This is a genomic window from Mucilaginibacter sp. A5337 (genome assembly GCF_059690695.1).
Map to the genome: position 1 here is coordinate 1 of NZ_JCAWEC010000014.1, position 88555 is coordinate 88555.

Consider the following 88555-nt stretch of genomic DNA (forward strand, 5'->3'; position numbering starts at 1 on the left):
AAATTATTTTTACCCATTTTTAACCCATTCCCTATAACTCACTATTCCTCAATAAGAAAAAGTTTAAAGCAAGCCGCTTAAAGCTTTCCCCGAACCTTATTTAACCCGCATCACTACTTCTATATTATCATTCAATATTTATATGAATAACATTTATAATGTACCGCTACCCGCGTTTCGTTAGTTTGGCATTATATCAATTGCATATTTCTTACAGGTGACTAACGCACTTATATTATATAGCATCAGGATAATTGACCACAACTTGTTGACAACAGAAGGCTACTCCCTTGTAGTACCCGTGTTAGGGATAGCAGTGAAAAGCCCACAGTGCGGGTTGGGTTTGTGCGCAAGAAAGACGAGGACTTGCAACGGATAGCCCGGGCCGCAGGCAACACCATAATTTCTGAGCAGGGATTTGTAAGCATTTTCGAAAAGAGATTTTTTTGTCTTAACTCCAGATGACCATTCTTTAATTCTATGAATTCAAGTTCATACAACGAATCTCCAATCACTATCTCAACTTTAACAAAATACTGTTTATTACACCTTTAATAATCCTTAACTTTGCCCACCATAAAATACACACTACTATGCAATATGATGTTATAGTTATAGGTTCGGGCCCCGGTGGTTATGTAGCCGCTATCCGCTGTGCCCAGCTGGGTTTAAAAACCGCAATTGTTGAAAAATATAATACCCTTGGCGGTACCTGCCTTAATGTAGGCTGTATCCCCTCAAAGGCGTTGTTGGATTCGTCTGAACACTACCACAATGCTGCCCATGCTTTTAAAACACATGGCATCAACCTTAAAGATCTTTCGATAGATTTTGGGCAGATGATCAAACGCAAACAGGAAGTTGTTGATGCCAACACCAGCGGTATCAGCTACCTGATGAAGAAAAACAAGATCGACACTCACTTTGGTGTAGGATCATTTAAAGATAAAAATACCATCACCGTTAAAAAGAGCGATGGTACTGTTACTGAGATCACCGGTAAAAATGTGATCATTGCTACAGGTTCAAAACCATCGGCACTGCCATTTTTGCCTATTGATAAAAAACGCATTATCACTTCAACCGAAGCTTTAACCCTGAGCGAAGTGCCTAAACACCTGGTATTGATCGGTGGTGGCGTTATCGGTTTGGAGCTGGGGTCGGTTTATGCCCGTTTGGGTGCTAAAGTATCTGTAATTGAATTTATGGACGGCATTATCCCAACAATGGATAAAGGCCTTGGTCGCGAATTACAGAAAGTGTTGACCAAACTGGGTATGGAATTTTACCTGGGCCACAAAGTTACCGGCGCTGCTGTAAAAGGCAAAGAAGTAACAGTTAGCTTCGATACCCCTAAAGGCGAAAAGAAAGAACTTAAAGGCGATTACTGCCTGGTAGCTGTTGGCCGTATTGCTTATACCGATGGTTTGGGTTTGGAAAATATCGGTATCACCGTTGAAGAACGTGGCCGTAAAATCACAGTTGATGAGCACCTGGAAACCAAAGTTAAAGGTGTATACGCTATTGGTGATGTAATTAAAGGCGCTATGCTTGCTCACAAAGCTGAAGACGAGGGTACGCTGGTTGCCGAAATTATTGCCGGCCAAAAACCACATATCGATTACAACCTGATCCCGGGAGTAGTTTATACCTGGCCGGAAGTTGCCGCTGTTGGTCAAACAGAAGAGCAATTGAAAGCAGCGGGTGTTAAATACAAAACAGGTTCGTTCCCATTCAAAGCAAGCGGTCGTGCCCGTGCCAGCGGTGACCTTGATGGTTTCGTAAAAGTATTGGCTGATGCTACTACCGACGAAATTTTAGGTGTACACATGATTGGTCCACGTGCTGCAGATATGATAGCCGAGGCTGTTGTGGCTATGGAGTATCGTGCAAGTGCCGAAGATATTTCGCGCATGAGCCATGCCCACCCAACGTATACCGAAGCCATGCGCGAAGCATGTTTAGCAGCTACCGAAAACAGGGCGATACATATTTAATTTCGGAATTGGGATTTTCGATTTTGGATTTTTAATTTGAAATATTTAAAAGCGGTTATCATTTGATAGCCGCTTTTTTAATTTTAAGTTAGCGGTAAATACTTCTGTTATGAAAGTAATAACCTGCTCCTTATTCGCATTTTTAATTTTGCTCGGCTTTACGGTTAATGCGCAAACCAAACAAATTAAATCGGTACCTGATATTGAGGTTTATGATATCAACGGAAAGCATACTACACTAAAAAAATTGGGGCAAAATAAAGTACTGTTCATTGATTGCTGGTTTGTCCCTTGTCCGCCTTGTTTTCGCGAGATGGGTATGTTGCACAAGCTTTACGCAAAGTACAAGGAGAATAAGAACTTTTGCTTCATAACACTATGCCAAACCGATAGCGGCATAGTTAAGCGGTTTATTTCACAAGATAAATCGATAGATAATTTTGTTAGAATGTATAAGGATTTTAGTAAGCGTCAGGATTTTAAATTACCTGTTTACTTTATACCCGGTTGCAATGAAAAAATTTATACGGGTAAAACTTTAGCTAAATATACGCCAGATGATAAAACCAAATGCCCTGACAGGCAGTTTGGTTTTAGGGGATATCCAACGGTTATTATCTTCAATAAGCGAGGGAAGCTGATTTTCAAGAAGACCGGCTATGGTGATCACGAAGATGAAAACAATCTAAAAATGGAAAACCTGATAGTGCAGAACATTGCCGCTAAATGATATGAAAATATTAGCATATATAGTTATTGTGCTATCGACGATTGCGTTCATGGAACTCATCTCCTGGGCTATGCATAAATACCTTTTCCACGGGCCGTTGTGGTTTATCCACAAAACCCATCACCAACAAAGGCATGGCTGGTTTGAGCTGAACGACTTGTTCAGTATAGGCTTCGCGACTTTTGCTTTATGGCTGATGTGGATAGGGCATTTAAGTTTAGATTATCGTTTTTGGATCGGGACTGGCATCAGTATTTACGGGATCATCTATTTCATTTTTCACGATTGGTTTATCCATAACCGCTTTAAAGCTTTTAAAAGCGATAACCGCTACCTGGCTGGGATTCGCCGGGCACATAAGATACATCATAAATCGACGGAGAAATATCCATCAGAAGAGTTTGGCTTATTGGTGGCGAGCAGGAAGTGGTTTAAGAAATAATTACGGCTTATTGAGCTCGGTTATTTTTTTATCTGCCTGCGCTTTCGCTTCATCGTCGCCGTATTGTTTTACCAGCCGATAGTATTTGAGGGCATCAGGCTTGTTCCCTTGTAACTGGTAACAATAGGCAATGTTATTTAAAACTATATAGTCGTGAGAAGCCAGTTTTTCGGCTTTCAACAATGCTTCCAATGCATGAGCATAGTCCTTTTTTGCAAGATAGCTAATGGATAAATCGGAGAGGCTGACAACATTATCAGGCTTGTATTTTAATATGGCAAGGGAGATATCACGGATGTGGTCCATGTTTTGATCCCCTGCGTTATATAATTGTATAACATAAGTCTGGATATTGCTGAGCATATAATTTTCGGGATCTTCTACCGGTTTACCTTCGCTCCAGATCCATTTGAAACCAATAGTTTGTCCGTAGTTAACGGCCTTGATAATTTCTTCGGCAAACGCTTTGTAGTTTTCTATTCTGCCCAGCAGGTAAACTTTGCCGAAACGCATGTCCAGTCGTGCCGGAAATTTGGCTATGCCGGCATCAATATATTCAAATCCCTTATTCAAATAAGTTAAATTATAGGAAGTTTGACCACCGCCAAGATAACCGGCAACCTTGCCTGTGCTGTCGGTAAGCTGTAAACTTTGACCTGCGGGTTGATCTTTTTGAATACTCAGAACTTCAGTTAGCCCCTTTTTTGCGTAATAGTTATAGCTGGCTATGTAGAAGTCGGGATCGTTTGTGCCGGTTTTTTGCCAGCCTTGCAATAGTTTAAATGCAGCGGCCGTATCATCTTTGGCTACAAGGGCCTTAAAATCGGCCATGTGGTTCTGGGCGGAAACTGGCCGGGCAAAGCAGACAACAGCCATCAGTAAAAAGGTTAACTTAAGTTTCATTGTGACAGGAATGGATTTTAGAGTGAATGTACTTTATACGATTGGGCAATAAGATTATTTTTTTGACTCAGACCACTGTTTTTCAAAAAGCTCACCTGTAGCTTTATTGAACTCGTTACTGAAAATCGGTTCGGCGGGTTTGCCCGTTTTTATATCGTATACATAAGGCACTATATGATCTTTATTATCAAATATTTTATCGCCATTACTATCGAGTTGAATCTCAATAAGTAATTTATTTGTTTTTAGAATACGTTGCCAGCTAACAACGTTTAGGTTGCCCGGCGATATCTGTTTGAAGTTATTCCCGGCTTTGTCAGACATGAACAGATATTTAGGATCGTCATAGTCAAGTTTTCCATCCTTGTTGAAATCATCAACTATTATTGAATAGCAAATGAATTTTCCATCACTCAGGAAACTCTGCGACGCATTAATAACATCAGTATCTGAATAATATTCATCGTTATGTGAGCTTGTAAATTGGTTCTGCTCATCATATTGGAGGATTACCATTTTTCGATTATCAAGCAAATGATATTTTTTTGATAAAGAATTATAGAAAACTATATTCCAATAAGACACTTGTCCGGTTGATTTAATACCTCTGTCTTCTGCCATATTGGGGTTTATTAATGGAAACATGACATTTTCCGAACTATCTAACAATACAGCATTTCTAAAATCTGTAACGATAGACAGAGGTTTGGCAGCAGTGTCGTTATAAATGGCAGTCGGATTATTGTTTGAATTATTTGAATGATTACCACATCCGAATAAAAATACCGGGCAGAAAATTAACAATTTGCTTAGGTTTCGCATAAACAGGTTTAAATTGTAATAAGTATAAATTTAGACCTAAATATAACTAATTGTGTTGAAGGATAAACAGGTATGTATTTAGCGCCGCAATTATCGCCCTCAAATCTTACTTTTGCCGGATAAGGAGTAACTATGAACATCCTCATTGTAAACAACACCCCAATCCCGGCAACCAAATATGGTGGCATCGAACGTATTGTCTGGTGGCTTGGCCGCGAATTGAACAGACTCGGCCATAAGGTTACCTACCTGGTTGGAGAAGGTTCAACCTGTCCTTTTGCAAAAGTGCTAATTTATGATCCGACTAAGGAGATTAATCAACAAGTACCTGATGAAATTGACATAGTGCACTTTTTTTTCCAAATGAACGGATTTATTAAAAAGCCTTATATCATTACGTTGCAAACAAATCCGGGTGAATCGGAACTTGATATCAACACAGTGTTCGTGTCAGCTAATCATGCAAAAAGATATGGCTCGTCGATTTTTGTGCACAACTCCGTTGATATAGCAGATTACCAAACTCCCCAACTGGATAAAAAGCGTACGCATACTCACTTTCTCGCAAAGGCCGCCTGGCGGGTAAAAAATGTAAAGGGGGCTATTGATGTAGCTACCATGAGCGAGAATAAACTTATAGTTCTTGGCGGTACACGCCTAAACTTTAAGATGGGCCTGCGTTTTACGCCCAATTTAAATGTGCGTTTTAAGGGTATGGTTGGGGATGAAGCAAAATCGATAGTGATGAACAGCTCGAAGGCCTTGCTTTTCCCCGTACTGTGGCATGAACCATTCGGGATAGCCATTATTGAAAGCCTTTATTTTGGATGTCCGGTTTTCGGTACTCCTTACGGCTCGCTACCCGAGCTGGTACCCGCGGAGGTTGGATTGCTCTCGTCAAGTAAATCTGAATTAGCCGCCGGGTTGAAAAACGTTGAAAGTTTTAACAAACATTACTGTCACCAGTACGCGGCCGATAACTTTAATATCGCTAAAATGGCTGCCGAATACATTGTATTGTATGAGCGCGTTTTGAATGGGGAAACTCTAAACTCGGCCAAGCCTGAGTTGATCAATAACGATCAACCCAAATACCTGCCGTGGAATAATTAAAATTCAGCTATTTTTGGGCATAAATATTTTTAGTGGATAGTACAGCAGCTTCAATTTTTTCATCGCAAAAACGGCCTTATTTTATTGTGCTGTTATTAGCTATCGTGCTTAATGTAGCCGGTATCGGCATCAAATTTTTTACCGATGATGGGGCTTTGTATTCGGCCCTCGCGCGCAGCATGGCGCAAAGCAATAACTTTACCGACCTGTTATATCATGGTGCCGACTGGCTCGATAAGCCGCATTTCCCTTTCTGGATTATCGCTATCAGTTTTAAGATTTTCGGCATCAATACTTTTGCCTATAAATTGCCGGCCTTGCTGTTCTTTTTCATGTCGGTGGTGTACACTTACAAGCTTGCCAAAAAGTTTTATGGTGATGAAACAGCCATTATCGCTATCCTGATATTGCTTACAGCCCAACACAGCCTAATGTCAAATACCGATGTACGTGCCGAGCCTTATATTATGGGGCTGCTCATGGGCGCCGTTTACCATTTTTATAAAGTAAAAAAGCGTATCAGCATTGCCGATATACTATTGGCTTCCATATTTACAGCATGTGCTGTAATGACCAAAGGTATTTACCTGCTTATCCCGATAGGGGGATCCATCATTGGCGATTACCTGTTTAAAGGAAATATCAAGGGTGTTTTCCACTGGAAATGGCTGTTGTCGTTTATCCTGGTAGTGATATTTACTTTGCCCGAAATATATTCGGTATACATGCAGTTCGACCTTCACCCCGAAAAAGTTGTTTTTGGTCGTACCGGGATTTCCGGAATCCACTGGTTTTTATGGGATAGCCAGTTCGGGCGTTTTAACAATAACGGATACATTACCAATACCCACGGCGATAAGCTGTTTTTTGTGCACACCCTGCTTTGGGCTTTCGCGCCCTGGGCTATTATCCTGTTCTACTCACTTTATGCTACCATCAGGAAAATGGTTAAGCGTATTGCCCAGCCCGAATATCTGTGTATCTCTGGTGGAGTTTTAATGTTGCTAATCTTTTCGGCATCGAAGTTTCAGTTGCCATTTTATACCAATATCCTGTTCCCGTTTTTTGCTATTATAACAGCGGCTTTTATTAGTTCATTAAAAGTTGATGCAGAATTTAAGTTTTTCAAGATCGCCCAATACATCATTACGTCTCTTTTATTGGTTGCTGTTATAGCGCTTAACTTCGTTTTTGCGCCGGAGTGCTGGCCCGTATTTGCTGTATTGATTATAGGATTCATTGGCCTGGTTATCTACATTTATAAAAAACCGGCGCAGATTTACCAGCCAGTATTTTTATTTACCTGTGCCGTATCAGTTCTGGTGAATGTTTACCTCGTAACCGTTGCTTATCCTATTATTGTTGACTACCGCGGAGATCTTTCAGCAGCCGAATACCTTAATCAAAACTATCCCCAGCAGAAAGTAAGTGCGGCGGTTTTATCAAACACCTTCGATTTTTACTACAAAGGTGAAGCGACTTATACTAATGTTGATGATATCTTAAAAACAGACAGTCTGAAAAGCCGGATCATTGTAGCCGACGAAAAAGCGGTAGCTGAATTAAAAGCAAAGGGAATTACCTATAATACGGTCAAAGCATTTCAGGATTTTCCTCATGAAAATCTGAGCCTGCCATTTATTATTAAAAAGAAGAGAGCTGCTACTTTAGATCAGTTTTATTTGATCAGGTTGGGTAAATAATGGCGTTAAACAAATCGTAAGACATCGCCGATCGCTGTAATTAAAACAAAGCCTCCGAATATATAGAGTGCCGTTCTCACCAATATCCTCATCGGGTTTAAATAGCTATTTCTTAATTCGGCCTGTTTACTTGTATCTGCTATTTTCTTTATCTGCCAGGATACATAATTATTGTTTGTAAAAATGAAGTTGATGAATGTGTAGATCAGGAATAACATGATCACCAAATTTACTCCATGTATTTCTGCTGCTGTTACCGGTCCTGATTTTGGTTGTACATGGTATTGTGAAGTTGCGTGGCCGTGTGCCTTGAATGAAAGAAAAATAAGATAAAACACATGGACAATTAAAAAAAACACAGGTATCAATGCATTGATTTTAAAGTATGGATCGTTTTTGCCCGTCGCATTAATAAAACCAATAAGCATGTAAGCCTGGCAGGCCGTTGGGATAAGCATACCTATTATCAATAAATAGTTACTTATTTCTGAAATAACTCGCCGATTGTCTTGGTTGAGCGTCATAGTCATAAGTACCAATGCTACGACAAACGGAATCAGTAAAAGAATAGCTTTCCTGTAATTAAGGTTTAGTTGCATCGCGATAAAGTTTGAGGTTAAGATAGAAAGGTTAGCTTTTAAATAAAAGCACCTTTACTTATTTCTGCAATGTTTGATACTTATTCCCATTAGCAGGGTCTAGCTGTAAAAACAGGTTCATGGCGGTTAGGCGTTCCTGGTTATCGGCCTTGCTGTAAATGGAAACCAGCTCATCACTTTTTGCAGTATAAAATATGAGCGGTAGCATAGCTCCTACGCGCTGCCTGTCTATCTGCTGTAGCAGAGGTAGCAGGGCATCAATGGCTTTGCGGCCTTTGCTTACATTATCGGCCATTAAATCAAGCCCGTTGCGATGATAATCATACAAAAAGCTGCGCAGCGGGTTATATAATTTATTATTCAGATTTTCGGATAGCCAATAACGGTTCACATTGCCATCAAAAGCTTTCCAGCCGCTATACGATGATGTCTGAGCATTAGTTACTATAGTTTGGGCAGCCAAAAAATAAGGTGTTCCTCCAAATTTAGAAAAGCTGTCATAATCAAGCCCGATAATAATGTTGGCATAAAAAGCCATGATAGAGCTTAAATTGCCCTGAAAGTTTTGATCAGTGTAATCGATGGTCTGACCCTCGGTATAGCTAAAGCTGATGTCTTTATCATTGAGGTTTAACAAGGTAGATGTGTAAGATGAACCATACACCGGCCTTGACGATTGTACTTGCAGTTCGCCGGTAAAATTGCTGCTGCCATCCCAGTTGGTAACGTTCAGCACAAAATTGCAATCTATCCTTTCCTGTGGCAAAATTGGGTCGGCACTCCACTTGCGGCCGTTCAGAAAGTCCTTCATCGCCGTTTCCAGGGTTTGGAAAACTCGTTTATTGGCAACCTGTATTTTGGGCGATAAAACCTGCACACGGGCATTCAGGTCCTGGGCCATAGCCTGGCCACAAACAATCATCAGTACCGTGTAAAGCAGCAGTTTTTTCATCCGTTTATCATTTGGGCAACTTTATCGCAAATATCGCGGGCTACAGCTTCTTTAGTTTTTAAATCGAAAGAGGTTTGTTTAAGCTCCCGATCAATAATGGTTATTTTATTGGTATCGCCCGCAAAACCGGCACCCGCGTCATTGAGCGAATTTAGTACAATAAAATCAAGATTTTTCTTTTGCAGCTTGGTTATTGCGTTCATTTCCTCATCGTTGGTTTCCAGCGCAAAACCAACCAATATCTGCCCTGCACCTTTAGCTTCGCCCAGTTTTTTTAATATATCGGTGGTTTTCTTCAGCTCGATGGTTAAACCGCCATCCTGTTTCTTGATCTTTTGAGTGGCCACATCTGCCGGGGTATAATCGGCTACGGCAGCACTCATAATGCAGGCTTTTACATCACTGTAAACAGACAGACAAGCTTCAAGCATTTGCGCCGCCGAAGTAACATTTACCCGTTTAATGTTTTGTTGTTTACTTGTTTGAGCGGTAGGCCCTGTCACCAAAGTAACATCGGCCCCCATCGATGCCAATACATCCGCGATAGCGAACCCCATTTTACCTGATGAATGATTGCCGATGAACCTAACCGGGTCTATGGCTTCATAGGTTGGTCCGGCGGTTACCAATATTTTATGACCTGTTAAAAGGAGCTTTTTTTTTGATTCGGCTTCCAGGAAGGCAACAATCTCTTCAGGTTCGGCCATCCGTCCTTCGCCGTGCAGACCACTTGCCAGCTCGCCGTTTCCGGGTGCGATCATGATATTACCGAACGACTGCAACCTGCTTACGTTTTGACGTGTAGCAGAGTGTAACCACATATCAAGGTCCATGGCCGGGGCGAAATAAACCGGGCATTTGGCCGATAGATATACAGCGCTAAGCAAATTATCGCAAAGGCCATTGGCCATTTTAGCAAGAGTATTGGCAGTTGCTGGGGCAATAACCATCATATCGGCCCAAAGCCCAAGTTCAACATGGTTGTTCCATTCGCCGGTATCTTCCTTAAAATAATCAACCAGCGTTGGATTTTTTGACAGGGTAGAAAGTGTGAGCGGTGTAATAAAATGTGTTGCATCTGTTGTCATCACCACTTTAACGTTAGCTCCTGCTTTAACAAGCAGCCTTACCAGTAGTGCCGACTTGTAGGCTGCAATACTACCGCAAACTCCTAAAACAATATTTTTCATATGCCCCCTAACCCCCTAAAGGGGGAATGCTATGTTATAAAATTAAAAGTAACAAAAAACTCCCATACGGGAGTCTTTTGTTGTATCATGAATAATTTCCTATGCTCCCCCTTCAGGGGGCCGGGGGGCTAAACTTCTTTAGTTGGGTTACGGTAATAAACCTTACCGTCTAAAAATTCCTGAACCGCAACTAATGATGGTTTAGGTAATTTTTCGTAGTATTTTGAAATTTCAATTTGCTCACGGTTTTCAAACACTTCTTCAAGGTTGTCATTTGATGATGCAAACTCAGAAAGTTTCTGGTGAAGTTCTTCTTTAATGTTGTTCGAAATCTGGTTAGCCCTTTTTGACATAATCACAAGCGACTCATAGATGTTCTCTGTTTTGGTATCCAGCTCGCGTAAATCGCGGGTTACAGTGCTGCTGGCTGCTGCTGGTTTATTACTGTTGTTAGCTGTCATATCTTAATTTAACTCTTTAATATATCTTAATTAATATGGTATTTTTTGCGGCTGATTTTTTTCAGACGGCGCTGTAGTTGTTACAGTATCTTTAGATGCAAGCTTTTTGGCAACTTTTGAATTGCTCATTGCTTCGGCAATAAGGCGTTGAGCTTGTTTAATACCTTGCTGGCTGTCTTTTACATAAGTTTGCGTTTCGTGCAGGTATTTGCTGTTTGGATATTTTTCAGCAAACTGGTCGGCATAGGCTATAGCCTGGTTAAAGCGTTCCTCCTGTTTGGTTTCAAAGCTATGGTAAGCATACTGATATTGCGCTTTAACAATAAGGTATTCCATTTCTTCGCCGTATTTGGTATCAGGATAATCGCGCAAAGCGTTGTTAAACGCAATCACTGCCGATTGAAAATCGCTGATAGTTAAATAAAGTTTAGCGTTGGCATAAGCTTTGGTTTCCAGTTTATCGCGCAGGTTCTGGATCAGCTTGCTGGCTTCTGCCACACGGTCGCTTTTGGGATAAAGGTTAATAAACAACTGTAAAGCATCGATAGCTTTTAACGTGTTATCCTGGTCAAGCGAATATATAGGCGAATCAAGGTAGTAGCAATAAGCCGAAAAGAAACGGCATTCCTCAGCCCTTGGGCTTGAAGGATAAGTGTCTGCGAATGTTTTAAAGTGATACCTGGCCGACGTATAATCTTTTTGTTTGTAATATGTGAACGCGTAATAGTAAAAAAGATCCTCAGCACCTTCACGACCGCGATAACGTTCAACCAGCACCTCAAATAAACCTAAAGCTTTGTTATAATCTTTTTTGTTATAGTACTTAATAGCTTCCTGGTATTTTTTGGCGTAATCGTTACTGGCTTTTAACTTTTCGTATTTGCTTTTACAACTGCCAAGCGTAATAATTACGATAGCTAAAACACTGGCTAATAACGTTAGTTGCTTTTTAAACATTCTGCAAAGATAGTTAATAATATAAATCAATCAATTTTTATTTAGCCGCTAATATATAACGAGGCATTGGCTCGCTACCTATGTATATAGTGTATTTAACATCTTTTAACTATTGCCGGTTGAGGCATAATGTGCTGGTTAAATTAATACGGTTGAAATGGCTGTTTCTTATATTATTCCGGATTTTTTAAAACTTACTAAATGAAAAGTTATACAGGTTAAACCGCAGCAGGTTTATGTAATTTGCAGGATTGATTGCGAATGCTTGCTGTTTAAATGATAGCTGCACCAGTCGTTATAAACCCGACTATTATATCGGGGGCGGTCTATCTTAATCTGCCCTTTAAAAATTACCCTAAACACCCTGCATTTTACCCCATTTGTAACAGAACCGTTGATAAGTCGGTTTATCCTGAACTGTTTATTAAATTAGCCGATTAACACGACTGATCTCATGAAGAAAATTAACTTATTTTTTGTGCTGGTGTTACTATACACCGGCGTTAATGCTCAAAGTAGCTACGTAAAGGAGCATTTTACCAAAAAAGATGTGTACATCACCATGCGCGATGGTGTAAAACTGTTCACATCCATCTATACTCCAAAGGATGCTTCGCCACAAAACAAGTATCCGATGATGATGCAGCGCACTTGCTACAGCGTTGCCCCTTATGGTGAGGACAAATACCCTCAAAGACTTGGACCATCTGAAATTATGATGAAAGAGGGCTACATTTTTGTTTACCAGGACGTACGCGGCCGCTGGAAAAGTGAAGGCACCTGGACCAACATGACCCCGGTTATCGACAACAAAAAAAGTAAAAAAGATGTTGATGAAGGTTCTGATACCTATGACACCATCGACTGGCTGGTTAAAAACGTAGCCAACAACAACGGCAAGGTTGGCCAGTATGGCATCTCCTACCCCGGCTTTTATACCGCTGCCGGTATCCTGTCCAACCACCCCGCGCTCAAGGCCTCATCTCCTCAGGCCCCTATTTCCGATTTCTTTTTTGACGATTTCCACCACAACGGTGCTTTTATTGAAGGTTACTTTTTCACCTTCCCGGTATTTGGTGTTCAAAAAACAGATACAACAAGCAAAGCCTGGTATACCATGCTTAAACCCGACAGCAAAGATGGTTATCAATACCTGTTAGATCTGGGCCCGCTTAAAAATGCAGATAAGTTTTATCATGATAACTTTTTCTGGCAGGAAACCATCAACCACCCTAACTATGATGAGTTTTGGCAAAAACGCGGCCTGCTAAAACACTACGGCAAAGTAAAGCCTGCAGTAATGCTGGTTGGCGGCTGGTTTGATGCCGAAGACTTAACCGGTCCGCTGGCTATTTATAAAACCATTAACAAAACCGATCCGAACGCTTACAATACTATTGTGATGGGGCCATTCGGTCATGGCCGATGGTCGCGCGAAACGGGGCATACCATGCACAGCAATGTTTACTTTGGCGATAGCGTGGCTACCTTCTATCAAAAAAATATCGAGGCTAAATTCTTTAACCATTTCCTGAAGGGCAATGGCGATAAAAACTCCGGCTTACCAAATGCTTACATGTTTAATACCGGCAAAAAAGAATGGGCCACTTTTGACAAATGGCCTGCTGCAAATGCTGTACACGAAAAAATGTTTTTAGGGGCCGACGGCAAGCTTTCAACTACTCAAGCCGCATCTGCCGGTTCAGTTTCGTATGTAAGCGATCCGCTCAAACCGGTTCCTTATACTGAAGATAACACTACAACCATGGGCTTCACCCCTCACAATTATATGAGCGAGGATCAGCGTTTTGCAGGTCGCCGCCCGGATGTATTGGTTTACCAGAGTGAAGTATTAAATGATGATGTTACCCTTGGCGGCGAGATCATGGCGCACCTTAAAATTGCCACAACGGGTACCGATGCTGATTTTGTTGTAAAACTGATTGACGTTTACCCACCTGATGAACCTAACAATCCATACATGCCAAACAAAAACATCATCCTGAGCAACTACTGGCAAATGGTACGTTCGGAAGTAATGCCGGCACGTTTCCGCAACAGCTTTGAAAAACCAGAAGCATTGGTAGCCAATCAAAAAACAGATGTGAATTTCCGCCTGCAGGATGTGTTGCATACCTTTAAAAAAGGTCACCGCATCATGATCCAGGTACAAAGCACCTGGTTCCCTATTGTGGCTCGTAACCCACAAAAATTTGTGGAGAACCCGTATAAAGCAGATGAAAGTGATTACATCAAGGCAACCGAAACAGTTTATAATGATAGCTATATTGATGTACAGGTTTTGAAGTAAGAGATTGGTGATTAGAGGTTGGAGATAAGAGATTAGGGTTTTGCCCCCGCTTTCCTTAAACCATTGACCGGACTTTCTAATTCCGGCCAATGGTTTTATAAATAAGCTTTAACTTAGGTTTATGAAACTATCTTTCACCATCACATTGCTAATCATTATTACCCAGGTCTCTGTTGCTCAACTCAAAGTACTTAAGCTTAGCAAAGCAGATATCCCCAAATCCATTACTTACAAAGGACATATCATAAACGCGGTAAAATATACCGACAAAACGGGCGATCACATAGTGTTCACTACCGAAACCGGTGAAACGCCGGCAAAGAAAAGCGCAACCGATGATGGCCGGGATGCCGCCTTATATGCCTATCATTACGATATCACGGGCTCCGATCAGCTTGAGCTAAGCTGGCAAACGTATGATTTCATTTCAGACTGCAATGTAGATATTAAGGCAAATTACGTTCCGGGTACATTCGCTGTTACCGATGTGGATAATAATGGCATCGCCGAAGTTTGGTTGGTTTACCGCACCGCGTGCCGTGGAGATGTAAGTCCAAGTGAAATGAAGATCATTATGCACGAGGCTGATAAAAAATATGCCGTTCGCGGCACCAGCAAAGTCAAACTATCCGAAAAAGAATACATTGGCGGTACCTATACTTTTGACGCAGCCTTTAAGGCCGCGCCGGCTACATTCCGAAAATATGCTGCCGATACATGGAAGAAAAATATCATGGATACCTTTTAACCTGACACAATTAAGTACATGAAAATAAAACAACTATATCTTGCAGCGCTTACCTTACTAAGCACAGCAACAATTGCCCTGCCGGCGAAGGCACAGCTCCTGAAAGAAAAAGAGCAGTTTACCCGTGCTGATTCGCTTCGTGGTATGCTTACACCTTTACGCACTTGCTATGATATCAACTATTACCACCTTGATGTTAAGATTGATATCGATAAAAAGTTCATCAGCGGCAGCAACCAATTTAAATTCACCGCCACGCAGGATTTCAATAAACTGCAATTCGATCTGTTTGCTAATCTTAGTATCGCCAAAGTTGTTTACAAAGGCAAAGAGCTTACTTTCACCCGCGATGGAAACGCGGTATTCCTCAACTTTCCGCAAACCATAAGCAAAGGCAGTAAGGATGAATTTACCGTTTATTATTCAGGCAATCCAACCATAGCTAAAAATGCCCCCTGGGATGGTGGCTTGGTATTTAAAAAAGATTCCTTAGGCAAGCCCTTTGTGGCAACGGCCTGCGAGGGTGTCGGTGCAAGCATCTGGTGGCCGACTAAAGATCACCTGGCTGATGAGGTGGACAGCATGATGATCAGTATCAGCGCGCCTAAAGGGCTAAAAGACGTTTCGAACGGTCGCCTGCGTAAAGTAACCCAGCTAAAGGATGGCTACACCCGGTTCGACTGGTTTGTGGCCAACCCAATCAACAACTATGATGTGGCTGCCAACATTGCCGATTATACCCATTTTGAAGATACCTATATGGGCGAAAAGGGAAAACTTACCCTCGATTATTGGGTGTTGCCAACCAGTCTTGAGAAGGCTAAAAAACAATTTGCAGCCAATGTCAAGCCAATGTTGAAAGCCTTTGAACACTGGTTTGGCCCCTACCCTTTTTATGAGGATGGCTACAAACTGGTTGAAACACCTCATTTAGGTATGGAGCACCAAGGCGCAGTAGCCTATGGCAATCACTTCCTGAATGGTTATATGGGCTATGATTTATCAGGCACAGGCTGGGGCAGCAAATGGGACTACATCATTGTTCATGAAAGCGGGCACGAATGGTTTGGCAACAACATAACCGATAAAGACCTTGCCGATATGTGGATCCATGAAAGCTTTACCTGTTATTCCGAATCGCTTTTTGTTGAGGATAACTGGGGTAAAAAAGCAGGGCAGGAATATAATTACGGCTTAAGGCTCACCATTAATAATGACAGCCCTATAGTTGGCATTTACAATGTAAATAAAGAAGGCTCCGGCGATATGTACTCTAAAGGGGCTGTGTTTCTGAACATGGTCCGCACTATGATTAATGACGATGAAAAATGGCGCGGCATCCTGCGCGGGCTTAACAAAACTTTTTATCATAAAACGGTTACTTATGACGATGTGGTAGGGTTTATCAACCAACAATCGGGCATGAACCTTTCGGCCATTTTTGAACAATACCTGCATTACCGAAGCCTTCCGGTACTTGAGTTTACCAGTCATGAAAACAAACTTTATTGCCGCTGGATAGCCGAAGCTAAGGATTTTAATATGCCCATCAGGGTGCGCGTAAAGGGAGGAGAGTACAAATTCATCGCCCCAACAAAACAAATGAGCCCGGTTGAAATTGCAGGGGCTACCAAAGACAATATCGAAATTGATTACTTAAACTACTACGTGGGTGCGCTCATGGATTAATCCCCAATATAAATGAAAAATAAGTTCTTAAATATTTGCGCAATTGCTTTAGGGTTAACAATAACCGGCTTAGGAACCGCACAGGCGCAATTAGGCACCAACAGACAAACGTTTACCCGTGCCGATTCGCTTAGAGGCAGCTTAACACCACTACGCACTTGTTATGATATCAATTACTATCACCTTGATGTGAAGTTTGATATCGATAAAAAATTTATTAGCGGCAGCAACCTGTTCAAGTTTACGGCTACCCAAAATTTCACCAAACTTCAGTTTGATCTGTTTGACAATTTAAAAGTAGAGAAAGTAGTTTACGAGGGCGCCGAAATACCTTTTACCCGCGAGTTTAACGCGGTGTTTGTAACCTTTCCTAAAACCATAAAAAAAGGCAGTAAAGATGAGTTTATCGTTTATTACTCGGGTAACCCAACCATTGCCAAACGTGCCCCCTGGGATGGCGGCGTAGTTTACACTACCGATTCATTAGGCAAACCATGGGTGGCAACTGCCTGCCAGGGTATTGGTGCAAGCATCTGGTGGCCTACTAAAGATCATCAGTACGACGAAGTGGACAGCGCCCTGATCAGCATCAGCGCACCTAATGGTTTAAAAGACGTTTCAAACGGAAGGCTGCGCAAGGTGACCGACCTGAATAACGGTTACACCCGGTTCGACTGGTTTGTAGCCAACCCTATTAATAATTATGATATAGAAGCCAACATTGGCGATTACGCTCACTTTGAAGGCACCTACCAGGGCGAAAAAGGTCCGCTTACGCTTGATTACTGGCCTTTAAGCTACAACGTTGATAAAGCCAAAAAGCAATGGGAGCTTGATGCACCGCGGATGCTTAAATCATTTGAATACTGGTTTGGCCCCTACCCTTTTTATGAAGATGGATACAAACTGGTTGAAACCCCACATTTAGGTATGGAACACCAAAGCGGCACCGCCTATGGCAACCACTATAAAAACGGCTACCTGGGCCGCGACCTTTCAGGCACAGGCTGGGGTTTAAAATGGGATTTTATTGTAGTGCATGAAAGCGGGCACGAATGGTTCGGCAATAACATCACGTCAAAAGATGTGGCCGATATGTGGATCCACGAAAGTTTCACTAATTATTCCGAATCGCTGTTCATTGAAACCTATTACGGTAAACAAGCCGGGCAGGAATATGTGAACGGCACCCGCAAAAACATCCGTAACGACAAACCTATTGTAGGCCCATATGGCGTAAACATGGAAGGCTCAGGCGATATGTATTATAAAGGCGGCAACCTGTTAAACATGGTGCGTACCATCATCAACAACGATGAAAAATGGCGCAGTATCCTCCGCGGACTAAACAAAACCTTCTACCATAAAACGGTTACTTACGATGATATCGTAGGATACATCTGCAAACAGGCAGGTATGAACCTTGCCCCGGTATTTGATCAGTACCTGCACTATAAAGATATCCCCACCCTGCAGTTTGTAGTTAAAGACGGCAAGCTTTATTCCAAATGGATCGCCAATGCCGAAGGCTTTAACATGCCGGTAAAGGTACGCGTTAAAGGCGGCGGGTATATCTTTATTAAACCAACTACCCAGTTTACTCCGGTTAAGATTGACGGTATAACCAAGGACAATGTGGAGGTGGATACTTTCAATTATTATATTAAAGTTGAGTAAATGGTTGATTGGGTGAGTGGTTGGTTTACCCGAATGAGAAATTTTAGAATTCAGACTTCCGAAGTTTTAAAAACTTCGGAAGTCTTTTGTTTTTATTAAGGTTGATCTGTAAAGCCGGTGTCCGCTTTAACTACTCACTTAATCAAACCAATCACTCACCCAATCAACCGAATCAACTACTCACCGAAACCAACTCCACAAAAAAATCCAAATCCCGTGCAACTTTCCGTACCCCACCGGCGTCTAATTTGAAAACGAAACTAAAACAACCGTCATGAAATCGATTTCAAAAATATTATTAGCCACAGTGTTGGCAGCAGCAACCACAAGTTACACCATCGCGAAACCATCACACCCAATTGTTAAACATGCTGATCAAAGCACGCAAGACCGTCATTTATCTGGCTTCAGCGCTATTGACCTGGCCGGCTCATTTGATGTTTACTTTACGCAGGGATCAAATGAATCGGTAAAAGTTGAGGCGCCTTCAGATGTTATCGACAAGATCATTACCGAAGTGCAGGGCGGCGTATTGAAGATATACAGTAAAAAAGGTACCAGTTGGGATAACTGGAGTTTTGGCCGCAACCGCAAAATGATTGTTCACGTTGTAGCTAAAGATATGACCAGCATTAACGTTGCCGGTTCGGGCGATGTTTATTTTAAAGAAGGGATCACCACCAATTCATTAAAACTAAAAGTAGTTGGCTCGGGTGATATGCTGGGCAAATTAAGCGTAAAAAACCTGGATAGCAGCATTTCGGGCTCTGGTGACATGAAACTTTCGGGCCGTGCGGATAATTCAAGAGTAAATGTTGTAGGTTCGGGTGATTTCACCGCCCGCGACCTGATCACCATTAATACCGAGGTACATATAGCCGGTTCAGGCGATGCTACCATCAACGCCAGCAATAAAATTGATGCTTCGGTAAGCGGCTCGGGCGATGTTCATTATACCGGCGGGGCTAAAAACATTTCGAGTTCAAAAGCAGGCAGCGGGGATATTGAGAGGATATAGATTCCGGCTAAATTCTATCCGGCAGAAAGTAAAAACAATTAAGAAGTAATAGGGAGCGTCATTGCAATAACAGAGCAATGACGCTTTTTATTTTACAGTATTTGTGAAACTAATTTTATCCCGCTTCTTAGTATCTTTATACAAAAGAAACACTCCACCATTCCTATCGCTAACCATGAAAAAGCTATTCTTCATCATGATTGCTGCTTGCTTTTGCGCCTGCAATAATCCATCAAAACCAACAGCGGCAGACACCTCCGCCGAACCATCAAACACTCCCTACGAAGTAAAAACCGGGGGCAGTAAAATGATCAAAGTTGCCGGAAAATATAATGTATGGACGAAAAAAGTTGGCGATGGTAAAATAAAAGTATTGCTATTGCATGGCGGCCCGGGTTTTTCGCACGATTATATGGAATGCTATGAAGACTTTTTGCCCAAGGAAGGTATCGAGTTTTATTACTATGATCAGTTGGGCTGCGGTAATTCTGATGCACCTGCCGATACCTCTTTATGGAACATTCCCCGCTATGTTGAGGAGGTGGAGGAAGTGCGTAAGGGTTTGGGACTGGATAATTTTTACCTCATTGGCCATTCATGGGGTGGTATGCTGGCTATGGAATACCTGCATAAATACCAGTCGCACGTTAAGGGAGCGGTGCTATCAAACATGACAGCCGGAATTAAAGGCTATGTTACCTATGCTGCAGCGTTGAAAAAGAAATTCTTCACCCAGCGCGATATCGCAGTATTTGATTCGTTGGATAAACTTAAACAATACGACTCGCCGCAATACAATGACCTGCTCATGAACAAGCTATATTCGCAGGTGATCTGCCGGATTCCTTTAGATAAATGGCCGGAACCACTATGGCGTGCCTTTAAAAAAGCTAACCATACCATATACATACAAATGCAGGGCGTTGACGAGTTTCACGTAACCGGCAATTTTAAAGGATGGGAATTTTGGGACAAACTGCAGGATATAAAAACCCCAACCCTTGTTTTAGGCGGGGTACATGATGAAATGAACCCGGAAGATATGAAAAAAGAGGGACATTTATTACCTAACAGTCGTACTTACCTGTGCCCCAACGGTAGCCATATGAGCATGTATGATGATCAGCAAAATTATTTCAAGAACCTCATCGCATTTTTAAAAGATGTTGACGGAGGCACATTTACCGCAGATAAAAAATAGCATACCAATTATAATACAGCGTTTTATATTCCACCACCACTAAAACCGAAAATCATGAAAAAGTTACTGATCTGTGCCATCGCCATGATGGCCCTTACTGCGACGAATACCTATGCGCAGTTAACCCCTCAACCCAGCTCAACACAAAGTATTGTACAGGACTTTGGCCTCGGAAAAATCAGCCTGACTTATTCCCGCCCCGATGTAAGAGGCCGCAAAATATTTGGAGGCATGGAGCCTTACGGAACAGTTTGGCGCACGGGTGCTAATTCAGCCACGGTAATTAAATTTACCGACGAGGTAAGCATGGAGGGCAACAAGATCCCAGCAGGTGAATATGGCCTGTTCAGTGTTCCCGGCGAAAACGAGTGGACAATCATCCTCAGCAAACAGCCTAAGCAATGGGGCGCGTACATGTATAAAGAAGCTGATGACTTTGTGCGTTTCAAAGTTAAAACCGAACACCTTAAGGCTTTAACAGAAACCATGACCCTCGCCTTTACAAACGTAACAACAACAACCTGCGATTTACAAATGATGTGGGAGCATAGCGGCTTCACGGTTCACATGACCACCGATATCGATGCCAAAGTAATGGCCCGAATTGATTCGGCCATGAATACAGATAAAAAGCCATACTATGAAGCTTTGATTTATTATTACAACAACAATAAAGACATGGACAAAGCTTTAACCTGGGCAACTGAACTGGAGAAAGACAAGAATTTCCCTCCGTTTGTCCCTAAATTATGGAAAGCGCGGATCCTATTAAGAAAAGGTGATAAAGCTGCTGCCATAACCACAGCCCAGGAAGGTGTAAAAATGGCCACCGATATGAAAACAAATGAGTATGTTCGTTTAAATAACGAGGTAATTGCGCAGGCGAAGAAATGATGTGTTAATCGCCTCGCCCATCATTGTTCACAAAAAAACCTTGCCAGTGATATTGGCAAGGTTTTTTTATGCATACATCTTAAAAAATGTCATTTCGATAGAGTAGTGTGGGCTGAGCGATGGAGCGAAAGAGAATCTTCTACATCCGGCTCTATAACTATACTTGTAAAAGCAGGGCGTAGAAGATTTCTCCTCACCTCCGGCGCACAAACCCTCCCACTGGTTCATCGAAATGACATTTCTTTTTAAGGCGTTTACACAATAATTTCTCACGAGGGGTTTTCTTGTTTGTCAAGCAATCCTTTGACCGACTTTTTAAAGTACTCTCCATTGGAGAGGATTTAGCTGAGGTTAAAACCTTGTATAAAAAGCCAACTGTGCTACATGGTTTACCACATAGGCATCGGCTTGTTTTATATATTGATTCAAATATCCCGCCTCTGCATCAAATGCTTTGCTAAAGCGGTACCCAACGGCCACATAAGCACGGTTTTGATCAAAGAAGTGTTTATTCACTTTGTTTTTGTTTTGCACATTTACAAAGGCCTCGTTTTGCAGGGCGAGGAAAGTACCTTCAGTAAACACGTCCGAATCTGGTTTCATAGGGATCACCGCTCGGGCAAAATACCTGAAACGCTGGGCGAAATAACGATCGTTCTTATTATCGGCTGTGTTTCCTAAAAAGCGCTGCTCCAGCCTTAAACGGTGTGCCAGTTGTATATGTTTGGTCAATTTATGGGTGTAGGTATATTGCTGCCAGATGCGGTGCTCCGGACGAAAAGTTGTTTCATTGTCAGGAGTACGACCATAGGTAGCTATGTAGGCATAGCCTAATGCCCCTACCTTATTCTTAGCAAAGTAATAATTAGCCGAAGGGCGAAGCAGGATGTGTTTCAGATAACTTACCTCATCGTGTGAGCGCAATTGCCCGTCGAACGAATAGCCCCAATGTTCGGATAATTTCTGGCTGTGGAAAATAGCCGCCCAGCCCGAAAACTGGTTGTCCTGTGCAAGCAGCTTTGCAGGTGCCGCAAGCAATAGTACTGCAAAAATTAATAGTTGTTTTTTTAATTGCATGGATGATATATGTGTGTTATAAAGGTTAACATTATTGTAGAGACGCATCACATGCGTCTCCTTCAGGACAGAAGTTGCAGGATCTGTCCTTTAAAAATACTTACGAGTAGCAGATGACAGGCAACCATTCACCTAATCAACCTACTCTCCACTCACTAATCTTTAAACCTTACCAAAGTCTGCCGGCCCAGGTCAACCGTTACCCTGAAGGCTTCCTGGTTGCTACTGTAGCCCGGCGTTTGGTGCAGGCTCAATATGAACTGTCCTTTTACACGCTTGTATAAAAACGGCGTGTAAATAATATCCAAACGGTTATAAGTTTTCTTTTCAAAAAACGCGTCGCCATAAATAATATGGCTGCCCTGGCCCTTATAAAACTCATCAAACAACGCAAAACGTTTCCAGCTTAAATAGGCATTGGCCACAAAGCCGGTTGGTGTCCTGAAACCATCAACACCACGAACCCGCTCAAATGATGTCATGGCACCCGCCTCAATAGATAACGAATCTAAAATGGTTTTATGACTGAAGTCTAAACCTAATCTTATTTGTCCGCCGCCGTTATCCTGAATATGGTCATTAGGCAGCAATACTTCCGCCCCGGCATCATGCATCAATAAAAAGTAATGCGATACATAAAACGGCCCGGTCAGGCTCGGCCGGTACTTACCCGAAAAACCAAACAGGAACTGTTCACGGTCGGTAACTGTTTGGCGGCTCACCCAGTCAATCCAGGCAGTTTCTGTAAAATGATCATTATGAAAGCGTGTTAACAAGCCCTCAACATTGGGGCGATAGTAGCGTAAAGTATCGTTCAATAAGGCCCGTGGATAATCATCCAGCAAACCTTCACGCGGAAAGGCACCGGCATTGAATAGCCAGTTTTTGCCGGTAAAACTGTAATAGGCTACCGGGTTCACTTTTAAAAAATATGGTTTAGCGCCAAATTCGTGAATACCGTTAACACCTACAATGAAGTGGTTCAGGCTATCCACGTTTAGGCCAAGGTCAAGCGCTGTACGTACGCCCGAATAAGTACGCGAGCGGGCAACAAAATCCTTGTACTCACGGTTATCCATGAAACCTAAGCCATTAAAATGAATATCAAGACTGCCCTGTGCAAGAGCAGCAGCAGTGGTTATGATCGAGAAAAAGACTAAAAGATATATCCGTTTAAACATAGTTGATTTATTATTTTACTGTAATGTTGATGCTCTTACTGTTACGTCCGCCAAAAAAAGGTTCGGTACGCAATGAAAAAATGAGTTGATATCTGCCAGGTTGCTCTGGTGCTGTTACGTTAAATTTAAAATGAGTGCTTTCGCCCGGCTTCAGCGAAATATTGTGAAAAGATTCGTCTGCTTTTTGAATAGTGATCTGATCGGTCTTTTTAAAAAAGCAGGCTTCAAAAAACACAGGGTGCTTTTGATCTTTATTGCTGAAATTAATGGCGAATGGATAAGGGTTTTTAACCGTAAGATCGAAATCTATTTTTTGCCCCGGACTAACGGCTTCTTTAGGAGCAAGCGTCTCAAATTCAACCCGCTGATAGGTGCGCGTATCATCAACCCAGCCTCCGTACCATTTGCCGGCAAATACATTGATCGAGTCGGTTGTAACGCCTGGCAGCCAGACGTCCAGCACATAATAAGTTTTTTTATGCTGAAGGCTGTCTTCTATAGGCCATATATCATACTGGGTACGGCGATAATGGCGTGAATCATAGGCCAGCCCGCGAGTAGTATTATTGTAAAAATTGTATTTGGAAGGATCCTGAAAACCTTCATAAAATATCACATAATTATCCCCCGCCTTTTTTTGAATTTGGTGTGCCCAGTCTTTAAAGCCAAAGAAGCTTTTCATGGCATCAATCTTCAGCAAAAAGGGCGGCCCCCAGATAATACAGATACGTACAAGCAAAATCAGGCTTACATTTATAACAGCCAAACGATTAAACCATAAAGGTTTGCCCGCTGACCTGGCAAAACTGATAAGTACCAGCATACTTAGTGGTACATAGGCAATCAGTGTCCAATGAAGCTGTACTTCGCCTTTAAAGGAAGTAAGGAAAAAGAATGCTAAAATGCCGATGCTGTTCACGAGCAGGGTGCGGGTGAAAACATCCTGTATTTTGGCCGTAAACCCCTTATAAAAAAGAAACCAGCCAATCAGCGGTCCGGCCATTATCAACTGCCCCAATGGATATAGATAAGTGTTGTCCAATTGGTAATCGTCAGCCGAGCGCTCGCTAAGGTGATAGCTTATTGAAGGATAGTCGTGGTTTACCTGCCACAGGATATGCGGCGCATACAAAGCCAGCGCCAGCAGCACTATCCCATAAAAAGACCCGCGCCTGAGTAATTTAATATTAGATGCAAGCGTGAAAGCAACCAGTAAAATACCATGATACTTGCTATACAGCAGGCAGGCAATCACTACACCCAGTATAATGGCAAGTTTTAAGCTGTCCTCTTCAATATATTGCTGATAAAAATACAGGAACAGCACTGTAAAAAACAACAAGGGAGCATCAGGAGTGGTGGTAAAACCGTAAATATGGAATACAAAGATGCCCGAAACCACCAGTATAAAATTAACAGCATCAACCCTGTAACGCTTTAACATCATCCACATCAGGTACAAGGATGCCGTGGTGCTGATTACCGTAAAAAGCCTTACACCAAACTCATTATGCATAAGGCTGTAGCCTGCTTTAATGAAAACGGCCACCATAGGCGGGTGATCATAATATCCCCAATCTAAAAAACGCGAGTAAACCCAGTAGTAAGCTTCATCAGCATGAATCTCGAGCGTAAAAGCCTGTACGGCATTTAGCAAAGCCCACAACAGTAAAAAATAAATGATGGGTTTGTTATATTTTACCGGCGCGGTATTTAAAGAGGTATCCTGCATTAAAATGGATGAGTAAATGAATGGGCAAAGGTATAATAAAAGATATAAGCCATAAAACGTTGACGGTTGCGATGTGATAATTTGACGAAAAACATACCACAATCTTCATAATTTAGCGCAGCTGTAAAGCCTTAACCCTTCCAATATAAAATGAAACAAGAATTTGAGGTTATTAAAAAACCACGTCTGACACTGCTTAACGTTATAAAAGACCTTAGCCCCGAACAACTTAACTATATCCCTACCGGATATGTCAACAACCTAATCTGGAACCTGGCGCATATGATTTCGGGCCAGCAGGGCATTTGCTATACCCGTGCGGGAGTACCTATCGCGGTAGATGACAAATATTACACTCCTTACCGCCCCGAAACCAAACCACAGGGCTTTGTCAATGCCGATGATATTGCCGAGGTTAAAGAACTGCTTATTTCAACTATCGATAAGTTAGAAGAAGATTACCACGCAGGCGTTTTCGCAAATTATCAACCAATGACTACCCGTTATGGTGTCACACTTAGTAATATTGAAGAAGCCGTCCGTTTTGTTCCATTTCATGATGGCTTGCATACCGGCTATATCTGGGCATTAAAAAGAGCGGTGCTGGAGGAGATGAGCAAACCGGTTTAATAAACTATTTTACTAAACGGAATCCCCACAGTTAACCCGATTGCTGTTTTATTATAAGGCAGGCGGGTATCCTTTAAGGAATTATTCATGTCCTGAAGTAAGAGTTGTGCCTCAAAATTTATGGCGGGCACACCTTTTTTATCTATCAAAACAATGGGGATGCCTATAATAGAGTTTAACGTTTTATAAGTCCCCCAGTTTTTTTCGATGCGGAAACTGATGCCAACATGCGATGTTGAAGGGATATACACCAGCTTACCTGACGCAACAGGTGTCACAAAGTTTTTATATTGGCCTACGTACCGGTCACCTTTATTGATGGTGACCGTATTTGCTCCGTCCATTCCCTGCTCCCCAGTTACATCAGCGCTGAATAGTGACCCGATTTGTACTGAATTATTAACAAAGCCCTTACCGGCAAAAGTTAAAAATAACCTGCCTAATTTAGGGCTTTCCCAAAAGCGGGTATGACTTACAAATAATTCGAACGGGTAGTTATAATGTTTGTTAACCCGCGCGTTAACATCATCGCTTACCATATACTTTTGTGGAATAACAGGGATGTAAATGCCTAAGCTTGTCCAGTTATCGGCTATCAGATTATAATTGCCGGTATTAACCATCAGCTCCGACTGCTGTTCGGAAAACTGCTGCAGATAATCTGCCCGGAGCGATGCATAAAAAGTTTTCCGGAGTTTGTTTTTAACCTCATTGATATTTTGTCCCGGCACTTCATCCTGTTTCAAAGCACTAAGGGATCGCTCAAACTCTTCAGCTTTTTTATTGACACTTTGGGCAAGTGTATTTACTATCAACGCGCGGGCAGCGTCCATTTCTTTTTTAAAATTGCCATTAGCGGTATAGTAAGTTCCGGGTTTTCCCATCCATGTTTTTTGAATGGTAAAACCCAACTGATTATCATAATACCTGTTGGCAGTTTTTGCCGAATAAGCGTTTGCAATATTTACCCGTGCACCTACTATTACAAACGATCTCACCCAATCGTCACTATCCACCGGCTGATGAAAATTGTGGTTGATGCTGATCGCACCTTCGGCGGCATTGATAACAACATAGTTTTTGTACAAAGAAAGATCTTCATTACCCGAGAGGTAAGAACTCACTTTATTGGAGAGGAAAATGTTCATGGCCTTGTTGGAGATCAGCATCCCCTGCCCGTTATTATTAGGCCAATTGGTTACTTTACTGTTTATCGCCTTTATCTCATCGATGATCTGTTTCGTGGTTTGGGCTTTCGCCCCCTCCGTTGTGCAGCACGAAAACAACAGGTAACAGGTTACCGCCCTCAAACAAATTCGATATGTCAGGCCAGCCCCCATTGCTGTGTAATTTGATTGGTAAAAACTTTTTGGCAATCAGCGTTGAGCAGGGTTTTCCGGGCATTAATCCAACGGGTTGCCGCTTCTCCGTACATTCTTTCGATGCGCTCCGGTGTAACTTCATTGGCTTTACCCCAATGAAATGTAAAGGGAATATTTTCGTGCTCAAGCATCAGCCATACCTGGGTGTAAAAGTTGTAAGCTTTGTCGGACAGTGGCGCATCCAGCTCCATGATACAGGTATGATCAAACCTGGTAAAGCCCAGTATGGCTTTTGTTTGCTTAACAAACCTGAACGAAAACACACCGCTGAAAGGCCCGATATCCTTATTGATCTTCAGCATCAGATCGGCAACCTTTGGCGAAAGTTCGGCCGGAAAACCGATGGCCGAGCTTAGCAATTTGCCTCTTAAAGTAGTGTTGCTAAATATTTCCCCGAGCGTACCAAAATGCGGATCACTATTCGTGGTCATACTGGTGTTTAATACCTCGGTAACTACTATAGGAATCAGAGCCGGTACAGCATCAGTAATAGTACCTATAAAACTGGCAGCATCATCTCCCGGCCCAATCCCCGCCGCGTTATCAACCGGCGGTTGATAGTTGGTACGATATGGCCGCTTATACATAGTGGTTACAAAGGCCCCCTTATCCAGATCGTACGGATTAAGCAATACCGAAAAATGAAACGGGCGTTCATTACCACAAGGCAGCTTATTGGTATTACTAAAATCCAATGTTTCCATCATGCCTTGCAGTTCGGCATCATAAGGCAATCGCTGTACATAAGTTTCTAATAAAAATAAAGGCTCGGTTTCCATCAACATTCCATGGATAATGCCAAAGCTTCCAAAACTTACCAAAGCAGCATTGAAAAGCTCATCATCCTGTACCAGTTCGGTTTGCAACAAATCTATAAAGCGTTGTGCCACCACCGGTGCCGAAGCCCTTTCCAACCAGATATGCCTGTCGGGACTCACAACAATATGTAACCCCACAACAAAATCCGGTGTAGCGCCAAAATCAAACGCCGAGCCATGGGTTCCTGTGCTAACTGCCCCGGCTATAGTTTGCCCATTACTGGCTCCCGAAGTTTTGAGCGACAAACCCCTGTTTTTCAAGAAAGCACCAAGCTCCCAAATGCCATTGCCGCTTTGTGCAAAAAGTAAATGCTCTTTATTACCTGTGTAGGCTGGGTTTACTGCGGTATCAGCAACAGTGAACCTTGTATTAAGGGGCTTGGTATCCAGCATTACACCATCTTTAACGGTGGCTATTTTTGTCCATGACCAGCCTGCTCCCAACGATCGTAGTGGAGTATCGGTTTCTATCGCTTCTTTAATCAGGCTTTGAAGTCCTTTGGTAGCATCATTATATCCTTCAAGCGCATCGAGATTATCTCCATTACCCAGTTCATACAAATCTTTTATTTGCTCAATAAAAGTTTCATGCCGGTTTTCCCAACTGCTAACTCCCGTTTTAATAACTTTCATAGCTGCTTATTTTATGGTGCCTTCTTTAGCACAGGGTTTACCGCATTTCCACTCAACCCTCGCAGGGCTCCAGATACCCAGGGTTACTACCGTAAGCAACGAATAACCGAAATTATTCTTTACTGTTACTTCGGCCATACCATTGGAGCCAAGGGAATCACATGTTGGCGTAACTATGCGCTTAGGGCTTTGAATAGCCCCCCAGAAAAAAAAGTTTACATTTTGGTGCGATACCTCTGAGCCTGCCTGCGCTTTGGTTTCAACGCGGGCTGTATAACAACTACTTAATAATAACGAGAGCAATAAAACGGGGACGCATTTTATATAAAGACGTGAAGACCGCTTCAGATATGATGGCAGCATAGGGCAAGTATTTAGGATTTTACTGAATAGAAATAAAGTAAATCTAAATACCTGATTTTCAAATAAGTAAAAACACGCTTATTGAATACGTATTTTTACGCCATTTTCAAAGACCACTTGAAGAGTAGTTTTATCTTATTGATTTGTATAATCCCAAATGTTTGGGTTTAGTTAAAACAATATGCCATAAATGGTTTTTTCTTGAACGGAAAGATGCCGCGCTGGCACTGAGGTAATAGCGCCACATGCGATAAAAAGTATCGCCGTATTTGGCACTAAGCTGCGGCCAGCTTTGCTCAAATTTTTTACGCCACTCCATACAGGTACGGTCGTAATACACGCCGAAGTTATGCCAGTCTTCAAGCACAAACAAACCCTGCCAGGCGGTTGAAAGCTGCGCGGCAGATGGTAACATGCCGTTAGGGAAAATATATTTATCAATCCAGGGGTCCGTAACTTTGGTAGAGTAGTTGCCCCCAATAGTATGCAGCAGAAAAATACCATCGTCGGTTAAGTTCCTGGCTACTGTTTCCATATAGGTTCTGTAATTACGATAGCCTACAGCTTCCAGCATAGCAATGGATACCACCCTGTCGAACTTTTCATTAATATCCCTGTAATCGTCCAGTCGTATTTCAACGGGTAAGCCTTTATTGATTTCGCGCGCGAGGACAGCCTGCTCTTTAGAGATAGTTAAGCCTACTACCGATACGCCGTATTTCTCAGCAGCATATTTGGCAAAACCGCCCCAACCACAGCCAATCTCCAACATACGCATGCCAGGCTCCAACTTTAGTTTGCGGCAGATCAGATCAAGCTTGGCTTCCTGGGCTTCATCCAACGTTTCAGCGTTCTCCCAATAAGCACAAGAATACATCATACGCTTATCAAGCATATGTTCAAACAAATCATTACCAATATCGTAATGCTTGTAAGCAACTTCTTTTGCTTTCGACTTAGTTTGCTGATTGGTAAATTTTGCTTTTAAAAAATATTTAAGCGTATTTAAATCACGGGGAATTGCTTTATCAACCCGGTGATATTGTACGCGGAAAAAGAATTCGTCCAACGCTTCGCAATCCCACCAGCCTTCCATATAAGCTTCGCCAAAACCCAAAGAGCCTCCGGCAAGCAGGCGATCATACAACTTAGGATTGTGTACCTGTACATCCCAGGGATTAGTACCATTCATGGTAATACCTCCTGCGGCAAACGTATTCGTAACAATCTCTTTTGATGATCCCATAGTTTTTTATCTTTCGGTTTTATGCGGTGATAAAGATATTCTTTTTGTAGAAAACAGGAAAAAAACTACCGCGGGTTTATAAGTATCTGCCACGGGTTACGCTGCGCTAAACCCGCGGCAGATGTGTATAAAAAAAGCTCCCCTTGCAGGGAGCCTCTTCTCATAGGTAGATAGATTTAAATCACTTTTAAAATTGTAGCAATACTGATTAAACTTCTTCCATGCTTTCGCCGGTTACAGTTTCTTTTATTTTATTTTCCAGTTCTTCCTGTAATTCAGGGTTATCAAGGATCAGTTGCTTAACAGCATCACGGCCCTGGCCCAAACGGGTTTCGCCATAGCTAAACCATGAACCTGCCTTTTTAATGATGTTATATTCAACACCCAGATCAATGATCTCACCCGCTTTTGAAATACCTTCGCCAAACATGATATCAAATTCGGCTACACGGAACGGAGGTGCAACTTTATTTTTAACTATCTTAACTTTTACACGGTTCCCAGAAACCTCATCAGTGTCTTTAATCTGCGAGATGCGGCGTACATCCAAACGTACCGAAGCATAAAATTTCAATGCGTTACCACCGGTTGTGGTTTCAGGATTACCAAACATCACACCTATCTTATCGCGCAACTGGTTAATAAAAATACAGCAGCATCCTGTTTTGCTGATGGTACCGGTTAGCTTACGCAATGCCTGAGACATCAAACGTGCATGCAAGCCCATTTTTGAATCGCCCATCTCACCTTCTATCTCGGCTTTAGGAACCAATGCCGCAACAGAGTCGATAACTAAAATATCAATAGCGCCCGAGCGGATCAGGTTATCAGCAATTTCCAGTGCCTGCTCACCATTATCCGGTTGAGAGATCAACAGGTTTTCCACATCTACACCTAATTTCTTGGCATAAAAGCGGTCGAAAGCATGCTCTGCATCAATAAACGCGGCAATACCACCATTTTTTTGCGATTCGGCAATAGCATGAATAGCCAGGGTTGTTTTACCCGATGATTCCGGACCGTAGATCTCAATGATCCTTCCTTTAGGTAAGCCATTAACACCTAAAGCAATATCAAGGCCTAATGAGCCTGTTGATATAACCTCAGTTTGCTCCACTACGGATTCGCCCAGTTTCATGATGGTGCCCTTACCGTATGATTTTTCCAGCTTATCTAACGTAAGCTGTAATGCCTTTAATTTATCGCTGTTTTTATCTGTATTAGCCATCGTTTTATTTTCTTAAGCAAATATAATTACATTTTTTACAATTACTAATTTTTTTAGTAATTTATTTCTATGGTGAATAGTTCATTAAATGAGTAGTTGATCAGGTTAGCATAGGTACAGACAAGCAACTATTCACCTAATCAACCATTCTCCACACTCCTCTTCTTTAACTCCTTAGCTATAGTATTAAGCTCCTTTTTCTTTTTAGCTTCTTTGGCTTTTTTAATTTTAGCGGCTTCGGCTCTTTGCAGCGCGGCTTCTGTATTGTTACGCTCATAATACCGGCAAAACCAGGTAAGCGGACAAACATCACATTTAGGGCTACGCGCCAAACAAATGTACCGGCCATGTAATATCAGCCAGTGGTGCGCCACTGCTATGTATTCTTTGGGAATATTTTGAACCAGTTGCTTTTCAACAGCCAGCGGCGTTCGCGCATTATTGGTTAAGCCAATGCGGTTAGCCACCCTGAAAACATGCGTATCAACAGCCATAGCCGGTTCTTCAAAAATAACCGAGGCAATAACATTGGCTGTTTTACGGCCTACACCAGGAAGCTTCTGCAGATTTTCTATCCCGGCAGGTACTTCGCCGTTAAAAACCTCTATAAGCATTTTACCCATGCCCACCAGGTGTTTAGCCTTATTATTAGGATAACTTACAGACCGGATGTAAGAGAAAACCTCGTCGGATGTTGCGGCCGCCAGATCCTGTGCAGTTGGGAAACGCTCAAATAATGCAGGTGTTACCTGGTTAATTCGCTTATCGGTACACTGTGCCGAAAGTATCACAGCTACCAATAACTGAAACGGGTTATTATAATGAAGTTCGGTAACCGGGTTAGGCTGGTTTTTAGAAAAATAATCAACAAAATGGCGGTAGCGTTCGGCTTTTAGCATTTTTAGTTCATGGTTGATAGTTCATGGATCATAGCAAAATACTTCAGGCTTGATGCAATCATAATCCATTTCCAAAAGTATAGATATTAACTGCAATAAAAAACCATGAACTATGATCTATCAACTATAGGCTACCTTAAAAATAGAAAGGTTCATAAATCATTCATTGGGTTTCGGCTCTTACGATTCGCATCGGCAACCTTCTCAACAATTATGATCTATGAACCAGTAGGGGAATCTGCAATAAATACTAACGTAAGCTTTTTGAATAATCCAGAATCTGGTGTATGGTTTGCACTTTAGGTTTCCTGATCAGCAGGTCTAAATCAGTACGAATTGAATTGTAAAAAATCACTTCGTCGGCGTCCAAATTTTCTTGTGCATTCCTGTTCATTTCAGCTTCGTTAGCTAATGCATTCAACGTTTTTGTAAAGGTTTCATCCATAAGCTTATTTTACTATAATTTTCATATGGTTTATAACGGTGGCTTAAAGATAATATTTTGTTAAATGAAAATTAAATGAAATTTTTATTTCGGGAAATTCAGGCCTGAGAGGCCGGGATCACGCTTTTGCAACAGTAAGCGACTTTATATCAACAGTTAATGAAAACTTATCAAAATTTGGTGCAAAAAATAAGGTTAGCATATTATTGTTCAATTTAACCTAAACAATAATACCCTAACCTTTTATATAGGCTTGGTTAACCTTAATTTTTGAGACTAAGCTCCTTGCTCTGCATCATTTTGCGCAGATTATTAAGCGCATAACGCATACGGCCAAGTGCAGTATTGATACTTACATCGGTAATATCGGCAATCTCTTTAAAGCTCATATCACCAAAGTGGCGCATAATGAGTACCTCCTTCTGTTCGGACGGAAGCAACTGAATCAGCGCTTTAAGATCTTTATGGGTTTGATCCCTTACCATTTTATCTTCGGTACTTTCATCGTAGTTGCCAAGTACTTCAAAAATGTCAAAATCATCGCCATTGCTGATCATTGGCGCACGTTTTTCACGGCGAAAATGGTCAATCACCAGGTTATGTGCAATACGGGTTACCCAGGGCAAAAATTTACCTTCTTCGTTATATTTACCGGCTTTAAGGGTATTGATCACCTTTATAAATGCATCCTGAAAAATATCTTCAGCAAGGTATTCATCTTTTACCAGCAGGTAAATTGAGGTATATATTTTTGATTGGTAACGCCTTATCAATTCTACTAAACCGGCTTCGTCGCCGGCTACGTAAAGATGGATTAGATCCTGATCACTTTTCAATTGAAAATCCATAGAAAGTACTACTTAAACTTAATTTTTAGTTAAAACCTTTTAAAGTAAAGTGTATTCTATAGCGTGCTCCTTAGGGGTTAAAGATTTGTTTCTCCAAATAAAATAAATTATTGGCAAAAAAACAAATAAAATTTTTTTTAAAAGCTCAACTTTACTATTTAATCGGCAAAACCAGTGAATAAACAATCATTTATTTGGTTAGCTTCCTTTAGACTGATTTTTAATACCGAAGGTTTAATCATTCACCAAAATAAATTTTTTAAAAAGTAGTTGTTAAAACAACATTAAACTTTCAAAAGTCAGCCAACTGTAAACTCCAATATTTCACGTAGTTTAATCCAACAAACAATCAAAACTCATTTGGATTCTGCTAAATTTTTTAGGATTTTTGCATTCGCAAAAAGTTCATGGATAACGGATCATAGTTCATGGTATTTTATTTGTTGTAAACCCCACAAACAAGCTATGATCTATCAACCATGAACTACGAACTAATGCAACAGAATGAGTAAAGAAGCAGAAAAAGATCCGCAAAAACATATTATCATAAAAGGCGCAAGGGTACACAACCTTAAAAACCTTGATGTGGCTATCCCCAAAAATAAACTGGTGGTAGTTACAGGCATGTCGGGCTCGGGCAAATCATCGCTCGCTTTCGATACTTTATATGCCGAAGGCCAGCGCCGCTATGTGGAAAGCCTTTCATCATACGCCCGCCAGTTCCTGGGCCGTATGAATAAGCCCGATGTTGATTATATTAAAGGTATTGCACCTGCCATAGCCATTGAGCAAAAGGTAATCACCTCAAACCCGCGCTCAACCGTTGGCACATCAACCGAAATTTACGATTATCTGAAGTTGCTTTTTTCACGTATCGGTAAAACCATATCACCCATTTCGGGTAACATCGTAAAAAAAGATTCGGTTACCGACGTGGTGAACTTTGTACTTTCTTTGCCTAATGATAGCCAGGTAACCATTCTTGCCCCACTGCATCCGCATAATAACCGGAGCCTTAAAGAGGAGCTTGCCGTATTGATGCAAAAAGGATTTGTGCGCGTTGAATACGACGGCAAACTCTCGCGCATCGAATCATTGTTAGAGGACGAAACGGTAGAAAACGTTCCTTTGATGGCTGCCGAGCCCGTAGTTGAAATCAAAAAGACTAAAGCAAAAAAAGCTATAGCAGAAACTACAGAGGCCGATCAGCAAACCGTTGTACGCATTGTTGTTGACCGTGTTACCAAAAACGAGGAAGACGAAACCGTTAGCCGTTTAGGCGATTCGATACAAACTGCGTTTTTTGAAGGCAAAGGCGATTGCTTTGTGCGTTTCCAGTCACCCGACGAAGATACCGAGCATGAGCGCTTTTTTTGTGACCGTTTTGAGCTTGACGGGCTTAAGTTTGAAGAACCAACTCCAAACTTCTTCAGCTTTAATAACCCTTATGGCGCCTGCAAAAAATGCGAAGGTTACGGCAAGGTAATTGGCATTGATGAAGATTTGGTAATACCAGATAAAAGCAAATCCATTTACGAGGGTGCTATTGCCCCATGGCGCGGTGAAAAAATGCGCGAATGGAACGATGCACTGGTAAGACATGCCTTAAAGTTCGACTTCCCTATCCATCGTCAATATAACCAGCTAACCGAAAAAGAACAACGAGTGCTTTGGACTGGTAATAAGTTTTTCCGTGGCCTTGATGAGTTTTTCAAGGAGATGGAAGAGCAAACATACAAGATCCAGTATCGTGTTTTGCTATCGCGATACAGGGGTAAAACTACCTGCCCCGAGTGCAAAGGCAGCCGTTTACGGATAGATGCTTCCTACGTAAAGATCAGCGAAAAATCAATTACCGACGTGGTATTGATGCCATTGGATAAAGCATTCGAGTTTTTTAAATCACTTGAACTGAGCGAAACCGATGCCAAAATTGGCAAACGCCTGCTGATGGAAATAACTAACCGCCTTGGCTTTTTAAATGATGTAGGTTTGAGCTATTTAACGCTCAACCGTTTATCCAACACATTATCGGGTGGTGAATCGCAGCGTATTAACCTGGCTACCTCATTAGGCAGCAGCCTTGTAGGTTCGGTTTATGTATTGGATGAACCAAGTATCGGTTTACACCCCCGCGATACCCAACGATTGATCACCGTATTAAAATCTCTCCGCGATGTAGGCAACACTGTATTGGTTGTTGAGCACGAGGAAGAGATCATGAAGGCGGCAGACCATATCATAGATATTGGCCCCGAAGCAGGTACCCATGGTGGCGAACTGGTTTTCACCGGCACTTATAATGAAATTATAAAGGATGATAAAAGCTTAACCGGCAAATACCTGAGCGGCCGGGAGGAGATAGCCATCCCGGCAAGCCGCCGCAAATGGCATGATTTTATTGAAATAAAAGGCGCGCGCGAAAACAATCTTAAGCATGTAAATGCCAAGTTCCCGTTAGGTGTGCTAACTGTTGTTACCGGTGTATCTGGCTCAGGTAAGACCAGTTTGGTAAAACGGATCCTTGCCCCTGCCGTTCAAAAGGCATTGGGCAATTATTCGGGTGAGCAAACAGGCTCATACGATGCTATTGATGGCGATTATGGCAAAATTGAACAGGTTGAACTGGTTGATCAAAACCCGATAGGCCGCTCATCACGCTCAAACCCGGTTACTTATGTTAAAGCCTGGGATGAGATTCGGAACCTGTATGCCGGCCAACCGGCAGCAAAAGCTGCGGGGTTAAAACCATCTGCGTTTTCATTTAACGTTGAAGGCGGTCGCTGTGATGTTTGCCAGGGCGAAGGTGAAGTTAAGATAGAGATGCAGTTTATGGCCGATATCTTCCTTACCTGCGAAACCTGCGGAGGCCATCGTTTCAAGCAGCATATTTTAGATATCCAGTACAAAGAAAAAAATGTATCGGATATCCTTAACATGACCATTGATGAAGCCGTTGAATTTTTTGCCAAAGAGCCTAAGATCATCGCTAAAATAAAACCATTGGTTGATGTTGGCTTAGGATATGTGCAATTGGGACAGTCGTCAAATACCTTATCAGGTGGCGAGGCTCAGCGCATTAAACTGGCGTCGTTTTTGGTGAAAGGTAACAATACCAACAAAACGTTATTTATTTTCGACGAGCCTACTACCGGTCTGCATTTTGCCGATATTAAAAAACTGTTGAAATCATTTGATGCCCTGCTTGATCATGGCAATACCATCATTGTTATTGAGCACAATATGGACGTGATCAAATGTGCCGACTGGGTGATAGACATCGGCCCCGAAGGCGGCGACCGTGGCGGTAAAGTTGTATTTGAAGGTGTGCCCGAAAATCTTTTGAAACAAAAGGATAGCTACACCGGCAAGTTCTTAAAAGAGCGATTTGATGATTAACATCAATATTATATCTTAATTAAATTTCTGTAAAATATACTTACAAACACAAGAGCAAAGCGTACAATACACCTTCGGTACGCTTTGCTCTTGTAACATGTGACCGCGCTTTTACGTACCATAAGCAATATCAGCTATTTGTATTTAAATAGTTGCGGTAATCTTCCCAAAGCTTACCAACCTAACCCTTATTAATTATCGAAATATCACAAATATGAATATATCTCTACAAAACTATTTCAAAGCTTCATGCCTTTTGCTTTTACTTGTTGTATTAGGCGTATCCTGCTCCAAATACAAAAAACCAGAAGACGATATGACAACCAAGCCTACAGCAGATTTTACCGCAAAAATTGATAATACTGATTATGCATTTGATGCTACTAATTTTTCTTCAATTTACTACACCACAAGCGGCGACGATATAAAGGCCCTACTCACCACGGCAACTTTAAACACCAATGGAAGCAAGATCATCTTTTTTGTTAACGATTTTAAATCAGGGACTGCTGTTATCAACAAAAAAACCGGCACCTCATCAAATCCGGGCAACCCTCGTTTAAAAGTCAATGCTGTTACTAACTCCGTAGTACAAAGCTATGTGCAATATATAACCGGGGGCAATACTTATTATGCTGTTTCGGGGAGTATCACTGTTTCTTTAAGCGGTAATACAGCTACCATAAAATTCAATGTTACTTTTATGGACGCCGCAGGTAAATCATTCACGGCTACCGGCTCATACACCATAAACGATTTCACAACCAATACAAAACCAAAATCACAAATCACCGATCCAACACCTGTTGTAAGCAAACCGACTATTGAAAATATAACTCCGCTAAGCGGATACGTTGCCGATACGGTTTCCATTACCGGTACCAATTACAGCACCTCTTTAACAGACAATGTTGTTAAATTTAATGGAACCGATGCAAAAGTTGCATCGGCCACAGCTACCATTATTAAAGTAATAGTACCCGCCGGGGCAACAACAGGTGTAGTAACCTTAAAAGTAAAAGACAATGAGGTAATAACCGGGCCTGTATTTACAATTTCATCGCCGGCAACAATAACTTCTATCAGCCCAACCAGCGGCAGGGCCGGTGATACTGTTACCATTAACGGGACCAATTTCAACAGCTCAATTGACGGCAACAGAGTCCGCTTTAACAATGCAGGAGCTGTTGTTATTTCGGCAACTCCAACAAAAATTAAGGTTAAAGCGGCGTTGGATGGCTCAACAGGTAACGTAACGGTGGCCGTAGGTTCGTCTGCACCGGTTACAGGCCCGGTATTTACTTACCTGAACACTCCGCAGGTACAATTCCTTTTGCCTTACCAGGGAAGGACCGGCGACACGATCATTATTCAAGGATATTATTTTGCCGGTACACCAGCTGCCAACATTGTAAGATTTAACGGAATACAGGCAAATGTGCTTACTGCTGCAGGAACAGCGCTTAAGGTAATTGTACCACAGGGTGTTACTTCCGGCAGGGTTACAGTAACTGTTAGCGGCAAAACATCAACTGATAATGCGCCGTTTACTGTTAACGAGCCATATCCTAATATTCAATGGCAGGAGATTTATTCTTCTTCAAGCCTTCAAAACATTAATCAAATGGCCTCATTGAGGACTGGTTTATTATTCACCGGCAGTTTAAACTCCGCCTATCTTTATTACAGTAGTGACAACCAAACATTCACCAACGTTTATAACAACCTGCCTTTTAACAAAAGTAAAAAACTGGTGATTAACTTATTAAGCCAGGACGGAACGGCATTCTATGTAACCAGTAACCTTGGTGTAGCCAAGTCAACAGATGGTATAAACTGGATAAAACTTAACCCGGATAAAAGCAACCCGGATAAAGGCTTCACCGGTATTGTAAGCACCAGTGAAAGGCTTATGCTGGTTTCCGGCTCAACTACGTACACTTCATTAGATGCAGGGGGAGTCTGGACCGCGACAACCAATTCTCAACCCACTCAATTGGATTATTTTATTAGTTTTCCCGGCAGCAAGTATATGTTCGCTATTGATACTGCTAAAAACACCGCATCGCACAACGCTACTAAATTTTACACGTCAATTGATAAAGGGACATCCTGGTATCCTTCAAACAGTTCTTTTACCGGGATCTATCATTTCGATGAGGGTTACACAGACTTCTTTAAAATAACTGATTATAGTGTTTATTGCGCTTTTAGTCCTGTATCAACTCCTGGCATAGCCAATCAACGTTTGTATAGATCTATGTATCAAGGTGAGTTCTGGACCCTGGTGAGCAATGAAGCATGTAATGTTGTAAAAACAGCCGGCTTACGTGTGGCTTATGGCAGCAGAACTTTCAATTTATCAACCAATGACGGCACTACTTTTAAAAGCTTTGCATTGCCCGCCGGTTACACCTTAGGCGGTATAGAATTAGGCCCATGGATCTACATCAGCGCCTATAATGCATCTGGTGCACATAAAATATTCCGCTCAAGCTGGTAATTCTTCTTTCATAAAAAATTAAAAGCCCTTTAGCCTATAAAGGGCTTTTAATTCTCATTACGAGCACCTTAGCTCTTTGATATTCCAAATACGAATATCTATCTTTATACAACTCTTCTACGCCTTTTTAATCTGAAACGTTCGTTTACAGCAATTGATTTTTATTAATAAAACCTAAATTTTACTGTTATGCCAGGTACAAAAGAATTTTATGACACCATTCGTGACACCATATTTAAAGGTCACATTTCACAAAGCCAGATTGATGGCATCGAAACTATTTTAAAAGCCGCAGCTGATGCCGGCATTACTGATCAGCGCAAAGTAGCCTACATGCTGGGCACAGTTTACCATGAATGTGCCGGAACCATGCAGCCGGTAAATGAAAACGGCAAAGGCAAAGGCCATCCTTATGGCGAAAAGTTTAAAATGGGTGCAGGCCCCGGTCACCGGGTACCTTACACTACGCCCGATCAGTTATATTATGGTCGCGGTTTTGTACAACTAACCTGGTACGAGAACTATGAAGCTTTTGGCAAACATTTAAATGTCGATCTGCTCAATCATCCGGAGCTGGCTTTGCAACCCGATATAGCAGCAAAGATCATGATTGACGGCATGACCAAAGGCATGTTTACTGGTGTTGGCTTAGGCAAATATTTTGACGACACACATGCCGACTGGATCAATGCCCGCCGCATCATTAATGGTAACGACCAGGATGTTTTAATAGCAGGATATGCAAAGCATTTTTATAAGGGATTGACTGGTGTTGATGCGTAGTAAAGTTAAATTCAGTTGCCCAGGTTTATCAGCTTCGGGCAACTGAATCACTATATAAAAACTTATAAGTATTTTCGCGTTGTAGGAACAATGGAAATACTTAACCTGATAGAAAAATATAATGATCTTGGCATAGCCGATGTGATAGATCACGACCGGTTTAACCTGATCTCTATCGACCATCACTCTACGCGGATAGAAGGATCGACATTGACAGAGGTAGAAGCCCAGGTGTTGATCAACGAAGGCCGTACCCCTAACGGAAAACCATTAGAGGAAAGTCTGATGGTAACAGATCATCATGCAGCTCTTCTTTTCGCAATCGCAAACGCGAAAGAAAAAAAGCCTTTATCTGTAGCTCTGCTACAAAACATCAACGCGTTAGTAATGAAAAACACAGGTAAGGTATACAATACCATGCTTGGCACCATAGATTCCAGTACCGGCGCATTTAGAAAAGGCAATGTCACTGCCGGGATCTCTTATTTTCCAAACTTTGATAAGGTAGAACGCTTAACGACTGAACTCGTAAAAAAACTGAACGAGTCTATTAACTCTCCTCTATCTGTTTCTGAGCAATTGAATCTCTCCTTTGATGCTCACTTTAATCTTGTCAGCATACATCCGTACTATGATGGCAATGGCCGGACGTCACGGTTATTAATGAATTATATCCAGGCTTATTTCAATCTTCCCTTAGCAATTGTACGAAGTGAAAATAAAGCAGCTTATATTCAAGCTTTAATTGACACCCGCCAACAAGAAAACATTGATATATTCCGCGAGTTCATGGCCGGCGAATACGCTTTTTTACTCAACCAGGAAATTGGGAAATTTGAAGAAATGAAAAAGCCATCAAAAGGAAATGGTTTTACTTTCCTGTTTTAATTTTAGTTATAGCCGGTAATCAATCATCCCTGCGCAATAATCAGCTATTCAATTATCCTGCTACTTCAATAATTGATATATTAGCATGAATGAATAAGCTGATCACTTACCTTTTTGTACTATACTCCATTCAGCTTTGTTCCTGCCATACCGATACCTTTTCCAATCAGCATAAAACAGTTTTTAACATCAACCTGGAAGAAGGCCTTACTTCGCTTGATCCTGCTTTTTGCCGTAACCATTATACCATATGGATGGATAACCAGCTTTACAATGGGCTGGTGCAGATCAACGATAGTTTAAAAACCATCCCCTGTATCGCCAAAAGCTGGGAAACATCGGCAGATGGTTTGCTTTATACCTTTCACCTGCGCAATGATGTTTATTTTCATGACGACCCTCATTTTGCAAACGGTACAGGTCGCCGGGCAGTTGCTTCAGACTTTGTTTATAGTTTTGGCAGGTTGATCGATCCTAAAGTAGCATCATCCGGCTCATGGATCTTCAGCGATAAAGTGAAAGACAAAAGCGCGTTCACGGCCATTAATGACAGTACTTTTCAAATCAGGCTAAAACAACCTTTCGCGCCATTTTTAAGTCTTCTTACAGCACAATATTGCTCTGTAGTACCCAAAGAAGTAGTTGAATTTTACGGCAAGGATTTCAGGAGTCATCCGGTAGGTACCGGCCCCTTCAGGTTTAAATACTGGAAAGAGGGCGAAGTACTGGTATTTTTAAAAAACGACCATTATTGGGAAAAAGATCAGAAAGGTAACCGCCTCCCCTATCTTGATGCTATTCGCTCTACCTTTATTGCAGATAAGCAAACCTCGTTCCTGGAGTTTGTAAAAAAGAATATCGATTTTTTGAACGATATAGATGGCAGCTATCGAGATGATATCCTTACCAAGGCCGGCAAAATAACTCAAAAATATAAAGGAAAGTTCGTACTGAATACCGCGCCATACCTAAACACCATTTACCTGGGCATGCTGGTGGATACCACCTTGCCCATCGTAAAAAAATCCCCTTTAAAACTATTAAAAATCAGGCAAGCCATCAATTACGCTATCGACCGCGAAAAGATGATCAAATACCTGCGCAACAGCATGGGCACACCGGGATACGAAGGCTTTGTGCCCGAAGGCATGCCCGGCTTTAACGGCACAGGCGTAAAAGGCTATACTTACGATCCTGAAAAAGCACGCTGCCTGCTTCGTGATGCCGGTTACCCCAATGGTAAAAACATGCCCGAAATTACCCTGGCTACAACTATTGGTTACCGCAGCTTAATTGAATATGTACAAGGTCAGCTGGAACGTATCGGCATAAAAACCAATGTGGAGATAACCCAGGGGGCAAGTTTACGTGAGCTGATCTCCAAAAATGGCATCAACTTTTTTTATGGCTCCTGGATAGCCGATTATCCCGATGCTGAAAATTATCTTTCAGTTTTTTACTCCAAAAACAAGATCCCTTTCGGCCCCAATTACACCGGCTTCAACAATAAAAAGTTTGATGAACTTTTTGAACAAACCTACCAGGTAAAAGATGATGAAAAACGATTTGCCATCTACCGCCAAATGGATAACCTGATGATGGAACAATCGCCGGTTGTGGTGTTATATTACGATAAACTGGTAAATCTATATCAAAACAACATCAGCGGTTACAGCCTCAACGGGCAAAACCTGTTGGTGCTTAAAAGGGTGGTGAAGAGTTCGTTTTAGAGATTAGAGGTTAGGTTTATATACAAGTCCTTCAACTGCTTATTATCACCCCATTCATGGTTTGATTCTGATAAAATATCAGTCACAAAAAAATCCCGGAGGGAAAACCAACCGGGATCTCTTTTATAAAGTTTTTGCAGGGTTATACACCTAACAACAACCTTGCAGGATCTTCAAGCAATTGTTTAACCCTTACCAGGAAGCTTACCGATTCGCGGCCGTCAATGATACGGTGGTCATATGACAGGGCAAGGTACATCATCGGGCGGATAACAACCTGTCCGTTTACTGCAACAGGACGCTCAATGATATTATGCATACCTAAAATGGCCGATTGAGGCGCATTGATAATAGGCGTTGATAACATTGAACCGAACACACCACCATTGGTAATGGTAAATGTACCGCCGGTCATTTCAGGGATGGTCAGTTTATTTTCGCGAGCTTTGCCTGCAAGCACTACAATAGCTTTCTCAATTTCGGCAAGGCTCATGCTATCAGCATTGCGGATAACCGGAACAACCAAACCTTTAGGAGCAGATACAGCGATGGAGATATCAGCGAAATTGCTGTATACTATCTCTTCACCTTCAATACGAGCCCCAACAGCTGGCCAGTCTTTCAAAGCCTCAGTAACAGCTTTGGTAAAGAACGACATAAAGCCTAAGCCAACGTTGTGTTTTTCTTTGAATTTATCTTTGTATTTAGCGCGCAATTCCATGATCGGCTGCATATCTACCTCGTTAAAGGTGGTAAGCATAGCCGTTTCATTTTTAACCGATACTAAACGTTTAGCAACAGTTTTACGCAGCGAAGTCATTTTTTCGCGTTTCTCGTCCCTGACACCACTTGCGGCAACCGCTACCGGAGCAGCATTTTGAGCAGCCGGAGCTGGCGCAGCAGGTTTAGCTGCAGGAGCCTGAGCGCCAAGTGCATCGCCTTTAGTGATACGGCCATCAACGCCTGAACCTGATACTGATTTTGGATCAACACCTTTTTCGGCTAATATTTTGGCAGCAGCCGGTGACGGTGTACCAGATGCATAAGTTTTAGCACTTTCGGCAACTGCACCACCACGCGGTGATTCATCGGCAGCACTAACTACAGCCGGGGTTACCGGGGTAACAGCAGGCTGTGAAGCGCCAGCACCTTCAATAGTACAAACTACGGTACCAATAGCTAATACATCGCCTTCTTTAGCGATTGTTTTTAATGTACCTGCTTTTTCGGCAGTAAGTTCAAAAGTAGCTTTATCTGATTCCAGTTCGGCAATGGCTTCATCCATAGTAACAGCTTCGCCGTCTTTTTTTATCCAGCGTGATAAAGTAACCTCAGTGATGGATTCACCAACAGGTGGTACTTTAATTTCAACAGATGCTGATGCAGCGGCTGGGGCGGCAGCAACAGGGGCCGGAGCAGGAGTGTTTGCTACAACTTCTGGCTGTGGTTGTGCTGCTGGTACAGCAGCCTCAGCGCCTCCGTCTTCAATATTGGCAACAATAGCGCCAATTGATAGTACATCGCCTTCATTGGCAACGATTTTTAAAGTACCGGCTTTTTCGGCAGTAAGCTCAAAAGTAGCCTTGTCTGACTCAAGTTCGGCAATAACCTCGTCCATTTCAACGTGGTCTCCGTCTTTCTTTTTCCAGCTCGAAAGGGTTACTTCAGTAATTGATTCGCCTACGGTAGGCACCTTAATCGCTAAGCTCATATTGTAGTATTGTAGATTTTATATTTTTTAATGGATTATGCCTGGATCTTTAATTGATAAATCAATCAGCTCCGGCATCAGCCATCTTCTTTGTTGTTTTTTTAACCGATTCTTTAACCGTTTTACCCGCAGGAGCTTCAAAAGCTTTTGAAACTATGTATAACTGTTGAGCGGCATGCTGTTTAGCAAAACCGGTTGCAGTACTACTACCTTCAATCCTTGATATAACGCTCAGGTTAATCAATTTATCGTTATGGAACTTGCGGCAAATGTATGGCCATGCACCCATGTTTTCAGGCTCTTCCTGTACCCAGATAAATTCAGCTTTTTCGTATTTAGCTTTAATTTTCAGGATTTGAGTAACCGGAGTCGGGTAAAGCTGCTCTACACGCACAATAGCAACATCCTTACGGTTATCAGCTTGTTGTTTGTCAAGCAGGTCATAATATACCTTACCGGTACATAGTAACACGCGTTTTACCTTTTTAGGATCAACGTAGGTATCGTCTATCAGCTCATGGAATTTACCGTTTGTAAAATCTTCAATTGGCGATACACATTTAGGACTGCGCAGCAAGCTCTTTGGTGTAAAGATGATCAATGGCTTGCGGAAATCGCGGTGCATCTGACGCCTTAAAATATGGAAGAAGTTAGCAGGAGTTGTACAATTAGCTACCTGGATATTATCATCGGCGCAAAGCTCCATAAAACGCTCAACACGTGCAGACGAGTGCTCAGGGCCCTGGCCTTCATAACCGTGAGGCAATAACATTACCAAACCATTACCACGTTGCCATTTAGTTTCGGCACTGGCAATGTACTGGTCAACAATGATCTGGGCACCATTAAAGAAGTCACCAAACTGGGCTTCCCAAATGGTTAAAGCGTTAGGGTTTGCAAGGGCATAGCCATATTCAAAACCTAAAACACCATATTCAGATAATAAAGAGTTATAGATGCTCAGTTTAACATCGGCATTAATAGCAGCAAGCGGCGTAAATTCATCTTCCGAATCAACCAGCGTTAATACCGCGTGACGATGCGAGAAAGTACCGCGTTTTACGTCCTCACCGCTTAACCTTATCGGGTAGCCTTCTTTTAATAAAGTACCGTAAGCAAGCAATTCGCCCATAGCCCAGTCAAACACTTTGGTTTTGTTCACCATAGCGCTGCGGTCTTCAAACAGTTTTTCAATTTTTTTGAAGAACTCTTTGTTTGGCGGCAACACAGTGATCTTATTGCCAATCTCTAATATGGTTTCTTCGGCTACAGAAGTATCAATAGCTTTTACCAGTTCTTTATGGCTGGCCAGGTGCAATCCGCTCCAGGCACCTTCAAACATGGCAATGGTATCGGTAAACCTTTCTTCAGATTTTACTTCGTCAAGCTTTTGCTGTAACTCATCTTTGAAGGCCTTTTCAATAGATTTCAGGAATTCAGCATCAATGCTGCCTTCATCTATCAGTTTTTGGTTGTAAATTTTAAGCGGGTTGGGATGTGCATCGATGGCTTTGTACAACAACGGCTGGGTAAATTTAGGCTCATCTGCTTCGTTATGTCCATAGCGGCGGTAGCAAAGGATATCGATAAATACATCCTCATTAAATACCTGCCTGTATTCCATAGCCAGGTTTACAACATAAGCCAAAGCTTCAACATCGTCGCCATTTACGTGAAAAACCGGCGAAAGCACAGTTTTGGCAACGTCGGTACAATAGGTGCTTGAACGTGCGTCTTTATAATTGGTGGTAAAACCTATCTGGTTGTTGATAACCAGGTGAATGGTGCCACCAGTGCGGTAGCCATCCAGTTTTTCCATTTGTAAAACTTCATATACTATACCCTGGCCAGCAATTGAAGCATCGCCGTGGATCAGGATAGGAGCGATTTTTGAATGATCACCCCCATATTTAAAGTCGATTTTTGAACGGGTGATACCTTCTACAACCGGGTCAACAGCCTCCAGGTGCGATGGGTTAGGGCAAAGGCTCAGGTGAACTTTTTTACCGCTTTTAGTCTGCACATCGGTTGAAAAACCTAAATGATATTTCACGTCGCCACCAAAAGGTGATTCAGAATCATAATTTTTACCTTCAAACTCAGAGAATACCTCTTTATAGGTTTTCTCCATGATGTTGGTCAATACGTTCAAACGACCACGGTGCGCCATACCGATGATAAACTCCTCGATACCCAAATCGGCACCTTTTTTTATTACCGAATCCATCGATGGGATCAGGGCTTCGGCTCCTTCCAATGAAAAACGTTTTTGACCAAGGAATTTGGTACCTAAAAAGTTTTCGAAAGTTACAGCTTCATTTAGCTTGTTAAGCATTTCCTTCTTTTCATCAAGTGTAAAAGAAGGTGTATTGCGATGGCTTTCCATCCGCTCTTCAAACCATTTTATTTTAATGGGGTTACGAATGTATTTATATTCGGTACCTATCGAACGGCAATAAGTATCTTCAAGCAACTGACGGATATCGCGCAATTTGGCAGCGCCAAGGCCTACTTCAACACCAGCGTTAAAAACGGTATCAAGGTCGGCCTCGCTCAACCCAAAAGTTTCGAGCTCCTTGCCTGGGTAATAATGGCGGCGTTCGCGAACAGGGTTTGTTTTTGCAAACAAGTGCCCGCGCGAGCGGTAACCATCTATCATGTTTAATACATTGATCTCCTTTAAGAAATGTTCAGGAGTAGCTTCACCAACTGCAGCAGGCGCAATTGCTCCGGCGGCGTCAGCATCCTTGCCAAAATCAAATCCTTCAAAGAATTTTTGCCATCCGTAATCAACCGATTCCGGTTCCTGTTTGTACTGTTCGTATAGGGAAGATATGTAGGCAGCGTTTCCGCTATTTATATAATTGAGACGATCCATGTGAAACTGATCTTTAAAACGGTACAAAAGTAATGATATACCGCTATATACTTCATAATTAATTGTAAAGAAATTTAACCATTATTAGGCTTATTTTACCCGTTGAGGTGAAAACTCAAATTATCGGTTGTTGTTTTACAGCAGATACAAAATATTTTAGTGCTGATAATATTTAAGCCCTAACCAAATCCCCCGCCTCATCAATGGATGATGGCTGCCAGGTATTCACAAAATCGGTTTTGGCTTCAAGCTCTTTGGGCAGCCTGGTGGCTATAGTATATTTGCTTTCTTTGGCATCGTTAACACCGGCAATAAAAGCCCAGTTGCCCCAGTTACTGGCCGGTGAATAATCAATCAGTTTTTCTTCAAAGTAAGCAGCCCCCTGTGTCCAGTCGGCTTTAAGGGTATTTACCAAATAGCCCGCCACGATTTGCCGGTTTTGATTGCTGATAAAGCCCGTAGCGTTAAGCTCATGCATAGCAGCATCTATCAAGGGCACCCCGGTTTCGCCATTTTTCCATTTTTGTAGCAGCAGGTCGGCATCCGGAGCAAGGTCCAGGACTGCGTCTTTAGCTTTGATAAATTTTTGCCCGTGCTTCTTAAACATAAACCTGAAATAGTCGCGCCAAAGCAATTCAAGCTTTAACAGGTTGCCGTTATTGCCATATTTCTGAATCTCCCAATAAACCTGCCTGGGCGAAATACATCCAATCGAGATCCAGGGAGAAAGTTTTGAAGAGCAATCAACGCCGTTGCGGGCATTTTTTTGCTTAGTCACCTGGTCAATATTGGCAAAACATTTATGCAGTTGCACCAAAGCCGCGGTTTCGCCACCCTGAAAATATTCGGTAGCGCGCATATCATCAACGGGTTCATTTAAACCTAATTGCTGTAAAGTTGGCAATTCGCCGGCATCAGCAATTTCCGGAACGGTGATGTGATCGGGTGTTGGTACGCATTGCCTGACATTACTGTCGCGTTCAACTTTCTTTTTAAAAACTGCGAAACTATCAGGAATATCTTTAATCGGAAAAGGAAGGTCCTCCTTGTGGTACATGGTATGCCCGATAAAATGCTTAAGATTAAGCCTCATCTTCCAAAGTGCGGCTTCAACCTCCTCAGAAATCCTGGTTTCTTCATAGGCTACCTCACGATGATGATAAACTTCATTTACATGGTATTCTTCGGCAAGCTGAGGAATAACTTCTGCCGGATTACCTATTCTGATGATGAGTTCGGCGTTAAAGCCCTGTAAATTTTTGCGGAGATCAGCAACGGCCTCTAACAGAAACCGCGCTCTGAAATTCCCCGTTTTTGAAGCTCCTGTTTCGGTGTGCTGGAAGTAGTAAGGATCGAAACAATAAACCGGCAGTACTTTATCAGCCTTGCGCACGGCTTCTAACAATATTTCGTTATCATGAATACGCAAGTCATTTCTAAACCAAACCAGAATAGTTCTATCACTCATAGTTAAACAGGGGGTTAACTGAATAATGCAGTATGCAAATTTGCAATTTATTTGCGTTTTATGCACATTTTGCCACAACATTATGACACCGACCAAACATTTAATTATTTTATTAAACTAAGTAAAAAACCTTTTAGCCAAAAAAACAATTAAAACAGCGGAGGTATTATCATGTAAATATACGCAAATACAGGCAATTAAGTTGCATATCCTTCCCCTGCCAACTCCTTATCAACCGCTCAGTAACAGAAAATCTTATTGATCTGCTTTAATCTTTGCTCTGATCACCGAATCTTTTTGAGCCGGGGCAAGCTTGTAATTATATTGAAATAAGGCACCTTCAAAATCTCCGTATGAGGGATTAGGAATAACAATGTACCTGCTGCCAAATTCTTTTTGGAGCTTTTGGGTAGTCGCGATCCTACTGTCTTCGGCCGGGTGATTATCATATAGCAGGTCAAAATCGGGCAGGTTATCGCCGCAAAGCAGCAGAATATTATGTGTTTTTAAAACGTTAAGCCTCCGTGCCTCTTTGCTTGACGAGGTGGTTTTCAACTGCAGGTGCTCATCATCAGCATTGGGCAAACCATACAGCTGCAGGTTTTTAAGTGTAGAGGCCCGCTCATTTTCATTACGATTAGTAATATAAAATATAGTGATCCCTTTTGATGCTGCATATTTAAAAAAGGCAGGGGCTCCCGGTACCGTATCGGCTACGGCTTTGTCTGTCCACTGTTTCCAGGTGGCATCGCTGTAATCTAAATTTTGTAAAGCGCGATGAACATCATATGGACTGTTATCCAGTAAGGTTTCATCAATATCGGTCACAATAGCTAAGGGCTTATCACCCGGATTCTTAATTCCTTCATCAACCCTCAGCTTAGCTATGTTATAGGCCTGAAAACATAATGCTTTGTATTCTGCCGCCCGCTGCTGCCATAATGAGGCCCAGATCTTTCCATCGTTGGTGATGCTGGTATTTGAACTTGCTGTTTTTTTAACGGGTGCACAAGCGCTCAATAATAACAGGCCCGATAGTAGATAGTTATAGCTTTTTTTCATGTTGGTTGATGGGAGATGTTTCCGGATAAACTTAAACTATATGTCATGCTGAACTTGTTTCAGCACCCTACACGCCCATCAGCCATAGCGTTGACTTAGCAAATGGGATCCCGAAATAAATTCGGGATGACCATTATATACTTTACAACAACTCCGGTTTTATTTTATCCTTAAACTCTTTGGCAAATTTATTGAGTTTTGGCTGGATAACAAACGCGCAATACGACTTGTTAGGATTATCGTTGAAATAGTTCTGATGATAATCTTCGGCACTGTAAAACTCACTTGCAGGGGTTATTTCGGTAACAATCGGATCGTCATAAACATGCTCAGCGGTAAGCGTTTTGATCATAGCTTCTGAAGCCTGCTTTTGCTCATCATTATAATAAAAAATAGCCGATCGATATTGTGTACCTATGTCATTACCCTGGCGGTTAAGCGTAGTTGGGTTATGGGTTTTAAAGAAAACCAATAACAATTCATCAAATGAGATCACATCGGCATCATACTCCAGGTGGATCACTTCTGCATGACCGGTAGCGCCTGTACAAACCTGCTCGTAAGTTGGGTTTAAAACTTTACCGCCCATATAACCGGAAGTTACCGATGTTACACCTTTAAGCGATTGGAAAACGGCTTCGGTGCACCAAAAGCAACCGTTGCCGAAAGTTATTTTTTGAATGTTCATATGTCCTGTTTTATCAAAAGTAATGCCTGTTTAAACGGTTAGGTATGAGGCCGATTTGAATATGTCAATTAAATTACTAAACTTAGTGTTTAACCTTATATTAAACCTATTAATTATGAAAATTGCAGCATTAATTGCCCGCGTTTTGCTGGGCCTCATCTTCGTGGTATTTGGTTTAAACTTCTTTTTCCAGTTTCTGCATATGGCACAACCGCCCATGACCGATAAGGCCCAGGCATTTAGCGGCGGGTTACTTGGTTCAGGCTATTTTTTCCAGTATATGAAAGTGATAGAAATAACAAGTGGTCTCTTCCTGCTTATAAATCGCTTTACTGCATTGTTTGTATTGATACTACTGCCTATTTCGCTTAATATATTCCTGTTCCATGCCATTTTGGCACCAGCGGGTATACCTTTGGGATTGGCGGTGATAGTTTTACAGGTGTTTTTGTTGTTTGCTTACCGTAAATATTATACAAGCATTTTTACAGCTACGCCAACTGTATAAGCGTGCCAAGGTTCAAAACGCCCGTATATTGTAACAAACATCGTGTCCCAATTTTTTGATTCTCCCAAAAAATTAAAAAAATGCCGGTGTTTCTTTTTCCATAAATAAGAAGTGTTCCTTTTCTTGAATGTGAAACACTGAAACGGGTAAATCATAAAATGTATTGATAATCAGAAATTTAGCTTTTGACCAAAACGCTATTAACTAACTGATTATCAGGCAATAAAAGTTTTTGGAGTAAAAAATCAGCGTTTCAGGTCCGGGTGAAAACGCCCGGATCTTTGTGTTTGTTTTTGGATGATTTTCTGCGTTTTTTTTGAAATTTCTCCTTTGTTGATAAAAGGTACTGACACAATAGCGCCACCATTATTTTGTTGAATTGTTTTTGATACTTCTCGATCAAGTGTCAGCGATGAATAAATTAAAATTGACATCGCAGAAGAAAACTGGAGATAATCTATATGACATTCATTGGCGATACGGATCGGTTGGCAATTATTAGAGTGTCAATAATTTTGAAATTCGCATGTCCCTTTTACATTTCCTTCAATAATCTCACCTATAACTTCTTCTTTCCATACAATTCCTAATTGAGCCTCAAATTTATCATTAGAGCCTATCCTTCCCGAATAAACCCCGAGAAATCCTCTTATAGTACCAATGATGCTATCGGGAGACAATCCCTTAAGTTCATCTTTATTGATTAATCCACTACGTTGGTATAGAACGGGCGAACCGGACATTCCCGGTCGCGTAGCTGTATCGATTAATAATTTGGGCAGCTTATCAATATTAAGGGATGGCTCCGTTGCAATGCTGCCACGCTTCCATATAGGTAACTCTAAACCACCATTTAAATCATAGGGATACCCCAATACAAAAACTTCATCAGCTATCGCTACAGGAAAGTCATTATCGAGACTTAATTTGTTAATAGAAACAAAATTCAAATGAGGTGGAATTTGGCTTTTATCACAGACATAAATAGCAACGACATCTACCAAATAACCATTTTTAGGGTGAATGAGCCAAAGAGGTCTTGTGAGTTCAGAATCTTCATATAAATCAAATGTCGCATGTTCTGGATGTAAGCCGACCGACTTCCTACCGAGATTCATATCCTCCAATGAAGCAGGGTAAAAAGTCTTTACTTTACTGATAATTCTGTCTGGGAATCCGCAGTGAATATCCGAAATACGCTTTTTAGTTTCAGGATTCGTTCCAGTAACATTATGTCCGTTGGTTATCAAATATACTTTTTCATCTAATTCATAAAAAAAGCCTGTCCCAGAAGCCAACATGGTATCTGAAAACATCATTTTTAAATATAATGTAGTAAAAGATGGACTGGTGACTAAAAGCTTTTCAGATAACATATTTTGGAATTGAATAAAGATAGTAATTTATTTAAGGCAGCTAACACCAAAACGATAGTTTAAAGACAACGGATCTTAATCGATTTTCAGCCTGCGGTACAGCAACACAACATTGACCTCAAGCTAAATATATCAAGCAATGGCGCCACAGCCACTCTCTTTATCGTGCAATGCCACGACACTCCCCATCCTCATCAGTTTGTGATCGTTGTTATTACCGTCCCACTGCATTTAACAAAGAGCTATCAATAAAATGTTAGAAACCCGCAGGTGTTTTATCGCAAAATCTCAAACTAATTAATTTGTGATCGGCGCGGTGCCAACAGGCTTATAACCGTTAAAAAGTCTGTTATGTACAAAAATTGGTCGTTAAATGTAAAAAATATCTTTCCTGATAACAATATCTTCGAAACTTTAAAATACTAATCAGCAACTTACACATAAACCTGACTTTATTGTAAAAATCATCAGGATGGAAACAATTGATGCGGCAGTTCCGCAATTGTTGTAATGACTTGCGATGTGCGACAGTAGATTTTAATAATACATAAAGCCGAATCCGCCAGGCGGGCTTCTATAAACCGATATAATTTTCAGAATGAAACGCAGAACATTAATTAAAGGGATCGCTGTCACTTTGCCATCATTGTGGGTATCGCGGGCATTAGGCAATAGTTTTTTTGAAGGCCAGCCCTTACATGAACCTATTGCAAACGGTCCGTTCAAACCCACATGGGAATCGTTGCAAAATTATAAAACCCCAACCTGGTTTCGTGATGCCAAGTTTGGCATATGGGCACACTGGGGGCCTCAATGCCAGCCCGAAGCCGGCGACTGGTATGCAAGAAACATGTATCAGGAAGGGTCGCCGCAATATAAAATTCATCTTGAAAAATACGGACATCCTTCAAAATTCGGATTTAAAGACGTGATCAATGAGTGGAAGGCTGAAAACTGGAATCCCGAAGAATTGGTGAGTTTGTATAAAAGCGCAGGTGCAAAATATTTTATGGCGCTTGCCAATCATCACGACAATTTTGATTTATACGATAGTAAATATCAAGCGTATTGGAACTCAACTAAAATTGGCCCAAAAAAAGATTTGATTGGCGGATGGGCAAAGGCTGCGCGAAATAACGGACTGCCATTTGGAGTAAGTGTCCATGCCTCGCACGCATGGCGCTGGTATGAAGTGGCACAACGCTCAGATAAGGCGGGCCCCTACAAGGATATTCCTTATGACGGAAAGCTCACAAAAGCAAGTGGAAAAGGAAAATGGTGGGATGACCTGGACCCGCAGGAACTGTACGCACAAAATCACCCGTTGAGCAAGGATAGTTTAGACGATAATTTCAACGTTGAGCAATGGGACTGGACCAATGGCGTATGTCCGCCGTCCAATGCATATATCGAAAAATTTTATAACCGTACTATAGAGCTCATCGATAAGTACAACCCGGATGTTGTTTATTTCGATGATGACCAGCTTCCGCTTTGGCCGGTTAGTGATACCGGCTTACGCATTGCTGCTCATCTTTACAATAAAAGCATTAAAGAACACGGAGACCTCCGCGCAGTCCTTAACGGAAAAAAGCTAAATGAAAAACAACGCAAAGCGATGGTTTGGGATATTGAGAGAGGGCAAGCCAACCAAATTCAACCCTTGCCATGGCAAACCGATACCTGCATTGGCGGCTGGCATTATGATCGGGCATTGTATGAACGCGACGGATACAAATCAGCCAAAACAATCGTTCAAACGTTGGTTGATATCGTAAGTAAAAATGGAAACCTGATGCTAAACATTCCGGTAAGGGGTGATGGTACCATTGATGAAAAAGAAAGAAAAATAGTTGAAGATATTGGCCGGTGGATGAAAGTAAACGGTGAAAGCATTTTTGCTACAAGACCATGGAAAATATTTGGTGAAGGACCGGCGCTGGAAGAGGCAGCCCACCTGAGCGACCAGGGTTTCAATGAAGATAAGGGGAAACAGTTTACACATGAAGATATTCGCTTTGCAACCAAAGGCGATATACTTTATGCTACCGCGATGGGCTGGCCTGAAGACGGAAAACTGGTAATTCAAAGCCTGGCAAAAGGCAGCAGTCATTTTACAAAGGAAATTCAAAAGATAGAATGGTTGCCAACAAAACAATCTTTAAACTTTGAAAGAAATGAAAATGGTTTACTTATTTCTTTGCCCGAAAAAACAGCTAATGATTTAACTTACGCAAATGCGGTAAAGATTTTTTCGTGAAGCATTTAAACTAACTACATAGCATAAAATACGCTGAACGAGTGATCTCTGTTAACTGCAGGTAAGGAATAAAAAGCTTTTATGACACCACAACGATATTATAAGCCAGAGCTGGACGTACTCCGGCTTTGTGCCTTTCTTTTCGTTTTTTTTACTCACCGAATGGATCTTGCCCCCATCGATCCCGCGAAAAACTATTGGGCTTATCACTTAAGCTTAGTTGGAGTATTTGGTGTGCCGCTATTTTTCTTTCTGAGCGCATTTTTAATAACAGAATTGCTTTCAAGGGAACAAGAATATTCGGGTAAAATTAATGTGAAAGCTTTTTACACAAGAAGAATACTTCGTATCTGGCCATTGTACTTTACCTTCTTTTTTGGAATGGTGTTAGTTACCCACCTTTCAGATAAATTCGGGTATATTTCGTCAGGCACTCAAATGGCATTTAGTTTATTTTCCGGTAACTGGTATATTACTTTCAATGGCTGGCTTCCATCATATCCTATTAACCCGCTCTGGAGCATTTCTGTCGAAGAACAGCTTTATATTTTACTTCCGTTGCTGGTATTCTACACGGGGAAACGAGGGCTAAAATTGTTTTCATTTCTTGCACTTTTGGCAGCTTACTCAACTATTATCTATTATGCGCAAAAGCCAACAGCCGGATTTAGTGGTGAATGGACAAACAGTTTTGTGCAATTCCAATTTTTTGCGGCAGGGATCCTTTTATCCGTTTATTTAAAAGGCTGGCAGCCTCAATTGCATGTGGTTGCACGGGTTGCCTTATTTATAACCGGGCTCATATGCTGGCTGTTGGCCTCAATGGTATGCGAAGTTCACGCGGATTCGCCGCACCTTGAAACCGTTCCGCAAGCAATAGGTGGCTGGCTGTTAATCCTTACCGGCGTTATATTATTCTTCTTTTCTTTGTATGGGAGCCAGCCAAAAAACATGCCGGCCCCGTTAGCGTACCTCGGCCGCATATCTTATGGAATGTATGTGTTTCACATCACTATTTTTTGGCTGGTGTATCAGGTATTTAAGGATGAACTGGCTTCTTTTAGCACCATGATTGGTTTATACGAATGGAAAAACAACGTTGGTTTCGTTATCGCATTTCTTGTAACGGTTATTATATCACTATTGTCATATAATTTTTTCGAAAAACCGTTTCTGCGAATAAAAAAGAGATTTACGATCATTCCGTCAAGGGATTAACGCCATCGCAAATAATAAAACCCAGCGGACTTTGAAGGGTGAAATGACAAAGCAGAAAAAGACTTACGAAGTTTTAAAAACTTCGTAAGTCTGGATTCGACTACTTGCCATGGGCAGCGTTATAGAAGATTTTGCTTGTGGGTGGTGCCTACAGGTATTCGGAAGATGAAGATCGGTTGGAAATCCTGGTCAAAAAATCCATGTCATTGCAAGGAGCGGCATCGGCAAAAGCACTTGGGGCGACGCGGCAATCCCGTAGCTATACAGGGCGGGTATGTCATGGCTACGAGGTTGCCGCACCACGCTTATGGCAACGTAATTGCAAATCATTGATTGTTAAGTATATTTTCTTTGATCGATTTATAAACATGGGCGTTGCCTGCGGCCCGGGCTTTACGCTGCAAATCCTCGCCCCGGCACTGCGCTCGAAGGCCTGAGCGGGCTGTGGGTTTTCCGCTGCAATCCCTAACGCGGCCCCATCTCCCGTTCAAAAATCTCCTGCACCATGGCTATCTGTTCTGCATAAATTGATTTTTTGCGGGTGCCGAAGTACAACGTATTTTCTATCTTATTATATCCCTCCCAAAGCAATTTGATATTGCCGCTATCCCGCTCTTTTCTTGAAAGAAAATCAGGGATCACTGCAATTCCTTTACCGCCGCTCAGGCAGCGCAGAATTGACCCCATGTTGGGCACAATAAAATTGGGTTTAAAATCGGGCCTCTTGCCAAAGTTGATGTGCCAGAAGCGCCGAAGGTGTTCCATATCGCCCGATGAGCCATACCAGATTTGAGCTTTGAGCCAGGTTTGAATCTGATTAAGGTCCTTAGTTTTCAAAAGTTCATTAAATTCATCGGTGGGCGTTTGTGCCCCGGCCAGCACCACTATCCGTTCTTTAAAGAAAGGCTTATATTCAAGCCCCTTATAATCACCTTTATGCGGTGTTACAATCATATCCAGGATGCCACCGTCCAGGTCGGCCAGCATTTCGGGATATTCACCAAATTTAATGATCACATTAAAAGGCAGCGTGGGCAGATAGGATTCAAGCGTAAACTGAAACGTTTCAAAACACATGCCTATACTTATGGTAGGCACATCCTTTTCGGTACTTTTATGAAAATGCCGCTCGGCTTCTTCCAACTTGCTGATAGACTCCTGGATATAATTGTACAGGATCTTTCCCCGCTCGGTAGATACCATTTTGCGCGAAGTACGATCAAACAGTTTATAGCCTACATAGCTTTCCAATGAGCTTAAATGCAGGCTCACTCCCGGCTGAGAAATAAACAAGGCCTCGGCCGCGCCGGTTAGCGAACCAGTTTCATATATCGCCTTAAACGTACGGAACCATTCAAAATTAACCATAGCCAATCTATTATAATTATAATACAAAAGTATAAATTATACTATTTTAATAGTAGATAATCCAGCAGTAATTTTGACAAAAATTAAAACACGAAAATAAATGACAAACATATTTGTAATAAACGGCGGGCAGATCTTCGGCCACTCCGGCGGAAAATTTAACAAAACATTATTAGATACCACTGTACAATATTTCACTGAACACCCCGATTTTGAGGTACGCTCAACAGATGTTAATAACGCTTATGATCCTATGCAGGAGGCCGAAAACTATAAATGGGCCGATGTGATCATTTACCATACCCCGGTTTGGTGGTTCCAGGTACCACATGCTTTAAAGAAGTATATAGATGAGGTTTTCACCGCAGGCTATCAAAACGGTATCTACCGCAGCGACGGCCGTACTGCCGAAAACCCTGGTATTAATTATGGCACCGGCGGACTGATGCACGGCAAAAAGTATATGCTTACAACCTCGTGGAATGCACCGCTTACAGCTTTCACCCTACCAGGCGAATTTTTCAATGAGCATAGTGTTGACGAAGGGCCGATGTTTGGTTTTCATCGCATGAATGCTTTTACCGGCATGCAACCTTTAGAAAGTATCCACTTTTATGATGTGATGAAAAACGCTAATATTGAGGAGAACCTGCAACGCTACCAGGAACATTTAAATAATCTGTTTACTCAAAACAACCCAAACCATGAAAATTTACTTAACAGCCTTAGTGAAGTGTAAGGCCGGCACCACTGCCCAAATGAAAGATTTTTTGGATAAGCTGGTAGCAGCATCCCGCCAGGAAGAAGCATGTTTACAATACGAGCTGTATCAATCAACCACAGATGAAACCCAGTTTATTTTTCACGAAACCTGGGCCAGTCAGGAGGGGCTTGATCAGCACGTTAAGCAGGAGCATTTTCAACTATTCAGTAAGCAAATAGCTGATATTATAGATGGCCCACTTGGAATATATAAAACGGATAGGGTTCATTAAAAACACCTGTTTAACAAAAACTGCCCCGGTTTTCACCCCGGGGCAGTTTTTGCTATTTACTGCAGGTTTTATTGCAATCGCCCGAGGCTTTGCATGATTTGCTGCAATTATCTAAACATGTTGGCTTGGTGCATGACTTAGCACATTTAGTGCAGTGGTTCATTTTGTTATTGCAGCAAGGCGTATTAGCAAACGAAATATTACATATAGTAAACAACATCACAGTAGTGATGAAAAGAAATTTTTTCATGATTTTTAAATTGAATGTTTAATAAAAAGATACACTATTGAAAATAGGCAGATGTTCTTTTTATCAAACTTTCGGAGGGTTCCAGCAGGCGTTTGCGTAATCGGATAAATTGCCCACCAGGTAAGGCAAAGCGGCTTTGCTATTAACAGAAACAGCAACAACCTCAGCGCTGATAGTTTCAGCTTTTAAGAAACAGCAATTATTGCATGACAGTATGGTCATGCACATACCACCGTCACATCCTTTTTGCCCGCCATGGTGTTTCTGCGGCATATTAGCCATATGATGACAGCATTCTTTCGACATGTTATTCATTGGCTCCGCTTTCCCTTGTATAGTGGAAATGAGCACCATAAAAATTAACATGATAAAGGCGATTGCTTTCATTGAATCCTGAAACGGAATATTTGCGAAAATAGTATGAGATGATTTGAAATTAATTTTTCGGCTATAATACATAAACTCTATCTGGCCACTATTCATCCTTCAGCATATCAATAGCCTGCTCATATTGCTTAATTAAACCCTGTACCCGGTCAACTAAGCGCGGATTCAGGCAACCTCATCAGATATTTAATAAATTGATTGTCAATAATATAAAAATAAATAATCGAATTTATGTTAACCCTATCCCCCCCTCGCCGCTGACTAAGTTGTAGCTATGGAGTTGCTACTCATAAGTTTAATTTCCCTGTTTAGGGATTAAGTTTTCGCATCTACTTATTTACGGCATTCCTTTGCTTTTGAGCTATTATTTATAATTTAGTGTCCAAAATACAATTAATCCCAAAACGATATTATGTCATCAATAAAATCACCCGGGGCTAAGGTTTATAAGTATGCAATGCTGGCTATCCTGATGCTGGTTACGCTAAAACCCTTTGCCCAAACCCGCCAAAAGCTCGATTTTGATAAAAGCTGGCGCTTTAACCTTGGCGCTGTTGAAAACGGCGAAAAGGTAACGCTGAATGATAGTAAATGGCGCGCGCTTAATCTGCCCCATGACTGGAGTATCGAAGGCACATTTTCAAAAGATAATCCTGCCACTCCCGAGGGCGGTGCCTTACCAGGCGGCATCGGTTGGTACCGTAAAACATTTACTGTTCCGGCCCCGTCAAAAGGCAAGCTGGTTTATATTGATTTTGATGGCGTATATCAAAAAAGTGATGTGTGGATCAACGGCCATCACCTTGGCTTCAGGCCAAACGGGTATATCTCATTCAGGTATGAGCTTACCCCCTATTTAAACTTTGGCGGCAACAACGTTATAGCCGTTAAGGTTGATAACTCGGTTCAGCCAAACTCACGCTGGTATTCGGGCTCGGGTATCTACCGCCATGTGTGGCTGGTAACTACCAACAAAACTGCTATTGACCACTGGGGCACTTATGTAACCACAACTAATGTGAGCAATGCTTCTGCCAAAGTAAATGTGCAGGTGCAATTGCATAATTACCAAAAGGCGCCCGGGCTAATGATAAGCACCAAACTTTATGATGCTGCCGGTAAACCGGTATCATTTGCCGGCGAAGCTTTATCTGCAGCAAAAAGCAAGGATACAGCACTAACTGTAACTCATACACTCACGGTTAAAAACCCGGTGCTTTGGTCGGTAGAAAAACCTTACTTATATAAAGCGGTTACCCAACTAATTGAAGGCAAAACGGTATTGGATGAATATACTACCACCGTAGGCATCCGCTATTTTAATTTTGATGCTGATAAAGGTTTCAGCCTGAATGGTAAACCGATGAAGATCCTGGGTGTATGTGATCACCATGATTTGGGAAGCCTCGGAGCTGCTGTTAATACCCGCGCCCTTGAACGCCAGCTGCAAATGCTAAAGGCGATGGGCTGTAATGGCATTCGCACCTCGCACAACCCCCCGGCCCCCGAACTGCTTGACCTTTGCGATAAAATGGGCTTCATAGTAATGGACGAAGCTTTTGATTGCTGGGAATGGAAAAAAGCTACTTATGACTATCACCTGTATTTTAAAGAATGGCATAAACGCGATCTGGAAGACCAGGTAAAACGCGACCGCAATCACCCCAGCATCATGATCTGGAGTATTGGTAACGAGATCCCTCAACAGGCAGATAGCAGCGCATTGCGTATTGCGCCCGAACTGGCTGCCATTGTTCACAGCTTGGATAAAACCCGCCCGCTTACCACCGCTAATGACCGCCCTGATACTACAAACAAAATTGTAAAATCGGGAGCTATTGATTTGATTGGTTATAACTATCACCAGTTTGATTATGCTAAATTTCATGACCGCTACCCGGGTAAAAAGTTCATTGCAACCGAAACTACTTCGGGTTTGGAAACCCGTGGTTACTATGAAATGCCATCGGATAGCATCAGGGTTTGGCCAACAAGCTATGATAAACCTTTTTTAAGAGAAGGCAATAATGTTTCGGCCTATGACAACACCCGACCACCATGGGGCTCAACCCATGAAATGACCTGGAAGGTGATGAAAAAGTACGACTTCCTATCGGGCATGTTCATCTGGACCGGTTTCGATTATCTGGGCGAGCCAACCCCATACTCGTGGCCATCGCGCAGCTCATACTTCGGTATTATCGACCTGGCCGGCTTCCCTAAGGATGTATATTATATGTACCAAAGCGAGTGGACAAACAAACCGGTATTGCACATTTTCCCGCACTGGAACTGGGAGCCGGGCAAAATGATTGATATCTGGGCATATTATAACAATGCCGATGAAGTTGAGCTTTATCTGAACGGCAAGTCATTAGGCATTCAAAAGAAAGCCGGCGATGACCTGCATGTAATGTGGCGTGTAAAATATGAACCGGGCACCTTAAAAGCTGTATCCCGTAAAAACGGCAAAACAGTATTAACCCGCGAGATCCATACCGCAGGTGCCCCTGCAAAAATTGAACTTACGGCAGACCGTTCGCAAATCAAGGCCGATGGCAAAGACCTTTCGTTCGTTACCATAAAAATATTGGATAAAGACGGTAACGTTGTGCCGGATGCGAATAATAAGGTAAACTTCAAGATCAACGGCGAAGGTTTCATCGCCAGCGTTGATAACGGCGATCCGGTTAGTCATGATCCGTTCAAAGCAGATTACCGCAAAGCATTCCACGGCCTGGCCTTAGCCATTGTTCAGGCAAAAGAAAAAGCCGGAACGATAACTTTAACCGCTTCGGCTGATAGTTTACAAAGCAGTACATTAGTATTGAAAAGCAAGTAACCTCACCCCGGCCCTCTCCAAAGGAGAGGGGGGAAGTATATACAAACAAAACCCACCTCAAGGAGGTGGGTTTTGTTTTTTTTAATGTATAACGAATTTCTGTCGACATTTTATTTCTAATGACACGCTGATTACCAATTACAAGCCTCTGCGTAAAAATGTATCAGTGTTCCCTACTTCTGTATAAATCGCCTTGCATAAGGCCCGCTAATTTTGTCTTATCATTTAAAAACAACAAAAATGGCAAAGACAATTTTCATTACCGGTGCATCACGTGGCTTCGGTAAATTATGGGCCGAAGCATTATTGCAAAGAGGCGATAAAGTAGTAGCAACTGCTCGTGATTTGAGCACATTGGATGACCTGGTAAATAAATATGGCGACAATATTTTACCACTGCAACTGGACGTAAACGATCGCGCTGCGGATTTTGCAGCAATTAATAAAGCAAAAGAACACTTCGGCAGTATTGACGTACTGATCAATAACGCAGGTTACGGTTTATTCGGCAGTATTGAGGAGACCACCGAAAAAGAAGCTCGCGAACAAATGGAAACCAACTTTTTTGGCTTATTATGGCTATCACAAGCTGTTTTACCTGTAATGCGTGAGCAAGGCTATGGTCATATCATCCAGCTTTCGAGCGTATTGGGCCTCATCACCCTGCCTGTATTGGGTATCTATAACGCATCTAAATTTGCGGTAGAAGGTTTAAGTGAAACCCTGGCCGCCGAAGTAAAAGGCTTCGGAATAAACGTTTCCCTGGTTGAACCAAACGGCTTTGCAACTGATTGGGCTGGTGCTTCTGCCGCGCAAACCACTGCGATGCCTGAATATGACGGTGTACGTGCCGCTTTCCAGGCTGGTTTAACTGATGAAATTTTCGGTGTACCAGAAGCAACTACAGATGCCGTGCTTAAATTGATCGACAGCGAAAACCCTCCGTTACGTTTATTCCTGGGAAAATATGCACACCCATGGGTTAAACAAACCTATGAAGGCCGTGCTGCCGAATGGGATAGCTGGAGCGAAGTAGCTAACGCTGCACATGGTAAATAATGTGAGTTTAGGATAAGAAAAAACGATGTCATTTCGAACGAACAAGGAGGGTTTGCGAAAGAAGGGTGAGGAGAAATCTTCAACGCCATGTTTAACTAATGCATAGTCAATTTGCATGCGTAGAAGATTTCTCTTTCGCTCCATACCTCAGTCCCCGTTGCTCTATCGAAATGACATTTTTTATTATTAAGATAATTTTTCTATCCCGAACTCAGGGTAAATAATTAATACCATATATAGAGCCTCTTAGTTATTGGCTTTAAGCTTTGTGCATTTTGCTTTTAACCTCTATAATAAATGGTATTCTACTGACATAATCTACGCCGCAATCCGGCGTAGATTTGTTTAACTTTATTAATCATGCAGCATTTTAAAAATTTGGCCGACATGCACCGTTCCAACGGCTTCCCTATGCCTGAAAACCCGCTTTTCAGCCTGTACAGGTGCACCCATACCTGCGGGTTTGGCGACAGGGAGTTTACATCTGATTTTTACATGATCGGGTTTAAAAAACTTAAAGCCGGTCATATCATGTATGGCCGCACCAAATATGATCATGATAACGGCAGTATGATGTTCATCAAACCGCGGCAGGTTATCCAGTTTAACAGTGTGGAGTATGACGAGGACGCGTTTATTATGTTCATTCATGAGGATTTTCTGAATGGTCACTTCTTGCATAACGAAATCAACAAATACGCCTTTTTTGACTATGAAGCAAACGAAGCGCTACACCTTTCGCCGTCGGAAGAGCAGATTATGTGGGACCTTTATTACAAGATAGAAGCCGAATACCACAATAATACCGATGAGTACAGCCGCGATATCATGCTTACGCATATTGATTCGATCCTGAAATACTCACAACGGTTTTATAAACGCCAGTTTATTAACCGTACCGAGCTTTCGGGTAAAACCGTATCAAAGTTTAATGAAGTATTAGCTGCTTATTTTAAAAACGGATTACTGCTAACCCAGGGATTGCCAACTGTGAATTCGCTGGCTTCACAACTTAATTTATCTCCCCGTTATCTAAGTGACATGCTGAAGCAGGAAACAGGAAAAACTGCTATAGAGCTGATACATATTTACCTTATAAACGAGGCCAAAAACCGTCTTAAAAGTGATTATCAAAGCGTTTCGGAAATAGCCTATGAGCTTGGCTTTGAAAACCTTCCTTATTTTTCCAGGCTATTTAAAAAAGAAACAGGCATCAGCCCCAACCAGTTCAAAAAGCAATTGCTTAATTAACAATCGGATAACCTAACACGGAAAAGTCCAATTCTATATTAAGTTTCCGTTAACACACCTTTCAGGATAAAACGTTTTTGTAATTTTGACTACAATCGTTTTCTTATGAAACTAAAACTCATCGCCGGCATTGCATTTCTAAGTGCTGCGCTACAATCCTTCGCCCAAACTCCGGGTAAAATCGAGCAAACAGGACAGGTGTTATTGCCTAACGGATGGAAACTTAGTCCGGCCGGAACATCTTTACCTCTGGGCGATCTGCCGCTTAATATGCAGCTTTCATCATCAGGTAAGTTGTTAGCTGTTACTAACAACGGTCAAAGCACCCAGTCGGTTCAATTAATTGATCCTAAAAGCGAAAAACTGCTTGATGAGGTAATAGTTAAAAAATCGTGGTACGGACTTGCCTTCAGCCGCGACGAAAAAAAACTGTATGCATCAGGCGGCAATGACAACTGGATTTTGGTATTTAACATCGCCAATAACAAACTCGGCACACCCGATACCATTAAGTTAGCCCCAAATGCATGGCCTAAAAATAAGGTATGCCCCACAGGTATGGTAACCAACAAAAGCAACAGTCGTCTTTATTCGGTTACTAAAGAAGACAGCACCCTTTATATTATCGATCCTGAAAAAAAAGACGTCCTTAAACAGGTAAAACTACCTGCCGAAGCTTACAGCTGTATTTTATCGCCCGATGAAAAAACACTGTACATTTCTTTGTGGGGAGGAGATATGCTCGGCTTTTACAACATTGAAAAACAAACACTCAGCACTATCAAAACCAGCAGCCATCCTAATGAGCTGCTTTTGGATAAAAAAGGAAAATTCCTGTATGTGGCCGATGCTAATGACAATGCAGTATCGGTAGTAAATACTACTACGCATAAAATAATAGAAACTATTTCTACAGCCCTTTACCCTACCCGCCTTACCGGTTCAACCAGTAATGGGTTGGCACTATCGCAAAACGGAAAAACATTGTACATAGCCAATGCCGACAACAATTGCCTTGCTGTATTTGATGTAACGGTACCGGGCAGCAGCAAAAGCAAAGGTTTTATCCCCGTAGGTTGGTACCCTACCAATGCAAAAGTATTGGGCGATAAAATCCTGGTGTCAAATGGCAAGGGCTTTTCATCAATGGCCAACCCAAGAGGCCCGCAGCCGGTTAAAAAAACCGATAACAGCGGATATAAACAAGGTGCCATCAACAGCCGTGAGCAATATATCGGCGGCTTATTTAAAGGTACGCTGTCATTTATCAATACACCAACTGATGCGGAACTGAAAACTTATACCAAACAGGTTTATGCCAACACACCGTTTACTGCTAAAGTTGAAAAAACAGCCAAAGGCGAAGAAGGCAATCCTATCCCCCGCCGGGTAGGCGAAAAATCGCCAATTAAATATGTATTCTACATTATTAAAGAAAACCGCACTTACGACCAGGTTTTAGGCGATATGCCGCAGGGCAACGGCGATACTTCACTGTGTATCTTCGGTAATAAGGTAACACCTAACCACCACGCCATAGCCAACGAATTTGTGTTGCTTGATAACTTCTACGTTGATGCCGAAGTAAGTGCCGACGGGCACAACTGGAGCATGGCCGCCTACGCTACCGATTTTGTGGAAAAAACATGGCCAACCAGTTATGGCGGCCGTGGGGGTAATTATGATTTTGAAGGAACCCGTAAAGCAGCCTACCCACGCGATGGTTTTATATGGGATTATTGTAAACGCGCCGGTGTAAGCTACCGTACTTATGGTGAATTTGTAAGTGATGATAACCCCGGCAAGGCAAACTTAAAATCGCTTGAAGGACATTTTTGCCAGCAATCGCCGGGCTTTGATTTAAGCGTTAAAGATGTAAAACGTACTGAGATCTGGGCGCATGATTTTGATTCGTTATTGACTATAAATGCTGTACCGCATTTTAATACAGTGCGTATTTCAAATGATCATACCAGCGGACAGCGCAAGGGCGCAATATCTCCTATTGCAGCTGTTGGCGATAATGACCTTGCCATAGGTCAGTTTATCGAGCACCTGTCACATAGCTCTATCTGGAAAGAATCCGTAGTGTTTATCCTGGAAGATGATGCCCAAAACGGGCCCGATCATATCGACGCGCACCGCTCACCGGTATTTGTAGCTGGCCCTTATGTAAAGCGCAACGCGGTGATCCATGGCATGTATTCTACATCCGGCGTTTTGCGTACCATGGAGCTTATTTTAGGCCTTCCGCCGATGAGCCAGTATGATGCCGCCGCCATGCCGCTATATGATTGCTTTACCAGCAAACCCGACCTTACACCCTATACAGCCAAACCGGCACAGGTTGATTTAGAACAGCGCAACATAGCAGTAAATGAAAGCAGCAAACGTTCTGAACTATTCAATTTTGCTAAAGAAGATGCAGCACCCGACATCGACCTGAATGAAGTGGTTTGGAAGTACGTAAAAGGCGAATCATCTGTCATGCCCGCGCCAAAAAGGAGTGCATTTGTAATTTTAGAACCTAAAAAAGAACAGGATGATGATTGATTTGTTAACTTCGTTTAACCGGAAGTTGTCCAATTAACGAATCCTTTATATATTGGTTTAAAGCCCGGCTATTTTTTTTAAAAGCCGGGCTTTCACATTAATTATACTCCTATGATCACTCATTTAGAAAACGAGCACATTAAAGTAGCTATCGACACCAGAGGCGCGCAGCTTAGTTCATTTATCAATAAGGCCACAGGCATTGAACACATGTGGCAGGGCGATGAAAAGATCTGGCCATGGCATGCTCCAAACCTTTTTCCAATAGTTGGCGGCTTAATTAATAATGAGCTTTTAGTTGATGGTGAAAAATATGCGATGTCGCGGCATGGGTTTGCCCGGCAGTCGGAGTTTTTTTTATTGGAGTCGGATGAAACATCGGCAAGTTACTCGTTACCCAACTGCGAGAATACGCTCAAGGTTTATCCCTTTAAATTTGATTTCCAGATCTTGTACCATCTTATCGATAATGCGCTCCGCATTACCTATAAAGTGATCAACCTTGATAAAAAATCGATATATTTTTCTGTTGGCGGACACCCGGCCTTTAATGTTCCTTTTAACAAAGGCGAAAACTATGAGGACTATTACCTGGAGTTTGAAACTGAAGAACATTTTGATACACATCTTTTATCAAAAGATGGTTTTTTTAACGGCGTAACACATCCCGTACCAACTCCTAATAAAAAACTTTATTTAACCCGCGATCTGTTTAATGACGATGCCCTGGTTTTTAAAGATTTAAAATCGCGCATGATAACCATTAAAAGCGACAGGCATGATCAAACCCTGGCACTTGAGTTTCCACATTTCAATTATGTTGGTTTATGGGCCAAACCAGGAGCCGATTTTGTTTGCATAGAACCATGGCTTGGCTGCGCCGACACGCAGGGCAAACATGTAGATATTAAAGAAAAAGAGGCTATTCTGAAATTAAGCGTGGGGCATGTTTTTGAATCGGCTTATTTTGTTTGCTTATAAACATTTAGGTTACAATAATTTTATACTTAGGTAAAACATTTTTCACACTTTTTCTCTTTCATAGAAAGAATCACTTAAATATTAAAACTATGAAAACTAAAGTTTATTTATTAGCTCTTACTTTGTTGCTGTCGTTTACAGCGTTAAATACTTTTGCTGCCGACAGCCACGCGCTTACCCCGCTAAGCAAGGAAGAAATAGCAACCATGACAACCGAGCAAAAACAAGCCCGTGTTGAGGAGATCAAAGCCCGTGTTAATGAGATTAAGGCAATGGATAAATCGGAGCTTACAAAAGCTGAGCGAAAAGAATTGCGTACCGAATTAAAATCAATGAAAAAAGAGGCCAATGCCCTTGGCGGTGGTGGTATTTACCTTTCTGTAGGCGCTATCATCATTATTATTTTGGTATTGATCCTGATATTATAATCCGGGCACATTGTATAACAAAAACGCCTCCGACGAAAATCGGGGGCGTTTTTTGTTGGGGTTATCTTCTATTATTTGAATAATAACAGCGTTGCCATTTCGACGAACAGCCCGGGGCTGCGAGGGAGAAGTGAAGAGAAATCTTATACACCCTACATAGCGGCTTGCATGGTGTATAAGATTTCTCTTTCGCCCCTGTGCTCGTGACTATCCCCGCTCTATCGAAATGACATTTTTTTGCATTCCATTTAAAACCAAAAAGCCCCCGGATAATTCCGGAGGCCTTCAATATATCTTAATTAATTATTTTATTATTTTTTGCTGCTATCAGCTGCTTTAGGTGCCGGTGTAGCAGACGGCGTCAATGCCGGAGTTGCCGATGGAACCGAGTTAGTTGGTTTTGAAGCCTTTTCAATTTGCTCACGCAGTGCAGGGTTATCTGCATTTGTTGATGAACCACCTTTTACAGCTACGTTAATAGCTAATGACAATACCATAAGAGTGATAGCTAATGCCCAGGTACCTTTTTCTAAAAAATCGCCGGTTTTTTGTACACCCATTAATTGTGATGAGCTTGAAAAATTTGATGCCAAACCACCGCCTTTAGGGTTTTGGATAAGTACGATAAGCCCTAACAGAGCGCATACAATTACGGTAACAATGATTAAAACGATATACATTTCTTTATATTAATTAGTTTTCTTTTCTAACTGCTCAATTTGGCTCGCAAAGTAACGGCTTTTTTCCGGGAATTTCAAGATCAATTTTTTGTAAGTTGCAATAGCTTTGTGATATAACATCTGATCGATGTAAATCTGGGCTAAAGTTTCGCTTACCAGGTCATTTCTGTCTTCCGAACTTTTCTTTGCTTTATTTTCATTATCGAGCTTATCAATAGATGGCGGCCTGATCTGTGGTTCTTCCCTGATAAACTTATCAATAATGAGGTCTTCCTTTCTTTTTATCTCCGGTACATCGGGCTGAGGTGTTTTCTCCAACTCCTCAAGAGATTGCGAATGGAAGATATTTTCATAATACTGATGCTGTAACGCATCGGCAGTTTGGTTATCAGTTTCAGGTTTAACGGACGGAGCTACTGTTTCAATGTTATAAGGCTGATAGGTTGATGCATATTCTTTACGGGTTTTATCCAGCCACCACATAAAGGTATAAGGCATTTTTTCGTCGTTGTACTTCGATAATACCTCGTGCTGCTCAGCAGTTTCAGTTTCTGCATGCAGCAAATCAGGTTCCTGCAGGGCAGCTTTATCTTCAGTTCGTGTATCAGCAACCGAATTATCAAACAAAAAATAATCGGTTGAGGCAATGTTACTAATAATCCATTTTTCGGTTACATCGTCTTTTACGTCCTCAGCTTCGTTAACACTAACCGAAGATGGGGTAACCTCATGGTTTTCAGGAAGCGTATCAATATCAGCAACATGCTCATTAGCATCAGCCTTACTTATACTTATATTTTCAATGCCAACAATTTCATCATAAACCTCATCCTCAATATCATGGGTAGATGTCACTGCTTCCGTGGTAGGCTCTGTAGTTGATGGTTCATGATCAATAACCCCGGCTATCAGTTCTGCATCTGTAGTTTCAGGCTTATAGTCATCGGTAGCGATAAAATCAAAGCTGTCTTTTTCCTGATCCGCGCCAATAGTTAAATCTTCCGGAACAGGCGGCAAAGTATCGTGAACCTCATCAACAGCAGGGCCTATATTGAAATAGTTTTCGGGAGCCGGAGTATTGTTTACAGCTGCAGGATCAAGCAGGTTGATTAACTGCGATGCATTTACCTGACCTAAGCCCTCCGGTTCGTGAATTAGCTTGTGTAATAAAACAGGTTTGTAATAAACGGCTGCCTTTTGCACATCTTTAGCTGAACCTGTATGGGCAAGCAAAGCACGCAAAATACCGCTCTGCGGATAGGCATCAACCAACTGCTGCAGGTTATAACCATAAAACGAACCAGTCTCGGCCGGATTGGCCAACAGCTCATCTAATATTTCGTACTGCCTGCTATTCAAATATTGATCCACGTGGTTGAAAATACAAATTGCCTACCAATTAGAAAAGGCCTTGTTAAAAATATCGTCTATTAACTGCTTATTAATTTGCTGTATCAGGTTCTGTTCCTGCGAAGAAATATCCCCCCGGTAATCAGCAAACTTAGTAAAACTTTCTTCAAAGCTTAGTTTTTTATCTGCCGGAGTTTTCGCGGCATCAAATGAAAATTTAACCCGAACGGTAATAGTAAGCCTGTTAGCATCAGCAATTGGGGCCACATTATTTGAAGTGGCTTGAATAGATGCCGGAGCAATAGAATAACCGGTAATAGCGCCCGACATGGTTGCATCGGCTTCGCCGCGGACTAAGCTTAGGCTGGTTTGTGTACGGACCCTGTCTTTTAACGCTTCGGTGAAGGTTTGGCTCAGGTTATTAACCACCAGCGCAGCATTGTTTTCAAAGAACTGAACATTGAGGGTCTTCAAAGTGGGCGGGATTGATTGATTTTTGAGAGTGTAACATGATGGACACATAAGCACCAGCACACACACTGAAATAATTCCCAAAAGTTTTTTCATCAATTTTATAAGTTTAGTTCTTTTATTTTCCTGTATAACGTACGCTCAGAAATCCCTAATTCATTTGCAGCAAGCTTGCGTTTGCCTTTATGCTTCTTTAAAGCCTTACGGATCAGGTCCGATTCCTTTTCAATCAGCGAAAGTGATTCCTCAACCTCTTCAGCATCATGCGTTATATTAAAACCATCGATAGTGCTGTTGTTATTACCGCTGCTGTTTGTAACGGTATTAACGGGTTGTTGCAAGGTAAATTGTGAGTCGTTGTTACCATGCAGTTCAATATCGCGATAAAGCTGGTTTAAAGTTTGCGGATTGTTGGCATAATGCGGTGAAACACCACCATGCTCAATAATATCGGCTACGAGCTTTTTCAACTCAACCATATCACGCTTCATATCAAACAACACTTTATACAGGATATCACGCTCCGAAAAATCTTCTTTAGGCTGATTTTCGAGGCGCATAGGCAGGTTACGGGCACCAGCCTCATGCGGTATATAGGTAAGCAGTGTTTGAGCAGTAATGATCCTGTCGCGCTCAAGTACGGCCAGCTGTTCGGCCATGTTTTTCAACTGCCTTACGTTACCCGGCCACGAATAATTTGTCAATACCTGCTGGGCGTCATCATCCAGTTGAATAGGTGGCGTACGGTATTTATCGGTAAAATCGGCCGTAAATTTGCGGAACAGCAGAAATACATCTTCCTTCCTGTCGCGCAATGGCGGGATCTTTAAGGGCACCGTATTTAAACGGTAGTAAAGGTCTTCACGAAATTTCCCGTTCTTCACCGCGTCATATACATCAACGTTAGTGGCAGCGATAACGCGTACGTTCGTCTTTTCTACTTTAGATGAACCTACTTTAATATACTGCCCCGATTCAAGCACCCGCAGCAAACGCGCCTGGGTACCCAGCGGCATTTCAGCAATTTCGTCTAAAAATATAGTACCACCATTTACGGTCTCAAAATAACCTTTTCGTTCGCCAACTGCACCTGTATAGGCACCTTTTTCGTGACCGAAAAGCTCCGAATCGATAGTACCTTCAGGTATGGCACCACAGTTTACCGCGATGAAAGGCCCATGTTTACGCGGACTCATCTGGTGTATGATGTGCGAAAAAACCTCCTTACCACTACCGCTCTCACCGGTAATTAATACCGAGATATCAGTAGGTGCAACCTGGTTTGCTATAGTTATAGCCCGGTTAAGCAATGGCGAATTGCCAATGATCCCGAAGCGTTGTTTTATTTCCTGTACTTCCATGCCCCCCGGCCCCCTAAAGGGGGAGTTATTGTAAATGTTTATAATTCTTGTTTATCATATCCCCTTTGTATGCTACACCCCGATCCATCAGGATGTAACTCCCCTTTAGGGGGTTTGGGGGATAACTTTGCCGATTAGAGTAGCCGTTGTGCTGCGCTCGATAAGTACGTTAACGTATTCTCCTGGTTTGTAGCCTTCGCCAACCGGAAAAATCACCATCGCGTTTTGATCGCTGCGGCCGCAATAGTCTTTGTCTGATTTTTTAGAGAAACCTTCTATCAGTACGCGCTCTACCCTGCCAATACGGGCCTGCATCCTGTAAAAAGAATACTCCTGTTGTTTGGCAACTATTTCGGTTAAGCGCTTCTGCTTTACCTCTTCCGGGATATCGTCGGCATAACGTTTTGCAGCTAAAGTTCCTGGCCTTTCACTGTACTTAAACATGTAGGCAAAGTCATACTTCACATAATCCATCATGCTTACGGTTTCCTTGTGCTCCTCATCTGTTTCGCTGCAAAAACCGGTAATTACATCGGTGGAAATTGCACAATCCGGAATGATGCGGCGGATAGCGTCGATCCTGTTGATATACCATTCACGATCATATGTACGGTTCATCAGATCAAGAATACGACTGTTGCCCGATTGTACCGGCAGGTGGATATAATTACAGATGTTATCGTATTTATTGATAGCATAAAGCACCTCATCGGTAATATCCTTTGGATGCGAGGTTGAAAACCTAACCCGCAGATCAGGGCTGATCAAGGCTACCATCTCCAACAAGTTGGCGAAATTAGTTTCAGCTTCTGATACTGAACTTATGGCATCCGACTCAGAACCTTCAGCTTTCGACTTCCACTTATATGAATCCACATTTTGGCCTAACAAAGTTACCTCGCGGTAACCTTTATCAAACAAGTCCTGGCATTCGGCTACAATTGATTGCGGATCACGGCTGCGTTCGCGCCCCCTGGTAAATGGCACCACACAAAACGAGCACATGTTATCGCACCCACGCATAATTGATACAAATGCGTTAATGCCGTTACTGTTTAAACGTACCGGACTTATATCGGCATAAGTTTCCTCGCGCGATAACAATACGTTAACCGCTTTTTGACCATCGTCAACCTGATCAATCAGGTTTGGCAAATCGCGGTACGCATCCGGGCCAACAACAACGTCTACTAATTTTTCTTCTTCCAGGAATTTTGATTTCAGACGTTCGGCCATGCAGCCCAACACACCTACCACCAAACCCGGATTTTTCACTTTAGCAACGGTGAACTCCTTTAAACGGTTACGCACACGTTGCTCAGCGTTTTCACGGATAGAACACGTATTGATGAAAATAACATCGGCAATGCTATAATCGGGCGTAGTTTCAAAACCACGTTCGGCCAAAATAGAAGCCACAATCTCACTATCAGAAAAGTTCATGGCACAGCCATAACTTTCAATATAAAGCTTACGGCCATTATTTTTAGCTGTTTCGGCTTTTAACATTAGCGCCTCACCCTGCCTGCTCTCATCATGTGTTTTATCCGGAATAAGCAAATCTATCATTTATATAAAAAATTAGTTTGCAAAAATAAACAAAATTTAAATACCCAAATGACATATTGTCAGTATTAAATAAAAACATGCTCTACTTAACAAAAAACGGGCAATACAGTTGTATTACCCGTCCATTAAATCCGGTCTCAGTTTTAAGTTTATTACAAAGCCACAGTACTGGTGTTGTTGATTTGCCATATAGCCGCGCCCGGCGTCGGGAAGCTAACACCTTTGGTATTGCCTTTAACGCCGTTATCCTGGCCAAAGTAATACAGCGGGTGCCCTTTGTACACCAACTGTGTTTGCCCGAACACGGTGATCACATCAAAATCGCCCTTGTTTAAAATAGATGGAACACTTTGAACTGTTGTTACCCCATCAATTGGCCAGTTGGCGTCATGAGCAGCCACGCCGGTGCTAAACTTATTTGTTTTAGAGGCATCTTTAGTAAACAGGTACAAGGTGCGCCCGTTGGCATCTGTAATGTACTGTGAGTTTTCAGTACCGGCTATTCCTTTGCTGGTATACTGGTTACCGTCGTGCCCTATCAGCTGTGCGTAAGAAACCATTACCGTATAATCGGCTTTTGCTATAAACCATGATTTGCCAACGCCATCGCCGTTAACATCGGTAGCAGCAACATCTTTTGCATAGTAATATAAGGGCCAGCCTTTATAAGTGGTTTGCTTGTTGCCGTCGGCATTGGTGATAACACCAAAATCAGTTGCAGATAAGCCGGTGCCTATGGATGGATTTTCTTTATAAAAGGCAGGCCAAATCACAGCACATCCTCCTGTACAGGTTGAAACATTAGCTGCATCATCAGAGAAAAAGTAAAGCGCGCGACCGTTATTATCTGTTATGATACTGCCAAAGGTTGCGTTTGAGGTAAGCTGTACGCCGGTAACAGCTTTAGGTGTGTTTGGATTGTTATCGTGATTTTTTTTGCACGATACCGTTAATAAAGTAAACACAATTGCGCCCGTCAGGGCTAAGTACATTTTTGTTTTCATCGGGAGTCTGAATTAGATGTTAATAATGGTTATGTACAGATATAACGCCATCATTTTCCCCGGGGTTGCTTTGCAGTTAAGGAAAACCTTTATTTAAGTTAAACATCAACATATAAACCTGTCGATGATGAATCAAGTATGAGTTTTAACAAAAAATAACATACACCGCCACCGCACTATAACAAAAGTTACTAACTTGCTGTTAAAGCATTAAAACACAAGTAAAAAGTAACCACCGGTAAATGGCACTAAATTTTTTAAAGCACAAGTGGCAAAAAAGGACATTTAAATTTGTGCTGATACCGGTTATAGCAATATTACTACTGGCTGTAGTTGTAAACAGGTATTGGTCGCCCATATTGGCCGGTAAGGTAAAAGATGTAGTATTAAGCAGCAGTGACAGCCTTTATACAGCCGATTTTTCGGATGCGGAACTACATGTTCTGCAGGGGAAGATCATTATTTACAATATCACCCTTAAGCCCGATACAACTGTTTACAATCAGAAGAAGCGATTGCACCTGGCGCCAAACACACTTGTTGAGCTTAAGGTAAAACGATTGGTGCTTAACCACGTACATCCTTTTAGCCTTTACTTTCGAAAAAAGCTAAACATCGGTCAGATTATCTTGAATGAACCACAGTTGAGCGTTAGCTACCAGTTAAACCATACTAAAGATACTGTTGTTAAAGACCATCGAACTGCCTGGCAGCGTATTTCAAAAAGCCTGGAGTCGATCCATATCGGCGCCATTTTACTTAATGACGTCAATCTGAAATATGAAGATTACTCTGGCAATAAAGTAGCTATTTCCAAACTTAAAGAACTTAACTTAAGCGCCACCGACCTGCTGATAGATTCGGCCACACAATACGATAAATCGCGCCTGCTTTATTGTAAGGACATCATTACCGAATTGAATAACTACACAGGGGAAACTCCAAGCGGCTTGTACACTTACAAGATCAGGCATCTTAAACTTTCCACACTTACCTCCCGACTAAATATAGAAGGACTTGCTATGCAACCCGCAAAATCAGACGTATTTTTTGGCAAAAGCCAGAAAGACCGCCTGGGCTTCCTCGCAGATTCGGTGCAGCTCAACAATTTTGACTATCTAAATTATCATAAATACCGTACGGTTTCTACCTCAAGCTTAACGCTGGCCGGAGGCAAGATAACCGCTTTCACCAACCCGGGTAAAAAGCCGGATTCACTGACTGATAAGGTTAAAACCTTTCCTAACATGATGATCAGGAAATTAAATCTTGATTTAAGGATAGATACCGTGAAACTCAGGCATGTGGATGTGATCTATAACGAGTTTAATAAAAAATCGCAAAAAACGGGTACAGTAGCCTTTTATAACACCAGCGGACGCATTTATAATATTACAAACAACCCATCGGCCATAGCCAGAAACAACATTACCACTGTTGACCTGACCACCTATTTCATGAACCGTGGCCGGCTCGATGTGCAAATGAAATTTAATTTAAGTGATGACGATGCGGCCTTCAGCTATAAAGGCACATTAGGCCCCATGGAATTTGGAAGGCTAAATCCGGCTACCATGCCTTTGGCCATGGTAAAGATGACATCGGGCAGTGTTAAAAAATTCAGCTTTGATATCCAGGCCAACAGCAAAGTGTTTAAGGGTAAGATTGATTTTTTATATAACGATTTAAAGGTAGTGCTGCTAAAGCCCGATACCGCTAATGACCGTTTTAAAAGAAAATCAATCATGTCGATATTCGCCAACCTGTTTGTGATCAGGCGCAGTAACCCGGATGATAAGGGAAAGCTAACTTCGGCATTGGTAATCTATAAACGCCCAAAAGATTCGCCGTTTTTTAAAACAATCTGGAAAACCCTGCTTACTGGTATAAAGCCTTGTATCGGCCTCGATGAAGAAAAACAAAAAGCTACGAAAGACCGTATTGACGAACATCTGAAAAACAAAGAGGAGCGTTTAAAGAATAAAGCAGAACGCCAGAAAAGGAAAGCGGAACGAAAGAAATTGATGGACCAGGGAAAGTTTTGATTTGAAAATTTTCTGATTTGAAGATTTGAAAATGATGCCCCTTTTGAGGCGTTTCAGAGCCTCTTGAGCGACATATTATAAACATTTACCGGCCCCAGTGGGGCCACGTGTTTATAGCCATAAAAAAATACATCTTTGGCTCCGTAGGTGCCTCCCATTGAAGTTTTGAATTAACGGGAAACCTTAATAAGAACATCTCTAAATCCGGTATACGGAGTTAACTTTCCTTCATCGGCTTGCTTTAAAGATTCTTTAACACCTTTAACCACATGATTGGGGTAAACTTCACTTTTTTGTTCAAAAGAGATTTTCATCGCTTCATAACTGCCTCTAAAGTTCCCATCTGTTACTTATTTTCCGGGTAAACAATTAATGAATCCATATGAACAAATATACTAATTTAATTATGGGAAAGATTTAAGCTTGGTACGACATACTATCAACCAAGGGTAGTCCTATTAGAGGAACTGTGATGAGACGAAGTATTTCATCTTCAAATTTTCAAATCAACTCATTTTCAAATCAATCCTATTGCAACAACAACTTCAAATTAATGCCAAAGTTGGTAAACGAGGTATTAAACGTTTGTGAGGTGTAGGGCTTGGTAAGATTTGAATCGTAAAACAAATTGAGGTTAAAGCGCTGGTTAATCACATAATCAATAGACGGCCTTACAGTAATGTTCTGCGCACCTGATGAGATCTCGGCCGATTCAACATCTGCACGGTAAATGAGTGTTTTATTATCTCGAAGCGAAAAATCGAGTTTGAAATTTACATCCTTATGCTGGAGGCCTTCAAACCAGCCAAACGGGAAATGAAAATCTTTGGTGTGGTAACCAAAGCCCAAAACTATGATCTTTTCGTTTTGCTGCGCCAGCTGGCTGTTAAGCATACTTAAACTTAACGAACGGCTTTGACGAAACTCGGCATTGGCGGTCATGCTGTTCTTGAAACGCATGCTTGCACCCAGCAATGGCACAAACTGTTCAAAAATGGTAACCTGCGAAAACTGGTACAGCGGCAGAAAGTCGTTGTTTAAATCACGCGCCGACGATGCTCCGTGAGCTTCCTGGTATTGCAGCAATGATGTAAAACCGCTTACATTATATGACGATCGGTAACCGTGGCTCAGATCGAACGAATCAAAAATATCCTGGAACCAGGAGATCTTGCTTAGCCCGTTATACGTCACCTGCCAGTTAGGAATAGGGATTTTAGGGAATTGCGACAAGTTACTGCCCGACGCATTTTTACCTCCATAAGCAGCCAAAAACGCGGGCACCAATACGTTTTGTGAATTTGGCCCGTAGCCATCTGCATACCCATCGGTAACACCGCTTGAGTTTGGATTGGTACGACCTAATCTTTGCGATATTACGGTACGGGCATCCAAAAATTTCTGAAAGGTAGATGACACATTGTTGATCCCTTTTGCCGATTCAAAGGCGGTACCAATGGTCAGGAATGACACACTATAGTTACCCGAAGTAACCGGGCTTAATGTTTCAATACTATTGCTTGATGCCAAATATTTGAAATTTGCCTGGTAATTATGGTCCTGGGTTTTAAAGGCGGTAAGCTCGATACGCAGGTCTTTAAATGGCTCTATGATACCCCTGAAATGCATATCCTCATTTAGCGATGTGGTATATAACTGATTTTGCAGGGTATCTTTGGTGATCCAGCCATTGGCGACTGCTTTAGCCCTGATATCTGTTTGGCTGCCTAATAAAAAACCTAAACCGGGAGCGCTGCCATCGGCACCAAAAAAACCCGACTGCGGCAAATAACCAGGTAAAAATGTACCCTGCGTTCGGGTATAGGTAGCACTCAGGTTTTTAATGCTGGTTAGCAGCCCAATCAGGATATTATTCTTTTTATTGGGATTATTGGCCTTGCGGATAAAAGGGAAATTATTGTACAGCGAAACCATGTTCAAGGTTGGGTTAAGTTGGATAGCCCTTGAGTTTTGAATGCTGTTACCCACGTCATAATTGGTGCTGTTGATGGCAAACAGCGGCTGTGTTTGCCAGTTAAAGTGGGTGCTGTAACGCGCCACTGCCGATACCCAATCCAACCCCGGAATTTTGTTGATAGGTACCGTATAATTAAAATTGATGGTATGGTTATAATTAGTAGTACGGCCCAATTTTTTCAGGTTATCCCAAAGCGTATCGCGCTTCAGGCCATTGATACGACCGGCAGGCTCATCCACAACCGAAAGGTTGGTAGCGTCGATATCCATTTGCAATGATTTCGACAGGTTCCAGCCTATACCATAAACACGGGTTATATTGAAATACTTGTTGAATGTAGTTGTAGGGATGGGGATATAATTATTAGGATCATTATCGCGCAGGGTATTCTCGGAATAAAAACGATTGAAATTAATGCTGAAATTTAACCTTGACGGTAGCAGGCTAAAGTTCAGGTCCCGGAACAGGGCCAGCATATTGCTTTTAATGATCTTGGCAAAAGGGCTATAGTATTTGGGTTGATTGGTGTAGTTATAAGCCAGTGTAAGGTTGTATGTTTTCTCTACATCATTCTGCGTCACAAAATCATGGTGATTGTATTCGGTGTAAGCATAGCTGGCATTAAAATTTTCGATATCCCAAATATGATTTATGGCACTTTGGTTAGTCCTTGCTTTATGCACATTAGTGAAATTGATGCTTTTTCGGGTAGTAATGTCAATGGCGGCATTCCTGATAGAGTCGCGTTCTTTGGTACTTGTAGCAGCAGCAAGCGATGCCTTTAGCTCAACATCGGGCGCGCCGGGGTCATATTGCGGCATACTCCTTTGCGACGATAAATTGATATAAGCGGGAATATGAATACCGCTTTTATCCGGGAAAAACTTACCCAACTCAACATTGGCCGATACATCATAGGTTTGGTCATCGCTCTGACTCCTGTCGTTCAACCGCGAATCAAGGGTACCGAAACCAATGGTTGTTTTACTGCCCGATACGGTTATATCGGCAAAGTCGGCAAGCTTGGCATCCATCCTCGCAGTGGCGGCCCATCCGCCACGCTGATCAAAATCGGTAAGGCGCAGCTCATCAAACCAAACGGTACCTGATTTATCCAGCCCATCATCCGGTATGGCATTTGTACCTTTATAAGGGTTGCGCACGCCAAGCATGATGGTGCGCAGTTTACTTAAGTCGGGCTGGCCTTTGATATAAACCACCTTATCCCCTTCGGTGTATTTAAACAACTGATTGTATGCTACGTTGGAATGGTTACGTGCCAACTTCGCACGTACAAGCAAATCAAGCTCAAGATCCATCTGGTTAACATCGGGCCAGATAGATGCCGGGTCGCTGGTACCGGGCTGGGTTATTTTTAAAGGCAATTCGTACTCATAATAGTTATCCTGGTAATCAACGCCCAGACGGATAAAAGCATTCAGGTCATTATCTTTCAAATAATCACCTTCGGCATGAATAAACATTTGCATGCGCTTGTACTTACGCAAATCATTGTAAAAAGTACGGAAAGCAGCCCTTGAATACCCATCACGCAGGCTTTTCACATTTAACGACAGCGATTGCTCGTTAAGCTTGGTATTGGTTTGCAGGTTATTGTAATTACGCTGACGGTTAATACCCGGTGGTACTACATAGGGTATAGGTGTACGGTTACCATTTTCCTCAATATTTACGGCCTGCACATCAATGGTCGAATTATCTATCGGCGGATTTGAGATAGCCGGATCTGCAATTACATTCAGCGGATTTTTTTCGGTATTGAAAGCTCTCCACTCGCCACGTACCAGCTCCAACGTAGCAAAGCGAAGCACCGCGGTATCGGCAAAGTTGGTCATGAACATCCTCATAAAACGGATGGCCTTAAAATCCTGGATATTGCCCACCTTCGACTGATAATCGGTAATAGGGATCCGGAACTGGTACCAGTTAACCGCCTGCGTTGTACCATTGGGTAATTTCACCTGGGCGGTAACTTTATCGCTGATATAATTTTGCCCAACAACCATATCGGCAGGGCGCATAGATACCTTGTACTGGAAGTATGAATCTTCCTGGCTCATGTTGTTATCCCGGTTAATATCCTCACCATCAGGCAGGGAGGTAGAGGCCGAGTTTTGCAAACCAAGCTCCGCTTGTGATTGCTGAGCTGTTTTAGAGTTACCATCGGTGCCGTTGTACTTGCTATAACGGTCAAGGATACCGGCACGGGCCTGGTCAAGCGCCGGGCCCTGGTAATATTGATAATCATCGGATGATGGATCGGCTGCATAAGCGGTTGCTGCCTGTGCGTTCAGTTGTCCTTTGATCTGCTGAACAACGGGCGCAAATTTGGTTTGCTCATCCTGGTCGTTCATGCCGTCCAAACCAACGTCCTGCAGTTTACGCGCATCAGGGTTATTATCAAAAGCGTTGATAACCGGCTGCAATTTGGATACCCTGCCCCAGTTGGTTTCATCAACCTTGGTCATATCGCCATCAACAGGCAAGCTGTTCTCCAAACTTTTACGGCCGTCCTTTAATATATCCTCTGAGATAGAGCCTAAGTTAAAGTAAAGATCGCCGCCAGCCGAGTTTGGCTTGTAGATAAACGGATCGAGCACCCAAAACTCAATGTATGATACGTTTAATGATTCAAAGTCGTTAGTTTCCAGTTTCCTGAACATACCGCCCCAGCGTGTTTTAGGATTTTGCAAGGTACCATCGGGATTAATGCCGGTGGTAGCATAATTGTAAGGCCCGCGGATGGTTGGATAAAAAGCCATGTTCAGGGTAGCCAGGCTAAGCGGCTGCCCGGTAGCCGATTGCTTATAAGGGAAAACTTCCTGCTCAATTACCTGCCTTACATAATGGTTGGAAAGCTCACTTCTTGATATCGGGATAGAACCGGTGTTGGTATAAAATATAGGGTCGATATTGTAAAATGCCAGTCGTGCACGGTTATAGCCATAACTCAGGTTATCAAACAAAGCCGATTCGCCAAACAACTGCGGGGTACCAGAAATTTGCCAGCTATTTGCTCCTTTAATATCTATTACCGATTGGCTGTTTTCAAAATCATCAAGATAGGATGTACCGTTTTTTGAGCCGGCAAAATTCAATGCACCTGGACTGCCAGGCATCAGTTTGGCAAACTCGCCATAAAAATTAATAGACGATGGTACCTTGGTATGAATACCCGGAATCTTGTCAACCAATCGTGTTAAGAACCTCGAGTTTGAACTATAATTGGCGTCAAAGCCCCAAATGGTGTTTGAAATAGATTCTTCGCCGGCAATTTCATTTTGTGTGATAGGCTGCTCGGTAAGGTGCATCAAGGTAGCACCCAATTGAAGTTTATCGCTGGCATGATAATCGAGCCTTGTGCCGTATAACGATTTTTGCTGCACGCCAAACAGCTCATTGTTCTCGAGTTTAACGGTTATAGGCTGGCCCGAAGACAACAAAGCCTGGTTCAGAATCCTGATTCGTCCTGCATTATAATCAACCGTATAATCATTCCCCTCCTGCAGTTTTACAGTACCGGCAGTTACAATTACCGATCCCTGCGGAATATTAACCGCGTTTAACTGGTATTCAGAACCTCCCGTTGAGGTATAGGTTCCTTTAATCACATACCTGTTTAAAGCCGGAAAATATTGCTGCGCGATGGTTTTGGTTGAATCATACAATGGCTGATAAACATATCGTTTAACCAGGTCAGTCTCGCCCGCAGTAAATTTGGCTGCCAGGTCTGAGCCAAAAGGCTCCACCACCGGGAACGAAATTCGCCCGTTTTGTGAATCGATGGTAATCCCCTCCAAAAAGTCAAAGTAGCCATCGGGCTTTTTGTCGCTTTGCTGGTTGAGGTTATCAAGCCCTGCTACCTGAAGCCATAGCTTACCTTTTAGATTTTGCCCTTCTTCCATTACCGTTTTTTCAATCCCCGTTTTATCGTCGAGGCGGGTAACTGTCAGTTTAAAATCGGTAGGTGCTATCTGGAATGCACCAAGGGAATAGATGTTTTTCATCATCAGATCCCAGGTTGGCAGATTGGTTTTCAGCAGCTCGCCTTTAAGCAATTTTACAAACAGCACATTGGGTGTATTAGGGTTAACCGCTACATCACTGCTAAACTCTCCCACTTGGTATTGTACACCGTTAACGGTATACTGGTAAGCAACCGCCAGTACCTCATCATTATTTAAGGGATAATTTAGGGAGATATAACCTAATTGCGGATGCAGGGTATATTCTTTATCAGTAAGCTTGCGGGCATAGGTAAGTTTTGAATAGTTATCTGTACTACCAGATCCCTGGAAAAAGCTGGCAACATCATTGGAATTGGTGAGCCTCGCGTTTTGCGGCAAAACTGTTAACAGGTTGTTTGATTGCTGTGCAAAACCGGGCCCTTTAAAGCCGGCCGGCAGCGCACTGCCGCCACCAACAATCCTGGTTTTATTATAAGGATTATTTTCACCAAGGTCGATAAACGCCAAGATATCCCGCGAATCGGTAGTTACGTTGGTACGGTTAGTTGTCCAAACCTCAATTTTGGTAATGTTAACGTTTGAGCTGATAATGGGGATATTGGCCAGTGCCCTGTTATAATTATTCCTGAAATACTGCGACAGGAAGAAGTGCTTGTTGGCCTCATAATCAGCAGGTGTTAAACGAAACTCACCCTGCTGCGAACCATTGGTGATGGTTATCGTTTTTGACTGTGAGCGCTGCTGCGAAAAGATACTGGTAACATCCAGCCGCCCGAATTTCAGTTTGGTTTTAACACCAAAAAGCGCCTGGCTACCGGTGATCAACGTAGTATTAAGCGGCATACTCACTGTACCCGCTTCTATTTTTTGGATGATCTCATCCTTCGACCCTGTATAATCCAACTTGATCTGGTTTTCAAACTGGAACTGCGCATCGGTATTATAGTTAGTGGTGATCTTTAATTTATCGCCTATATTGCCGGTTACGTTCAACTGGATGCGCTGATCAAAATTAAAGTTGAACTGACTGCGCTGCCGGGTATTAAAAAGCGGATTTTGGTTTTTATTTACCTGCCCGGCCATGATCATTTCTGCCGATCCCTGCGGGCGGATATCGATAACCGAGCTGCCAAAGATTTGCTCAAACGTATGGCTCCTCACCTTTATAGGCGGAATAAAGCCCGGCTGCTGCGAATCATAGGCATAATTATCTGCCAGCTGCTGAAAATACCCCCGTTGGGTTGATCTCTCTTTAAGTTTTAAATACTGCTCGAAAGTGAGGTATTGCGGCGGGCGGTAAAGTAAATTACCTACCCTTTCGTATAAAATATACCGGTTTGTAGCCGGGTCATATTCAATAGTACGCACCAGGGCCGCCGGGTCGGCATTGAAAATACCTTCCCTCATCCGCTGGCTTCGTGGCGCGGTTAGGTTTATTGGTGCATTTGATTTGGTTGTATCATTTTTAGCCGCAGGCGAGGGTTTTTGTTGTGCATACACATTACCCAGCCCCCCGAATATCACAATGAACAACACACTTATAAGTGTCTTATAAGTAAATACTTTGGTCAAAAGTTAGTAGATATTTATCCGTAATTATAGAGTTTTTAACGCGAACTTAATAAGCTCTTCAACCGTTAATTCACCATTATTTTTCTTTATCTCCTGATCTAATACCTTCTCGGCGGCGTTACGTGCAAAACCCAGCATCACCAATGCCGAAAGGGCTTCGTCCTTAACAGTTTGGCTTACAGGCACAACAGTTAAAGCATCAGGACCTTCCTTACGCAACTTATCCTGCAGCTCCAAAATGATACGCTGGGCAGACTTAGGGCCGATCCCCTTTATCCGCTGGATTAATGAAACATTGCCATTTACAATAGCCGCCTGGATCTCGGCAGGGCTTATGGATGATAACATCATCCTTGCCGTATTTGGCCCGATACCCGAAATAGAGATCAGATGTAAGAACAATCTGCGCTCACCCTCTGTAGCAAAGCCATAAAGCGTATGCGCATCCTCTTTTACGTGCAACCACGCAAAGAGTTTACATTTTTCGTCGTCGCCGATGCCCGAATAGGTATTTACCGAAATATTAATATGATACCCCACTCCTCCAGCATCTATCACCACATACGACGGGCTTTTGAACATTAGCTTACCACTAATATAATCATACATATATTATTACTTTATTAAGTTTATTAAACAATGATGTTAATGGCAAAACAGCCCTTACAGTGATTATCCAAAGATAAAATTCCGGCGTCATTATGCTCACATAATGACAAACAAAAAGCTGCAATATACTCACTTAAAAAAACAAAGACGCTAAGTATTTAAATACCAGCGTCTTTATTATAAAATATATTAGCCCCTGTAAATCTCCTGCTGTTGGGGAGTCTTTAATTGCGATCTTTTTAAAAAAACCTCCCTTCCGGGGAGGGTTTGGGTGGGGCTTTAACTATTAGCGGCAGCTTTCGCCTGGGCATCAACCACGGCAATAGTAACCATATTCACAATTTCGCGTACCGAACTGCCTAATTGCAGCACGTGTACCGGTTTCTTTAACCCAACCAATATCGGCCCAACAGCTTCTGCGCCGCCTATTTCCTGCAAAAGTTTATAGGCAATATTGCCCGACTCCAGGTTAGGGAAGATCAGCGTATTGGCAGGTTTTCCGTTAAGGGTCGAGAACGGAAAGTTATCGGCAAGCAGATCAGCGTTCAGTGCAAAGTTGGCCTGCATATCACCGTCAACCACCATGTCAGGATATTTCTCATGGAGTATGGCTACGGTCTCCCTTGTTTTTTCGGGCACTTCGCCTTCGTTCGATCCAAAGTTGGAGTAAGATAATACTGCAATCCTTGGGCTAACATTAAACTGCTTTACCGAGCGTTCTATCAGTACCGTAATATCCACCAGGTCATTAACACATGGGTTAACATTCACTGTGGTATCACCAAAAAACACAGGCCCTTTGGCCGTGATCATCATATACATACCGGCAACGCGGTTCACACCTTCTTCGGTACCGATGATCTGTAGTGCGGGTTTTACCGTAGTCACATAGTTTTTGGTTAACCCCGAGATCAGGGCATCGGCCCGGCCAAACTGTACCATGCAGGCGCCGTAATAATTTCTGTCGATAAGCATTTTTTTTGCCTCGAACAAGGTAATCCCCCTGCGCTGACGTTTGTTGTACAGGTACTCGGCATATTCATCTATATACTCACATCCCTCACGCGGGTCAATGATGTGTACATCGCCCAGATCCAGATCATTATCACGGATGATCTTTTTGATCCTGTCGATATTACCCAGCAAAATAGGGGTAGCAATACCTTCCTCTTTCACGATCTGTGCCGACCTTAAAATCTTATAATTATCGGCCTCAGCAAACACAACTCGTTTAGGATTTTGCTTGGCTTTGGCGGTAAGGTTACGCAGCAACTTATCATTAGTACCCAGGCGCGACCTCAGTTCTTCGGCATAAGCATCCCAATCGGTGATCACCTTGCGGGCCACGCCCGATGCAATGGCCGCCTTTGCCACCGCCATTGATACCTCGGTGATAAGCCTTTGGTCCATTGGCTTCGGGATGATATAATCTTTACCAAATTTGAGGTTGGTAAGGTTATAAGCCAGGTTAACTGCTTCCGGAACCGGTTTTTTTGCCATTTCGGCTATAGCATGCGTTGCGGCAATCTTCATTTCTTCGTTAATGGCAGTAGCCCTAACGTCAAGCGCGCCACGGAAAATGTAAGGGAAACCGAGCACGTTGTTTACCTGGTTAGGAAAATCAGAACGGCCGGTTGCCATAATGATATCATCACGCGTGCCCGCCGCAAGGTCATAGTCAATTTCGGGCACCGGGTTGGCCATAGCGAAAACAATAGGCTTTTTGGCCATGGTTTTCAACATATCGGGCGTTACCACGTTACCTGCCGAAAGACCAACAAACACATCGGCATCCTTCATGGCATCGGCAAGGTTTTTAACATCTTTGCGGTTGGTAGCAAACTCCATTCTGATATCGTCAAGATCGGTACGCTCCTGGTTTAACACCCCGTTAATATCAAACATCACCAGGTTTTCTTTTTTAACCCCTAATGACAGGTACATTTTTGAGCAGGATACAGCTGCAGCACCGGCACCGTTAACCACCATTTTTATCTTATCCAGCTTTTTCCCCTGAATTTCGCAGGCATTCATTAAAGCTGCGCCGGATATGATGGCGGTACCATGCTGGTCGTCATGCATTACGGGGATATTCATTTCGGCCTTTAACCTGCGCTCAATTTCAAAGCAGGTTGGGGCCGAGATATCTTCCAGATTTACACCACCGAAAGTTGGCTCAAGTGCTTTTACAATGTTCACAAAGTCATCTACACTTTTGGCGTTCAGCTCAAGGTCAAACACGTCAATATCAGCATAGATCTTAAACAGCAGGCCCTTGCCTTCCATAACCGGCTTGCTGGCCTCGGGGCCAATATTACCTAAGCCAAGTACGGCAGTGCCATTGCTGATCACAGCCACCAGGTTGCCTTTGGCGGTATATTTATAAACATCTTCGGTATTATCAGCAATCTTTAAACATGGTTCGGCCACACCTGGGGAGTAAGCCATGGTTAAGTCGCGCTGCGAATTTGTTGGTTTGGTAGGTACAACTTGTATCTTCCCGGGACGGCCTTGCGAGTGGTAGTTTAGCGCGTCCTGTTTTCGGTTAGTTTTATTCATTTTTTTCAAATTGAAGCGCCCAAAATTACAATTCTTTTTATGGAACAAACATAAAAAAGCCCCTTTTTACGATTATGTTAAAAAGAGGATAAAATATGGTTAATGTTTTGATAAGATCGATTTAAAAGAATGGATTTGGCAATGTTCTATTTTTTCTTCTTTGCCTTTTCCATATTCTTCTGTACCCTGAACTTTACAATTTTGGAGATCAGATCGAGTGGCAGTGGTTCATCCAGCGGGAACTGAACCGAGCCTTTTGCTCCTTTATAACCGGATAGTTCTTCTTTAAATTCTTCCAAACCCTGCGGGGCAGGATAAAACCCGATGTGACTTTTAAAGCCGCCAAAGTGCACCAGGTTACCATTAAGTATAAACGTTGGGATAGCGTATTTGATAGCTTCTTCCGCATCCGGCGCGGCAGCTTTTATAGTAGCACGCACGGTTTGCAGTTTCTTTTGAACATCTTCCGGGAAACCGGCAATATATTCATCGATATTTTCCTTTGGCTTTTCCATGTTGACGCGTGATTGGTTGAAATAAATCTACGAAGCTTTTTTGGCTTTTGAAACTACATGCCGTATACATCAGGGTTCTCTGCGAGTTTAACTTAACCCACAAAATGATTATTGCCGATTGACCAATCAGCGCGAGTTGAACCCCTCTGGGGTTGGGATAAGGGGTGGGACGTTATTTCTACAAACCTATTCCCCCTCTGGGGGATTTTTATTGGTTAATAAACAGGTATTAATACAGATGTGCTTAAGGACAGGTGCACCAGAGGTGCAAAAGGTTTGTAGCATAAAAAGTATAGAAATGCTGTCTCGTCCTAAAAAAAGTTTACAGGTTTTAAGATAATCCTGTTATGTATTTACAGGTTTGATAATGTCCTGAGA

67 protein-coding genes are annotated in these 88555 nt (G+C 42.2%); 30 read left to right on the forward strand and 37 right to left on the reverse strand.

The features are described 5' to 3' along the window. Positions 1 to 593 precede the first annotated feature (593 nt). The 3 genes from lpdA to AC59JO_RS28295 all read left to right on the forward strand — a co-directional run bounded on the left by lpdA (position 594) and on the right by AC59JO_RS28295 (position 3169). Positions 594 to 1997 (forward strand): dihydrolipoyl dehydrogenase, encoded by a 1404-nt coding sequence (gene lpdA / locus AC59JO_RS28285; protein WP_121234164.1) that lies wholly within the window; start codon positions 594 to 596, stop codon positions 1995 to 1997. A gap of 109 nt (positions 1998 to 2106) precedes the next feature. After that, positions 2107 to 2727 (forward strand): TlpA family protein disulfide reductase, encoded by a 621-nt coding sequence (locus tag AC59JO_RS28290; RefSeq protein ID WP_497309679.1) that lies wholly within the window; start codon positions 2107 to 2109, stop codon positions 2725 to 2727. A gap of 1 nt (position 2728) precedes the next feature. Then, positions 2729 to 3169: a sterol desaturase family protein gene (locus AC59JO_RS28295; protein ID WP_497309681.1), complete on the forward strand. Its 441-nt coding sequence runs from the start codon at positions 2729 to 2731 to the stop codon at positions 3167 to 3169. Here the strand turns inward: AC59JO_RS28295 and AC59JO_RS28300 are convergent, their stop codons facing one another. Beyond that, entirely contained in the window at positions 3170 to 4072 is a 903-nt protein-coding gene (locus tag AC59JO_RS28300; RefSeq protein WP_497309683.1) for a tetratricopeptide repeat protein, read from the reverse strand. It lies immediately after the preceding gene. A 54-nt stretch (positions 4073 to 4126) separates the two neighbouring features. Further along, a complete protein-coding gene (locus tag AC59JO_RS28305; protein WP_497309685.1) occupies positions 4127 to 4693 on the reverse strand; it encodes a hypothetical protein in 567 nt (188 codons plus the stop codon). Between the two features lie 333 nt (positions 4694 to 5026). On the opposite strand from AC59JO_RS28305, the gene AC59JO_RS28310 reads away from it, so the two are divergent. Both AC59JO_RS28310 and AC59JO_RS28315 read left to right on the forward strand, forming a co-directional pair. Then, entirely contained in the window at positions 5027 to 6007 is a 981-nt protein-coding gene (locus AC59JO_RS28310; protein ID WP_497309687.1) for a glycosyltransferase, read from the forward strand. A 32-nt stretch (positions 6008 to 6039) separates the two neighbouring features. Beyond that, the gene (locus tag AC59JO_RS28315) at positions 6040 to 7710 is read left to right on the forward strand and encodes an ArnT family glycosyltransferase (protein ID WP_497309689.1); all 1671 of its coding nucleotides are present in this window, start codon (positions 6040 to 6042) and stop codon (positions 7708 to 7710) included. A gap of 5 nt (positions 7711 to 7715) precedes the next feature. On the opposite strand, the gene AC59JO_RS28320 is transcribed toward AC59JO_RS28315, so the two are convergent. The 5 genes from AC59JO_RS28320 to AC59JO_RS28340 all read right to left on the reverse strand — a co-directional run bounded on the left by AC59JO_RS28320 (position 7716) and on the right by AC59JO_RS28340 (position 11869). After that, positions 7716 to 8309: a hypothetical protein gene (locus AC59JO_RS28320; RefSeq protein ID WP_413666033.1), complete on the reverse strand. Its 594-nt coding sequence runs from the start codon at positions 8307 to 8309 to the stop codon at positions 7716 to 7718. Between the two features lie 58 nt (positions 8310 to 8367). Then, positions 8368 to 9261 carry a type IX secretion system protein PorD gene (gene porD, locus AC59JO_RS28325; protein ID WP_413666032.1) on the reverse strand — a complete coding sequence of 298 codons (894 nt, stop codon included), beginning with the start codon at positions 9259 to 9261 and terminating at the stop codon, positions 8368 to 8370. After that, positions 9258 to 10451, reverse strand: a complete 1194-nt coding sequence (gene coaBC / locus AC59JO_RS28330; protein ID WP_497309692.1) for a bifunctional phosphopantothenoylcysteine decarboxylase/phosphopantothenate--cysteine ligase CoaBC — start codon at positions 10449 to 10451, stop codon at positions 9258 to 9260. The genes porD and coaBC overlap by 4 nt, the downstream gene beginning before the upstream one ends. A 128-nt stretch (positions 10452 to 10579) precedes the next feature. Next, positions 10580 to 10912 carry a DNA-directed RNA polymerase subunit omega gene (locus AC59JO_RS28335; RefSeq protein ID WP_090529735.1) on the reverse strand — a complete coding sequence of 111 codons (333 nt, stop codon included), beginning with the start codon at positions 10910 to 10912 and terminating at the stop codon, positions 10580 to 10582. 30 nt (positions 10913 to 10942) lie between these two features. Next, on the reverse strand, positions 10943 to 11869 hold the full coding sequence (locus tag AC59JO_RS28340; protein WP_413666030.1) for an outer membrane protein assembly factor BamD: 927 nt from the start codon (positions 11867 to 11869) through the stop codon (positions 10943 to 10945). Between the two features lie 454 nt (positions 11870 to 12323). On the opposite strand from AC59JO_RS28340, the gene AC59JO_RS28345 reads away from it, so the two are divergent. The 7 genes from AC59JO_RS28345 (at position 12324) to AC59JO_RS28375 (ending at position 21407) form a co-directional block, all read left to right on the forward strand. Then, positions 12324 to 14180 (forward strand): CocE/NonD family hydrolase, encoded by a 1857-nt coding sequence (locus tag AC59JO_RS28345; protein ID WP_413666029.1) that lies wholly within the window; start codon positions 12324 to 12326, stop codon positions 14178 to 14180. A gap of 121 nt (positions 14181 to 14301) precedes the next feature. After that, positions 14302 to 14928, forward strand: coding sequence for a M949_RS01915 family surface polysaccharide biosynthesis protein (locus tag AC59JO_RS28350; RefSeq protein WP_413666028.1), 627 nt, complete (start codon positions 14302 to 14304; stop codon positions 14926 to 14928). Between the two features lie 18 nt (positions 14929 to 14946). Then, positions 14947 to 16617, forward strand: coding sequence for a M1 family metallopeptidase (locus tag AC59JO_RS28355; protein ID WP_497309695.1), 1671 nt, complete (start codon positions 14947 to 14949; stop codon positions 16615 to 16617). A 12-nt stretch (positions 16618 to 16629) separates the two neighbouring features. Beyond that, positions 16630 to 18294, forward strand: a complete 1665-nt coding sequence (locus AC59JO_RS28360) for a M1 family metallopeptidase (RefSeq protein ID WP_497309697.1) — start codon at positions 16630 to 16632, stop codon at positions 18292 to 18294. A 274-nt stretch (positions 18295 to 18568) separates the two neighbouring features. Continuing rightward, a complete protein-coding gene (locus AC59JO_RS28365; RefSeq protein WP_497309699.1) occupies positions 18569 to 19312 on the forward strand; it encodes a head GIN domain-containing protein in 744 nt (247 codons plus the stop codon). Between the two features lie 175 nt (positions 19313 to 19487). Beyond that, positions 19488 to 20513 carry a proline iminopeptidase-family hydrolase gene (locus tag AC59JO_RS28370; RefSeq protein ID WP_497309701.1) on the forward strand — a complete coding sequence of 342 codons (1026 nt, stop codon included), beginning with the start codon at positions 19488 to 19490 and terminating at the stop codon, positions 20511 to 20513. Between the two features lie 54 nt (positions 20514 to 20567). Further along, entirely contained in the window at positions 20568 to 21407 is an 840-nt protein-coding gene (locus tag AC59JO_RS28375; RefSeq protein ID WP_497309703.1) for a DUF2911 domain-containing protein, read from the forward strand. 351 nt (positions 21408 to 21758) lie between these two features. Here AC59JO_RS28375 and AC59JO_RS28380 read toward each other — a convergent pair whose 3' ends face one another. From AC59JO_RS28380 to AC59JO_RS28390, 3 genes are all read right to left on the reverse strand, one after another. Further along, positions 21759 to 22484, reverse strand: a complete 726-nt coding sequence (locus AC59JO_RS28380; RefSeq protein WP_413666022.1) for a DUF2490 domain-containing protein — start codon at positions 22482 to 22484, stop codon at positions 21759 to 21761. 155 nt (positions 22485 to 22639) lie between these two features. Then, the gene (locus tag AC59JO_RS28385; RefSeq protein ID WP_413666021.1) at positions 22640 to 23665 is read right to left on the reverse strand and encodes a lipid A deacylase; all 1026 of its coding nucleotides are present in this window, start codon (positions 23663 to 23665) and stop codon (positions 22640 to 22642) included. A gap of 10 nt (positions 23666 to 23675) precedes the next feature. Next, the gene (locus AC59JO_RS28390; protein WP_497309705.1) at positions 23676 to 25397 is read right to left on the reverse strand and encodes a glycosyltransferase family 39 protein; all 1722 of its coding nucleotides are present in this window, start codon (positions 25395 to 25397) and stop codon (positions 23676 to 23678) included. 150 nt (positions 25398 to 25547) lie between these two features. Between AC59JO_RS28390 and AC59JO_RS28395 the strand changes: the two genes are divergently transcribed. Beyond that, the gene (locus AC59JO_RS28395) at positions 25548 to 26027 is read left to right on the forward strand and encodes a DinB family protein (RefSeq protein WP_497309707.1); all 480 of its coding nucleotides are present in this window, start codon (positions 25548 to 25550) and stop codon (positions 26025 to 26027) included. Here the strand turns inward: AC59JO_RS28395 and AC59JO_RS28400 are convergent. The 8 genes from AC59JO_RS28400 to AC59JO_RS28435 all read right to left on the reverse strand — a co-directional run bounded on the left by AC59JO_RS28400 (position 26024) and on the right by AC59JO_RS28435 (position 33889). Beyond that, a complete protein-coding gene (locus AC59JO_RS28400; RefSeq protein ID WP_497309709.1) occupies positions 26024 to 27337 on the reverse strand; it encodes a hypothetical protein in 1314 nt (437 codons plus the stop codon). The two genes, AC59JO_RS28395 and AC59JO_RS28400, sit on opposite strands and share 4 nt — an antisense overlap. A 14-nt stretch (positions 27338 to 27351) precedes the next feature. Further along, positions 27352 to 28860 carry an FAD-binding protein gene (locus AC59JO_RS28405; RefSeq protein ID WP_497309711.1) on the reverse strand — a complete coding sequence of 503 codons (1509 nt, stop codon included), beginning with the start codon at positions 28858 to 28860 and terminating at the stop codon, positions 27352 to 27354. Between the two features lie 6 nt (positions 28861 to 28866). Further along, a complete protein-coding gene (locus tag AC59JO_RS28410; protein ID WP_497309713.1) occupies positions 28867 to 29223 on the reverse strand; it encodes a Bor/Iss family lipoprotein in 357 nt (118 codons plus the stop codon). A 130-nt stretch (positions 29224 to 29353) separates the two neighbouring features. Then, entirely contained in the window at positions 29354 to 30469 is a 1116-nt protein-coding gene (cfa, locus tag AC59JO_RS28415) for a cyclopropane fatty acyl phospholipid synthase (RefSeq protein ID WP_497309715.1), read from the reverse strand. A gap of 208 nt (positions 30470 to 30677) precedes the next feature. Then, the gene (recA, locus tag AC59JO_RS28420; protein WP_091219222.1) at positions 30678 to 31697 is read right to left on the reverse strand and encodes a recombinase RecA; all 1020 of its coding nucleotides are present in this window, start codon (positions 31695 to 31697) and stop codon (positions 30678 to 30680) included. Positions 31698 to 31837: 140 nt separating this feature from the next. Beyond that, positions 31838 to 32596, reverse strand: coding sequence for an endonuclease III (nth, locus tag AC59JO_RS28425; protein ID WP_413666012.1), 759 nt, complete (start codon positions 32594 to 32596; stop codon positions 31838 to 31840). Between the two features lie 250 nt (positions 32597 to 32846). Then, the gene (locus tag AC59JO_RS28430; protein WP_413666011.1) at positions 32847 to 33041 is read right to left on the reverse strand and encodes a hypothetical protein; all 195 of its coding nucleotides are present in this window, start codon (positions 33039 to 33041) and stop codon (positions 32847 to 32849) included. Between the two features lie 263 nt (positions 33042 to 33304). Further along, positions 33305 to 33889, reverse strand: coding sequence for an RNA polymerase sigma factor (locus AC59JO_RS28435; protein WP_090534404.1), 585 nt, complete (start codon positions 33887 to 33889; stop codon positions 33305 to 33307). Positions 33890 to 34393: 504 nt separating this feature from the next. Between AC59JO_RS28435 and uvrA the strand changes: the two genes are divergently transcribed. From uvrA to AC59JO_RS28460, 5 genes are all read left to right on the forward strand, one after another. Continuing rightward, positions 34394 to 37288 (forward strand): excinuclease ABC subunit UvrA, encoded by a 2895-nt coding sequence (gene uvrA / locus AC59JO_RS28440; protein ID WP_497309718.1) that lies wholly within the window; start codon positions 34394 to 34396, stop codon positions 37286 to 37288. A gap of 214 nt (positions 37289 to 37502) precedes the next feature. Further along, the gene (locus AC59JO_RS28445; protein WP_497309720.1) at positions 37503 to 39791 is read left to right on the forward strand and encodes an IPT/TIG domain-containing protein; all 2289 of its coding nucleotides are present in this window, start codon (positions 37503 to 37505) and stop codon (positions 39789 to 39791) included. 189 nt (positions 39792 to 39980) lie between these two features. After that, positions 39981 to 40574 (forward strand): glycoside hydrolase family 19 protein, encoded by a 594-nt coding sequence (locus AC59JO_RS28450; protein WP_413666008.1) that lies wholly within the window; start codon positions 39981 to 39983, stop codon positions 40572 to 40574. Positions 40575 to 40664: 90 nt separating this feature from the next. Continuing rightward, positions 40665 to 41462 carry a Fic family protein gene (locus tag AC59JO_RS28455; protein ID WP_497309722.1) on the forward strand — a complete coding sequence of 266 codons (798 nt, stop codon included), beginning with the start codon at positions 40665 to 40667 and terminating at the stop codon, positions 41460 to 41462. A gap of 89 nt (positions 41463 to 41551) precedes the next feature. Next, complete coding sequence (locus tag AC59JO_RS28460; protein WP_413666006.1) at positions 41552 to 43192, forward strand: ABC transporter substrate-binding protein; 1641 nt, start codon at positions 41552 to 41554, stop codon at positions 43190 to 43192. Between the two features lie 142 nt (positions 43193 to 43334). Here the strand turns inward: AC59JO_RS28460 and odhB are convergent, their stop codons facing one another. The 5 genes from odhB to msrA all read right to left on the reverse strand — a co-directional run bounded on the left by odhB (position 43335) and on the right by msrA (position 50999). Next, positions 43335 to 44903 (reverse strand): 2-oxoglutarate dehydrogenase complex dihydrolipoyllysine-residue succinyltransferase, encoded by a 1569-nt coding sequence (odhB, locus tag AC59JO_RS28465; protein WP_497309724.1) that lies wholly within the window; start codon positions 44901 to 44903, stop codon positions 43335 to 43337. A gap of 61 nt (positions 44904 to 44964) precedes the next feature. Continuing rightward, positions 44965 to 47781: a 2-oxoglutarate dehydrogenase E1 component gene (locus AC59JO_RS28470; protein WP_413666004.1), complete on the reverse strand. Its 2817-nt coding sequence runs from the start codon at positions 47779 to 47781 to the stop codon at positions 44965 to 44967. A 172-nt stretch (positions 47782 to 47953) separates the two neighbouring features. Then, the gene (locus AC59JO_RS28475) at positions 47954 to 49249 is read right to left on the reverse strand and encodes a DASH family cryptochrome (RefSeq protein ID WP_497309726.1); all 1296 of its coding nucleotides are present in this window, start codon (positions 49247 to 49249) and stop codon (positions 47954 to 47956) included. A 255-nt stretch (positions 49250 to 49504) separates the two neighbouring features. Then, complete coding sequence (locus tag AC59JO_RS28480) at positions 49505 to 50311, reverse strand: 5'-nucleotidase, lipoprotein e(P4) family (RefSeq protein ID WP_413666002.1); 807 nt, start codon at positions 50309 to 50311, stop codon at positions 49505 to 49507. Positions 50312 to 50453: 142 nt separating this feature from the next. Continuing rightward, positions 50454 to 50999 carry a peptide-methionine (S)-S-oxide reductase MsrA gene (gene msrA / locus AC59JO_RS28485; RefSeq protein ID WP_413666001.1) on the reverse strand — a complete coding sequence of 182 codons (546 nt, stop codon included), beginning with the start codon at positions 50997 to 50999 and terminating at the stop codon, positions 50454 to 50456. 115 nt (positions 51000 to 51114) lie between these two features. Between msrA and AC59JO_RS28490 the strand changes: the two genes are divergently transcribed. Further along, positions 51115 to 51507 carry a DoxX family membrane protein gene (locus AC59JO_RS28490; protein WP_497309729.1) on the forward strand — a complete coding sequence of 131 codons (393 nt, stop codon included), beginning with the start codon at positions 51115 to 51117 and terminating at the stop codon, positions 51505 to 51507. 506 nt (positions 51508 to 52013) lie between these two features. On the opposite strand, the gene AC59JO_RS28495 is transcribed toward AC59JO_RS28490, so the two are convergent. Continuing rightward, complete coding sequence (locus AC59JO_RS28495; RefSeq protein WP_497309731.1) at positions 52014 to 52883, reverse strand: S1 family peptidase; 870 nt, start codon at positions 52881 to 52883, stop codon at positions 52014 to 52016. A gap of 598 nt (positions 52884 to 53481) precedes the next feature. On the opposite strand from AC59JO_RS28495, the gene AC59JO_RS28500 reads away from it, so the two are divergent. Continuing rightward, positions 53482 to 55143 (forward strand): alpha-L-fucosidase, encoded by a 1662-nt coding sequence (locus AC59JO_RS28500; protein WP_497309733.1) that lies wholly within the window; start codon positions 53482 to 53484, stop codon positions 55141 to 55143. A gap of 81 nt (positions 55144 to 55224) precedes the next feature. Next, positions 55225 to 56361, forward strand: a complete 1137-nt coding sequence (locus AC59JO_RS28505) for an acyltransferase family protein (protein ID WP_497309735.1) — start codon at positions 55225 to 55227, stop codon at positions 56359 to 56361. A 465-nt stretch (positions 56362 to 56826) separates the two neighbouring features. Here AC59JO_RS28505 and AC59JO_RS28510 read toward each other — a convergent pair whose 3' ends face one another. Continuing rightward, on the reverse strand, positions 56827 to 57729 hold the full coding sequence (locus AC59JO_RS28510; protein WP_497309737.1) for a LysR family transcriptional regulator: 903 nt from the start codon (positions 57727 to 57729) through the stop codon (positions 56827 to 56829). 100 nt (positions 57730 to 57829) lie between these two features. On the opposite strand from AC59JO_RS28510, the gene AC59JO_RS28515 reads away from it, so the two are divergent. Together AC59JO_RS28515 and AC59JO_RS28520 are read left to right on the forward strand one after the other, a co-directional pair. After that, positions 57830 to 58468 carry an NAD(P)H-dependent oxidoreductase gene (locus AC59JO_RS28515; protein WP_413665995.1) on the forward strand — a complete coding sequence of 213 codons (639 nt, stop codon included), beginning with the start codon at positions 57830 to 57832 and terminating at the stop codon, positions 58466 to 58468. Then, on the forward strand, positions 58434 to 58724 hold the full coding sequence (locus AC59JO_RS28520; RefSeq protein WP_129568643.1) for a putative quinol monooxygenase: 291 nt from the start codon (positions 58434 to 58436) through the stop codon (positions 58722 to 58724). The genes AC59JO_RS28515 and AC59JO_RS28520 overlap by 35 nt, the downstream gene beginning before the upstream one ends. Before the next feature lie 313 nt (positions 58725 to 59037). Here the strand turns inward: AC59JO_RS28520 and AC59JO_RS28525 are convergent, their stop codons facing one another. Then, a complete protein-coding gene (locus AC59JO_RS28525; protein WP_413665994.1) occupies positions 59038 to 59361 on the reverse strand; it encodes a hypothetical protein in 324 nt (107 codons plus the stop codon). A 412-nt stretch (positions 59362 to 59773) separates the two neighbouring features. Between AC59JO_RS28525 and galB the strand changes: the two genes are divergently transcribed. The 6 genes from galB to AC59JO_RS28555 all read left to right on the forward strand — a co-directional run bounded on the left by galB (position 59774) and on the right by AC59JO_RS28555 (position 68475). Continuing rightward, on the forward strand, positions 59774 to 62203 hold the full coding sequence (gene galB, locus AC59JO_RS28530) for a beta-galactosidase GalB (protein WP_497309740.1): 2430 nt from the start codon (positions 59774 to 59776) through the stop codon (positions 62201 to 62203). A gap of 240 nt (positions 62204 to 62443) precedes the next feature. After that, entirely contained in the window at positions 62444 to 63262 is an 819-nt protein-coding gene (locus AC59JO_RS28535; RefSeq protein WP_413665992.1) for an SDR family NAD(P)-dependent oxidoreductase, read from the forward strand. 360 nt (positions 63263 to 63622) lie between these two features. Beyond that, a complete protein-coding gene (locus tag AC59JO_RS28540; protein ID WP_497309742.1) occupies positions 63623 to 64513 on the forward strand; it encodes a helix-turn-helix domain-containing protein in 891 nt (296 codons plus the stop codon). Positions 64514 to 64618: 105 nt separating this feature from the next. Continuing rightward, positions 64619 to 67066: a bifunctional YncE family protein/alkaline phosphatase family protein gene (locus AC59JO_RS28545; protein WP_497309744.1), complete on the forward strand. Its 2448-nt coding sequence runs from the start codon at positions 64619 to 64621 to the stop codon at positions 67064 to 67066. Positions 67067 to 67177: 111 nt separating this feature from the next. Beyond that, positions 67178 to 68047 (forward strand): aldose 1-epimerase family protein, encoded by an 870-nt coding sequence (locus AC59JO_RS28550; RefSeq protein ID WP_413665989.1) that lies wholly within the window; start codon positions 67178 to 67180, stop codon positions 68045 to 68047. An 89-nt stretch (positions 68048 to 68136) separates the two neighbouring features. After that, on the forward strand, positions 68137 to 68475 hold the full coding sequence (locus AC59JO_RS28555; RefSeq protein WP_110586784.1) for a hypothetical protein: 339 nt from the start codon (positions 68137 to 68139) through the stop codon (positions 68473 to 68475). Between the two features lie 311 nt (positions 68476 to 68786). Here the strand turns inward: AC59JO_RS28555 and secG are convergent, their stop codons facing one another. The 6 genes from secG to AC59JO_RS28585 all read right to left on the reverse strand — a co-directional run bounded on the left by secG (position 68787) and on the right by AC59JO_RS28585 (position 74910). Continuing rightward, positions 68787 to 69155 carry a preprotein translocase subunit SecG gene (secG, locus tag AC59JO_RS28560; RefSeq protein ID WP_413665987.1) on the reverse strand — a complete coding sequence of 123 codons (369 nt, stop codon included), beginning with the start codon at positions 69153 to 69155 and terminating at the stop codon, positions 68787 to 68789. A gap of 9 nt (positions 69156 to 69164) precedes the next feature. Then, positions 69165 to 70526: a hypothetical protein gene (locus AC59JO_RS28565; RefSeq protein WP_497309747.1), complete on the reverse strand. Its 1362-nt coding sequence runs from the start codon at positions 70524 to 70526 to the stop codon at positions 69165 to 69167. Between the two features lie 21 nt (positions 70527 to 70547). Continuing rightward, on the reverse strand, positions 70548 to 70979 hold the full coding sequence (locus tag AC59JO_RS28570; protein ID WP_413665985.1) for an LptE family protein: 432 nt from the start codon (positions 70977 to 70979) through the stop codon (positions 70548 to 70550). A 98-nt stretch (positions 70980 to 71077) separates the two neighbouring features. Beyond that, on the reverse strand, positions 71078 to 72337 hold the full coding sequence (locus tag AC59JO_RS28575) for a sigma-54 interaction domain-containing protein (protein WP_413665984.1): 1260 nt from the start codon (positions 72335 to 72337) through the stop codon (positions 71078 to 71080). Between the two features lie 105 nt (positions 72338 to 72442). Beyond that, complete coding sequence (gene miaB, locus AC59JO_RS28580; RefSeq protein ID WP_497309750.1) at positions 72443 to 73906, reverse strand: tRNA (N6-isopentenyl adenosine(37)-C2)-methylthiotransferase MiaB; 1464 nt, start codon at positions 73904 to 73906, stop codon at positions 72443 to 72445. Between the two features lie 152 nt (positions 73907 to 74058). Next, positions 74059 to 74910 (reverse strand): hypothetical protein, encoded by an 852-nt coding sequence (locus AC59JO_RS28585; RefSeq protein WP_497309752.1) that lies wholly within the window; start codon positions 74908 to 74910, stop codon positions 74059 to 74061. 242 nt (positions 74911 to 75152) lie between these two features. Here AC59JO_RS28585 and AC59JO_RS28590 point away from each other — a divergent pair, with 242 nt between their 5' ends. Next, on the forward strand, positions 75153 to 76955 hold the full coding sequence (locus AC59JO_RS28590; RefSeq protein ID WP_413665981.1) for a hypothetical protein: 1803 nt from the start codon (positions 75153 to 75155) through the stop codon (positions 76953 to 76955). 170 nt (positions 76956 to 77125) lie between these two features. Here AC59JO_RS28590 and AC59JO_RS28595 read toward each other — a convergent pair whose 3' ends face one another. The 5 genes from AC59JO_RS28595 to AC59JO_RS28615 form a co-directional block, all read right to left on the reverse strand. Then, entirely contained in the window at positions 77126 to 77269 is a 144-nt protein-coding gene (locus tag AC59JO_RS28595) for a hypothetical protein (RefSeq protein ID WP_497309754.1), read from the reverse strand. 214 nt (positions 77270 to 77483) lie between these two features. After that, positions 77484 to 84494 (reverse strand): T9SS outer membrane translocon Sov/SprA, encoded by a 7011-nt coding sequence (gene sov, locus AC59JO_RS28600; RefSeq protein ID WP_497309756.1) that lies wholly within the window; start codon positions 84492 to 84494, stop codon positions 77484 to 77486. 24 nt (positions 84495 to 84518) lie between these two features. After that, positions 84519 to 85103, reverse strand: coding sequence for a Holliday junction branch migration protein RuvA (gene ruvA / locus AC59JO_RS28605; RefSeq protein ID WP_413665978.1), 585 nt, complete (start codon positions 85101 to 85103; stop codon positions 84519 to 84521). Between the two features lie 279 nt (positions 85104 to 85382). Beyond that, positions 85383 to 87662: an NADP-dependent malic enzyme gene (locus AC59JO_RS28610; RefSeq protein ID WP_497309758.1), complete on the reverse strand. Its 2280-nt coding sequence runs from the start codon at positions 87660 to 87662 to the stop codon at positions 85383 to 85385. A 146-nt stretch (positions 87663 to 87808) separates the two neighbouring features. Then, positions 87809 to 88177: an iron chaperone gene (locus AC59JO_RS28615; protein WP_497309760.1), complete on the reverse strand. Its 369-nt coding sequence runs from the start codon at positions 88175 to 88177 to the stop codon at positions 87809 to 87811. Positions 88178 to 88555 lie beyond the last annotated feature (378 nt).

Coding starts and splice junctions, on each gene's coding strand:
- AC59JO_RS28320 (WP_413666033.1), bottom strand. CDS start 8,309: ATGCAACTAAACCTTAATTACAGGAAAGCTATTCTTTTACTGATTCCG.
- AC59JO_RS28380 (WP_413666022.1), bottom strand. CDS start 22,484: ATGCAATTAAAAAAACAACTATTAATTTTTGCAGTACTATTGCTTGCG.
- AC59JO_RS28395 (WP_497309707.1), top strand. CDS start 25,548: ATGAAACAAGAATTTGAGGTTATTAAAAAACCACGTCTGACACTGCTT.
- AC59JO_RS28445 (WP_497309720.1), top strand. CDS start 37,503: ATGAATATATCTCTACAAAACTATTTCAAAGCTTCATGCCTTTTGCTT.
- miaB (WP_497309750.1), bottom strand. CDS start 73,906: ATGATAGATTTGCTTATTCCGGATAAAACACATGATGAGAGCAGGCAG.
- AC59JO_RS28300 (WP_497309683.1), bottom strand. CDS start 4,072: ATGAAACTTAAGTTAACCTTTTTACTGATGGCTGTTGTCTGCTTTGCC.
- AC59JO_RS28610 (WP_497309758.1), bottom strand. CDS start 87,662: ATGAATAAAACTAACCGAAAACAGGACGCGCTAAACTACCACTCGCAA.
- AC59JO_RS28535 (WP_413665992.1), top strand. CDS start 62,444: ATGGCAAAGACAATTTTCATTACCGGTGCATCACGTGGCTTCGGTAAA.
- nth (WP_413666012.1), bottom strand. CDS start 32,596: ATGCTAAAAGCCGAACGCTACCGCCATTTTGTTGATTATTTTTCTAAA.
- AC59JO_RS28515 (WP_413665995.1), top strand. CDS start 57,830: ATGACAAACATATTTGTAATAAACGGCGGGCAGATCTTCGGCCACTCC.
- AC59JO_RS28575 (WP_413665984.1), bottom strand. CDS start 72,337: ATGGAAGTACAGGAAATAAAACAACGCTTCGGGATCATTGGCAATTCG.
- AC59JO_RS28390 (WP_497309705.1), bottom strand. CDS start 25,397: ATGCAGGATACCTCTTTAAATACCGCGCCGGTAAAATATAACAAACCC.
- AC59JO_RS28345 (WP_413666029.1), top strand. CDS start 12,324: ATGAAGAAAATTAACTTATTTTTTGTGCTGGTGTTACTATACACCGGC.
- AC59JO_RS28460 (WP_413666006.1), top strand. CDS start 41,552: ATGAATAAGCTGATCACTTACCTTTTTGTACTATACTCCATTCAGCTT.
- AC59JO_RS28360 (WP_497309697.1), top strand. CDS start 16,630: ATGAAAAATAAGTTCTTAAATATTTGCGCAATTGCTTTAGGGTTAACA.
- AC59JO_RS28495 (WP_497309731.1), bottom strand. CDS start 52,883: ATGTTATCTGAAAAGCTTTTAGTCACCAGTCCATCTTTTACTACATTA.
- AC59JO_RS28470 (WP_413666004.1), bottom strand. CDS start 47,781: ATGGATCGTCTCAATTATATAAATAGCGGAAACGCTGCCTACATATCT.
- galB (WP_497309740.1), top strand. CDS start 59,774: ATGTCATCAATAAAATCACCCGGGGCTAAGGTTTATAAGTATGCAATG.
- AC59JO_RS28305 (WP_497309685.1), bottom strand. CDS start 4,693: ATGGCAGAAGACAGAGGTATTAAATCAACCGGACAAGTGTCTTATTGG.
- AC59JO_RS28555 (WP_110586784.1), top strand. CDS start 68,137: ATGAAAACTAAAGTTTATTTATTAGCTCTTACTTTGTTGCTGTCGTTT.
- AC59JO_RS28290 (WP_497309679.1), top strand. CDS start 2,107: ATGAAAGTAATAACCTGCTCCTTATTCGCATTTTTAATTTTGCTCGGC.
- AC59JO_RS28550 (WP_413665989.1), top strand. CDS start 67,178: ATGATCACTCATTTAGAAAACGAGCACATTAAAGTAGCTATCGACACC.
- AC59JO_RS28370 (WP_497309701.1), top strand. CDS start 19,488: ATGAAAAAGCTATTCTTCATCATGATTGCTGCTTGCTTTTGCGCCTGC.
- AC59JO_RS28520 (WP_129568643.1), top strand. CDS start 58,434: ATGAAAATTTACTTAACAGCCTTAGTGAAGTGTAAGGCCGGCACCACT.
- AC59JO_RS28410 (WP_497309713.1), bottom strand. CDS start 29,223: ATGCTGCCATCATATCTGAAGCGGTCTTCACGTCTTTATATAAAATGC.
- AC59JO_RS28490 (WP_497309729.1), top strand. CDS start 51,115: ATGAAAATTGCAGCATTAATTGCCCGCGTTTTGCTGGGCCTCATCTTC.
- uvrA (WP_497309718.1), top strand. CDS start 34,394: ATGAGTAAAGAAGCAGAAAAAGATCCGCAAAAACATATTATCATAAAA.
- AC59JO_RS28505 (WP_497309735.1), top strand. CDS start 55,225: ATGACACCACAACGATATTATAAGCCAGAGCTGGACGTACTCCGGCTT.
- AC59JO_RS28595 (WP_497309754.1), bottom strand. CDS start 77,269: ATGAAAATCTCTTTTGAACAAAAAAGTGAAGTTTACCCCAATCATGTG.
- AC59JO_RS28365 (WP_497309699.1), top strand. CDS start 18,569: ATGAAATCGATTTCAAAAATATTATTAGCCACAGTGTTGGCAGCAGCA.
- AC59JO_RS28525 (WP_413665994.1), bottom strand. CDS start 59,361: ATGAAAGCAATCGCCTTTATCATGTTAATTTTTATGGTGCTCATTTCC.
- lpdA (WP_121234164.1), top strand. CDS start 594: ATGCAATATGATGTTATAGTTATAGGTTCGGGCCCCGGTGGTTATGTA.
- cfa (WP_497309715.1), bottom strand. CDS start 30,469: ATGGGATCATCAAAAGAGATTGTTACGAATACGTTTGCCGCAGGAGGT.
- msrA (WP_413666001.1), bottom strand. CDS start 50,999: ATGAACATTCAAAAAATAACTTTCGGCAACGGTTGCTTTTGGTGCACC.
- coaBC (WP_497309692.1), bottom strand. CDS start 10,451: ATGAAAAATATTGTTTTAGGAGTTTGCGGTAGTATTGCAGCCTACAAG.
- recA (WP_091219222.1), bottom strand. CDS start 31,697: ATGGCTAATACAGATAAAAACAGCGATAAATTAAAGGCATTACAGCTT.
- AC59JO_RS28545 (WP_497309744.1), top strand. CDS start 64,619: ATGAAACTAAAACTCATCGCCGGCATTGCATTTCTAAGTGCTGCGCTA.
- AC59JO_RS28615 (WP_497309760.1), bottom strand. CDS start 88,177: ATGGAAAAGCCAAAGGAAAATATCGATGAATATATTGCCGGTTTCCCG.
- secG (WP_413665987.1), bottom strand. CDS start 69,155: ATGTATATCGTTTTAATCATTGTTACCGTAATTGTATGCGCTCTGTTA.
- AC59JO_RS28480 (WP_413666002.1), bottom strand. CDS start 50,311: ATGAAAAAAAGCTATAACTATCTACTATCGGGCCTGTTATTATTGAGC.
- AC59JO_RS28450 (WP_413666008.1), top strand. CDS start 39,981: ATGCCAGGTACAAAAGAATTTTATGACACCATTCGTGACACCATATTT.
- AC59JO_RS28455 (WP_497309722.1), top strand. CDS start 40,665: ATGGAAATACTTAACCTGATAGAAAAATATAATGATCTTGGCATAGCC.
- AC59JO_RS28430 (WP_413666011.1), bottom strand. CDS start 33,041: ATGGATGAAACCTTTACAAAAACGTTGAATGCATTAGCTAACGAAGCT.
- odhB (WP_497309724.1), bottom strand. CDS start 44,903: ATGAGCTTAGCGATTAAGGTGCCTACCGTAGGCGAATCAATTACTGAA.
- AC59JO_RS28375 (WP_497309703.1), top strand. CDS start 20,568: ATGAAAAAGTTACTGATCTGTGCCATCGCCATGATGGCCCTTACTGCG.
- AC59JO_RS28310 (WP_497309687.1), top strand. CDS start 5,027: ATGAACATCCTCATTGTAAACAACACCCCAATCCCGGCAACCAAATAT.
- AC59JO_RS28355 (WP_497309695.1), top strand. CDS start 14,947: ATGAAAATAAAACAACTATATCTTGCAGCGCTTACCTTACTAAGCACA.
- AC59JO_RS28475 (WP_497309726.1), bottom strand. CDS start 49,249: ATGAGTGATAGAACTATTCTGGTTTGGTTTAGAAATGACTTGCGTATT.
- AC59JO_RS28435 (WP_090534404.1), bottom strand. CDS start 33,889: ATGGATTTTCAATTGAAAAGTGATCAGGATCTAATCCATCTTTACGTA.
- AC59JO_RS28385 (WP_413666021.1), bottom strand. CDS start 23,665: ATGTTTAAACGGATATATCTTTTAGTCTTTTTCTCGATCATAACCACT.
- AC59JO_RS28405 (WP_497309711.1), bottom strand. CDS start 28,860: ATGAAAGTTATTAAAACGGGAGTTAGCAGTTGGGAAAACCGGCATGAA.
- AC59JO_RS28540 (WP_497309742.1), top strand. CDS start 63,623: ATGCAGCATTTTAAAAATTTGGCCGACATGCACCGTTCCAACGGCTTC.
- AC59JO_RS28585 (WP_497309752.1), bottom strand. CDS start 74,910: ATGAAAACAAAAATGTACTTAGCCCTGACGGGCGCAATTGTGTTTACT.
- ruvA (WP_413665978.1), bottom strand. CDS start 85,103: ATGTATGATTATATTAGTGGTAAGCTAATGTTCAAAAGCCCGTCGTAT.
- AC59JO_RS28335 (WP_090529735.1), bottom strand. CDS start 10,912: ATGACAGCTAACAACAGTAATAAACCAGCAGCAGCCAGCAGCACTGTA.
- AC59JO_RS28340 (WP_413666030.1), bottom strand. CDS start 11,869: ATGTTTAAAAAGCAACTAACGTTATTAGCCAGTGTTTTAGCTATCGTA.
- AC59JO_RS28590 (WP_413665981.1), top strand. CDS start 75,153: ATGGCACTAAATTTTTTAAAGCACAAGTGGCAAAAAAGGACATTTAAA.
- AC59JO_RS28295 (WP_497309681.1), top strand. CDS start 2,729: ATGAAAATATTAGCATATATAGTTATTGTGCTATCGACGATTGCGTTC.
- porD (WP_413666032.1), bottom strand. CDS start 9,261: ATGAAAAAACTGCTGCTTTACACGGTACTGATGATTGTTTGTGGCCAG.
- AC59JO_RS28510 (WP_497309737.1), bottom strand. CDS start 57,729: ATGGTTAATTTTGAATGGTTCCGTACGTTTAAGGCGATATATGAAACT.
- AC59JO_RS28350 (WP_413666028.1), top strand. CDS start 14,302: ATGAAACTATCTTTCACCATCACATTGCTAATCATTATTACCCAGGTC.
- AC59JO_RS28500 (WP_497309733.1), top strand. CDS start 53,482: ATGAAACGCAGAACATTAATTAAAGGGATCGCTGTCACTTTGCCATCA.